The organism is Butyrivibrio sp. INlla18 (assembly GCF_900103635.1).
Classification (GTDB): Bacteria; Bacillota; Clostridia; order Lachnospirales; family Lachnospiraceae; genus Butyrivibrio.
In genome coordinates this window covers 57,672-173,014 of sequence record NZ_FMXK01000004.1, presented here as the reverse complement: position 1 = coordinate 173,014, position 115,343 = coordinate 57,672, and the positions used below count along the sequence as shown (strand labels likewise).

At 40.1% G+C, this 115,343-nt stretch carries 103 protein-coding genes (2 of these 103 cut by a window edge); 94 read left to right on the top strand and 9 right to left on the bottom strand.

The window, feature by feature from the left end; all coding sequences use genetic code 11:
- The 59 genes from BLS24_RS02145 to BLS24_RS01855 form a co-directional block, all read left to right on the top strand.
- Positions 1–302: the end of an AraC family transcriptional regulator gene (locus tag BLS24_RS02145; RefSeq protein WP_091755735.1), read on the top strand. It extends 559 nt beyond the left edge of the window; only the last 302 of its 861 coding nucleotides appear in the window; its start codon lies off the left edge, out of view; it ends in the stop codon at positions 300–302.
- Between the two features lie 97 nt (positions 303–399).
- A complete protein-coding gene (locus BLS24_RS02140) occupies positions 400–1,332 on the top strand; it encodes a glycosyltransferase family 2 protein (RefSeq protein ID WP_091755734.1) in 933 nt (310 codons plus the stop codon).
- A complete protein-coding gene (locus tag BLS24_RS02135; RefSeq protein WP_091755732.1) occupies positions 1,332–2,078 on the top strand; it encodes a glycosyltransferase family 2 protein in 747 nt (248 codons plus the stop codon). Before BLS24_RS02140 ends, BLS24_RS02135 begins: the two co-directional genes overlap by 1 nt.
- Before the next feature lie 18 nt (positions 2,079–2,096).
- On the top strand, positions 2,097–3,497 hold the full coding sequence (locus tag BLS24_RS02130; protein ID WP_091755730.1) for an exopolysaccharide biosynthesis polyprenyl glycosylphosphotransferase: 1,401 nt from the start codon (positions 2,097–2,099) through the stop codon (positions 3,495–3,497).
- Positions 3,498–3,520: 23 nt separating this feature from the next.
- Positions 3,521–4,618 carry a YveK family protein gene (locus BLS24_RS02125; RefSeq protein WP_091755729.1) on the top strand — a complete coding sequence of 366 codons (1,098 nt, stop codon included), beginning with the start codon at positions 3,521–3,523 and terminating at the stop codon, positions 4,616–4,618.
- Positions 4,619–4,629: 11 nt separating this feature from the next.
- Positions 4,630–5,439: a glycosyltransferase gene (locus tag BLS24_RS02120; protein ID WP_242872210.1), complete on the top strand. Its 810-nt coding sequence runs from the start codon at positions 4,630–4,632 to the stop codon at positions 5,437–5,439.
- The gene (locus BLS24_RS02115; RefSeq protein WP_091755727.1) at positions 5,440–6,552 is read left to right on the top strand and encodes an EpsG family protein; all 1,113 of its coding nucleotides are present in this window, start codon (positions 5,440–5,442) and stop codon (positions 6,550–6,552) included.
- A gap of 11 nt (positions 6,553–6,563) precedes the next feature.
- Entirely contained in the window at positions 6,564–7,457 is an 894-nt protein-coding gene (locus BLS24_RS02110) for a glycosyltransferase (RefSeq protein ID WP_091755723.1), read from the top strand.
- A gap of 2 nt (positions 7,458–7,459) precedes the next feature.
- Positions 7,460–8,731 carry a glycosyltransferase family 4 protein gene (locus tag BLS24_RS02105; protein ID WP_091755722.1) on the top strand — a complete coding sequence of 424 codons (1,272 nt, stop codon included), beginning with the start codon at positions 7,460–7,462 and terminating at the stop codon, positions 8,729–8,731.
- 74 nt (positions 8,732–8,805) lie between these two features.
- Positions 8,806–9,936, top strand: a complete 1,131-nt coding sequence (locus tag BLS24_RS02100; RefSeq protein WP_242872209.1) for a glycosyltransferase family 4 protein — start codon at positions 8,806–8,808, stop codon at positions 9,934–9,936.
- Between the two features lie 7 nt (positions 9,937–9,943).
- Positions 9,944–11,167 (top strand): hypothetical protein, encoded by a 1,224-nt coding sequence (locus BLS24_RS02095; protein WP_091755711.1) that lies wholly within the window; start codon positions 9,944–9,946, stop codon positions 11,165–11,167.
- The gene (locus BLS24_RS02090) at positions 11,160–12,167 is read left to right on the top strand and encodes a glycosyltransferase family 2 protein (RefSeq protein WP_091755709.1); all 1,008 of its coding nucleotides are present in this window, start codon (positions 11,160–11,162) and stop codon (positions 12,165–12,167) included. The genes BLS24_RS02095 and BLS24_RS02090 overlap by 8 nt, the downstream gene beginning before the upstream one ends.
- A gap of 3 nt (positions 12,168–12,170) precedes the next feature.
- Positions 12,171–13,727: a hypothetical protein gene (locus tag BLS24_RS02085; RefSeq protein WP_091755702.1), complete on the top strand. Its 1,557-nt coding sequence runs from the start codon at positions 12,171–12,173 to the stop codon at positions 13,725–13,727.
- A 49-nt stretch (positions 13,728–13,776) separates the two neighbouring features.
- Entirely contained in the window at positions 13,777–14,979 is a 1,203-nt protein-coding gene (locus tag BLS24_RS02080) for an ATP-grasp domain-containing protein (protein WP_091755700.1), read from the top strand.
- Positions 14,976–16,904 (top strand): pseudaminic acid cytidylyltransferase, encoded by a 1,929-nt coding sequence (gene pseF / locus BLS24_RS15500; RefSeq protein WP_091755698.1) that lies wholly within the window; start codon positions 14,976–14,978, stop codon positions 16,902–16,904. The genes BLS24_RS02080 and pseF overlap by 4 nt, the downstream gene beginning before the upstream one ends.
- Positions 16,905–17,978: a pseudaminic acid synthase gene (pseI, locus tag BLS24_RS02070; RefSeq protein ID WP_091755696.1), complete on the top strand. Its 1,074-nt coding sequence runs from the start codon at positions 16,905–16,907 to the stop codon at positions 17,976–17,978.
- A gap of 15 nt (positions 17,979–17,993) precedes the next feature.
- Positions 17,994–19,079 carry a UDP-2,4-diacetamido-2,4,6-trideoxy-beta-L-altropyranose hydrolase gene (pseG, locus tag BLS24_RS02065; protein ID WP_091755694.1) on the top strand — a complete coding sequence of 362 codons (1,086 nt, stop codon included), beginning with the start codon at positions 17,994–17,996 and terminating at the stop codon, positions 19,077–19,079.
- Positions 19,073–20,134, top strand: coding sequence for a glycosyltransferase family 2 protein (locus BLS24_RS02060; protein ID WP_091755692.1), 1,062 nt, complete (start codon positions 19,073–19,075; stop codon positions 20,132–20,134). The genes pseG and BLS24_RS02060 overlap by 7 nt, the downstream gene beginning before the upstream one ends.
- A 52-nt stretch (positions 20,135–20,186) precedes the next feature.
- A complete protein-coding gene (locus BLS24_RS02055) occupies positions 20,187–21,212 on the top strand; it encodes a glycosyltransferase family 52 (RefSeq protein WP_242872213.1) in 1,026 nt (341 codons plus the stop codon).
- 23 nt (positions 21,213–21,235) lie between these two features.
- The gene (locus tag BLS24_RS02050; protein ID WP_091755688.1) at positions 21,236–22,987 is read left to right on the top strand and encodes an ABC transporter ATP-binding protein; all 1,752 of its coding nucleotides are present in this window, start codon (positions 21,236–21,238) and stop codon (positions 22,985–22,987) included.
- 20 nt (positions 22,988–23,007) lie between these two features.
- A complete protein-coding gene (locus BLS24_RS02045; RefSeq protein ID WP_091755686.1) occupies positions 23,008–24,120 on the top strand; it encodes an acyltransferase in 1,113 nt (370 codons plus the stop codon).
- A complete protein-coding gene (locus BLS24_RS02040) occupies positions 24,114–25,859 on the top strand; it encodes a hypothetical protein (protein WP_091755684.1) in 1,746 nt (581 codons plus the stop codon). Before BLS24_RS02045 ends, BLS24_RS02040 begins: the two co-directional genes overlap by 7 nt.
- Before the next feature lie 19 nt (positions 25,860–25,878).
- On the top strand, positions 25,879–26,337 hold the full coding sequence (locus tag BLS24_RS02035) for a GtrA family protein (protein ID WP_091755682.1): 459 nt from the start codon (positions 25,879–25,881) through the stop codon (positions 26,335–26,337).
- Positions 26,338–26,351: 14 nt separating this feature from the next.
- Positions 26,352–27,488, top strand: a complete 1,137-nt coding sequence (rffA, locus tag BLS24_RS02030; RefSeq protein ID WP_091755680.1) for a dTDP-4-amino-4,6-dideoxygalactose transaminase — start codon at positions 26,352–26,354, stop codon at positions 27,486–27,488.
- Between the two features lie 14 nt (positions 27,489–27,502).
- The gene (locus BLS24_RS02025; protein WP_091755678.1) at positions 27,503–29,263 is read left to right on the top strand and encodes a hypothetical protein; all 1,761 of its coding nucleotides are present in this window, start codon (positions 27,503–27,505) and stop codon (positions 29,261–29,263) included.
- Positions 29,264–29,275: 12 nt separating this feature from the next.
- Positions 29,276–29,791, top strand: a complete 516-nt coding sequence (locus BLS24_RS02020) for a GNAT family N-acetyltransferase (RefSeq protein ID WP_091755676.1) — start codon at positions 29,276–29,278, stop codon at positions 29,789–29,791.
- 15 nt (positions 29,792–29,806) lie between these two features.
- Positions 29,807–30,751 carry a glycosyltransferase family 2 protein gene (locus BLS24_RS02015; RefSeq protein ID WP_091755663.1) on the top strand — a complete coding sequence of 315 codons (945 nt, stop codon included), beginning with the start codon at positions 29,807–29,809 and terminating at the stop codon, positions 30,749–30,751.
- Positions 30,741–32,417, top strand: coding sequence for a DUF6020 family protein (locus tag BLS24_RS02010; protein ID WP_091755661.1), 1,677 nt, complete (start codon positions 30,741–30,743; stop codon positions 32,415–32,417). Before BLS24_RS02015 ends, BLS24_RS02010 begins: the two co-directional genes overlap by 11 nt.
- Positions 32,418–32,508: 91 nt before the next feature.
- Positions 32,509–35,142 (top strand): O-antigen ligase family protein, encoded by a 2,634-nt coding sequence (locus BLS24_RS02005; RefSeq protein WP_091755659.1) that lies wholly within the window; start codon positions 32,509–32,511, stop codon positions 35,140–35,142.
- 15 nt (positions 35,143–35,157) lie between these two features.
- Positions 35,158–37,098: a polysaccharide biosynthesis protein gene (locus BLS24_RS02000; RefSeq protein ID WP_091755657.1), complete on the top strand. Its 1,941-nt coding sequence runs from the start codon at positions 35,158–35,160 to the stop codon at positions 37,096–37,098.
- A gap of 2 nt (positions 37,099–37,100) precedes the next feature.
- Positions 37,101–38,372, top strand: coding sequence for a DegT/DnrJ/EryC1/StrS family aminotransferase (locus tag BLS24_RS01995; RefSeq protein WP_176764306.1), 1,272 nt, complete (start codon positions 37,101–37,103; stop codon positions 38,370–38,372).
- A gap of 27 nt (positions 38,373–38,399) precedes the next feature.
- Positions 38,400–39,026: a sugar transferase gene (locus tag BLS24_RS01990; RefSeq protein ID WP_176764305.1), complete on the top strand. Its 627-nt coding sequence runs from the start codon at positions 38,400–38,402 to the stop codon at positions 39,024–39,026.
- Positions 39,027–39,030: 4 nt separating this feature from the next.
- Complete coding sequence (locus BLS24_RS01985) at positions 39,031–40,026, top strand: ATP-grasp domain-containing protein (RefSeq protein ID WP_091755655.1); 996 nt, start codon at positions 39,031–39,033, stop codon at positions 40,024–40,026.
- Between the two features lie 2 nt (positions 40,027–40,028).
- On the top strand, positions 40,029–41,126 hold the full coding sequence (locus BLS24_RS01980) for a glycosyltransferase family 4 protein (RefSeq protein ID WP_091755653.1): 1,098 nt from the start codon (positions 40,029–40,031) through the stop codon (positions 41,124–41,126).
- A 98-nt stretch (positions 41,127–41,224) separates the two neighbouring features.
- On the top strand, positions 41,225–42,541 hold the full coding sequence (locus tag BLS24_RS01975) for a nucleotide sugar dehydrogenase (RefSeq protein WP_091755651.1): 1,317 nt from the start codon (positions 41,225–41,227) through the stop codon (positions 42,539–42,541).
- Between the two features lie 3 nt (positions 42,542–42,544).
- The gene (locus tag BLS24_RS01970) at positions 42,545–43,519 is read left to right on the top strand and encodes an SDR family oxidoreductase (RefSeq protein WP_091755649.1); all 975 of its coding nucleotides are present in this window, start codon (positions 42,545–42,547) and stop codon (positions 43,517–43,519) included.
- Positions 43,520–43,811: 292 nt separating this feature from the next.
- The gene (locus tag BLS24_RS01965; protein ID WP_091755647.1) at positions 43,812–44,546 is read left to right on the top strand and encodes a DUF2334 domain-containing protein; all 735 of its coding nucleotides are present in this window, start codon (positions 43,812–43,814) and stop codon (positions 44,544–44,546) included.
- A gap of 308 nt (positions 44,547–44,854) precedes the next feature.
- Positions 44,855–46,297, top strand: coding sequence for a glycosyltransferase (locus tag BLS24_RS01960; RefSeq protein WP_091755645.1), 1,443 nt, complete (start codon positions 44,855–44,857; stop codon positions 46,295–46,297).
- Complete coding sequence (locus tag BLS24_RS01955; protein WP_091755643.1) at positions 46,297–47,496, top strand: glycosyltransferase; 1,200 nt, start codon at positions 46,297–46,299, stop codon at positions 47,494–47,496. The genes BLS24_RS01960 and BLS24_RS01955 overlap by 1 nt, the downstream gene beginning before the upstream one ends.
- A gap of 6 nt (positions 47,497–47,502) precedes the next feature.
- Positions 47,503–48,612 (top strand): glycosyltransferase family 4 protein, encoded by a 1,110-nt coding sequence (locus BLS24_RS01950; RefSeq protein WP_091755641.1) that lies wholly within the window; start codon positions 47,503–47,505, stop codon positions 48,610–48,612.
- Between the two features lie 8 nt (positions 48,613–48,620).
- Positions 48,621–50,567, top strand: coding sequence for an asparagine synthase (glutamine-hydrolyzing) (asnB, locus tag BLS24_RS01945; RefSeq protein WP_091755639.1), 1,947 nt, complete (start codon positions 48,621–48,623; stop codon positions 50,565–50,567).
- Positions 50,558–51,760 (top strand): glycosyltransferase, encoded by a 1,203-nt coding sequence (locus BLS24_RS01940; protein ID WP_091755637.1) that lies wholly within the window; start codon positions 50,558–50,560, stop codon positions 51,758–51,760. The genes asnB (BLS24_RS01945) and BLS24_RS01940 overlap by 10 nt, the downstream gene beginning before the upstream one ends.
- Positions 51,761–51,905: 145 nt before the next feature.
- A complete protein-coding gene (locus tag BLS24_RS01935; RefSeq protein ID WP_242872208.1) occupies positions 51,906–53,324 on the top strand; it encodes an MBOAT family O-acyltransferase in 1,419 nt (472 codons plus the stop codon).
- 16 nt (positions 53,325–53,340) lie between these two features.
- Positions 53,341–54,429 (top strand): hypothetical protein, encoded by a 1,089-nt coding sequence (locus BLS24_RS01930; protein WP_091755633.1) that lies wholly within the window; start codon positions 53,341–53,343, stop codon positions 54,427–54,429.
- 11 nt (positions 54,430–54,440) lie between these two features.
- On the top strand, positions 54,441–56,396 hold the full coding sequence (asnB, locus tag BLS24_RS01925) for an asparagine synthase (glutamine-hydrolyzing) (RefSeq protein WP_091755631.1): 1,956 nt from the start codon (positions 54,441–54,443) through the stop codon (positions 56,394–56,396).
- 34 nt (positions 56,397–56,430) lie between these two features.
- On the top strand, positions 56,431–57,303 hold the full coding sequence (locus tag BLS24_RS01920) for an alpha-1,2-fucosyltransferase (protein WP_091755629.1): 873 nt from the start codon (positions 56,431–56,433) through the stop codon (positions 57,301–57,303).
- A gap of 151 nt (positions 57,304–57,454) precedes the next feature.
- Positions 57,455–59,116 carry an ABC transporter ATP-binding protein gene (locus BLS24_RS01915; protein WP_242872207.1) on the top strand — a complete coding sequence of 554 codons (1,662 nt, stop codon included), beginning with the start codon at positions 57,455–57,457 and terminating at the stop codon, positions 59,114–59,116.
- 14 nt (positions 59,117–59,130) lie between these two features.
- Positions 59,131–60,168, top strand: coding sequence for an alpha-1,2-fucosyltransferase (locus BLS24_RS01910; protein WP_091755627.1), 1,038 nt, complete (start codon positions 59,131–59,133; stop codon positions 60,166–60,168).
- Positions 60,169–60,171: 3 nt separating this feature from the next.
- The gene (locus BLS24_RS01905) at positions 60,172–60,942 is read left to right on the top strand and encodes a DUF5672 family protein (RefSeq protein ID WP_242872206.1); all 771 of its coding nucleotides are present in this window, start codon (positions 60,172–60,174) and stop codon (positions 60,940–60,942) included.
- Positions 60,939–61,991, top strand: a complete 1,053-nt coding sequence (locus BLS24_RS01900; RefSeq protein WP_091755625.1) for a glycosyltransferase family 2 protein — start codon at positions 60,939–60,941, stop codon at positions 61,989–61,991. The genes BLS24_RS01905 and BLS24_RS01900 overlap by 4 nt, the downstream gene beginning before the upstream one ends.
- On the top strand, positions 61,981–62,937 hold the full coding sequence (locus BLS24_RS01895) for a glycosyltransferase family 17 protein (RefSeq protein WP_091755623.1): 957 nt from the start codon (positions 61,981–61,983) through the stop codon (positions 62,935–62,937). The genes BLS24_RS01900 and BLS24_RS01895 overlap by 11 nt, the downstream gene beginning before the upstream one ends.
- 2 nt (positions 62,938–62,939) lie before the next feature.
- On the top strand, positions 62,940–64,136 hold the full coding sequence (locus BLS24_RS01890) for a hypothetical protein (RefSeq protein ID WP_091755621.1): 1,197 nt from the start codon (positions 62,940–62,942) through the stop codon (positions 64,134–64,136).
- On the top strand, positions 64,117–65,526 hold the full coding sequence (locus tag BLS24_RS01885; RefSeq protein ID WP_091755619.1) for a DUF3329 domain-containing protein: 1,410 nt from the start codon (positions 64,117–64,119) through the stop codon (positions 65,524–65,526). Before BLS24_RS01890 ends, BLS24_RS01885 begins: the two co-directional genes overlap by 20 nt.
- On the top strand, positions 65,511–66,488 hold the full coding sequence (locus tag BLS24_RS01880; protein ID WP_091755617.1) for a glycosyltransferase family 2 protein: 978 nt from the start codon (positions 65,511–65,513) through the stop codon (positions 66,486–66,488). Before BLS24_RS01885 ends, BLS24_RS01880 begins: the two co-directional genes overlap by 16 nt.
- Positions 66,485–67,657 carry a polysaccharide pyruvyl transferase family protein gene (locus tag BLS24_RS01875; RefSeq protein ID WP_091755615.1) on the top strand — a complete coding sequence of 391 codons (1,173 nt, stop codon included), beginning with the start codon at positions 66,485–66,487 and terminating at the stop codon, positions 67,655–67,657. The genes BLS24_RS01880 and BLS24_RS01875 overlap by 4 nt, the downstream gene beginning before the upstream one ends.
- A 27-nt stretch (positions 67,658–67,684) precedes the next feature.
- Complete coding sequence (locus tag BLS24_RS01870; RefSeq protein WP_091755612.1) at positions 67,685–68,614, top strand: alpha-1,2-fucosyltransferase; 930 nt, start codon at positions 67,685–67,687, stop codon at positions 68,612–68,614.
- Positions 68,614–70,140, top strand: a complete 1,527-nt coding sequence (locus BLS24_RS01865) for a lipopolysaccharide biosynthesis protein (protein ID WP_091755609.1) — start codon at positions 68,614–68,616, stop codon at positions 70,138–70,140. Before BLS24_RS01870 ends, BLS24_RS01865 begins: the two co-directional genes overlap by 1 nt.
- A 37-nt stretch (positions 70,141–70,177) precedes the next feature.
- Positions 70,178–71,308, top strand: a complete 1,131-nt coding sequence (locus BLS24_RS01860; RefSeq protein WP_091755607.1) for a glycoside hydrolase family 88 protein — start codon at positions 70,178–70,180, stop codon at positions 71,306–71,308.
- Positions 71,309–71,504: 196 nt separating this feature from the next.
- The gene (locus BLS24_RS01855; protein ID WP_071177017.1) at positions 71,505–71,762 is read left to right on the top strand and encodes a hypothetical protein; all 258 of its coding nucleotides are present in this window, start codon (positions 71,505–71,507) and stop codon (positions 71,760–71,762) included.
- 50 nt (positions 71,763–71,812) lie between these two features.
- On the opposite strand, the gene rbr is transcribed toward BLS24_RS01855, so the two are convergent.
- Complete coding sequence (gene rbr, locus BLS24_RS01850) at positions 71,813–72,370, bottom strand: rubrerythrin (protein WP_091755605.1); 558 nt, start codon at positions 72,368–72,370, stop codon at positions 71,813–71,815.
- Positions 72,371–72,404: 34 nt separating this feature from the next.
- Positions 72,405–73,592, bottom strand: a complete 1,188-nt coding sequence (locus tag BLS24_RS01845; RefSeq protein WP_091755603.1) for a ribonuclease H-like domain-containing protein — start codon at positions 73,590–73,592, stop codon at positions 72,405–72,407.
- A 220-nt stretch (positions 73,593–73,812) separates the two neighbouring features.
- On the opposite strand from BLS24_RS01845, the gene rsxC reads away from it, so the two are divergent.
- From rsxC to nadE, 11 genes are all read left to right on the top strand, one after another.
- Positions 73,813–75,129: an electron transport complex subunit RsxC gene (rsxC, locus tag BLS24_RS01840; protein WP_091755601.1), complete on the top strand. Its 1,317-nt coding sequence runs from the start codon at positions 73,813–73,815 to the stop codon at positions 75,127–75,129.
- A 15-nt stretch (positions 75,130–75,144) separates the two neighbouring features.
- Positions 75,145–76,089 (top strand): RnfABCDGE type electron transport complex subunit D, encoded by a 945-nt coding sequence (locus tag BLS24_RS01835; protein ID WP_091755599.1) that lies wholly within the window; start codon positions 75,145–75,147, stop codon positions 76,087–76,089.
- A 2-nt stretch (positions 76,090–76,091) separates the two neighbouring features.
- Positions 76,092–76,700, top strand: coding sequence for an RnfABCDGE type electron transport complex subunit G (locus tag BLS24_RS01830; protein WP_091755597.1), 609 nt, complete (start codon positions 76,092–76,094; stop codon positions 76,698–76,700).
- Positions 76,700–77,479 (top strand): electron transport complex subunit RsxE, encoded by a 780-nt coding sequence (rsxE, locus tag BLS24_RS01825; protein ID WP_071177012.1) that lies wholly within the window; start codon positions 76,700–76,702, stop codon positions 77,477–77,479. Before BLS24_RS01830 ends, rsxE begins: the two co-directional genes overlap by 1 nt.
- A gap of 2 nt (positions 77,480–77,481) precedes the next feature.
- The gene (gene rsxA / locus BLS24_RS01820) at positions 77,482–78,069 is read left to right on the top strand and encodes an electron transport complex subunit RsxA (RefSeq protein WP_071177011.1); all 588 of its coding nucleotides are present in this window, start codon (positions 77,482–77,484) and stop codon (positions 78,067–78,069) included.
- Positions 78,070–78,091: 22 nt separating this feature from the next.
- Positions 78,092–78,886: an RnfABCDGE type electron transport complex subunit B gene (locus BLS24_RS01815; protein ID WP_330388159.1), complete on the top strand. Its 795-nt coding sequence runs from the start codon at positions 78,092–78,094 to the stop codon at positions 78,884–78,886.
- Between the two features lie 686 nt (positions 78,887–79,572).
- Positions 79,573–80,301, top strand: a complete 729-nt coding sequence (locus tag BLS24_RS01810) for an NUDIX hydrolase (protein WP_091755593.1) — start codon at positions 79,573–79,575, stop codon at positions 80,299–80,301.
- The gene (locus BLS24_RS01805; protein ID WP_091755591.1) at positions 80,286–80,807 is read left to right on the top strand and encodes a cysteine hydrolase family protein; all 522 of its coding nucleotides are present in this window, start codon (positions 80,286–80,288) and stop codon (positions 80,805–80,807) included. Before BLS24_RS01810 ends, BLS24_RS01805 begins: the two co-directional genes overlap by 16 nt.
- Positions 80,808–80,821: 14 nt before the next feature.
- Positions 80,822–81,334, top strand: coding sequence for an adenylyltransferase/cytidyltransferase family protein (locus BLS24_RS01800; protein WP_091755589.1), 513 nt, complete (start codon positions 80,822–80,824; stop codon positions 81,332–81,334).
- A gap of 13 nt (positions 81,335–81,347) precedes the next feature.
- The gene (gene pncB, locus BLS24_RS01795) at positions 81,348–82,553 is read left to right on the top strand and encodes a nicotinate phosphoribosyltransferase (RefSeq protein ID WP_091755587.1); all 1,206 of its coding nucleotides are present in this window, start codon (positions 81,348–81,350) and stop codon (positions 82,551–82,553) included.
- 36 nt (positions 82,554–82,589) lie between these two features.
- Positions 82,590–83,342: an NAD(+) synthase gene (gene nadE / locus BLS24_RS01790; RefSeq protein WP_091755585.1), complete on the top strand. Its 753-nt coding sequence runs from the start codon at positions 82,590–82,592 to the stop codon at positions 83,340–83,342.
- A 362-nt stretch (positions 83,343–83,704) separates the two neighbouring features.
- On the opposite strand, the gene BLS24_RS01785 is transcribed toward nadE, so the two are convergent.
- Positions 83,705–84,499: a PDDEXK family nuclease gene (locus tag BLS24_RS01785; RefSeq protein ID WP_091755583.1), complete on the bottom strand. Its 795-nt coding sequence runs from the start codon at positions 84,497–84,499 to the stop codon at positions 83,705–83,707.
- A 558-nt stretch (positions 84,500–85,057) separates the two neighbouring features.
- Between BLS24_RS01785 and BLS24_RS01780 the strand changes: the two genes are divergently transcribed.
- The 4 genes from BLS24_RS01780 to BLS24_RS01765 all read left to right on the top strand — a co-directional run bounded on the left by BLS24_RS01780 (position 85,058) and on the right by BLS24_RS01765 (position 89,613).
- Complete coding sequence (locus tag BLS24_RS01780; RefSeq protein ID WP_091755581.1) at positions 85,058–86,437, top strand: DUF2130 domain-containing protein; 1,380 nt, start codon at positions 85,058–85,060, stop codon at positions 86,435–86,437.
- A 47-nt stretch (positions 86,438–86,484) separates the two neighbouring features.
- Entirely contained in the window at positions 86,485–87,840 is a 1,356-nt protein-coding gene (locus BLS24_RS01775) for an MATE family efflux transporter (RefSeq protein ID WP_091755578.1), read from the top strand.
- Between the two features lie 301 nt (positions 87,841–88,141).
- On the top strand, positions 88,142–88,798 hold the full coding sequence (locus BLS24_RS01770; protein ID WP_091755576.1) for an HAD family hydrolase: 657 nt from the start codon (positions 88,142–88,144) through the stop codon (positions 88,796–88,798).
- 29 nt (positions 88,799–88,827) lie between these two features.
- Positions 88,828–89,613, top strand: a complete 786-nt coding sequence (locus tag BLS24_RS01765) for a class I SAM-dependent methyltransferase (RefSeq protein WP_091755574.1) — start codon at positions 88,828–88,830, stop codon at positions 89,611–89,613.
- 36 nt (positions 89,614–89,649) lie between these two features.
- Here the strand turns inward: BLS24_RS01765 and BLS24_RS01760 are convergent, their stop codons facing one another.
- Together BLS24_RS01760 and BLS24_RS01755 are read right to left on the bottom strand one after the other, a co-directional pair.
- Entirely contained in the window at positions 89,650–90,312 is a 663-nt protein-coding gene (locus tag BLS24_RS01760; protein ID WP_330388158.1) for a methionine ABC transporter permease, read from the bottom strand.
- Positions 90,312–91,283 (bottom strand): methionine ABC transporter ATP-binding protein, encoded by a 972-nt coding sequence (locus tag BLS24_RS01755; protein WP_091755572.1) that lies wholly within the window; start codon positions 91,281–91,283, stop codon positions 90,312–90,314. The genes BLS24_RS01760 and BLS24_RS01755 overlap by 1 nt, the downstream gene beginning before the upstream one ends.
- Positions 91,284–91,517: 234 nt before the next feature.
- Between BLS24_RS01755 and BLS24_RS01750 the strand changes: the two genes are divergently transcribed.
- Both BLS24_RS01750 and BLS24_RS01745 read left to right on the top strand, forming a co-directional pair.
- The gene (locus BLS24_RS01750) at positions 91,518–91,901 is read left to right on the top strand and encodes a hypothetical protein (RefSeq protein WP_091755570.1); all 384 of its coding nucleotides are present in this window, start codon (positions 91,518–91,520) and stop codon (positions 91,899–91,901) included.
- A 20-nt stretch (positions 91,902–91,921) separates the two neighbouring features.
- Positions 91,922–92,386 (top strand): hypothetical protein, encoded by a 465-nt coding sequence (locus tag BLS24_RS01745; protein ID WP_143015136.1) that lies wholly within the window; start codon positions 91,922–91,924, stop codon positions 92,384–92,386.
- A gap of 231 nt (positions 92,387–92,617) precedes the next feature.
- On the opposite strand, the gene BLS24_RS01740 is transcribed toward BLS24_RS01745, so the two are convergent.
- Entirely contained in the window at positions 92,618–93,532 is a 915-nt protein-coding gene (locus BLS24_RS01740; protein ID WP_091755563.1) for a MetQ/NlpA family ABC transporter substrate-binding protein, read from the bottom strand.
- Positions 93,533–93,640: 108 nt separating this feature from the next.
- A complete protein-coding gene (locus BLS24_RS01735; protein ID WP_176764304.1) occupies positions 93,641–94,720 on the bottom strand; it encodes a pyridoxal phosphate-dependent aminotransferase in 1,080 nt (359 codons plus the stop codon).
- Between the two features lie 89 nt (positions 94,721–94,809).
- Here BLS24_RS01735 and cobT point away from each other — a divergent pair, with 89 nt between their 5' ends.
- The 8 genes from cobT to BLS24_RS01695 all read left to right on the top strand — a co-directional run bounded on the left by cobT (position 94,810) and on the right by BLS24_RS01695 (position 104,827).
- The gene (gene cobT / locus BLS24_RS01730) at positions 94,810–95,943 is read left to right on the top strand and encodes a nicotinate-nucleotide--dimethylbenzimidazole phosphoribosyltransferase (RefSeq protein WP_091755559.1); all 1,134 of its coding nucleotides are present in this window, start codon (positions 94,810–94,812) and stop codon (positions 95,941–95,943) included.
- Between the two features lies 1 nt (position 95,944).
- The gene (locus BLS24_RS01725; RefSeq protein ID WP_091755557.1) at positions 95,945–96,892 is read left to right on the top strand and encodes a bifunctional adenosylcobinamide kinase/adenosylcobinamide-phosphate guanylyltransferase; all 948 of its coding nucleotides are present in this window, start codon (positions 95,945–95,947) and stop codon (positions 96,890–96,892) included.
- Positions 96,889–97,680, top strand: coding sequence for an adenosylcobinamide-GDP ribazoletransferase (locus tag BLS24_RS01720; RefSeq protein WP_091755555.1), 792 nt, complete (start codon positions 96,889–96,891; stop codon positions 97,678–97,680). Before BLS24_RS01725 ends, BLS24_RS01720 begins: the two co-directional genes overlap by 4 nt.
- A 9-nt stretch (positions 97,681–97,689) precedes the next feature.
- Positions 97,690–98,685 (top strand): adenosylcobinamide-phosphate synthase CbiB, encoded by a 996-nt coding sequence (gene cbiB, locus BLS24_RS01715; RefSeq protein WP_091755553.1) that lies wholly within the window; start codon positions 97,690–97,692, stop codon positions 98,683–98,685.
- Positions 98,686–98,722: 37 nt separating this feature from the next.
- The gene (locus tag BLS24_RS01710) at positions 98,723–100,390 is read left to right on the top strand and encodes a spermidine synthase (protein ID WP_091755551.1); all 1,668 of its coding nucleotides are present in this window, start codon (positions 98,723–98,725) and stop codon (positions 100,388–100,390) included.
- A gap of 106 nt (positions 100,391–100,496) precedes the next feature.
- On the top strand, positions 100,497–102,518 hold the full coding sequence (locus BLS24_RS01705; RefSeq protein ID WP_091755549.1) for a methyl-accepting chemotaxis protein: 2,022 nt from the start codon (positions 100,497–100,499) through the stop codon (positions 102,516–102,518).
- 13 nt (positions 102,519–102,531) lie between these two features.
- Positions 102,532–103,518 carry a substrate-binding domain-containing protein gene (locus BLS24_RS01700; RefSeq protein WP_091755547.1) on the top strand — a complete coding sequence of 329 codons (987 nt, stop codon included), beginning with the start codon at positions 102,532–102,534 and terminating at the stop codon, positions 103,516–103,518.
- A gap of 16 nt (positions 103,519–103,534) precedes the next feature.
- The gene (locus BLS24_RS01695) at positions 103,535–104,827 is read left to right on the top strand and encodes a chloride channel protein (protein WP_091755545.1); all 1,293 of its coding nucleotides are present in this window, start codon (positions 103,535–103,537) and stop codon (positions 104,825–104,827) included.
- 10 nt (positions 104,828–104,837) lie between these two features.
- Here BLS24_RS01695 and BLS24_RS01690 read toward each other — a convergent pair whose 3' ends face one another.
- Positions 104,838–105,104 (bottom strand): hypothetical protein, encoded by a 267-nt coding sequence (locus BLS24_RS01690; RefSeq protein WP_091755543.1) that lies wholly within the window; start codon positions 105,102–105,104, stop codon positions 104,838–104,840.
- 182 nt (positions 105,105–105,286) lie between these two features.
- Here BLS24_RS01690 and BLS24_RS01685 point away from each other — a divergent pair, with 182 nt between their 5' ends.
- Positions 105,287–105,571, top strand: coding sequence for a hypothetical protein (locus tag BLS24_RS01685; protein WP_143015135.1), 285 nt, complete (start codon positions 105,287–105,289; stop codon positions 105,569–105,571).
- 75 nt (positions 105,572–105,646) lie between these two features.
- Here the strand turns inward: BLS24_RS01685 and BLS24_RS01680 are convergent, their stop codons facing one another.
- Entirely contained in the window at positions 105,647–106,168 is a 522-nt protein-coding gene (locus tag BLS24_RS01680; protein ID WP_091755539.1) for a hypothetical protein, read from the bottom strand.
- A 160-nt stretch (positions 106,169–106,328) separates the two neighbouring features.
- On the opposite strand from BLS24_RS01680, the gene BLS24_RS01675 reads away from it, so the two are divergent.
- The 9 genes from BLS24_RS01675 to BLS24_RS01635 all read left to right on the top strand — a co-directional run.
- Complete coding sequence (locus BLS24_RS01675) at positions 106,329–107,516, top strand: ABC transporter substrate-binding protein (RefSeq protein WP_091755537.1); 1,188 nt, start codon at positions 106,329–106,331, stop codon at positions 107,514–107,516.
- 159 nt (positions 107,517–107,675) lie between these two features.
- Complete coding sequence (locus BLS24_RS01670) at positions 107,676–108,560, top strand: branched-chain amino acid ABC transporter permease (RefSeq protein WP_091755535.1); 885 nt, start codon at positions 107,676–107,678, stop codon at positions 108,558–108,560.
- 13 nt (positions 108,561–108,573) lie between these two features.
- A complete protein-coding gene (locus BLS24_RS01665; protein ID WP_091755533.1) occupies positions 108,574–109,617 on the top strand; it encodes a branched-chain amino acid ABC transporter permease in 1,044 nt (347 codons plus the stop codon).
- Entirely contained in the window at positions 109,614–110,369 is a 756-nt protein-coding gene (locus tag BLS24_RS01660) for an ABC transporter ATP-binding protein (protein ID WP_091755531.1), read from the top strand. Before BLS24_RS01665 ends, BLS24_RS01660 begins: the two co-directional genes overlap by 4 nt.
- 28 nt (positions 110,370–110,397) lie before the next feature.
- Positions 110,398–111,111 carry an ABC transporter ATP-binding protein gene (locus BLS24_RS01655; protein ID WP_091755529.1) on the top strand — a complete coding sequence of 238 codons (714 nt, stop codon included), beginning with the start codon at positions 110,398–110,400 and terminating at the stop codon, positions 111,109–111,111.
- 16 nt (positions 111,112–111,127) lie between these two features.
- Complete coding sequence (locus BLS24_RS01650; protein ID WP_091755526.1) at positions 111,128–111,766, top strand: cytidylate kinase-like family protein; 639 nt, start codon at positions 111,128–111,130, stop codon at positions 111,764–111,766.
- On the top strand, positions 111,763–114,066 hold the full coding sequence (locus tag BLS24_RS01645; protein WP_091755524.1) for a hypothetical protein: 2,304 nt from the start codon (positions 111,763–111,765) through the stop codon (positions 114,064–114,066). The genes BLS24_RS01650 and BLS24_RS01645 overlap by 4 nt, the downstream gene beginning before the upstream one ends.
- 767 nt (positions 114,067–114,833) lie before the next feature.
- Complete coding sequence (flgM, locus tag BLS24_RS01640; protein WP_071176979.1) at positions 114,834–115,121, top strand: flagellar biosynthesis anti-sigma factor FlgM; 288 nt, start codon at positions 114,834–114,836, stop codon at positions 115,119–115,121.
- 32 nt (positions 115,122–115,153) lie between these two features.
- Positions 115,154–115,343: the 5' end (the start) of a flagellar protein FlgN gene (locus tag BLS24_RS01635; protein ID WP_242872205.1), read on the top strand. Its footprint extends 329 nt past the window's final position; only the first 190 of its 519 coding nucleotides appear in the window; the start codon lies at positions 115,154–115,156; its stop codon lies beyond the right edge, outside the window.

Sequence of the window (115,343 nt, the reverse complement as noted above, 5' to 3'; positions counted from 1 at the left end):
ATGTCAAGGAATATATCGATACACACTACGCAGAAAAGATATCACTTGATATGTTATCAGATATGTTTTTGAAAAATAAGTATTCTTTATCAAGAAGCTTTAAGGAACAGTTTGGAACATCTATCATCAATTATCTGTTGGTGGTGAGAATTACCCATGCCAAGCAGCTACTTAGATTCACAGATATGACGGTGGAGGAAGTTGGAGCTGCCTGCGGAATAACTCCTTTGTATTATTTTTCCAGGATATTTAAGCAGATTGAGGGAGTGAGTCCGTTGGAATTCAAGGCTGGATGGAAGTAATGCTATTGTTCGTTGAAAGACTTGGGCAATAAGTGTAAAATATTGGGTAGGATTGCCTTACTATGCAATCATATAATTAACGCGTGGAGATTTACACATGAAACTTTTGAGCATAATAGTACCTTGCTACAATGAGCAGGAGAATATCGTAGATTTCTATAATGAGCTTCTAAAGAATGAGGCTTACTTTAAGTCTCATGACGTAGACATAGAGATCATATATGTAAATGATGGATCTAAGGATGGAACAGTAGCAGAAGTAAAAAAGCTTCATGAGAGAGATGAGAGAGTTCATCTTATCAACTTCTCAAGAAACTTTGGAAAAGAGTCTGCTATGATAGCTGGTCTTGAGAGAGCAAAGGGCGACTTTGTTGCGATCATGGACTGCGATCTTCAGGATCCACCAGCTCTTTTACCACAGATGTATGAAGCTATTGTTAATGAAGGCTATGACAGCGTAGCCACCAGAAGAGTCAGTAGAAAAGGCGAGCCTCCTATCAGGTCATTCTTTGCAAGAATGTTCTACAGGATCATCAACAAGATGTCCAAGACTGAGATCGTAGACGGTGCAAGAGACTACAGACTTATGACCAGACAATTTGTGGATGCAGTCCTTTCTATGGGCGAATACAACCGCTTTTCTAAAGGAATCTTTGGATGGGTGGGCTTTAAGAATAAATGGATCGAATTTGAGAATGTTGAGAGACAAAAAGGTGAGACTAAGTGGTCTTTCTGGAAGCTTTTCCTATATGCTCTTGACGGAATAGTTGCATTTTCAACAGCGCCACTTGCAATTGCATCATTTATGGGTGTGCTGTTCTGCTTGCTTGCTTTTATATTCATAATCTTCATTATTGTTAGAAAGCTTATGTTTGGAGACCCTACAAGTGGATGGCCTTCACTTGTATGTATTATCTCGTTTGTCAGCGGTGTTCAGCTGTTTTGCATCGGTATTGTGGGACAGTATCTGTCCAAGACTTATCTCGAGGTCAAGAAGCGCCCATTATACATTGTCAAAGAGGAATTATAATGGTAAGTATTGTTGTTCCAGTCTATAATGCCAAAAAATACATAGCAAAGACCATAGAAATGGTGGAAGCTCAGACTTATAAGGATTGGGAACTTATTCTGGTTGATGACTGCTCAAGGGATGGAAGCGCTGCCTATATAGAAGAACTGATCTCTTCTCAGGCTAAGAGGATCAAGCTTATCAAAAAAGAGAGAAATGAAGGCGCTGCAGCTGCCAGAAATACAGGAATCGATGCAGCAATCGGCAGATACATAGCTTTTTTGGATGCAGACGATGTATGGCAAGCAGACAAGCTTGAAAAACAGATTGCTTTCATGGAAAAAACTGGAGCCGCTTTTTCTTTTCATTCCTATGAGTTTGGAGATGAAGAAGCAAGACCAACAGGTAAGGTCGTGCACGCTCCTAAAACGCTTAACTTTAGACAGGCACTGTCAAGAACGGTTATTTTCACAACAACTGTTATGTTTGACACCGAGAAGATAGACATGGAGATCATCCATATGCCAATGGTTCCAAGCGAAGATACTGCCACTTGGTGGAGAATCTTAAAGAGCGGAATAATCGCTTACGGAATGGATGAGAATCTTGCTATTTACCGCCGACCAGCCAAATCGCTTTCATCAAATAAGCTTTTGGCCATAGAGAGAATATGGTTTTTGTATAGAAATATTGCAGATCTCTCTGTATTAGAATCATTATTTTATTTTGGAGGATGGGCTGTCAGAGCAACTCTTAGGAGAATCTGATAGCTAAAAGGGGATCATATGAAACACGTAGAATCAGTAAAAAGAATCCTTGTTTTATTTCTTGGATTTATTGGACTGTGCGTGCAGACAGCTGTATACGCCTGGTTTTGGTTTAAGACATATTATCCAATAGTTTCTGCCAATCGTATCAGTGTTGACGGATATAATCTTGGAAGCGGACTTAAGCTCTACTTCCGTGGACATTTGCTTATTTTAGCAATTTATTTCATATTGCTTTTATTCTTTTCTAACACATACGGTGGTCTTAAGATTGGATATCTCAAGCCTATGGATGTGTTCTTTTCGCAGATATTCGCCTTATTTATGGTGAATTTCATTTCTTATTTCCAGATTGCTCTTTTAAGGAACTGGCTTGTTCCAGTACTTCCTATGGTAGAGATATTTGGAATTCAGCTTGTTTTGTCTTTTGCATGGGCCTATGCCACAAACGCCATTTACCGAATGATATTTCCACCAAGAAATCTCCTTCTTGTTAATGGTAAATATGCTGCAGATGACATTATTCGCAAGTTCAATACCAGAAAAGATAAATACAGGATCGTAAAGCAGATGAATATTTCTGAAGGTATTGAAAGTATCTACAAAGAATGCCTTGGAAATTATGACGGCGTCATTATCTGGGATGTTCCTAGTGAATATAGAAATGGTCTTGTTAAGTACTGCTATGGTCATAACATCAGAATTTATGTTATGCCCAAGATTACAGATGTGTTATTAAAGGGATCAACTCAGCTTCATCTCTTTGATACACCGGTCCTTTTGCTTAGGGAATATGCTATCAAGATTGAACAGAGAGCTATCAAAAGAGCTTTCGACATACTTCTTTCTTTGATACTGATAATTCTTAGTTCACCAATAATGCTGATAACAGCTATCATCATCAAGGCTTATGACGGTGGTCCTGTGCTGTACAAGCAGGTTAGATGTACCATCAACAAACGAGAATTCAAGATCATGAAGTTTAGAAGTATGAGCGTTGATGCTGAGAAGGACGGAGTTGCAAGGCTTGCTTCTAAGAATGACTCAAGAATAACTCCTATCGGCAAGTTTATCCGTTCATGTAGAATTGATGAGCTCCCACAGCTCTTTAACATCCTGGTTGGCGACATGACCTTCATCGGACCAAGACCAGAGAGACCTGAGATCATTGAGCAGTATCTTGAAAATATGCCTGAATTTGCTTTCAGAATGAAAGTAAAGGCTGGACTTGCAGGATATGCGCAGGTTTATGGCAAATACAACACTACACCTTATGATAAATTAAAGCTTGATCTTACATATATTGAGAATTATTCGATCTGGCTTGATATCAAGCTTATGTTACTTACCGTAAAGATTTTGTTCACGCCAGACAGTACAGAAGGCGTTGAAGAGAATCAGACAACAGCTCAGAAGTAAGATTATCATTCTGGAGAAGACGTATGGACAGAACACAGAGACATATGGATGAAGAATTGAATTTAAGGAGCTTTTATTTAAGGCTCATCAAAAAGATATGGATCATTCCGCTTGCTGCACTGCTGGGTGCGCTTTTATGCGGTGGAATCTATACCCTTGTAAATGTGACTTTTGGACCTGCTAGGAGCTATAGCACAGAGTCCAAACTCTATATCAAGTTTGCCTATGATGAGCAGGCAGGAACACAGGTTGACTATTACAATGCCTTTACTTGGAACTTGCTCATGTCTACTGATGACATTTTACCTATTGTTATGGAAAATCTGCAAAAGGTTGGAGTATCCAAGGAACAGATTTCAGAGCAGGAAGTTATTGATTCTGTAAAAGCAGAGATTCCTTCAGATGTAAGGCTTCTTTTGGTGACTGTTACAAATAATAGTCAGGAAGACACGGATTTAATAACGGATGCAATCGATGAAGCACTGGTAAACTATGGCGATACTAATGAGGCATTTGATTCAATTAAGCTTATTGCCAGGTCAGATTCTGCTCTTGTGACATACACCGACAGGACTTTCGTAGCAGTGATCTTTGGGGCGATTTTATTTGCAGTAGCGGCTATTTTAGTTCTTTTGCTGGTAGATGCTCTTGACGATTCAGTCTATGTCCCAGAGGACTGCGAAAAGAGATACAAATTGCCGGTACTTGGAGTTCTTTTTGAAAAGGATTCAAAGGATGCTTTCTTTAAAAATGAACTTCAGGCAGCTTATGAAAAATATATTGCTGGCGCAGAGAGAGTTGTACTGATCGCTTCAGACAGTGTCAAAGATGCAGAGAATTCAAAAAAGGATCTGGACTCACTTAAGAAGACATTAGGAAGTGGCTTGGATAGTCAATTAGATAAAGTAACAGCCATGGAAATTCCTGGAAATGTACTTGATAACTACAGAAAGATCGGTGCATCTGATGGCGTTATCCTTACAGTTCCAGCTGGAAAGAGATGTGGAAGCATGACAGGGCATATCATAGCTCAGCTTAAGAAACATGAATGTCCTGTACTTGGAGTTATTCTGGTTAGATCTGATGAGGGATTTCTTAGAAGATATTACAGAATAAAGTGATGGAAGATATTATGAGCAAAAGACTTCAGATGTTGATATCAGCAGTAGACAAAGATAGTAAAAGTTTGCTGGAACAAATGAATATTGAGTCTGACGCTATTTTAGTCAATCAGTTCATTAAGACTGATGGAGGAGACTTCGAGGAAGAACTTCAGCTAAATGGTCACACAGTCAAAGTGATCGGCAGAAGAGAAAAAGGTGTTGGCTTATCAAGGAACACTGCTCTAGAAAATTCAGACCATGAGATCATCCAGTTTGCTGATGATGATATAGTTTATGATCAGGGCTATGCTGAAAAGATCTTAAAAGAATTTGATGATCACCCAGAAGCAGATGTGATCATGTTCAATGTAAGGGCTCAGGAAGGCAGAGAGACTTACTGGAATGAGGATTTTGCAAAAGTAACATGGAAGAACTACGGAAGATATCCCGCTTACGCCATCTGCGCTAGAAGAGACAAGCTTGTCAGTAGCGGAGTTAAGTATTCTTTATTATTTGGTGGCGGAGCTCCATACATGAATGGAGAAGATAGTCTCTTTTTACATGACTGTTTAAAGTCAGGACTGTCATTATATAGGACCACAGTAGCACTTGGACATGAAGTATCAGGTGAGTCTACATGGTTTAATGGTTACACAGATAAGTTTTTTTATGACAGAGGTGTCTTATATCACTTTTTGTATGGATCATTTGCTAGCATTCTTGGTTTTAGATATCTGTTTAACAACAGAAAAACCATGTGTGTCGAAAAAGGATTATTTAAAAGTTACCATTTGTTAAATCAGGGCATTAAACATGCCAAGACTTTAAAGAAGGTATAAATGATAGTATATTTGTCCCTTACAGCGGTTGTTCTTTTAACAGCTATGCTTGTGAGAAAAACACAATTTAATATCTGTTATGGACAGGTAAGAAGGCAGAATGTTGTTAATGTAATAGCAAGTGTTATCATATTCGCATGCTTGTTTTGGGTGTCTGCTCTACGTGTAAATGTAGGAAATGACTATGCCAAGTATGTTGAATTTATGCATTTGGTGTATTCAAGAGCCTATGTTCCTACAGAGGCAGGATTTAATGCACTTACATATGCAATCTATTATCTTAGCGGCTTTGAAAATTATATTTTGGTCTTTGCTGTCATTGCTTTCTTTACTATTTTGTTTTTTATGAAGGCGATCTGGGATCAGAGCGAGTGGTTCACTTTTAGCTTTATGATGTTCATGCTCCTTGGCTATTATTTTCAGTCCATCAGTACCGTACGTTATTATTTAGCCTTAGGACTAGCGCTGTATTCCATTAAGTTTGTCATGACAAAAGACTGGCCAAGATTTTTACTTGTGGTACTTATTGGGGCTCTTTTCCATAAGTCACTTTTAGTTGTTCTGGTGCTTTATCCTATAGCAAGGATGAAGTGGAAGAGATGGATGTATATTGCAGCTGGCTTTTTCTGCATTTCATGTCTTTTTTTACAGGATCTTTACCTTAAGATAGTGATATTCCTTTATCCTTCATACAAAGATACAGAATATCTTACAGGTGGAACGAGCTCAGTTAATATAGCAAGATGCGCAGCTATACTTATTTTATCTCTTATATTGTTTAAGGATGTGGTTAAAGAAAATAAAACCTACCTGTTCTATTTCTACTGCAATCTCATGGCGCTTGCCCTTTATGTATTTGGATCATTCCTTCCTATCATCTCAAGGATTGGATATTACTTAACAGTTACACATATCCTGTTTGTTCCAGCGCTGATTCTTCATATCAAGGATGACAGGATACGAAAGTGGGTCAAGATTGCAGCTATTTTAGGTTGTTTTTTATATTTTGCGATTTACATGAAGAAAGCTCCTGATGATGGAGTTAGAATTTTGCCATATCAGTCAATCTTGTTTGATGATATGCCACTTACTCTGTCTGAGAGAGGTTATTAAGGAGGTTTCGGATGAAAAGACCTTTTTTCACAATTATTGTAGTTTCATATAATCCAGGTAAAAAGCTGATCGAGACTATTGAAAGTATCAAGAGGCAGAGCTATACAAATTACCGCATCTTGGTAAAAGATGGAATGTCTACAGATGGCTCAGTGGATAAGCTAAAGGCGAAGTTTGAAGTAACGGACGACTTCGAAGAGAGTAAGGATAAGATACTTCTTATTGAGAGCTGTGATAGCGGTATATATCATGGAATGAATATCGCTACCTCATATCTTGCAGAAAAGGCATCAGATATTCAGGCTGGTGAATCACCATCATATATCTTTTTCTTAAATTGTGGTGATACCTTTAAGGATGAAAATGTCCTTAGAAATGTTCATGAGTTCATTACCAAGAACCAGAGTAAAGAAGGAACTACCCTTTTCTCCATTTATTATGGGGATATTTTTGAGATTACAACAGGCACTAAAGTTGCTTCTAATCCGAAGATTGATGATTACGCATGTTATCGAAATGTTCCTTCTCACCAGGCTTGCTTTTATGATGAGAGACTTATTTACAAGAACCCATTTGACCTTCGATACAAAGTCAGAGCGGATTATGAGCAGTTCCTTAGATGCTTTTATAGAGAAAAGGCGGTACCTGTGTACATGCCAGTGATCATTTCTAATTATGAAGGCGGTGGCTATTCAGATCAGAACAAGAAGATTTCTGAGGATGAAAGAAGAGAGATAATAAAACGCTATCTGACAGGGGCGCAGATCAGAAAGTATGACCTTTTGCGTATCCTTACATTATCTAAGCTCAGAACCTTTGTGGCTTCAAATAAAGTAACTGCCGGCGGTTACAACGCTATAAAGAATGCTGTTTATAAAGCTAGAAGCGGCAAAAAGGAGAAATGAATTTGAAGATACTATGGCTTTGCAACATTATGCTTCCTGCTTACGCGAAAGCGCATGGAATTCCTTTTTCAGTAAGAGAAGGATGGCTTACAGGATGCCTTGAGAAGTTGCAGAATACAAAGGATAATAAAATAACACTTGCTATATGCTTCCCTTTTGGCAAACCAGATGTCAAGGAAGAGATAGATGGGGTGACCTATTATAGCTTTTACGAGGACTTAAATCATCCTGAAGTTTATGATGGAAAGCTTGAGAATAGATTACACGTAATTCTTGATGATTTTAAGCCTGACATTGTACACATATTCGGAACAGAATTTCCTCATTCCCTTGCCATGCTCAGAGCATTTGGCAACCCTGACAGAGTTCTTTTAGGCATACAGGGAATTTGCGGAGAGATAGCCAAAGAGTATATGGCTGACATTCCTATTGAAGTACAGAATTCAGCAACTCTTAGAGATAGATTAAAAGAAGATTCTCTTCTTCAGCAAGTTGAGAAGTACAAGATAAGAGCAGAGCATGAGAGAGAATCCATCATGCTTGCTGGAAATATTACCGGTAGAACAGAATTCGACAAGAAGTACACTTCAGAAATTAACGGTGAAGCTAAGTATTATCATATAAACGAGACCATGAGACCTTGCTTTTATGAAGGAAAGTGGGAGGAAAAGAATGTAGAACCTCACAGCATTTTCCTGTCTCAGGGCGACTATCCATTAAAGGGATTTCATTTCATGCTTCAGGCGATGCCAAAGATCCTTGAAAAATACCCTGATGCAAAGCTTTATGTAGCAGGAAACAATATTATCGGTAAGGGTAAGAGCAAATATCCTTATTTTATGCGCGCCAGTGCCTATGGCAAGTACATAAAGAGCCTTATTTCCAAGAATAAGCTAAAGAAAAAAGTTAAGATGGTGGGTATGCTCTCGGATGTTGAGATGAAGGAACAATTCCTTAAGAGTAGCCTTTTTGTATGTCCATCTGTTGTAGAGAATTCACCAAACTCTGTTGGAGAAGCTATGCTTCTTGGAGTGCCTGTGCTTGCAGCTAATGTTGGAGGCATACCAAGTCTCATCCAGCCTGGTAAGGATGGCCTTTTATTTGATAAGGCCAATGTTGAGATGCTTGCAGATCAGATCATTTCCATGTGGGATGAACCAGTTATATCCGCAGTTTATGGGGATAATGCCAGCAAACATGCTAGAGAAACTCATGACGCCAACGCCAATTATGAGAGGCTCATTGAGGTTTATGAATCTATTGTTAAGAAATAAAGAGAGGGATCATATTGGTTATAACCTTTGTATCTAACTACATAAATCATCATCAGATTCCTTTCTGTGAGGCTATGAAAGGGTTAATTGGTGACGTTTTTCATTTCATACAGACCATGCCCATGGAAGAGGAAAGGATCAAGATGGGATGGGCTGTAGATCCAAAGGATTATTCTTATGTGGAGCTCTTTTATCAAGATGAAGAGAAGTGCAGTAGTCTAATACTAGATAGCGATGTAGTAATATTTGGCTGGACAGAGGGACTTATCAGTAAGCTAGAGGAAAAGAGACTTTCATCTGGTAAGCTTACCTTTCGGCTTAGCGAGAGAATATACCGCGAAGGCCAGTGGAAAGCCATCAGTCCTAAAGGACTAATCAGAAAGTACCATGAGCATTATAAATACAGAAAGATGCCGGTATATCTGCTGTGCGCCGGCGCTTATGTAGCTTCTGACTTTGAACTTATCCACAGCTATCCAGGCAAGAAGCTTAAATGGGGATATTTCCCTGATAGGAAGATGGATATTTCAGAGAAAAGACCTGTTGAAGGTAGAAAGATAAAGCTTTCTTGGACAGGCAGACTCATAAAACTAAAGCACCCTGAGTTTGCTGTAGAGATCGCAAAGCTGCTCAAGGAAAAGGGCTACGACTTTGAGCTGATTTTCGTTGGCGACGGCAATCAAAGAGAAGCACTTGAAGAAAAGACAAAAGAATATGACCTCAGTGAGCAGATAAGCTTTAAGGGAAATCTTGATCCAGCTGATGCCTTCAGAGCAATGTCCGAGGCAGACATACAGCTCTTTACCAGTAACTATCTTGAGGGCTGGGGAGCGGTAGTCAATGAAGCTATGCAGTGCGGCAATGCGGTAGTTGCATCCTATGAAGCCGGTGCTGTTCCATTCCTTATACAGGATGGATATAATGGACTTTCATACAAGAACGGCGACTATAATGATTTTGCGAAAAAGGTCTTGTATTTATTTGAAAGAAAAGATAAAATTTTGCAGTTTGGTAGTAACGCAAAAAAGACTATTGAAGAAGTCTGGAATGCGGAAAATGCTGCAAAAGAGCTCCTTAGGTTCTCTGAAGAGTTTTTAGAAGGTAAGGAGCCAAGCTTTTCTTCTGAGGGACCTGTCAGCAAGGCCGAAGTAATAAAGCCTGCTGGTTTAAAGAGGTGCTTACAGGAAGATAACCATTTAGAATGAGGATATTATGAGATTTATTGATGATTTTTTTGAAACAAAATTTAAGATCTTCGGAGTGGAGATAAAGATATTTGATCTGCTCTTTTTCACTATTATTTCATGTCTTGGTCTGGTGTTTAGGCTTTCACTTTATGACATCGTTTCTGGTGACTACAAGCTTGCTTTTGCTGATTGGATGAGAGAATGCCATGAAGCAGGTGGATTTGCTTATCTTGGAATCAAGCCAGGCGTAAGTGATGCCAGTACTTTTGACTATAACTGTATGTTCCAGTATGTTATTGTGATCCTTCACTACATTGGTGGTGGTATCAGTGATATGTATCTGGTTAAGACAGTTTCAGTAATATTTGATTACGTATGTGCTGTTACTATCATGAGAATTACCTTTAAGGCAACAGAAGGTAATGTGACAAAGTCACTTATTGCCTATGGCGCAGCTATGTTTCTTCCATCTGTTGTGCTCAACAGTGCAGCGTGGGCGCAGAATGATGCAATCTTTACATCATTTGTTCTTTTGTCACTTCTTTATTTCATGAAGGGTAAGGACAACAGAGCCTTCGTTTATCTTGCATTTGCTTATAGTTTCAAACAGCAGGCAATCTTCTTTATGCCATTTGTAATAATCATGTGGCTCAAGAATAAGATAAAGATCAGATACATTTTCTGGATTCCAGTTGTACATTTTGCAGCTATGATACCTGCAGCGATTGCTGGTAGAAGCTGGGGAGACCTTCTTGGTATTTATGGTAAGCAGGTAACAATGTTCTCAAGACTTACTATGAATTATCCAAGCGTTTATACAATCATTACTTCAGACCTTTCAAAGGCTACTAGGTCAATTCTGATCAGTGGTGGAACCATGGCTACTGTGATCGTTCTTGGAATCATTGCTTATTATTCATACAAGATCAAGAACGAAGTAAGCTTTGAATATATGATAACACTCGTTATATTTACTGTAGAAGTGTGCTGCTTCTGTCTCCCTGCAATGCATGAGAGATACGGCTATCTTCCAGAAATCTTAGCTGTGGTATACGCAGTTATCAATGTTAAGAGAGTTCCAATATGTGCAGCTCTTCAGATGATCACTATGATGACCTACTCAAGATATCTCTTTGGCTCAACAGTTACAACTCTTTGGCCATTGTCATGCGCGATGCTGGTGATCATTATGATCATTGGATACGATCTCTATAGACAAATGAAAAAGATGGAGGCTTCTAATGTCTGAGTTTACTCAGAAAATATCGGTGATCATACCGGCATATAACATTGAAGATCTTTTACCAAAGTGCGTCAGATCTGTAGCTCAGCAGGATTATCCGGCTGAGCTTCTTCAGATTATAGTGGTTGACGATGGATCAACAGATGGAACAGCGAGGGTTGCTGATGATCTTGCGAAAGAGTTTTCTAATGTGGAAGTCTATCATCAGAAAAATGGTGGCTCTAGTAGTGCTAGAAACTTGGGAATAGCACATGCAACAGGCGAATACATTGGTTTTGTAGATAGTGACGACTATGTGGATAGCAGAATGTATAGTTCATTAGTTGACGCTGCTGTCAGAACTGGTGCTGACATGGTTCAGATATCAAGGGACGAGATCTCAGAGGATGGAACAAGACGTCCTGATGTAGTTATACCACCAGAGCAGGAAACAGAAGTATCTCCAGTAGATCACCTTAAGACACTGCTGATGCACACTGGCGATGCATCTTTTTGCACCAAGATCACTAGGAGAACTATCTTTGATAAAGGGCTTAAGTTCCCAGAGGGCGAGCTCAATGAGGATTTTTATCTTATGATACATGCCCTTGAATACGTTAATAAACTGGTTATCTTGCCATACCAGTATTATCATGTCTTTTACAGATCAGGAAGTAACTCAAGGCGCAAGGCTGAAGACAAAGACTATTTCCCATCAGTTTATACTGATATTGTCAGAAATTCTGATGTGGTGCTTAATCTTGTTAAAGACAAGCATCCAGAACTTGTGCAGATGGCAGAGAGATTTGGCTACTATCAGAGACTAGATTATCTCTTGCACATTCCAGTTAGCAAGATGGGAAAGAGCAATGCATTTTATCAGGAAGTGGTAGGATATATCAGGAAAAATCACCTGAATATCATGAAAAACGGATATCTAACCGGCAGACAAAAGCTTTATTTGAGCATATTAGCGCCTGCTCCAAAACTTGTCAGGAAGCTTCATGCGAAGATAAGGGGCTTATAACTTATGAAAAAGATTTCTATTTACCTTATCATGTTTATAGCACTGCTTGTGAGCATCTATTATGGTGCTCAGAAGTCTGGCTTTCATGAGGATGAGTACTATACTTATTTCTCGACCAATAGGAGCCTAGGATTGTATCAGCCAGACAGAGAGTGGCAGGATAGGCAGACTATCCTGGATGAGTTTGTAGTTAAAGAGGGAGAAGGCTTTAACTACGGGCTTGTTAAGCTTGTTCAATCTTGGGATGTTCATCCGCCTTTTTACTATTTTGTTTTCCATACAATCTGTTCCTTTGTGCCTGGAGTCTTTACAAAGTGGACAGGTATCATGACTAATTTAATAGCATTTGTTATCTCAATGATCGTGCTATATGGCCTTATGGAGGAGCTCAAAGTACCATTTCAGATACAGGTTCTTACACTGATCTTTTGGGGATTAAATCCACAAACTATTTCCTGTAATATGCTGATCAGAATGTATGCTTTTCTAACAGCAGCTGTATTTGCCTGCGCATACCTTCATGTGAGGCTTATTCAGGACTATGACAAATATAGGAAAGATATAAAGAGCTTTATGCTTAAATGGCTTTTACCGATCATGGCCGTATCTTACATGGGCTTTTTGATCCAGTATTTTTATATCTTTTTCTTTGTATCCATCGGAGTTGCCACAGCTTATTGGCTTTTCTTTAAAAAGATAGATTTAAAGAATGCATTGATATACGTTGGCGGCTGCGCTGTCAGTCTTTTTTTGGCAGTTCTAACATACCCTGCAAGCGTAAGACACATGTTTGGTGGCTACAGAGGAAGCGATGCATCAGGAAGTCTGTTTGGTCTTTTCAACACAGGGCTTAGGATCAAGTTCTTTGTGGGACTTTTAAATGACTATGTATTTGCAGGTGGACTTATATTCATAGCTCTTTTCATAGCCATATTGATAGTTGCTGGCATATTTACCGGCAAAAAGTATAAGCTCCTAAGACCAGAAGTAATGATATTAACTGTTGGAACAGTTGGATATTTTCTTTTAACTGCCAAGACAGCTCTTTTGGTTGGGAGCGCATCTAACAGATATGAGATGCCAATTTATGGACTAATGATAATGCTCCTGTTTTGGGATGTGTATTATACAGTAAGTTCCATTGGGCAAAAGAGCTATGTATATGCATTTATGGTTGCTATGGTAGCTTTTTTGATAAAAGGTTTAGTGATCGACGGTAATGTGCTCTTCTTGTACAAGGAAGATGTACCTAAGATAGCTTATGCAAAAGAACATTCAGATAACGTAGCGGTTGTTATGTATAATCCTGCGACTCCGCATAACGTCTGGAGACTTACAGATGAGCTTCTTCAGTATGATAAGGTTTTTTACATGAATGAGGAAAATACCGAGAAGCTTGTGGAAAAAGAGGTGACTTCAGCTGACAAGATAGTGCTTTATGTGGCTGATGATGACCTTCAGCAGGAAGCTATAAACAATTTGGTGGATTCCTGCCAGAATATCAGTGGAAAAAGCTTCGTTTCCGACGAGGAAATGTGGGTAACCTATGAGCTTGATTGAGTACATGATATAATAATATGAAAATGAGTAAGATCGAGGGCATAATTTGATGAGAGCAGCAGTAATTGGAGCAAGTTCAGAATCTATATACGCTATCAGCAAGGCTAAAGAGCTTGGGCTGGAAGTTATTGCATTAGACGGAAATGCGGAAGCACCTGGTTTGCGCGAGGCAGATGCTTCCTTTGTTGTAGATATAAGAGATCCACAGAAGGTTTTTGAGATACTTGATCAGAATAAGCCAGACATAGTGCTTCCTGTGCCGATTGGAAGGTATCTTACTACTACCGGCGCGGTAAATGATCACTATAATCTTTGCGGAATCTCTTTTGATGCAGCTAATAACTGTACTGACAAATATGAGTTCCATAGACTCTTAAGTGAAAAGAATCTTAGAAAAGCTGAGATGTACTTGGTTACTGCAGGTACTGAAAACGCTAACGCTGATGAGCTTAATTTCATGTATCCAGTAGTGGTTAAGCCTAGGTTTGGTTCAGGAAGCCGCGGAGTCAAGATTTACAATACCAAAGAGGAACTTCAAAAAGAGTTTTTGGCAGAACTGCCATTTGATGAGGATTATTGCATAGAGACATTCGTAGACGGTCCAGAATATGGCGTTGACGGTGTTTATGTTGACGGAGAGTTCAAGCTTATCCTTCTTAGGGGTAAAAAGAATACTAAACCTCCATATAGAGAGTGCGTTGGTTATTATTCGATCATTGAAGCTCCAGAAAATGCTGAGTTTATTGCTGCTGTAAAGAAGCTTATGCAGGAAGCTGGCGAGATCCTTGGATTTAAGAATAACCTGGTACATGCGGATATCATAAAAGATGTAAATGGAAAGCCATTTATCATCGAGACTTCTGGTCGTCCTTCAGGACACAATCTCCATAATCTATTTACACCTATGGCCAGCGGAGTTGATGTTATCACGGAATTTATCAAGCTTGCTGTACCAGCACTTGGCTTGAAGCCTTCTTTTGAGCCAAATGTGGACAAAAAGATGATCATCAGATATTTTGACTTTGAGGATGTTAGGATCAATAAAGTCCCATCCAAAGAGGCACTGATGAAGAAATATCCACTTAGAGCATGGAACTGCAATATAAAGAGTGGAATGTATTTAGGAAAAGTTACAAATGGTGCGTCTATCATGGGAAGAGGCTTCTTTATTTTGGAAGCATCAGATACATTTGCCCTTGATGAATACGCCGCAGCCATCAAAAGCGAGTTTGAAGTGGAGGCAGTTAAATGAGCTGTGTTGCCATTATTACAGCCAGAGGCGGAAGTAAGAGAATCCCTGGCAAAAACATAAAGAATTTCTGTGGAAAACCTATCATTGAATATTCTATAACAGCTGCTATTAAAAGCGACGCCTTCGATGAGGTAATGGTTTCTACAGATGATGAGAAGATAGCCGAGGTTGCTAGGAATGCTGGAGCCAAGGTTCCTTTCATGCGCTCAGAGGATACTGCCAATGACTATGCTACAACAGATGAAGTTATTGCAGAAGTACTGAATAGATACAAGTCAGAAGGCAAGATTTTTGACAGATTCTGTTGTATATATCCTACAGCTCCTTTTATTACTCCTCAGAGATTAAAGGAAGCGATGGATAAACTTAATGAGCACGAATCAGTAACTCCAGTAGTTGCTTTTTCATATCCGCCTCAAAGGGGCTTTATCATTGAAAATGAGAGACTTGTACGTAAGCATCCAGAACATGCTCTTACAAGATCCCAGGATCTTGAAAAGATATATCATGATAGTGGACAATTCTATGCTTGCAGGACAGATGCTTTCTTTAGGGACAATACAACAGACGTAGATGATATGGTTGCTGTTATCCTTAGCGAAGATGAAGTTCAGGATATAGATACATTTGAAGACTGGAAGATTGCTGAGCAGAAATATAGAAATCTTAAGACTGCCTCAGAGGAAATGACAAACCTGTCAGGTGAAAAATTTGATGATTCTAAGCTAAAGACTCCTTATTACAGAGTGGATGAATCTCTTTTAAATGCTGATATTGAAATGCTGAAAGGCGCACTGGATAAGGATTGGAATAATTACATTTGTTCTTATTCGGTTAAGACAAATTCACTTCCATGGCTACTTGCCCATTTAAAGGAAAATGGCTTTTATGCAGAAGTTGTTTCCAAGGAAGAATATGAGCTCGCTCTTAGACTAGGCTATAGAAAAGATCAGGTGATCTATAATGGACCAATAAAGGATAAGGATGTTTTCTGTGAGATTCTCCTTGCAGGTGGAATCGTAAACATGGATTCAAGCTATGAACCACTTTGGCTTGAAGAACTTGCAAATACGCATAAAGACAGGTCTTTTGGTATTGGCATCAGAGTCAACTATGATATCTCTACTATTATTCCTGACGAAGTCCTTGCAGATGAGGAAGGAAGTAGATTTGGCTACTGCTACGAAAATGGTGAGCTTGGGAAAGTCATTGATAAAGTGAAGAGCCTTCCAAATGTTAAGGTTGCTGGTCTTCACCTTCATTCTTCTACAAAGTCACGTTCACTTAATGCCTATAGAGCTCTTTCTCAGGTTGCTGTTCTAGTGGCAAAAGAGTATGAGCTTGATCTGGACTATGTGGATATGGGCGGCGGATATTATGGAGGCGTAGAAGGTAAGCCTGATTTTAGAAGCTATGTTCCTGCAATCAGTGAGGAGCTTTCAAAGTTCTTTGATGTAAATAAGACAAAGCTAGTAATGGAGCCAGGTGTATCTATGGTTTCATCTTCATTTAGTTTTGTAACAAGCGTTATTGATACAAAAGATATCAGAGAACATAGATATGTTGTAATAGATGGAAGCCGTGTGAATCTTAATCCACAGGTTACCAGAAGATGGTATCCTCATAGATTTGAGTTAGCTGGGGATAAGGCTTCAAGAAATAAGCTGGATGCACAGATGATCTGCGGTGCTACATGCATGGAGTATGACAGATTGTTTAATGCAGAGAATGAGGCGGAGCTCAAGGTTGGTGATAGAGTGGTATTTACAAATGCCGGAGGTTACACACTTTGCCTTACACCTCTTTTCATCCATTACTTCCCAGCGGTTTTCGTTAAGAAGTGTGATGGAACGGTTTTTGAGGCCAGATTTCCATGGACTAATGAAGAATACATGATGAAGAATCATTTCCAGGGAGGTTTTTAAATGCCTAGATTTGAGCTAAATCAGAGGGTTAAGCTGGCTGATCATTATATTGGCAAGGATGATCCTGTTTATATCGTTGCGGAAATGTCAGCAAATCATAATAACGACTTTAATAGAGCTATAGAGATCATTCATGCAGCTAAAGAGGCTGGTGCTGATGCGATCAAGCTTCAAACCTATACTGCTGACACCATGACCATTGACAGTGACAAGAGCTATTTTCAGATAGATGGCGGAACTTTATGGGATGGTATGACTCTTTACAAGCTTTATCAACAGGCATACACCCCTTGGGAGTGGCAGCCAAAGCTTATGGAAGAAGCAAATAAGCTTGGACTTGATTGCTTCTCAACTCCTTTTGACAAGACATCTCTTGATTTTGTAGAACAGATGAATATGCCAGCTATCAAGATCGCATCCTATGAGATCACAGATATTCCTCTTATCAGAATGTGCGCAGCCAGGAAAAAGCCAATTATACTGGCTACAGGTGTTGCGACACTTGATGATATCAGACTTGCGATCGAAGCTTGCATTCAGGAAGGTAACAAGGATGTAGTATTGCTTAAATGCGTTTCTGCATATCCTACACCTTATGAGGACGTAAACCTCAATATGATAAAGGGGCTTGCTGATGAGTACGGTTGCATCATGGGGCTTTCTGATCACACAATGGGATGGACAGTCCCAATTGCTGCAGTTTCATTAGGAGCTAGAATGGTGGAGAAGCACCTGACTCTTAGAAGAGCTGATGGCGGTGCTGATGGAGCATTTTCTATGGAACCAGAAGAGTTTGCCGAGATGGTAAAGAGCATTCGTATTGTAGAAAAAGCTCTTGGAAGTAGCGATTATAAGCTTACTCCAGCTCAGGAAAAGGAAAGAGAGGGCGCTAGATCTCTTTTCATAGTTGAAGATATCAAGAAGGGCGAGAAGCTTACTGCTGCAAACATCAGGTCCATCAGACCACAGCAGGGAAGTGGTCTTCCACCAATTGAGTATGATAATGTTATTGGTAAAACAGCTTCTAAGGATCTCTTTAGAGGCGAACCACTTAAATATGACGATTTCTGTTAAATAGCAGGAGGAAGCATGAAAAAGAAAGTCTGGATAAAGGCAAATGGTAATGGCATAATCGCTACTGGTCATATCAGAAGATGTATGACTATTGCAAAAGAGCTGATGGACAATGGCGCTGAAGTAATGTTTGTTCTTTCAGATACTGAAAGCGACAAACTTTTGAGAACTTTGTCTAGAGAAGACGGAACCTCATTTGATGCTGTTATCCTTCATAACAATTTTTCAGAGCCAATGGAGGATCTTCCTTCATTAAAAGAGCTTTTTGCTTCAGAAAAACCAGATTTTTACCTTATGGATTCATATTTCCTTAAGGAAGATTACTTCAAAGGTATAAATGACATCATAAAGGAACTTTCGTTGCAGACAAAAACAGGATTTATCGATGATCTTTATAAGTTCGATTATCCAGTTGATATGATAATAAATTATGACATTATGATCCCTCAGGACTTCTATAGTGCGCCAAGGCAGCTTCTGGGACCAGAGTTTTCCCCGCTTAGACCTCAGTTTGCGGACAACAGATATGAGATAAGAGATATAGCTAGAACAGCTTTATTATCTTCTGGTGGAACTGATCCTTATCATGTTTTAGGGGATATATTAAAAGAGATTTATGTAGACGATAGCCCTTGTAGAAAAGTTCTTGATACAACAGGGCTACATTGCGACGTTGTTGTTGGAGCTCTTTTTGAAGAAGGCTACAAGGAAGAGCTTAGAGAACTTGCAAAGGAACATAAAGAGATTACCCTCCATGAGACAGTAGGTGATATGGCATCTCTCATGAAAAAGGCTGATTTTGCGGTATCTGCTGGAGGAACAACCCTGTATGAGTTATGCGCAGTGGGAGTACCAACGGTTGTATTTAGTATGGCTGATAATCAGGTTGAGTTTGTGCAGTCATTTGATAAGGCTGGAGCAGCCAAATACGCTGGTGATGCCAGAAAAGACAGAAGACTTGTTCAGAAGATCGTAACCTGGGGAACAGCAGCTCAGGACAACGCTGGATTTAGGAAAAGAATGAGTGATAAAGCCAAAAGTCTCATTGACGGAAAAGGCGCAGAAAGGATTGCCAAGGCAATTTTGGAATTTATATGGTAAAGCTTAGCATAATAGTGCCTGTTTACAATATGGCATCAGATGGAAAACTTGAATATTGCTTGAATAGCCTGGTAGGGCAGACCCTTGATCCTTCTGACTATGAGATAATAGCAGTTGATGACTGCTCCACAGATAACTCCTTTGAGATTCTTCAAAGGTATGAAAAGGAGCACCCTGAGAAATTTAAAGCTATCCATTCAGAAACAAATCTTCATCAGGGAGGTGCCAAGAATATTGGCCTCGCAATTGCTAAGGGTGAATGGCTTGGGTTTATTGATGCGGATGATTGGATCGTTCCAGACTACTATGAGAGACTATTAAATAAGGCAAAAGAGACAGGGGCTGACATGGTAGGCTGTGATTATTCTCTTACAGATGAGCATAGCTTTAAAGTCGGAAAGGTAGTCCACAACAATAACTATTCACAAACGGGTGTTATGGATAAGGAACGTTACAAGAACCTATTATTAGAAACAGGGAGTCTTGTAGTAAAGGTTTATAGAAGAGAGCTTATTGTTGGTGATTACAAGCCGGGAACACAGAATAAACTTTCAGTTTTTCCTGAGAACATTTTTTATGAGGACAATGCAGTTAGTAATACCTGGATGACAAGGGCCAAGCACTTTGAATACATTCAGGAACCGTTATATTTTTATTACCAGCATCAGAACTCAACAGTTCACAGCATTTCTAGAAAGAATCTTGAGGACAGAATGGTCGCTGGAAGGATGATCATAAGTGAAGCCAAAGAAAATGGCTATTTTGATGAATACAAACCAGAGATTGAATTTCAATACACTGTGTTATTTTATGTGAACACCCTCTTTTCTGCTATGCCTAAGAGTTCTAAGTTAAAGGGATGTTATTCTTTTACTAAGGCTTTGGCAAAAGAGATGAAGGAAACCTTCCCTGATTTTCAGGAGAACCAATATTATCAGGAAAAGATTCATCCAGAGGAAAAGAAGCTTATAGCATATCAAATGAAATCACACATGTTTTTTTATTTGTACTACAGATTACTGTGGTTTTATAGAGGCTTAAGGAGTAAAAGTTAAGTATTTTATGCGGGATAGAGTATATGTGTGCCACACCTTTTATCATGTATATGTGGCATGTTTGAAGGAATTTTATATAGCTGATGGAGGGAAAGCGACTCTTGTTCTTTCTAAGATGTCCAATAACTTTGGCAAAATGGTCGAAAGAGCCAAGGAGAGCCCCATTTTTGATGCTGTCTATGAATATGATGAAAAAGAAGACACTTTTTTCCCAGAGTTAGCTGAGCTTAAAAAGGACTCAGGAAATATAGTCCTTAACATGATAAAAAGAATTAAGTTTTGCAAGGAATTTGGTCGTCTTCAGGAAAAGTACATTCCTATAGATTTCAAGGAATACAAAGATATCTATGTATTCTGTGATTCAGATCCTATAGGATATTATCTGAATTACAAGAAAATTCCTTATCACGCAGTAGAAGATGGCCTTGATTGTATCAGATACTATGATACAGCCAGATATGACAACAGGGGACACTTCAAGATCAAAGCCTGGATGGCTTCAAAGGGACTTATCCATATTCAGAATGGCTATGGTAGGTATTGCATAGATATGGAGGTCAACAATATCTCTGTTTTACCATATCCATGTGATAAGTATGTGGAGCTTCCCCGTAAGACTCTTACTGACAGACTTAACAATTCAGAAAAAGAGCTGATGCTAAAGCTCTTTGTGGATGACGTAGAAGGAATAAAGAAAAAAGTAGAAGGTAATGATAAAACTTTGCTTGTTTTATCAGAACCTCTTTGCGACCTTGACACAAGGGTTAGAATATTTAAAGATATTATTTGTGAATATGGAACTATAGACAATACAAAAGCAACTGTTATTATTAAGCAGCATCCTAGGGATCTACTGAATTACAGGGAGAACTTCCCTGAGGCTATCGTTCTTGATGGCTCATTTCCTATGGAGATGCTGAACTTTATTGAGAATATCAGCTTTGACAGGCTTGTTTCTGTATATACAGTAGTGGATTCCCTTAGCTTTGTAGAGGACAAGATATATCTTGGAGATGACTTCATGGATAAGTATGAAGCACCTGAGATCCACAGACAGAATGAAGCGATCACAGATTAACTTTAGAAGGGTAATTTTGTTTTATGCGCAAGATTTATAAGAAAGTGATGCGTCTTTTAGATGCAAAGCAGAAGAGACAGATGGTGGGCATTGTTTTCATGATGCTTATCGGAGGTGTGTTAGAGTCATTAGGTATTGCTCTTATCGTGCCTATCATGAAGGTGGTTGTGAGCCCAGAGAAGGTTCAGGAGAGCAAATATCTTTCATTTATCTACAATGGACTTAACCTTACATCCACCACTCAGCTTGCAGCTATCATAATGGTGGCACTGATCCTGGTCTTTGTTGTAAAGAATGTATTTCTTTATTTCCTTAATGTAGTTCAGCTTAGATTTGTATACACAAACCAGTTCGCTACATCAAGACGTATGATGATCAACTTCATGCAGAGACCTTACGAGTATTATCTCAATGCTGACACAAGTGTCATTCAGAGAAATATCACTTCTGATGTCAACAATATGTATGGACTTATCCTAAGCAGTCTTCAGCTCATCAGTGAAGTTATCGTGTTTACTTGCCTTGTTGCTTTCCTTGTTAGTACCGACGCAGAGATGACACTTAGCATTGCACTTCTTCTTGTTGTAGTGCTCCTTGTGATCAAATATTTTATCAAGCCAGTCATGGTCAAGGCAGGACAGGAAAATCAGGATTATTATAGTGGTCTTTATAAGTGGATTGATGAGTCTGTTACAGGAATCAAAGAGATCAAGATCGCAAATAAGGAAAACTACTTCATAAACGGATATGCTGATTGCGGCGCAGGTTATGTAAATGCAGTTCAGAAATATAACCTTTATAATTCAACACCAAGACTTTTGATAGAGACTATCGCAATTGCTGGCATGATCGGATACATGCTTGTAGTAATGGCTAGAGGAACCGACCTTACAGACCTTGTTCCTCAGCTTACAGTTCTTGCAGCAGCTGCTTCAAGACTTTTGCCAAGTGCCAACAGGATCAACAATTACCTGACTTCAATTGCTTACTTTGAACCATTCCTCATGAATGTAAGTGACAATCTTCAGTCAGAGATCCATGATGGCAATATTTCATATAACAGCGACGATTACAGGAAAAAGAGTCAGGTTGAAAAGTTACCTGTTACAAAGAGTATTCTCATGAAAGATATTACTTATAAGTATCCTGGAACAGATAAGCTCATACTTGATAAGGCTGATATGGAGGTCCCAGTTGGAAAGTCCGTCGGTATCGTAGGTACTTCCGGAGCAGGTAAGACTACTATCGTAGACGTTATGCTTGGACTTTTAAAGCCAGAATCAGGAAATATTCTTGCAGACGGCGTAGATGTTATGGAGCATTATCCTGAATGGCTCAAAAACATCGGTTATATTCCACAGACTATCTTCATGATCGATTCAACCATCAGAAAGAACGTAGCTTTCGGCTATCCTGATGAAGAGATTGACGATGCAAGAGTTTGGAATGCGTTAAAAGAGGCATCACTTGATGAATTTGTAAGAAGCCTACCAGAGGGACTTGATACCAAGATCGGTGAGAGAGGTATCAGGCTTTCAGGTGGACAGAAACAGAGAATAGGTATTGCAAGGGCTCTTTTTGAAGATCCTGAAGTACTTGTTCTTGATGAAGCTACATCAGCTCTTGATAATGAGACTGAGGCAGCTATCATGGAATCAATAAATAACCTTCACGGTAAGAAAACACTTGTTATTATTGCTCATAGACTTCAAACCATTGAAAAGTGTGATATGGTCTACAGCATTAAGGACGGTAAAGCAGTGGTAGACAGATAAAAAGTTTTTTGGAGGAGAGCATGAGCGTTAGAAAACCTAATTTTGAGCTTCTTAGAATAATCGCAATGCTTATGATCGTGACATTGCACTACAATATCCACGCAGATGCATTGTTACAGCTTGGGGTTCCAGCTTCAAAGGTCCAGATATTTGCAACAGTTATCGAAACTTTCTGTATAACTGGTGTCAATGTTTATGTGCTCCTTAGTGGATATTTCCTTTCCCAGACCAATATAAAGCTTAGTCGTATGCTAAAGCTTATCTGTCAGGTATATTTCTATACCATACTTATTTCTGTTGCCATGATGATAGTGGGAACATACACAGTTGGAAGTGATGATACTATCTACAAGACTGCTCAGTATCTTTTCCCAATATCTTCTGAGCACTACTGGTTTGTTACGGCGTACGTTATCATGTATGTTCTGTCTCCAGTCCTCAATGCAGCTGTAAATGCCCTTAGCAGAATACAGCTCAAGACCGTCATCATAGGTCTTCTCATTTGGTTCTGCGCAATCAAGAGTGTTGTTCCTGTAATGTTTGTAACTGATCATGCGGGATATGATTATGGCTGGTTCATCTGCCTGTATCTTATTGCAGCATACATCAGAAAATATGACGTAGTTCTTTTCTTTAATGCTAAGAGAAGTGCATTGGTATTTTTGATATCATCACTTATATCTCTTGCAATGTCTCTTGTACTTCATTACATAAATCTTACAAGAGGCGGATTCATATACTACTCACAGGTGCCTACTCACTATAACTTCATCTTTACTTTAACAGGAGCACTTGGTCTGTTCTCAGTATTTAGATTCCTCAAGATGAAAGAAAACTGGTTTGCGAATGTAGTAAGATTTGTAGCACCATTTACTTTTGGCGTATATCTTGTACACATGCACCTTGAGATCAGAAACAGATGGGTAGAGTGGCTTGAAAGCCTTATTGGACCAGTTCCAATGGATAATGTTCTCTTCTTTGCTTGGCACATGATCCGCTGCGTCATTATAGTATTTGCAGCAGGTATATTTGTAGACTGGATCCGCAAGATGATATTTGACTTCATTGGCCGCGTAATGAAGGATACTAAGTTGTTTCAGTTTATCCGCAAATGGGATGAAAAGATATGTTAAATAATATCAGAAGTTATTTTTATAATTTCAAGAGATTTCAGCGTCCGCTGGAGAGATATTTCTTTCCAGTGGTGCTTTTGTTATACCCTTTAATTGGTGTCAATCAGGGAATTGATATTTCTGACACCATGTACAGTCTGACTAATTACGAATACATGGGTAATCTTGATCCCATGTGGCTCTTTTCTACATATCTCAGTAACGTCTTTGGTAAGCTCATAATGATGCTTCCTGGAGCAGGAACAATGCTGGGATTTAGTATCTATTGCAGCTTTATCACAAGCGCCATCGCACTTATTGCATATTATTGCCTTCAGAGATTTATGCCAGGATGGATGATCTTTATTGGCGAGTTTATTGCAGAGAGCATCTGCTTTTGCCCAAGAGTCATCCTCTATAACTATTTAACTTACTTGCTGTTTACAGTAGGAACTATTCTTTTAGTTCATGGCATTCTTCAATGGCAAAGACAAAACCTGTTTCTTTTCCTTGCAGGAATATGCTTTGGACTTAATGTACTTGTAAGATTTCCAAATGTCGTAGAGACAGCAATGATACTTGCTTTGTGGTTCTACGGCTTTATCACCAAGGACAGACTAGTAGATGTTTTAAAGAGAACAGGTATCTGTATCCTTGGGTTCCTAACAGGAATGCTTGTGCCAATAGCTATTATTTCGATCAAGTATGGCTTTATGGCTTATCCAAATATGATAATCAGCTTATTTGGTATGACAGAGGGAGCCTCTGACTATTCTGGCGGCGGAATGATAGCACTCATCATAGAGGCTTATCTTACAACTCTTTCAGATATGATCATAATGCTTCCATGTATTGCAGCGGGCATCATTATGTTCATGCTTTTGCCTAAGAGATATGTCCTTATCAAAAAGCTCCTTTTCATAGGCGGATTGTTAGTACTTATCAGATATTACTTTGCTATTGGAGTTATCACTAGAAATTATTATTACTATGATTCAATGTTCCAGCTTGCAATGATGTTCATCATCGCTGGAATAGTGCTTAGCCTTATCGGAAGCCTTGGAATACTAAATGGTAGCAAAGAAGAGCAGACTTTAAGCTTTGTGACACTTCTCCTTATCCTTATAACGCCCATTGGAAGTAATAACTATACCTTCCCAATCCTTAATAATCTCTTTATCATTGCTCCAATAGTTCTTTGGCTATTTAGGAGAATGATCCAAAGAGCAGGTGAAGCAGACTACAACTTTGCATGGGAAAGTACAATTACAACTGTTATTATTGCGCTATTTATTCAGGGAGCTCTTTTCCATATGGGTTACTCATTCGTTGATGGTGCAGATGGAACCCCAAGAGATAGCAGAGTAAATGTGGCTAAGCTTTCTGGAATGATCACAACACAGGATAATGCAGAGTCCCTTGATGAGTTAAAAGATGCTTTGGAAAAGGCAGATCTTTTACAGACTAAGGTGATTCTCTTTGGCGGAATTCCAGGAATATCCTATATGTTTGATATGGAACCAGCTATTAACACCGCATGGCCAGATCTTGATAGCTACTCATTAGATAAGTTTGATTCTCAGCTTATGGAATTAAACGCATCCGATAATGCAACTCCTACAGTCATTGTTTCCAAAGAAATGGCGGACTACTCGTTGGTAGGAGCTAAATATGATATTTTATTGGACTATATTGCAAATCACGATTATAATAAAATCTTCGAAAGCGATAGATTTATCGTTTTTGCAGAATCAAAATAAAGGATAGAGGTTTTTATTTATGGATAAGCTTTTGGCACAGATTGCCAAATTCGGAATCGTTGGAGTTATCAGCTTCATTGTTGATTATGTAGTATATAGAATCTTCAATGCAATTTTTGTTAGTGTTGGATTCTCAGAGGTGTTTGCGCAGTATTACCTTTTGTCGGCACTTCTTGGATTCACAGTTTCAGTAGTAGTTAATTACATCTTAAGCTTTAAATTTGTATTCGAGAGAAAAGAGGACATCAGCAGAAAGAAAGAGTTCATCGTATTTCTTGTACTTAGTATCATCGGACTTGGAATCAACGAGCTCTGCCTTTTCCTTGGTTACGACGTAATCTATCTTAACTGGCCATGGCTCAAGAGCATCATGAGTGAAGGTTTTGCTAAGGATGTATTCTTTAAATTTGGTGCAACTGGCGTAGTAATGGTTTATAATTTCATATCAAGAAAGATTTTTCTTGAAAAGAAGGATTGATCAAGAGGTGAATCATGAGAATAAATTTTAATGTACCCCCATATACAGGTAAAGAACTTGACTATATCAAGGAGTGTGTAGAAGCTCAGAAGATCTGCGGCGATGGTAAGTATACAGCCCTTGATAATGAATGGATCGAAAAAAAGACAGGTGTAAAGAAGGCACTTCTTACAACTTCATGTACACATGCTACTGAGATGTCTGCTATTCTTGCTGGCATCAAGGAAGGCGATGAAGTCATCATGCCTTCATTTACTTTTGTATCAACAGCTAACGCTTTCGTATTAAGAGGAGCTAAGGTAGTATTTGTTGATATCAGACCTGATACTATGAATATTGATGAGAACCTCATCGAGCAGGCTATCACACCAAAGACTAAGGCAATCGTTCCTGTACACTATGCTGGTGTTGGCTGCGAGATGGATACTATCATGGACATCGCTAAGCGTCATAACCTCTTTGTTATCGAGGATGCAGCTCAGGGCGTTATGGCTACTTACAAGGGAAGAGCCCTTGGTTCGATAGGTGATTTTGGTAACTTCAGTTTCCACGAGACCAAGAACTACAGTATGGGTGAAGGCGGAGCACTTCTTTTAAGAGATGAGACATACGCTGATAATGCTATCATCATCAGAGAAAAGGGTACAAATAGAACTCTTTATAACCTTGGTAAAGTTGATAAATATAGCTGGATCATGCCAGGTTCTTCATATCTTCCAAGTGAGATGAATGCAGCATATCTTTATGCACAGCTTCAGCTTGCGGATGAGATCAATGATGCTAGACTTGATCACTGGAATAGATATTATGAAGCTCTCAGACCACTTGCAGAAAAAGGTCTCATCGAGCTTCCTTATGTGCCAGAAGAGTGTGTACACAATGGTCACATGTTCTACATCAAGTGTAAGGATGTAGAGGAGAGAACAGGACTTATTAACTACCTTAAGAGTAATGATATCTTACCTGCATCTCACTATGTACCACTTCACTCATCCAAAGCTGGTGTGAAGTACTCTGAGTTCAGAGGAGAAGACAAGTATACAACCAAGGAAAGCCTCAGACTCTTGAGACTTCCTATGTACTATAAGCTTACAAACGAAGACCTTGATGAAGTAGTCATGAGAGTAAAGGAGTACTACAAATTTAACTAATCTGGAGCAGAAATATGAGGAGATCATCTTTAAGCCTTAATATAATAATCACGGCGCTGATTACCCTGATCATTATGGTGGTTGTAGGTGTAGTTGGAGATTATTATTTTGACTTAAATGATGATGTTCTCATGAAAGATATTCTTTCAGGCTCCTATACAGGTGTGCCTGCTGGGCATAATATACAGATGCTATACCCGATAAGTGCGCTTATCTCTGTGTTTTACAGAGTATTTAGAGCGCCTGACTGGTATGGCATTTTTTTGTGCTTTTTGCAGTTCTTGTGCGTGTTTGCAGTGGGCTATTATGTAATAGACGATGTATCTGAAAAAGCCAACAAGGTAGTATGGTCTATTATGGTGATCCTTCTTTTCCTTGGAACCATGGCATCCCACTTTCTCTTTGTACAGTACACATTCACATGCGGAATGCTCTCAGCTACAGCTACATTTCTCATAATGACTCACAAGGAAAAGGATAAGAACCTTTTATTTGCTGTGATCTTGGTATTTGTGGCGTACCTGTTAAGGTCAGAGATGCTTCTTTTGACACTTCCAATGCTTTGTGTTGGAATACTTATCAGATGGGCTCTTACAGGAAAAGAGTTTAAGAATTACCTCAAAGCATTCATTCTAATAATCTGTGCATTGATCCTAGGACAGGTGGCTAATAAGATTGGATACTCATCACCTGAGTGGAAGGAGTTCTACAGGCTATTTGATGCAAGAACCGAGCTCTATGATTTCCAGTACATTCCTGAATATGCTGATAACAAGGATTTTTACGACAGCATAGGCCTTTCCGAAAGCGAGCAGGAGCTCCTTGTTAATTACAACTTTGGTATCGATGAAGAAATAAATGCAGAAACATTAAATGCAGTTGCACAGTATGCTGCCAAGCTTAGAACTGATGAAGTTCCTATGACCAAGCAGCTTTTGAATGCAATTTCACCATATCTATACCGCATGAGGTTCATATCTGGTCAAAAGAGCTATGAATACCCAATGACAGATTTTCCATGGAATATGATCGTACTTCTTTTATACCTGGGTGCAATATTAACAGCTCTTTTCCCAGTGGCAGAAAGGAATAAGAAAAACATATTACTTACATTTGGGCTCCTTGCACTGCTATTTGCATGTCGCAGTAGCCTGTGGCTCTACATAATAGTCAGAGGACGAGATCCAATAAGGATAACTCATCCCTTGTACCTCATGGAGATCGTGATACTTCTGGCGATCATCCATATGAAGGACAGAAATGGTAAAAGAGTTGTATTTGTGCCGCTCGTAGCAGTTTCGCTTATAAGCTTGTTATCAATTCCAAACCAGTTTGATATCATTAAAACTGAAATGGCGTCAAGAGATAGCATGAGACAGCACTACGATGCACTTTATGACTATTTTGATGCAAACAAAGATAATTTCTATTTCATAGATGTTTATACCAGTGTTTCTTGCGGCGAAAATAAGGCTGACGGAGAGGCTACTTTCTCTGAAAAGATGTTTGAAAGAGTAGATAATAGCTACGCTAACCATGATATTATGGGCGGCTGGGCATCAAAGAGTCCTCTTTTTAAAGAGAAGATGGAGAGATTTGGCCTTACAAATATGCAGGATTCGCTTCTTTTGGATAACGTCTATATGGTTCAGAATCTTTCAGAGGATGTGACCTGGATAGCTGATTATTACAGGGAGAAAGGCATAGATGTTACAGTAAAAGAAGTTGATAAGGTAGCTGACGCCTTTGGCATCTATTCAATTTCAGTAAGATAAGTAGGTAAAGCAATGTATATTATTGGAGATAAAGTAAACATCAGGCTCATGACAAGTGATGACACTGATCTTATCGTGAAGTGGCGCAATAACGAAAGAGTGCGTGGGAACTTCGTATATAGAGAAGTGTTCACAAGGCAGACTCATGAGAACTGGATAGAGACAAAAGTTAATACAGGCGAAGTTGTTCAGTTCATAATCTGTGAAAAGGACAACCATAACAGACCTGTAGGAAGCGTGTATTTTAGAGATATAGATACAGATACTCAAACTGCCGAGTATGGCATATTTATTGGCGAAGATGATGCTATAGGAAAAGGCTATGGCAATGAGGCAGCCATTCTTGCAACTGATTATGCAAGAGACAAGATGGGGCTTAAAAAGCTTATCTTAAGAGTATTTACCACTAATGAAGCTGCAATTAAGAGCTACAAACATGCAGGATTTACTGAAACTGAGTTTGTGCCACTTGTAGAGTGCAGTGATGGACAAAAAAGTGATATGATACTTATGGAAAAAATGTTATAAACGGAAGGTAATGTTATGAAAAAGAAGCTTGTCAGTTTTGTTATTCCCTGCTACAGATCAGAGAAGACATTAGAAGCTGTTATAAATGAAATAGAAGAGACCATGAACGGCAATATTGATTACGACTACGAGATCCTTTTGGTCAATGACGGATCACCTGATAATACGTGGGACGTTATCAGGAAAATTGCCGCAGAAAGAGACAAAGATAAAATTATCGGAATCAACTTTGCCAAGAACTTCGGACAACACGCAGCTCTTATGGCAGGACTTGGCAGATCAAAGGGAGATTATGTCGTTTGTCTTGATGATGATGGACAGACACCAGCCAATGAAGTGTTCAAGCTCCTCGATGCGCTTGAGAATGGCGCAGACGCAGTATATGCAAGATATGGTCACAAGCAGCACAGCCTCTTTAGAAACTTTGGAACAGCCATGAATGAGTGGATGGCCAGCGTAATGCTTGGCAAACCAAAGGAGCTCTTTGTATCAAGTTACTTTGCTGTTAGAAGATTCGTAGTTAATGAAATGGTCAAGTACGAAAGCTCATATCCATACGTAATTGGCCTTGTTCTTAGAACTACCAAGAGAATCGTTAATGTAGATGTTAACCATAGAAAAAGAGAAGTTGGAGCAAGTGGATATACTTTTTCCAAGCTTATGGCTCTGTGGATAAACGGTTTTACTGCATTTAGCATCAAGCCACTTAGAATCGCAACCCTGTCAGGTACAATATTTGCATTCCTTGGATTCTTGTATGGAATCTTCACAGTCATCAAGAAGTTTGTTAATCCTAATGTACCTGTAGGTTTCTCAGCTCTTATGAGCGCAATGATCTTTATTGGCGGAATGCTGATGCTCATGATGGGTATGGTTGGGGAATATTTAGGAAGAGTGTATATTTCACAGAATAGAAACCCTCAATACGTTATCAGGGAGACTACTCTAGATGAAGAGTGAAATGGGGAAAAGAAAAAAGAATAATTCAGATCAAATTTTAGCCTGGCTTATGTCAGGCTTATTTGGCGTTTTATCGGGATTTTTTTTGGTAATAGGTTATCAGCTTGAAAAGATCGACCGAATAGACCTTACTGACAAAAATGCGATGATGGTAATGGTGGCTATTATGGCAGTTTTGACAGTAGATACCATGCATGTCTGGAAGAACTATAACCAGTCCTTTGAGGGCAAAAAGCTCTTTGGCCTCATGAAGCTTAATAGAGCCGATTATCAAAATGCTACTAATGAAAAGATCTTTGGAACAAAAGAGTTCCTGACCACATGGGGAATTCTTGTTCTTCTAAATATGCCAGTTCTCCTTGCAGAGTTTCCTGGCTTTTTCGTGTACGATGCCCAAGAAGAATTAAATGAAGTTCTGACAAGGACTTTTACGACACATCATCCACTTCTACACGTACTTTTACTTGGAGGTACCATCGCTCTTGTCCACAAGGTTACAGGTTCATGGAATGCTGGAATCTTTTCATACATCTTTTTGCAGATGCTGGTCATAACTGCAGTGTTTGCCTACGTTCTTGTGTATATGTCCAAAAGAGGCATTGGCAAAAGATCACGCATCCTTTGGACTTTATACTATGGTCTATTTCCAACGATCGTCATGTATACGCTGTGCTCTAGTAAAGATGGCTTATTCACAGCTTTTTTGCTACTTTTGATAGTTCTTTTGGTGCAGCTTGTAAATGACAAAGAAAGTTTCCTACAGAGTAAAGGAAAGTGCGCGGCCCTTGTAATTGCAGCCATTTTGATGCCTTGCTTTAGACATAATGGCTTTTACGCGTATCTGGTATTTTTGCCCTTTGCCCTTATCTATTTTAGAAAAGAGCTAAAGAAAAAGCTTGTACTCATGTTGGTGATCCCAGTCATTGCTTATCTGGTTATTTCCAAAGTGCTGGCAATCTCTATGGGAGCCCAGGGCAAAGATAATCAGGAAATGCTGACAGTACCTATAATGCAGCTATCAAGGGTGTATACATATGATAGGGAGGACCTATCTGCAGAAGATATTAAGATTCTCACCACTTACCTTCCTGAAGATAATCTAAAGATGTACACTTCTAGGGTGTCAGATCTTGTGAAGGTAGGATTTAACAACGAATATTATGAGAAGGATAAAGGCAGTTTCTGGAAGCTTTGGGCAAAGGAGCTAGCTAGACACCCTATGACCTATGTAAATGCCTGGTTTCTTACTTCTTACGGATATTGGTATCCGGCAGCAGTGATAAATGTTTATAAAGGAACTACGGTATTTACCTTTACCTACGATGAAAGCTCATACTTTGGCTATGAAGTTGAACTTCCAGGCACTAGAACAAGCTTTATTCCGGTATTAGATAAGCTTTACAGATTTTTATCCATTGGCTCATTCCACAAAGATGCACCAGTGCTTGCGTTATTGTTTTCACCAGGAATGCTTTTTTTGATATATTTTTTTGTGATCCTTTACAGATTATCGAGAAAAGATTTCAAGGGAATATTACCCTTCATGCCGCTGGTTTTAGTGTGGCTTACAGTGCTTTTAGGACCAACATATCTTGTAAGGTACGTAGTGATACTGTGGACAGCCTTTCCAGTCCTCATGAATACTGGAAGAACAGGCAATTTTTGACCTGTTTGATTAAGCAGTTTCAGTATGTTAATATTTAATGATGGCTTTTTGTGCCAAAATGCAAAAAACAAAGGAAATGACCTTTAGATAGATGAGAAAAGTTATAGATAAAAAAACAGCGTGCATGGCAGTAGTCATGTTGATCGCGATTATATGTATCCTTAGCATCTGGCCTATCAGAATGTGGACATCTGTCCTTGAGACATCTCCAGGAGGAGATATTCTTTCAGAGCGAGAAGAAGTCAATTTTGAAAGTACTCTGATGCAGCAGTTTGTATCACAGTATGACAGACTTAGTTCCATCGACGTATATATCGATGAGGTGGAGAAGGGTAGATACGTCAGTGCCACTATCACGGATGAATTCTATTCTAATCTCGTGAAGGTCTACGTAGATACAGAAGGACTTGAGCTTCCAGGATATGTGAATATCCCTCTTGAGTACAATATGGAAGTTGGCAAGAATTATTACCTTAAGCTTGAGGGCTGCAGATCCAAGTATTATCCATCACTTGAAACAGTTCCTGATGGATCAGCTTATGTAGGTTCTGTATATGTAAATGGTCAGGAGAGACCAGGCAGACACCTTGCTGCAATCTATAATTACAGACTTCCAATATCCAAGATGGCATCAGTTAAGATAATGGCTATGATCGCAGCTATCACTGCATTGGTAGAGGCGCTTATCTATATGTATTTTAGATTAAGACCAGGAAGAAACACCTTAGTAACAGTCAAGCAAGCTATTAAGACTATAGCCAATCCTTTGATCGTTTTAGTGTTTGGCGTTTTGATGATCATGGTATTCCCGCTCAAGATCTTTGATCTAAGAGTGGCAGACATTATCTTTTATGAGATAGGTCTTATCATTACAGCTGGAATGGCCCTTTATGCAGTTAATCACAAAATAATAAAGCATGAAGAAGGCGTGTCATTCTGGGAAAATATCAGTAGGAACAATAAGCTTGTTTATATTCCGATGATGTTTTCTATGGCTATGGCAATCTGGTATGCCTGCACCTATATGAATGACTTGTATGATATCTATCACACAATGTCAGAGCGCAGAATGGTCATATGGCTCCTTATTATGATCATACTCACATTTAGCTACAAAGAGGTTGTGAATCTATACAACTTAGTATGGACTTTCGGTTCAACTATTTTTGGAATTCACTATTATTACAGCCACCTCTTGCCTGATACAGAAAAAGAATATGATCTCCACAATGCAATTCTTAAGTATGGAATCATTATCGTGATCCTTGGTGGTGTGATCGTATTAAATCTCATAAGACTTGTTGTTAACGCAGTTAAGGCTAAGAGATATAATGAGCACAGTAGCGTAGTACAGAGACTTAGGCTCTCTCCTTATGGCGTTGCGGTAATAGTCTTCCTTGTAGCTATAGTCATTATGAGAAACACAAGATGGTGGGGCGTTGCTCTTGCTGTCATTTTTGCAGTTTTATATATCAGACTTTTTGTATGGAAAAATAGAGCAGACTGGATCAAGATAGTATCCGGCGGACTCATGACCAACTTTGCAATATCACTCATATTTAGCCTTCTTCACAGATACTTTACAGGCTATGTGAGCGGAAGATTTGGATTCTTGTTCCACACAGTAACAGTTACCGCAGAATACTTTACATTTATGGGAGCTGTGGCAGCAATTCTTTTAACAGCCAAGATAGTAGCTCTCCCTAATGGAATAGGTGTCAAAAAAGTCTTCTTCTCAGCTTGGAAGGAGATAATACTGTTTGGCTGGATATCTGCCTACGCAATATTTACAGTATCCAGAACAGCGATACTTGCCCTTGGAGTTTGTACACTGGCAGTACTTATAGTTACAAGCATTCATCAAAAGAAGCAGTTCATCCGTATGGTAGCCGTTATGGTAGCGGCATTTTTGATCTGCTTCCCAGCAGCATTTACACTCCAGAGAATCGTACCAGCTATGGCGGCTGATCCTGTATTTTATGTTATCGATGATGCAGATGAGTTCGTAAGAGGCGGTGCTTCTTGGGGCAATTCAAACTTTATGTGCATAGAGAGATTTGTAAATCTCTTTAATGACAAGATCCTTGGAATGGACGTAAGTGATTATGACTATCCAAATGATTATTACAACTACGATATGAATGGAAATGGTGATCCTTATCTTGATTACTATGGAAATCCATATGAGGGTAGTGACGAGCAGCAGCAAAAATATGGCTACAACATCATTGAGTCAGATGACAACATGCTTGCAAGCACGCACCTTACAGGGGCAGAAATTGCAGTTCTTGCCCTTACTGAACAGCCAAACGAATATGTAGATTCATCCAACATAATAGATGTGCTTTCAAATGGGCGAATCACTATATTTAAATCTTATATACAAGAACTCAATATGACAGGACACGACCAGATGGGAGCTCCGCTTCCTAACGGTGAGATAGCGGTCCACGCTCATAACACCTACATTCAGGTGGCTTACGACCATGGAATCATTGTAGGAATCCTGTTTGTGATATTTATTGTGTTCGGAATGATCTGGGGAGTTCATTACTACAGAACTGACCGGAGAAAAGAGCCATTGGCTCTCCTTCCATTTGCTGTTATAGTTGGCTTTGCCTTTGCAGGCATCAGTGAATGGGTATTTATGTTTAGTAATCCAATGACACAGGCGCTTATGTTGTCAATTGCACCACTTATGTTCAGATCATTACAGAAAAAATAACGATGGAATTAAGCTATGAACAAGAAGAGTAAGGAACCATTTAATTATCAAAAATTATATAGAAGAACAGGACTTATCATTTATGATGTGCTCAGCATAATCATGTCTAGTTATGTTGCAATCCTCATAAGATATGAGTTCAAGATCGGAAGTATTCCAGATCACTTCCTTGATCCTGTTACTACATTTTTGCTTATAAATATCGCAATCACTCTTTTGATCTTTTATCTGTTCAAGCTTTATGACAGCTTGTGGGCTTATGCCGGCGAAAGAGAGATGCAGAACCTGGTAATGGCCTGTGTTCTTTCTGGAATTGTTAATGCCATTGGTCTTCAGTTCTTTAAATCTGCAGATCAGCCAGTTCCACAGAGCTACTATTTCCTGTATACATTCCTTCTGATAACCTTTATCTTTATCAGCAGATTCTCATACAGGTTCCTTAGAAGCCACAAGAATAGAGCTGAGAACAAGAATAATAGTAAAGCCGTTATGATAATTGGAGCTGGTGAAGCTGCCAATATCATCATCAAGGACATCAATACAAGTAACTACTCAACAATGTCCATCAAATGTATTATCGATGACGATACCAACAAATGGGGCAAGTATATCCAGGGTATCAGAGTTGTTGGTGGTAGAGACAGGATCGTTGAATGTGCAGATCTATATGATATTGATGAGATTATTGTTGCTATTCCTTCTGTTTCCAGACAGGAACTTAAAAAGATCCTTGAGATCTGTAAGAACACAGACTGTAAGCTTCGTTCCCTTCCAGGAATGTATCAGCTTGTAAACGGCGAAGTTAACGTATCAAGACTTCGTGATGTAGAAGTAGAAGACCTTTTAGGTAGAGATCCTATTGCTGTAGACCTTGATTCTATCGCTGGATATGTAAGTGGCAAGACTGTAATGGTAACTGGTGGCGGCGGATCTATCGGATCTGAGCTTTGCAGACAGATTGCTGGTCACAAGCCAAAGAGACTTATCATTGTTGATATCTATGAGAACAATGCCTATGACATCCAGCAGGAGCTTAAGAGCAAGTACCCAGACCTTGATCTGGTAGTCCTTATTGCTTCTGTTAGAAATACACTTAGAGTAAATACAATATTTGAGCAGTACAAGCCTGAGATCGTTTATCATGCAGCTGCTCACAAGCATGTACCTCTCATGGAAGACAGCCCAGGAGAGGCTATCAAGAATAACGTATTCGGAACTTGGAAGACAGCAATGGCAGCAGCCATGAATGGAACCAAGAAATTTGTACTCATTTCAACGGATAAGGCTGTTAACCCTACAAACGTCATGGGTGCCAGCAAGCGTATCTGTGAGATGATCGTTCAGACCTTTAACAAGCACTACGACACAGAGTTCGTAGCAGTTAGATTTGGTAACGTACTTGGATCTAACGGTTCAGTTATCCCTCTTTTCAAAAAGCAGATTGCTGCAGGAGGACCTGTAACTGTTACAGACCCTAACATCATCAGATACTTCATGACTATTACTGAGGCTGTATCACTTGTGCTTCAGGCTGGAGCATTTGCTAAGGGCGGCGAGATATTCGTCCTTGATATGGGCGAACCAGTAAGAATCCTTGATCTTGCTGAGAATCTTATTAAGCTCTCTGGTTACAAGGTCGGCGAAGATATCAAGATCGAATTTACAGGACTTAGACCTGGTGAGAAGCTATATGAAGAGATGCTCATGGATGAAGAAGGACTTCAGGATACAGCCAACAAGATGATCCACATCGGCAAGCCTATTGAACTTGATGAGATGAAGTTCTTTACAGAACTTGAAAGACTTCATAAGGCTGCAAGGGCTGAGTCACCAGAGATAAAGAGCCTTGTGCAGGAGATAGTTACAACATATCATCCTACAGATAACGAAGAAGATAAAACTCAGGAACATATGGAAGCTCTCAAAAAAGCTGCTGAAAAGATAAACGAGGAGTAATTATGGAAATCAAGCCATTTGAAAAGAAAGTATATCTTTCATCACCTACAATGCACGGCGATGAGCTTAAATTTATGCAGGAGGCCTATGAGACAAACTGGATGTCTACTGTAGGTGCCAATATAAATGGATCTGAGAAAATGATCGCAGAAAAGATCGGATGTAAGGATGCGGTAGCTCTTTCATCAGGTACTGCTGCTCTTCATCTTGCTATTAAGCTTGCAGGAGAAAGACTCTATGGTCAGCCAAGGACTGGACATGGCGTCTTAGAAGGAAAGAAGGTCTTCTGTTCAGATATGACCTTTGATGCCACAGTTAATCCTGTAGCTTACGAAGGTGGCGAAGCTGTTTATATTGATACAGAGGCAGATACATGGAATATGTGTCCAAAGGCTTTGGAGAAGGCTTTTGAGATCTATCCAGACGTTAAGCTAGTAGTAATTGCTCATCTTTATGGAACTCCAGGTAAGGTTGATGAGATCAGAAAAATCTGTGATAAACACGGCGCACTTATCGTAGAAGATGCTGCTGAGTCTCTTGGAGCAACTTATAAGGGCAAGCAGACAGGTATTTTTGGTGATTATGGCATTATCTCTTTTAATGGAAACAAGATTATCACAGGTTCCGCAGGAGGAATGTTCCTTACAAATAACGTAGAAGATGCTCACAAGGTACGTAAGTGGTCAACTCAGGCCAGAGAAGATGCACCTTGGTATCAGCACGAAGAACTTGGTTACAACTACCGTATGAGTAATGTTATTGCCGGCGTAGTAAGAGGCCAGATTCCTCATCTTGAGGAGCACATTGCTCAGAAGAAGGCAATCTATAATAGATACAAAGAAGGTCTTAAGGATCTTCCTATCAAGATGAATCCTTTTGATGAGGCAAACAGTGAGCCAAATTTCTGGCTTTCATGCCTTATCATTGACAAAGAGGCTATGTGCAAGCAGGTTAGAGGCGAAAAAGACGTTCTCTATGTTTCAGAGCCAGGTAAGAGCTGCCCTACAGAGATCCTTGATGCAATTGCAGCCATCAACGCAGAAGGCAGACCAATCTGGAAACCAATGCACATGCAGCCTATTTATAGAATGAATGCTTTTGTTACAGTATCCGGAAACGGAAGAGCTAGAAGTAACGCGTACATCAAGGAGACCGGCTTTACAGATGTTGGAGCAGATATCTTTGAAAGAGGCCTTTGCCTTCCAAGTGATAACAAGATGACACCACAGCAGCAGGATGTGATCATTGAAGTGATCAAGAAATGCTTTGAATAAAGCTATAGCGTAAAAGAGAAAACGAACATGAAGAATACCATATATTCAAAGTATGTAAAAAGAATAATAGACATTTTGCTGTCGCTTATAGTGATAGTATTGTTTTTCTGGCTTTATCTCATTGTAGCTATTCTTGTTAGAGTCAAGCTTGGAAGCCCTGTTATCTTCAAGCAGCCAAGACCTGGTAAGGACGAGAAGGTATTTAACCTTTACAAGTTTAGGACCATGACAGATGCTAGGGATCAAGATGGCAATCTTCTTCCAGATGAAGACAGACTTCCGGAATTTGGTAAGAAACTCAGAGCAACTAGCCTTGATGAACTTCCAGAGTTTTTCAATATCCTTAAAGGTGATATGAGCTTTGTTGGACCAAGACCACTTCTTGTTAAGTACCTTCCTCTCTACAATGAGGAGCAAAGGCACAGGCATGATGTGAGACCAGGACTTACAGGATGGGCTCAGGTCAATGGCAGAAACCTTCTTAGCTGGGAAGACAGATTTGAAAAAGATGTATTTTATGTAAACCACATTTCTTTTTTGATGGATCTTAAGATCGTATTCATGACTGTTGCAGTCGTGTTTAGACATAATGATATAAATAGTGCGACAGATGCCACAATGGAAGCATTTACCGGCACTAAACCAAAGGAGTAAAGTAATGAACATTCTTTTTTGTAGCGTAGGAAGACGCTGCGAGCTTTTAAAAGACTTTAGGAAAACACTTGGAGACAAGGTTCGTATAGTTGTTACAGATAACAGCCCTTATGCGCCGGCTCTTGCTTTTTCAGATGTGAGCTACAAGGTGCCTCTTATTACAGATGAGAACTATATTCCAATGATCCTTGATATCTGTAAAAAAGAGAAGATCAATGCCATCACGACACTTATTGATCCTGAGATATCTATTCTTGCTGATCACAGAGCAGAGTTTGAAGCTCTTGGAGTTGAAGTTCTTGCTCCTTACAAGGAAACAGCAGACCTTTGCTTTGATAAGTACGAGATGTTCAAGTATCTTAGTAAGAAAGGTGTCAGAACAGTTAAGACTTATGGCACTTTCGAAGATTTTGATAAGGACTACAAAGAGGGAAAGATCAGCCTTCCAGTATTTGTTAAGCCTAGAACAGGTAGCGGAAGCGTAGGAGCTAGAAAGGTTGAGTCCTATGAACTGTTAAAAGAGGTTATGGAGAGAAGCCCAGAGCTTATAATCCAGGAGCTTATGACAGGTAAAGATATGGACGCTGACCTTTACGTTGACACTGTAAGCGGCGAAGTTATCGCAATCTTTTCAAAGAAAAAGATCTCTACAACAATCGGCGGAGCTAACAAGACAATTTCCTTTAAGGATGAGAAGCTCTTCGAGTTTGTTGAGGATGCCATGAAGGTCTTTAAGTTCAACGGACCTCTTGATATGGATCTCTTTTTCCAGAATGGAGAGTACTATCTCTCTGAGATCAATCCTAGATTTGGCGGAGCTTACCTCCATGCATATGGCGCAGGTGTAGACTTCCCTTCATTCATCTACAAGAATGTCATGGAAAAAGAAGCTAACAAGCAGCAGATAGGCCAGTACGACGAAAATGTTGTAATGATGATGTATGACAGCGTAGTTATCGATACTCTTGATAATCTCCAGGAGAGAATGAAAGAAGTTTGATCATGAAAATATTGATCCTGACCAATTATGCTAATGGACTGTACCTGTTTAGAAAAGAGCTGGTGGAGTCCTTTATAAAAGAGGAACATCAGGTTGTTGTGTCAGTCCCAGCTGATGAAAATTGCAAAAAGCTAGAGGGGCTTGGTGTTACGATCATAGAGACTGCTCTTGATAGACATGGCATGAATCCTGCAAAGGATATAAAGCTTTTTAATACCTATCTTTCTATGATCAGAAAAGAAAAACCTCAGGTTGTCCTTACATATACCATAAAGCCTAATATATATGGAGCTATGGCGGCCAAGATCTTTAAAGTTCCTTATATCAGCAATATTACAGGCCTAGGAACTGCCATAGAAAATGGCGGAATGCTCAGTAAGATACTGATCAAGATGTATTCAGCGTCACTTAGAAGAGCACAAAAGGTCTTTTTCCAAAATGAAAAGAACATGGCCTTCATGCAAAAGCATGGAATTGCAAAGGATAACGCAGGACTCCTTCCAGGTTCTGGAGTAAATCTGACTGAACATCCATTTAGAGATTACCCTTCTGAAGAGGATGGAATCAGACTCCTTGCTGTAGTAAGAGTTATGAGAGATAAGGGCATTGAGGAATATCTTAATGCTGCTAGGGTGATCGGCTGCGTTAACTTAAATGTTCACTTCGAACTTGTCGGAGAGTTTGAAGAGGATGAGAGAGACAAGTACGAGGATCAGATAAAAGATCTTGAGAAGCAGGGACTTTTAAAGTATTACGGACATTTGGACACTGTTGAACCTGTTATGGCAAAGAGCCATGTGATAGTTCATCCTTCATATCATGAGGGACTTTCAAATGTTCTTTTGGAGGCAGCTGCTTGCGGAAGACCGGTTCTTGCAAGTAATGTTCACGGATGTATTGAGACTTTTGAAGATGGCGTATCTGGAATGGCGTTCAAGTCTCAGGACAAGGATGCCCTTGTAGAAGCTATTAACAAGATGCTCGCTCTTACTATGGAACAGAGAAGTGAAATGGGCCGAAAGGGCAGGAAGTATATAGAAGATCATTTTGATCGAAATATAGTTATAAATGCTTACAAAGAAGAACTAGGGCGACTTTAAGCTCATATGATATTTTGGTTTGACATGCGTAGTATAATAGTGACGTATGTGAAAGAAAAAAGTTTTTTAGAATGAATTTTTAGTGTGGAGGAAACACCATGAGTTTATATGAAAAGCTTCTCTCAGGAGAAGAGAAATTATCACTTGTAGGACTTGGTTACGTAGGAATGCCTATCGCAGTTGCTTATGCCAAGAAGATCAAGGTAGTAGGTTATGATTTCAACGCTGCCAAGGTTGATCTTTACAAGAGAGGAATCGATCCTACAAGAGAAGTTGGTGATGACGCTATTAAGGAGACATCAGTAGAGTTCACAGCAGATCCAGAAAAGCTTCGTGAATGTAAGTTCCACGTAGTTGCTGTACCTACACCAGTTAACGATGATCATACACCAGATCTTTCACCTGTAGAGGGTGCCAGCCATACACTTGGTAAGTACCTTACAAAGGGAAGCATCGTAGTTTACGAGTCAACAGTATATCCAGGAGTAACAGAGGACATTTGCGTACCTATCCTTGAGCAGGAGTCAGGCCTTAAGTGCGGCGTAGACTTTAAGGTTGGTTATTCACCAGAGCGTATCAACCCAGGTGATAAGGTACACAGACTTGATACTATCACTAAGATCGTATCTGGTATGGATGAAGAGACTCTTGAAGAGATCGCAAACGTATATAGCCTTGTTGCACTTGCAGGTGTTTACAAAGCTCAGTCAATCAAGGTTGCTGAGGCTGCAAAGGTTATCGAGAATTCACAGCGTGATATCAATATCGCTTTCATGAACGAGCTTTCAATGATCTTCCACAGGATGGATATCGATACAAAGAGCGTTCTTGAGGCTGCAGGCACAAAGTGGAACTTCCTCCCATTCCGTCCAGGTCTTGTAGGTGGACACTGTATCGGTGTAGATCCATATTACCTTACATACAAGGCTGAGGAGCTTGGATACCACTCACAGATCATTCTTTCAGGTAGACGTATCAACGATGATATGGGTAAATATATTGCAGAGTCATGTGTTAAGAATCTCATCGCAAACGACATTGCAGTTAAGAACGCAAAGGTAGCTATCCTTGGATTCACATTCAAGGAGAATTGCCCAGATACACGTAATACAAAGGTTATCGATATTTACAACGAGCTTGGCGAGTATGGAATCACTCCAGTAGTTGTAGATCCAGAAGCTGATTCAGATGAAGCTAAGAGACTTTATGGTATCGAGTTCGAGACTATGGATGCAGTAAAGGATATGGATGCAGTTATTGTAGCTGTAGCACATAAGGAATTTGAGAACTACAAGCCAGCAGACATCGCTAAGTTCTTCAATCCTGCACACAAGACAAAAGTATTCATGGATCTCAAGGGAATCTATGACATGAATGAATATAACGCACCAGAATATGATTATTGGAGACTGTAAAAAATGAGTTTTAGAGAGTTAAAGTTTGATCCTGATAGTGTGTTCCTTGTAACAGGTGGAGCTGGATTTATCGGATCAAATATTTGTGAAGCACTTTTAGAAATGGGTTATAAAGTTAGATGTATGGATAACCTTTCTACAGGACATATTGAAAATATACAGCCTTTTTTGGATAATCCAAAATTCACTTTCATTCAGGAAGATATAAGAGATTTGGATGCTTGCATGAAGGCAACTGAAGGAGTTACATATGTACTTAATGAGGCTGCTTGGGGAAGTGTTCCAAGAAGTATCGAGATGCCTCTTCTCTATGAGGAGATCAACATCAGAGGAACTCTTAACATGATGGAAGCTTCAAGACAGAACGGTGTTAAGAAGTTTGTATATGCTTCAAGTTCTTCAGTATATGGTGATTCAACAACTCTTCCAAAGCAGGAAGGTCATGAAGGAAATGTATTATCTCCTTATGCACTTACCAAGAAGACTGATGAAGAGTATGGTAAGCTTTACAAGAAGCTTTATAACTTAGATACATACGGACTTCGTTATTTTAACGTATTTGGTAGAAGACAGGATCCTAACGGTGCATATGCTGCTGTTATTCCTAAGTTCTTAAAGCAGCTCATGAACGGTGAGACACCTACGATCAATGGTGATGGTAAGCAGTCAAGAGACTTCACATATGTTGATAACGTAATCGAAGGTAACCTTCGTGCATGCCTTGCTCCATCAGAAGCAGCTGGTGAAGCTTACAATATCGGAGCTGGTGGAAGAGAGTATCTCATCGATGTATATCATCATCTTACAGATGCACTTGGACTTGATGTAGAGCCAATCTACGGACCACCAAGAGCAGGAGATATCAGAGATTCTAACGCAGACATTTCAAAGGCTCGCAAGAACCTCGGCTATGATCCATCATTCGACTTCAAAGCCGGAATCAAGCTCGCAATTGACTGGTATAAGGAAAATCTGTGATACCGAAAGGTTATGACTAATAGGTGGGGATGTGAATGTGTATATATCCACATTGGGGACGCTTTCGCTCTGTAAAAAACGTAGCAGTACATAGACGTCAAAAGACGCCGTCTTGTACTGACGTTTTTTAAAGCCCCAAAGTGAACATATACACATTCACATCCCCTTTGTTATATAAAAATATCAGAATAATAAAATATTCATTTGCAAGTATAGTTTATGAAATATTATATTTACAGCTACGTATAAATCTAGAAAAACAGTATTGGGAAAAGAGAAAAAAGGTGTAAATATGTACATTACGATAAGATTGGATGATATTACTCCGGACATGGATTGGAGTAAATTCAACACAATTAAAGAGATTTTGGACAAGCATCAGGTTAAGCCACTGATTGGAGTAGTGCCTGATAATGGTGACAGTAAGCTTAAGCTTAATGACTCTAGAGCTGATTTCTGGGAGTATGTAAAAGAACTTCAGGATCAGGGCTGGATTGTTGCTATGCACGGTTTAAATCACTTGTATACCACTAAGAAAGGCGGCCTTTTTCCACTGAACATGAAGTCTGAGTTTGCAGGACATGATTATGATACTCAGGATTCCATGATCAAAAAAGGTAAGGAAATCCTTGAAAGCCACGGCATTCATACTGACATGTTCATGGCTCCATCCCATTCCTATGACAAAAACACCTTAAAAGCCCTTAAGGCTAACGGCTTTACCAAAGTAACCGATGGCTTTGGCAAAAAGCCTTATAAAAGAGCAGGATTAACCTTTTACCCTATCTCCATGCAGAAGTCTAAAAGCATCAAAGACTCCAGCAATGGCATTACCACCTTCGTGTACCATGCCAACACCATGGAATGTAAAGACTTCCAATCCTTTGAAAAACTATTCGAAAAAGCTACAGTAGTTTCTTATTCTGACTTTTTTGAGTATAATATAGAAAGTCGGAATTTATTATCAAATTTTGGCGAGTTTATTCTTGCCAAAACAAAGTACTTATTAGTTAGATATCGTAAGTAATATGATCAACTATTAAGTATAGTTAGCTGGAATTATTAGTAATCATAGTTTTCAGCTAGATATCACTTATATTAGATTAAACGTGTTTTGGAGATGAAAGGTCGATAACTTTCATAAGATTGGGGTTTTTGTGTAAAACAATCTTGCGGTCCTTACTCCTGGTTGGCACTTAGCTTCTGTTTTTTAGAAGCTTATGTGCCGTTACCAAGGAGTACGGAGCGAAAGCGTGCCCAAGATGTTTTACACAATCCCCAATCCCTATCACAACGTAAACTCCTTTCATCCCAAAACACCTACGGGGAGCCAATATGGAAGAAGGATATGGACAGATAAGAGTGCTTCATGTTCTGGGGGGACTTGGAGTTGGTGGCGCGGAATGCCGCATAATTGATCTATATCGAAATATGGATAGAGACAAGATTCAGTTCGATTTTCTTGTGCACTATTCACCTGAAAAAACTGGAAAGAAAAGTCCGACTTCTGATGAACTCATGGCAGTTCGAGAGCCGGACTATTTTGATAATAGCGTAAAGAAATTGGGAGGAAGGATCTTTTGCCTCCCTAAGTTCGTTGGAACCAATGTTGTGGAGTATAAAAGAGCAATTAAACAGTTCTTTAAGGCTCATCCAAATGAGTGGAAGGTAGTTCAGGGCCATATGACCAGTACAGCAGCTCTTTATCTTCCAATTGCCAAGAAGGCCGGCGTTCCAATCTGTATCGCCCACGCCAGAAGTGCTGGTGTTGATCAGGGCATTAAAGGAATAGCAACAAGAGTGCTCAGAACCCCTCTCCACAAAGAAGGAATCACTGATTATAACTTCGCTTGTTCCAAAGAAGCAGGCATTTCAGTGTTTGGAGAGACATTAGTTAATGCTGGAAATGTGCGCATCATTCCTAATGCCATCGACCTTAGGAAATTTGCTTACAATGAGGAAAAGAGAAATGCCATTAGAGCAGAGCTTGGTATTTCCAATGCCCTCGTTATTGGACATGTAGGAAGCTTTAGATATGCCAAGAATCACGAGTTCCTTTTAGAGGTATTTGCAGCTCTTTGCAGAATGCTTGATAACGACGACAATAACAGATTCAGCATGCTTCATGGTATGAGAATACGTCTTTTGATGCTTGGTAAGGGTCCTCTCATGGAGGAAATGAAAAAGAAGGCTGAATCACTACATATTTACGATAGATGTATATTTGCAGGCAATAAGAGTAATGCCAGCGATTACTATCAGGCTATGGACTATTTCTGCTTCCCTTCAAGATACGAAGGCCTTCCAGGAAGCGTAATAGAGGCCCAGGCAGCAGGACTTCAGTGTCTTGTGTCAGATCAGGTCACACCTGAAGTGGACGTTACAGAGCTGGTTTCTATGCGTAGCATCAAGTCAGAGCCTAGAGACTGGGCTAGAAAGATACTAGATGATCTCATGCTTCATGAGGACTATCACAGCGATCCATTATCAGAAGAGATGAAGCTCAATCAGACACTTACTGCAATTGCAGGAGAGCGTAGAGAGAGCGTATTTGAGACAGAGGACATGCCAGACTTTGACAGCCTTGATGAAGGAACAGGCTTTGAGAAGTTAAATGTAGCTGAGGCGAGGAAACAGCCAAAGAAGTCAGAAGGCTTTTCAATTGGCGATAGGCAGGGTTCTTCTGCTTATATTTTGAGTAAACTTAAAAGTGCCGGATTTGACGTAAAGTCTCAGGCGAAGATGATGGCATATTTTTATGAAAGAGGACATTTTTAATGAGCTCAGAAAAAAAGAATCTCCTCTTGATGGTACCAATGCTCCATCAGGGAGGCTTCGAGAGAGTTTGCATCAAGACTGCAAGACTCATGCAGGAATTTTATAACGTCCACATTTTGATATTCAGCTCAAAAGATATCAACTTTGATATAACAGGTCTGGATGTCATTGATATTGACGTGCCTGCACAAAAGGGAATAGTTAATAAAGTCATAAATGTCCTTAAGAGAGTCAAAAAGACCAAAAAGATCAAAAAAGATCTTGGCATAGATATTTCCTACAGCTTTGGTAGTTCAGCCAATTACGTTAATGTCCTTTCTAAGGGAAAAGAAAAAGTGCTGACAGGACTTCGTTGTCAGACAGATATGGACAACAAAAAGAATGTGAGACTTTTCTGCAACAGATCAGATCAGGTTTTATCATGTTCCAAAGAAATCGTAAGAGAGCTTGAAAGAGACTATTCATATAACAGAAGCACCTATATCTACAATCCACTTGATGTAAGTGATGTACAGGATAAAGGCGCTGAGGAGATAAAGGATTATCCATTTAATGACCCTGATGTTAAAGTCATTTCCTGTATGGGTAGAAATGACTACATCAAAGGTATATGGCACCTAGTAAAAGCTTTTTCTCTTGTTGAAAAGGCTCATCCAGAGGCAAGACTTATTGTCCTTGGTGCTGGTGACTGGTCAGACTATAGAGATATGGCTTGGAGCCTTGGAATCAAAGAAAAGGTAGCTTTTCCAGGAGTTAGAAAGAACCCATTCCCATATGTTGCTAAATCAGATGTCTACGTATGTAGCTCCAACCATGAAGGCTTCCCAAATGCAGTCTTAGAGGCAATGGCTCTCAAAAAGCCTCTTATTTCTGCAGATTGTAAGACAGGACCTAGAGAGATCCTTTTAAACGAGGATCAGTACAACGCTCTGATAAAAGAGATTCCAAATGGCGACAGCATAACAAAGCCAATTGAAGGCGAGTTTGGTATTCTGGTTCCTGATATGAGCGAAGAAGTAAACATGAATCCGGAAGATATATCTGATGAAGAAAGAGTCCTTGCGGATCAGATAATAGCTCTTTTGGATAGTGATGAAAAGATGAAGCACTATTCAGAAAAGGCTTATGAGAGAGCGCTTTTCTATACACCTGAAAAATATCAGGCCAGCGCTCATGAAATATTTAAAAGATATGAGTGATACTTTATGAAGACAATAGCTTTCCATTTAAACTGCCTTGTTCAGGGCGGCGCAGAGAGAGTAGTCACAAACCTTGCAAACAAATTTGCAGAAGAAGGCTACAAAGTATACGTTGCAACTGAATGGTACGATGAAAATGAATATGAGCTTGATGAGAGAGTCACAAGAGTCCATGTAGGTCTCAAGGATACTGATGAAAAGAAGGGCCGGGTTACAAAGTTTCTTTTACGAGTTAAGTACCTTAAAGAGTTCCTTAAGGAATACAGACCTGATGTGCTTGTTGCCTTTGCTCACAGAGCAAACTATAGAGCACTTATGGCCAATAAGGGATTTGGAATACCTACAGTTATCTCCATCAGGATCAATCCTATAGGCTTTTATGATTCCTTCTCAGATAAGATACAGATCAAATGGCTTTTCCCAAGAGCTGCAGGCTGTGTATTCCAGACTCAGCAGCAAAGAGAGTTCTTTAAACCATATCTTCAGGACAACTCAAGGATCATCATGAATCCATTAAATCCAAAGTTTATTGGAGTTAAGAGACCTGAAGTAAAAGAAAAGGTTGTGGTAAACCACGCAAGGATCGTAGATTTCAAGAACCATCCGATGCTGGTAGATGCCTTTGCTATAGTTCACGACAAGCACCCTGATTACGTGCTCAAGATCTATGGACCTGATTCTTTTGACGGAACCAAAGAAAAAGTAGAAAAGAAAATTGCAGAGCACCATTTAGAAAACTGCGTATTTCTCATGGGAAGCTGCAATGAGATAGACAAGGAAATACCTAAGGCAGAGGTTTATGCTTACAGTTCAGACTATGAAGGATTTCCTAATTCCCTCTTGGAAGCAATGGCAATGGGAATGCCTGTAGTATCTACGGATTGCCCTCCTGGCGGACCAAAGATGGTTATAAGAGATGGCGAAAACGGCTTCCTTGTACCTGTAGGTGACCACGAGGCCCTTGCTGATAGGATCTGCAAACTTATCGAAGATAAAGAACTTGCAGACAGATTTGGAAAAGAAGCATCAAAGGTTTCAGAAATTGCCAATGTTCAGACTGTATATGAGCAGTGGAGAGATTATCTGGAAGAAATAGTTAAAGAAAAAAAGGACTAACTTAGATTATGTGCGGCATTTGCGGATATGTTTCTAAAAAGAGAATAACAGAAGATGAACTCCGGACGATGAACGACACCATGATCCACAGAGGACCAAATGATAGTGGCGTTGAACTTTACGACGGTACAGACGATTATGTTATAGGCTTTGCCCAGAGAAGACTTTCTATTCAGGATCTTTCTCCACTTGGACATCAGCCTATGCATTCAGAAAATGGAAGAGTATCTATCGTATTTAATGGTGAGATCTACAACTTCCTCGAGCTCAAAAAGGAACTTTCAGATTATACCTTTAAATCAAACTGCGATACTGAAGTCATCATCGCTTCCTACCTCAAATGGGGAATCAATATGGTTGACCATATCCATGGTATGTTTGCTATTGCTCTTTATGACAGAGAGACAGACGAGATATTCCTTATTAGAGATAGGATTGGTAAGAAGCCACTCTTTTACTGGGTAGATGGCGAGAATATCGTATTTGGATCAGAACTTAAGCCAATCATGCAGTGTCCTGGATTTAAGCCTGAGGTTAGAAAACAGGTTATTTCAAGATACCTCTATCAGCAGTACATAGCTGCACCAGAGTCTATCTTTACTGATGTATATAAGCTTGAGGCAGGCGGTATCCTTAGATTCCACCACGGTGAGATCACCAAGTGGAAGTATTGGGATGTCAAAAAAGTCTACGCTGAAAAGTCAAAAGATCAGATCGGAAGCTACGAAGAGGCTAAGGCTGGTCTTAAGGAGAGATTAAAGAAATCAGTAGCATCCAGAATGATCGCGGATGTTCCTCTTGGAACCTTCCTTTCAGGTGGATATGATTCTTCACTTATTACAGCTATTGCTCAGGAACATTCAGACAGACCAGTTAAGACCTTCTGTATCGGATTTGATGTTCCAAGCTACAACGAAGCTGAATATGCAAAAGAGATAGCAAAGCACCTTGGAACTGATCACACAGAGCTCTATATCACAGAAAAAGAGATGTTTGATCAGGTCAGTAGCATTGCTCAGTACTATGATGAGCCATTTGCTGATAACTCTGAGATTCCTTCTATGCTTGTTAGTAAGCTTGCCAGAAAAGATGTTACAGTAGCTCTTTCTGGTGATGGAGGAGATGAGTTCTTTTGCGGTTACAACATATATGACAATGTCAGAACAGCGCAGCTCTTAAATGCACCAGGACATGTGGTAAATGCTATTGGTAAGCTTCCTTTAGGAAACGGCAAGCTTATTGACAAGATGCCATTTAGAGTAAAAGTGGTAGCTGGCAACAGAGACCACGAGACCAAGACTCAGCTGGTATCAAGCGGATATATCACATCTGCTCACGCATTTGTTTCAGGAATGCCAGAGTTTGATACTCCAATGACAGCAATGGAGTACCTAAAGACTGACTACAACGATCCTGCAAATAAACAGCCAGTTCTTTATCCTATTGAGAGCTTGTATAATGTTAAGGACTACCAGATCAGAAGAATGCTCCTTGATATGGATACCTACCTTCCTGATGATATCTTGGTCAAGATGGATAGAGCTTCTATGAAGTATTCTCTTGAAAATAGATGTCCTATCATGGACACAGAGGTTATGGAGTACTCCTTCAGAATCCCACATAGCTTCAAGTATCACAAAGGAGACAAGAAGCATATTCTCAAGGATCTTGCATATGACTACATTCCAAGGGAACTTTTAGAAAGACCAAAGACTGGTTTTGGCGTTCCTATGGATAAGTGGCTTCGCGGACCATTAAAGGATCAGCTCCTTGATTACAGTAACGCAGACTACCTTAAGAAACAGGGTATATTTGATGCGGACTTTGTATCAAAGTATATAGATAACTATATTGTTAATGGAGATGCTGGCCCAGCTACTGGTGCAAACTACAGTAAGATTGCCTGGTCCTTCTACATCTTCCAGCAGTGGTATGAGAGGTATCTATGCATATAGCAATGTACATTGGCTCACTGAATAAGGGCGGCGCAGAAAGGGTTATGTGTAACCTGGCTGAGTATTTTTACAATGAAGGCCACAAGGTTACCATGGTCACTACCTATCTAGCTGACGATGAGTATGAACTTCCCGATGGAACCTGGTACAAGGAAGCCAAGGAAGGCTGCAGTGAAATCGAGGTCCTTAATCCAGATGACAAAAAGAAAAAGGTCTGGATCAATAAGTCAGAAGATGGTATCGCCAGAGTGTTCTCAGCTCTTACACTTGAAAATAGGGGCGGAAGACTCGCTAATCTGCGCATCAGAGTCCAGATACTTGAAAACATCTGGAAACAGATAAAGCCAGATATCATTCTCTCCTTCCTTGGAAAGAATAATGTTATGGCCATCAAGAGTGCTAGACCACTGGGAATTCCTGTTGTGGTATCAGTAAGATCCAATCCTTCAAGGGAATATGCTTCCAAGACTCTTAATCTTTCTATGAAGCATTACTTTCCAAAGGCAGCAGGCGTTGTAGTTCAGACTACAGGAGCTGCAGAATATTTTGGAAGAAATGTTAAGACAAGGATACTTCCAAACTCAGTGCACCCAGACTTTATCACCAGGAGCATCGTTCCTTTTGATAACAGGGCAAAAGAGATCGTGTCTGTAGGAAGACTTGATGACAACAAGAATCAGATTCTTTTGATAAAGGCCTTTGCAGAGATTTCAAAAGAGTTTGCTGATTACAAGCTCGTCCTCTACGGTGATGGCCCATCAAGAGCAAAGTTCGAAGAAAAAGCAAAAGAACTTGGTCTGTTAGATAATGAAAAGATAATCTTCAAAGGAAATGTTAGCAATGTGCCTGATCATATCGGTTCTTCAGAGATATTCGTGCTGACTTCCAAGCAGGAAGGCTCGCCAAATGCCTTAATAGAAGCCATGGCTTTGGGACTTACCTGTATATCTACGGACTGTCCATGCGGCGGCCCTAGAGACCTTATTACTGATGGCGAGAATGGACTTTTGATTCCTATGGCATCAGATGAGGAGATGGTAAAAGAGCTTGCTAATGCTCTTAGGAGAGTTATTACAGATAGAGAGCTTTCTGGGAAGCTATCTGAAAATGCTACATATGTTAGAGAAAAGTACAGCCCTGACAGGATAAACAGTCAGTGGAAAGAATACTTTGAAGAAATACTTAGAAAGTAATTTGTAACTTAGAAAGGCAGTGTGAGAAGCAGTGCAATTTAATTCATATATCTTTATATTGTGTTTTCTGCCCATTACTCTGCTGGGATACTTTGGGCTACACCATTTCCAAAAAGAAAAGCTCGCTCAGAGCTTTCTTTTACTGATGAGCCTTTGGTTTTATGGGTACTTTAACATAGGATATCTTCCTATCATCTGCGCCAGCATACTTGTAAACTATGGCGCATACAGATTCATGAACAAAAAAGGTATTCAGGAAGGCACCAAAAAGCTCCTTCTGACACTGGCTCTTTTGTTCAATGTGGGACTTATCTTTTACTTTAAGTACTTTGACTTTTTCATAGACAACATAAATCACGCATTTAATGCGGATTTTGTTCTAAGGAACATTACACTTCCTCTTGGAATCAGCTTTTTTACCTTCCAGCAGATCTCATTTATTGTGGATGCCTATAGAGGTGAGGCAGTAGGATATTCATTTATTGAATATGCGCTGTTTGTATCCTTCTTCCCTCAGCTGGTAGCAGGACCTATCGTCCTTCACTCAGAGCTTGTGCCACAGTTTAGAGATGAAGTGAGACGCCATGTGAACTTTGACAATCTTTCACAGGGAATCATGATGTTTGCAAGAGGCCTTGCAAAGAAGATCCTCATAGCTGATACCTTTGGAGGTGCAGTTGATATTGCAATTTCCAAAGCCTCTGAGATAGCAGTAGGTGAAGGGGCTCTTACAAGAGCTGAGATCATTATCCTGATGCTGTCTTATACATTCCAGATCTACTTTGACTTTAGTGGATACAGCGATATGGCTACAGGCTTGGGACAGATGTTTAACCTCAATATCCCAATGAACTTCAATTCACCTTACAAGGCTCTTTCTGTAGCAGATTTCTGGAAGCGCTGGCACATGACACTTACAAGGTTCCTTACGACCTACATCTACATTCCTCTCGGAGGAAACAGAAAAGGCAAGGCCAGGACCTATCTCAACACTATGATAGTCTTTCTTGTAAGCGGTATCTGGCATGGAGCTAACTGGACATTTATCCTGTGGGGCATTCTCCATGGAATAGCCCAGTGCTTTAATAAGCTCACTTCTGGAATCTACAAAAAGATATTTGGCGCTGCGGAGGGTATTTCCGGAGTTTTTGGAAAAGTAGTATGCGGCCTTATAAAGGCTGTTCAGTGGATCGTGACCTTTGCTTTTCTTAATGTTACATGGCTACTCTTTAGAGCAGACAGCGTGACCATGTGGGTTCAGATCCTTAAGAGACTTTTTGTACTAAACCTCGATGTAAGAGAGGATATCTTAGAAAACTTTAGGATTCCTAAGTTTAGATATGTACTTCAACTGCTGCGACTTCCAGCCAATGACAATATGACTCTTTGGGCAGGACTTATTATAATAATGCTGGCAGCACTACTTATATGCCTTCTCTTTCCCAATAACTACGAGAGAACATATAAGAGAAATGTAGTAAGTTTAGTGTTTACCTGGGTGATATTAGTGATATGCATTATTTCACTTAGCTCAGTTTCAACATTTTTGTATTTTAATTTCTAGTTTTACAGGATTGGATATGAGCGGAAAAAAGTGGTTTGCTTCAATAATCATAATGTGCTTTGCGGCGCTTTTAGTACTTTCAGGATGTGTCTTTTGGACAGATCCTTTTTTCCATTACAGGAGTCCAAGAGATTATTTCTATTATGATCTTGAGGAACAGCGTTACCAAAACGACGGAATCACCAGACATTTTGATTACGATGCCATTATAACAGGCACTTCCATGTGCGAGAATTTCTCGGCTTCTGAGTTCGATTCAGTATTTGGCACAAACTCTATTAAAGTTACTTTTTCCGGAGCAACCTACAAAGAGATAGAAGAAAATCTAAAAGCCTCTTTTAACAGCGGACATTCACCAAAGTATGTCCTTAGAGGCCTTGACTATTCACTTCTTGTAAGGGATAAGGATGAGCTTAGGCTTGATATGGGCGAATATCCTGACTACCTTACTAATAAGAATCCTTTTGATGATGTAAAATATCTTTTAAACAGAGATGCCATAGTAAACTACACACTCCCAATCCTTTTAAGGTACATAAAAGGGCAGGAGGGCGGACATACAAGCTTTGATTCCTACAGCTATACAGCAAACAGGAATACCTTTGATAGCGCAGTTGTGCTTAACGGACGTAAAAGCTTTGCAGATCCAGTTACCATAAATGAGGTGACTTCGGATGAAGCTAACATGCTTGCTGGCAACATAGAATACAACGTTATCAGCATGGCCAAAGAGCATCCGGAGACCACATTCCTTTATTTCTTCCCACCTTATTCCATGGACTATTTTGGAATCATCAGGGAAGAGGGAAATCTGTCAAAAGAGCTTGAGTACAAGAGACAGGCTATAGATATGATGCTTGAATATGACAATATTCACGTTTATAGTTTTACAATGGCAACAGATATAACTACAGACCTTGATAGATACAGAGATCCAGCTCACTATGATGAGGGTGTTAATTCCTGGATCATCCAAAGAATCGGTGATTGCGAAGTTTCTGGTGCAGAGTCAGAATACCGTATCACTAAGGAAAACGTCGAAGAGTACTCTACAAAAGAAAAAGAGCTCTTAGAAAACTTTGATTACAATTCACTTATTGGCTAAAGGGGAAGAATATGTGCGGAATCGCAGGCCTATGCGGCTACAATAGTAATGGTGAAAAGAATATACGAAGAATGAACGAACGCCTTATTCACAGAGGACCTGATGCAGGTGATATCTGGAATAGCCCAGGTGACCTTGTTTGGTTTGGACACAGGCGTCTTTCTATAAGAGATCTGTCCAAGAATGGGTCTCAGCCTATGGTATCTAGAAGCGGCAAGTCAGTAATTGTCTACAATGGAGAGATCTATAACGCAGACAAGCTTGCTGATCTTCTTAAGGAAAAGGGCTATGTCACAGGCTTTAGAGGAACTTCTGATACAGAGGTCCTCTTAGAAGCGATCGAGCACCTTGGAATTACCGAGACACTTAAGTTTTGTAAGGGCATGTTTGCTCTTGCAGTTTATGATATGGAAACCCATGAAGTGTCTCTTGCAAGGGATAGGATTGGGGAGAAGCCTCTTTACTACGGCTTTGTAAATGGCAATTTTGTATTTGCCTCCGAAATATCAGCCATAAGAGCTATTGAGGGCTTCAAGAACCGCATTTTCGAAGAAGCGCTTAATCTCTATTTTTGCCATGGCTATATTCCTGCGCCATATACCATCTATCAGGATATTTACAAGCTAGAGCCAGGAACTATATTAAAGGTGTCTGCACCATTTTCATATTTTAGACCAGTTCATGAAGATGATGAGACAGGCGTTATTACTGGTGTTCAGAGATCTGGCGGTGAGCATAGCTTTGAGACATATTACGATATCAGAGAAGTTGCTATAAATGGTCAAAAGAACCAGTTTAAGGGCACTGCAGAAGAAGCAGCAGATGAACTTGAAAAGAGATTAAAAGAGTCCATCAGAGGACAGCTTGTTTCTGATGTGCCTATTGGTGCATTCCTTTCAGCTGGAATTGATTCAAGTACTGTTGTTGCCCTGATGCAGGAGGTGAGTCCAGAAAAGGTCAAGACCTTCACCATCGGTATGCAGGATCCAAAGTACAATGAGGCTGAGGCAGCCAAAGAGATAGCAGCGCACCTTGGAACAGAACATACAGAGCTTTACATAACTGAGCAGGATGCCAAGGACGTTATTCCTAACATTCCACACATGTTTGGGGAGCCTTTTGCTGATTCATCACAGATACCTACATATCTTGTAAGCAAGATGACTAGAGAGCATGTGACGGTTTCGCTTTCTGGAGATGGCGGAGATGAGCTCTTTTGCGGATATAGGTCCTATGAATCAGTAGACAGGATCTGGAACAAGATGAAGGGAGTTCCAGTTGGACTTAGAAAAGGTGCTGGTAAGATGCTTGCTCATTCAAGAGCAGCTAGCAGCGACGAGATCCTTAGGGATAAAGCGCGTCTTTTGCAGGCAAAGAGCCCTGAAGACCTGTATAGGATCCAGTACGAGATGGTTCCATTTGCAAAGGAGGTAGCAAAGAGCAGGATCATGCTACCTTATAAATACAGCCTTTCAGAAAAAGACGTTCTGTCTGAGGTAAACCATGACATCATGCTGATGGACATGAAGATGTATCATCCTGATGACATTCTTGTTAAGGTGGACAGAGCAGGTATGGCTGTTTCACTTGAGAGTCGTATACCACTTCTTGATCCAGACGTGGTTGAATTTGCATGGAGTCTTCCAGTAAGTCTTTTACGTGATAAAAAGACAGGCGAGGGCAAGCAGGTCCTTAGAAACGTGCTCTATCGCCATGTTCCAAAGGAGCTTATGGATAGACCAAAGAAGGGCTTTTCTATTCCTATCGGAAGCTGGCTCAAGACTTCTGAACTCAAAGACTGGGCAGAGGATCTAATAGCAGAAGACAAGCTAAAAAGAGAAGGATATTTAAATCCAGAAATAGTACACAAGATCTGGAATAACTTTATGAGTGAAGACGGAACCTATCAGCCACTTATATGGTACATCCTGATGTTTGAGCAGTGGCTAGATTATGGTATAATATAATGACGTTTTGTTCACTTTTCATAATGGAGGAATTATGATAATCATTCAGCTTAAAGGCGGACTTGGCAATCAGATGTTTCAGTACGCTTTATATAAGAGTCTCAAGAAGCTTGGCAAAGAGGTCAAGATAGACGACACAACAGGATTTGTTAATGACAAGCTCAGGATTCCTGTTCTAGACAGGTGGGGAGCTACATATGACAAAGCAACCGATGAGGAGATCATCGCCCTTACTGATTCCAAGATGGATATCTTCAGCAGAATCAGAAGAAAGCTCACAGGTAGGAAGTCTTTCAGGATCGATGAGGAATCAGGTAAGTTTAATCCGGAGATCTTAGAAAAAGATGATGCTTACCTTGTTGGTTATTGGCAAAGTGACAAGTACTTTGAAAACGATGAAGTAATCGCAGAGCTTAAGAAGATATTTGAGAAGAGACCACAGGACCTTATGAATGACACCACAAGCTGGACTATCCTTCAGCAGATCGAGTGCTGCCAGTCTGTAAGTCTTCATGTGCGCAGAACAGATTACATCGATGAAGAGCATGCAAGCATTCATAATCTTTGCAGTGAGAAGTATTACAAGAATGCTATCGATCATGTCAGAAGCAAGCATTCTGATGCTGTATTCTTCATCTTTACTGATGATAAAGAATGGTGCAAGGAGCACTTTGTTGGACCTAACTTCATAGTAGTCGAGCTGGAAGAGGGACCGAAGACTGATATTGCTGAGATGACTCTTATGAGTAGATGCAAGCATCACATCCTTGCAAACAGCTCATTTAGCTGGTGGGCAGCATGGCTCAATGATTCACCTGACAAGCTCGTTATTGTTCCAGAGAAGTGGATCAATAACCGTGACATGGATGATATCTACACCAAGCGTATGACTAAGATGGCTATTTGAGTAAAAGGTGTTACAGACAATGAATGAAACAAAAAAAGTAAGTATGTTTACTAAACTTAACTATATATTTGATAAAAAACAAAAAGGGCAGCTTATTTTATTAGCTGTCCTTATACTGATTGGGGGTGTTGTTGAAACTTTAGGAGTTTCAATGATGCTTCCAGTAGTTTCTGCAATATTAAAGCCCGAAGCTATTCATAGACAGATTGACAAGCGTCCAGAGCTTCAGAGCATCGTTGATTTCTTGCATATCGACACAGACCTAGAGCTTATAACAGTTTTAGTAGTTGTTGTTATCTTCCTTTTTGTATTCAAAAATCTTTACCTTCTGTTTCTTGTTTACAAGCAGAATACATTCATTTCAAGAGCTAGAAATGACATGATAAGCCGTGTCATGAGAGAGTTCCTCAATAGACCATATGAGGCATACCTTGGGGCAGATATTCCTACGGTATTCAGAATTACTGATAGTGATATTCCAAAGACCTTCACACTTATGCTCTCAATCCTTTCTCTTGCAACAGAGTTTGTAGTATCAACCTGCCTTGGTATCGTGCTTTTATTAGTTAACTGGCAGATGACACTTCTCATGATCTTTGTTCTTTTGATCCTGACTCTTATTATCACTAAGGTTTTAAAGCCTCGTCTTAATAGGATCGGCAGAAAGAATCAGGAGACTCAGTCAAGGATTGCCAAGTGGCGTCTTCAGGCTATATACGGACTCAAGGACGTAAAGGTATTAAACAGACAGGATTTCTTTATCAGAAATTATTATGAATCAGGAAAGCTTGGAGCTGATATAGACAGGAACTACATTGTTCTTAACAACATTCCAAGACTTCTTATAGAGACTGTGTTTGTGGCAGTAGTTCTTTTGTATGTACTCCTCTATCTTGTAAATGGCGGAGATGCTACAGCACTTCTTCCACAGATCTCAGCATTTGGTGTGGCTGCCATCAGGATCATGCCATCTGTTAATAGAATCAATACATATCTTACTCAGATCGCTTATAACCAGTTCAGCTTGGACTTCGTATATAACAACTTAACTGAGTCCATGAAGGAAGATAAGGAAATGCGTGCAGAAAGAGCTGCAATCGCAGGTCCTGAGCTTCACCTTGAAAAAGAGATCAGCTTAAAGGATATTACTTTTGCTTATCCTGACGCTGAAGTAAACATCTTCACAGATGCCAACATGGTAGTTCCTAAGGGTAAGTCAGTTGGTATCATGGGACCATCTGGTGCAGGTAAGTCAACTATCGTAGATGTGCTCCTTGGTCTTTTACATGTTAAGTCAGGAGAAGTTCTCTGTGACGGTAGCAACATCTTTAGTAACTACGATTCATGGCTTGCTCAGATAGGATACATTCCACAGTCTATCTACCTTGTAGATGAATCCATCAGAGCAAATATCGCTTTTGGTATTGATGAAGATCAGATAGATGATAACAGGATCTGGGAAGTAATGAAGGAAGCTCAGCTTGCTGACTTTGTTAAGACTCTTCCAGAGGGTCTTGATACCAGAATTGGTGACAGAGGCGTTAGATTGTCTGGTGGACAGAGGCAGAGAATCGGTATTGCCAGAGCTCTTTATCACAATCCAGAGATACTGGTATTTGATGAGGCTACATCTGCTCTTGATAATGAGACAGAGGCAGCAGTCATGGAGGCTATCAACAGTTTCCACGGCAAGAAGACAATGGTCATCATTGCACACAGACTTAACACTATCGCTAACTGCGATATCATCTATGAAGTAAAAGATGAAAAGATACATGAGACATCCCTTGAGGGCAGAACAATAATACAGTAAGGGCTTAGGATTATATGATAGGAACAGAGTTTATAAAAGGATATGGACTTGGAAATCAGCTTTTTTTCTATGTGACTACAAGATGTGTAGCTCTTGAAAAAGGCGTTGATTTTGGTTTCATAAATCCTGGTCAGGTTGGAAATGTAGCTCAGTCCAACATGGGAATGTATTTCATGGATATTGATATGGGCAAAGAGATTCCTCTTAAGGACAAGGATAAGTTCAAGATCTTTGTTGAGCAGGATGATCGCCTGTACATGGGTAATTCCAAGCACGACATGGCAAATGGCTGCTATATAAGTGGCCCTGATCCAAAGCTTTTTGAAGTTGAAGATAATACCCTTATTTATGGTAATCTCCAGGATCAGAGCTATTTTGAAAAATATAGAGATCAGATAAAAGATTGGCTTAAGGTTAAGCCTGAGGCAGAGTCCTATGAGTACACATCAGATGATCTTTGCATTATCAATATCAGAGGCGGCGAGTATACTGACCACCCTGAGCTGTACCTTGACAGGAGATATTTCTTAAATGCCATCGAGCATATGAAAGAGATAAATCCAAACATGAGATTCATGGTAGTAACAGAGGATGAAGAGGCTGCCAAAAAGGTCCTTCCTGAGTATGAGTGTCATCATTTTGATATGGGTAAGGATTATGTAACAGTCAAGAATGCAAGGTACCTTATCCTTTCAAATTCTTCATTTTCAATAATGCCAGTACTTTCAAGCACAGAGCTCAAGTACGCCATAGCTCCTAAGTACTGGGCAAGACACAATATTTCAGATGGCTTCTGGTCTTCAGAGCAGAACATCTACACCTTCCTTCATTATCAGGACAAGAAGGGCAAGATATTTACTGCTGATGAGTGCAGAAAAGAGCTTGAAGAATACAAAAAGACATCAAGACTTTATGCCAGAAGAAATGTAAAGCCTGGTAAGTTTAGATACTTCTGCCAGATCATCAGAAGAAAATGTATCTACGGAGTCTTTTACCTTAAGAAGATCATAAGATCTCTTGAGAGAAGAACCGGTATTATAAAGCGGATATAAGTTATGAGTGATAATAGTAAAAAATTAAAGCTTCCTAATGTGACTCTCTGTGCTATGACCAGCGTCAACATCTATGAGACCGTCAAGGCCATGAAGTACAGCATGAGGGATATTGAATTTGGAGATGCAGTGCTTATTACAGACAAGAAGCCTTTTTATCTCCCTCAGAATATCAGATATAGCCACACAGACAAGCTTGATAGCATTGATAAATTTAATTACAAGATGGTCTATGAGCTAAAGGACCACATCAAAACTGACTTTGTCATGATAGTTCATGCTGATGGATTTATTATTCACCCTGAGAACTGGACTGATGAGTTTCTTGAGTACGACTACATCGGATCTCCTTGGCCACTTCCGCAGAATGACTATGCCTACAGAGATAGTAAGGGTGAGATCTGCCGCGTAGGAAACAGTGTTTCCATCAGGTCAAAGAGACTTCTTGAGTATCCAACTGTACATAACCTTAAGTGGGAAAAGGGATACGATGATTTTTACAATGAGGATATCTTCCTTTGCTGCATGCACAAGAACGACATGGAGGCAGAGGGGCTTAAGTGGGCACCACTTGAACTTGCGGTTAGATTTGGTAGAGAACATCCTCTCCCAGAAAATAAGGGCATAGAGCCTTTTGCTTTCCACAAATGGTGGGGAGAAAATGAAGGTTATCCACATTTTTACAGCCCAAAGAAGAGATTTAAGATGGCAGTAAGACCACTTCTGTTTTGGAGAAGATCAAAGAAGTGGAAAGAGGAGCACAATATCACATGACTTTTTCGATCATAGTGCCTGTTCATAATGGCGAGAAGTACATAGATGACATGATGGATCCTATCATCGCTCAGCTTGATCAGGACATTGACCTTGAGGTGCTGTTTGTGGAAAATGGCTCCACAGATAATAGTCCCAAGATCTGCGATGAGTATGCAAGAAGTTATCCCTTCATAAAGGCCTTTCACTATGGACCAATTGGTGCCTATAGCGCCAGAAGAGAAGGAATCAAGAATGCTAAGGGACAGTGGCTCATATTTGTTGACGTAGATGACTGTCTTACAGGCGCAGCTCTTTCCAAGATAGAAAGAGCTATAGTCCAGAATAGAAGGAATGCTCCTGCCCTTGATATGGTGCTGTATAACGCAGCATATCTTGATGACAAGGAAAAGAGAAAGTTTTCATTCCCACTTGAAGAGGGAAAGATATATAAAGGAGACGACAAGAGAATCTTTTACGAGATCATGTGCAAGAACGATTCTCTAAACGCCCTCTGGAATAAGTGCATTACCAGAGAACTTGCTCTTTCTGCTATCAGTGTCAATGAGCAGGATAAACTTAATCACGGCGAGGACCTCCTTCAGACTGCTGCATTTATCGACAAGGCAAAAGAGATCGTCTATGTGGATGAGATCTTGTATTACTATCGCAGAAACAACGAAGGCCTCACAGCAGGCTATCATCCTGATTACATAACTCATCAGGAGAGAGCTTGGGAGGCATTTGCAGACTATAGTGAGAAATGGGTTGGTGACTGCTTTAACAGTTACATCAATGCCAGAAAGTCTCTTACATGTACCATCGCGGTGATAAATATTATCTATTCAAATGTGCCTCTTTCTGAGATCAAAGAAAAGCTAAAATGGCTCATGGATCAGAAGTTCTATAACGAATTTGCAGAGCTTGACCTTCCGGCATGGGCACCAGAAGAGGACGTTTATGTACACAAGCTTCAGAAGGCATCTGACCCATATTTGAGACTTATGATGTCTGCTACAAAGCGCAGATTAAAGACAAGGATTAAAAGGATTTTAAAACATGGTTTATGATCTTATACCTTTTTTCAATGAACTTGATATTTTAAGGCTTAGACTCAATATTCTTAACCCATATGTGGATAAGTTTATCATCGAGGAAGCCACAACTACTTTTTCTGGTGAACCAAAAGAGCTTTGTTTTGAGAAAAATAAGGATATGTTCAAAGAGTTTTTGGACAAGATCATCTATGTTGTTGTGGATGAGGATCAGGACTTTAAGGTAACTCATGAGCGTGACTATTTCCAAAAGAACCACCTTACAAAGGGACTTGATGAAGTAGGTGCCACAGAGGATGACGTGATCATTTTTGGCGATGCAGATGAGATTCCAAATCCAGAGGTTCTTACTAATATCATCGAAACCTTTGACAAGCACAAGGTATATCACCTTGCCCAGAGAAACTTTTACGTATATGTAAATAACGAAGAAAGATCAGGAAGACTTTTATCTATAACAGGAGAATTTCCTGAGATAGCAGAAATAGATAGAAAGTGGCTTGGAACCAAGATTACATCAATTCTCAATATTCCAAAGGAAGGAATTGTGAGACTTCGAGACCTTATTTCTGTCTGCGATGAGAGATCAGTTCGTGTAGCTGATGGCGGATGGCACTTTGGATATATGGGCGGCTGCAAGGAAACTAACCCAGCTAAGAGAATTGGCGTTAAGGTTAAGGCAGCAGCGCATCAGGAGCTCAATGACAAAGAGATTCTTGCTGAGACCATGGACCACCTTGTTCTTGGACAGGATATCTTTGGACGAAATGCAAAGTTTGAAAGATGCGAAGTGGACGAGACATATCCTGAGTACCTTCGTGAGCACCTTTCAGAGTATAGCCATCTGGTAATGCCGAAGGTTACAGCTTTATCAAGGACCTATCACTACCTTGATATCACAGCAGGACGCTTTTTCAGAAAAGCTTTCAGAAAGATAAAAAGAATCATTACACGCAGATAATTATGGAAAAATTATTAGACATGTTTTCAAAAGAGAATAGGAAAAAGACAGCGGAAGTACTGGTATATCTTGCCATTACTTTAGAACTGTTTTTCATGGTCCTTGAAAAAAGTGAAGTTTCTATTCCTTATATCAGCCATGTTTTCAGGGTTACATTTCTTTTTACCTTGGCAGCAGTTCTTTTGATGGAGCATAACAAAAAAGAGTGGATCGCCATTGCCTTAGTTACAGTATTTACCTTTGTTTGTTATAGGATCACAGGTAGAAATGAGCTCCTTAGATTTTCCTATTATGTCTTTGCACTTAGAGATATCGATCTAAAAAAGATCATGAAATATTACTTCTATTTTTCAGCCATTGGCTTTGCAGTGATAGTGCTGTTATCCGTTACAGGAATCCTTGGAGATGTAGCTATCATCACTGATTATGGCAGAGAGATAGAGGATGAAAAGAGATATGTATTTGGCTTTGGACATCCAAATACGCTGGCAGGTTGCGTTTATGCCCTGGAGCTTTTGTGGATATGGCTCTATGGCAAAAAAGCTAAGCTCTACCAGTACGTAATAGCATTTGCCGCTATCTGGGGCACCTACAAGCTTACATCTTCCAGAACCAGCGTAATGATATTTATGGGTACACTTGCTATTGCCTTTATCGTTAGATACATTCCTGTACTTGGAAAGCTCAGGTTCCCATATATTTTGACTTCCCTTGTTACACCAGTGGCAGCAGTAGCTTTTTCAGTATGGGCAGCAGCTGTAAGCGAGATACCTAGATTTCACATGGATACAGATTATCAGATCAAGCTTACAAGATTTGATGATATGTTAAATAACAGAATACAGAACCTTTACAGAGGTAGTGAGAGACACGGCGGAGCTCTTATTTCCTGGAAGCTTTTCTCAGATAACCTTAGTGAAGAGATGTTTGATATGGGATGGGTCAGGATCTTTTACTGGTATGGCATCATTCCTGGCGCACTTATAGTCATACTTACATTTGTATTTATTTATCTGTGCCTCAAAAGACGTGACGCATGGACTTTGATACTTATCTTATCTCTTGGGGTATACACAGTTATCGAAGCTACATTTGTTTCAAGATATATTGGTAGGAATATGCTTCTTCCAATACTAGCTGTTTATTTGGGAGACTTTATCTTACATCGAGGAGAAAGAAATGATTCAGAACAAAACTAAGAAAAATATCTTTTTCTTAATGGCATTTATAACCTTCATAATGGTGGCTGTTTATGAGTATCTGACACCTGTTATGTCTGATGACATCTTCTATGGAGGCGTTGTTTCAGGTGCCAAAAACATATTTGATCTCTTTGGACAGGAATATGATCATTATCTCCATCACAGTGGCAGAAATGTAGCTCATATAATCCTTAGATTCTTTTTGTTTAGCGGCAACAAGGTAATCTTTGATATTGTGGCGGCCCTTGTATTTACTTTGGAATCAACCCTTATCTACTTAAATGTTGATTCTAGAGAAAAATACGACATCAGGATCTACGGCGTTATCCTTTGCTTTTTATGGTTCTTTGATCCAGCCATCAGTAACACAGTTTTCTGGGAGACTGGAGCATGTAACTATCTCTTTACAGGAACCATCGTACTTGGATATGTGACTTTATTTAGAAAGCACTTGAAGCTTGAGTCAGAAAATTCTATAGGACTTATGATAAAGCTTGCATTACTTGGACTTTTAGCTGGCTGGTGCAATGAGAATACATCTGGCGGAGTTATTCTTGTTACAGTTATTCTCCTTGCCTATAAGTGGCTTCAGAATAACAAGAGCTTTAAGTTCCTTAAGCCTTGGATGGTGATCTCTTTAGTAGCTAACCTTATTGGATTTGCCTTCATGATCGCATCTCCTGGTAACTACTCAAGAGCAGAAGGTGCAGACGAAGAGCACACAGGATTTATGGCTCTTATGGCTAGATTTTTAAAGATCGTTCTTAATATCAAGGAAAACTACCTTGTTCTTACAGTAATGTTTGTAGTGCTCATTATTTTCGTAGCTTATGTAGCAGTAGATAAGAGAAAGTTCATGGAGATGACTAGAACCATGAGATTCTTTGGATTTATTGCACTTGCTACTGCATTTGCTCTTATAGCTGTTCCATCATCTCAGATCAGAACATACTATGGAGCAGGTCTTTTCCTTATGATTGCTGTAGCAAATGGTGTGGCTATCTTTGCTAACACTAAGCTCTTGTCAGGAAGTGCTTCTGATCAGGAAAAGGGACTAGCATTTGTAATGCAGCAGACAGCTGTAACATCTGCGGTAGTAGTAGCTCTTTTGATCTTGATGTTCTCATATATCGAAAATGGAGCTAATCTTGCTAGGATCAAGAGAGAGTTTAATGAAAGAGATGCTTATCTGCAGGAGCTTGCAGATAAGGGAGAGATAGACGTATATGCACCAAAGTTAAGACCACAGTGGGATAACAGATTCTCATTTGCATATCAGTCTGATCTTGATGAGGATTATCATTTCTGGATCAATCAGTTCTATGCTGAGAAATATGGCTTCGACACAGTTTCAGGTGTGGAAAGGGAAGAATGGACAGAGTATTAAGTATTATAATTCCAGTTTATGAGGCTAAGGACACTCTGGAGAGATGTGTCCAGTCTTGTCTTGCCCAAAAGGACCTTCTTGAGAAGGAACTGGAAGTAATACTTGTAGATGATGGCTCAACTGACGGTAGTAGCGACCTGTGTGATGCGCTTGCAGCCAAAGACCAGCATGGTCGCATCAAGGTCAAGCACACCAGAAACTTTGGTGTATCCCATGCTAGGAATATCGGACTTGAGATGGCAGAAGGTGATTACATTACCTTTGTGGATGCAGATGATACTATATGGGAGTCTTTTGCAGAGGATATGCTAAGATACCTTGATGAAGCCACTGTGATAGTTGATGAGACAGATAGCTATGCTAGCAGCAGTAAGATAAGCGGCTATCAGTACATTGAGAATTCTATCCTTAACAAGAACACCCACGTATGGGGTAAGCTCTTTAAGAGACAGACTCTTAGAGACGGCCATGTGATGTTCAAGGAAGGACTATCTATTGGAGAGGATCTTCTCTTCATGCTTGATATAGCTCTTTTACAGGGAAAAGAGCGTACTATACGCCTCATATCCGGAAATGGGTATAACTACGAAGAAAACGAAGCAAGTGCCATGAACAGGGCATTTAAGGAAAGTTACATGGATCAGCTTGTGTGCTGGAAAGAGGCAGAAGATAGGCTTCTTCCAGTAGCAGAGCACATTTCACATTATGCTTTTGTGAGCGTAGCTGCCTCCCAGATCATGACAGCTCTTTTGGTAGCTGGTAAGCTAGCCGTAGTGCCTGAAGATCAGAGAGATGCTGATATCACAAACCTTGTTATCATGAGAGTTGGGGACCAGATAGAACACGCTCTTAAGGTGCGAGGCGCCTTTGCGGGACTTTCAACCGGATACAAGGTTAAAGTACTTCTTTTTAGGATCAGTCCTAAGTTATATCTTAAGCTCTATGGGGGATATAAAAAATGAATCTAAACAGACCAATAGTTTTATATATGCATGCTGGCTCTGGGAATCATGGCTGTGAAGCAATCGCAAACAGCACTGTTAAACTCATTGCGGCAGAAAGAGAAAAGCAGGGAGCAGATACAAAGCTTCCAGTTCTCATAGTTACCAACAGCGTGGCAGAGGACAGAAAGTATTCTCTTGGAGATCTAGAAAAAGAAGGTCTTTGTACCCTTGTAGAAGAAAGACACATCGACAGAGTATTTGTTGATCACGTTCTCTACTATGGATACAGAAAGATCACAGGAGACAGAGAGTCCTTCTTAAGATACAGATTTAAGGATGCTTTTAAGCTCTTTTCACAGATGGTGAAGGATGCGCCTGAATGGGATAAGAGCCAGAAGCCATTGGCGGTATCTATCGGAGGAGACAACTACTGCTATCCGGAAATGGTGCAGGATCTTATCCTTGCTCACAATGTATTTAGGAAAAAAGGCTTTGAGACAATCCTTTGGGGATGCTCAATAGAGCCTGATTCTCTAAAAGACCCAGTTCTATTCAAGGACCTGTGTGCATATTCAAAGATATATGCAAGAGAATCGATCACATATAATGGACTTTTGAATGCGGGAATATCAGCTGACAAGCTGGTTCTTAGAAAAGATCCTGCATTTATGCTTGATACATCTGATGTTTCAGATGGAGATGTAGTTAAACAGGGTAAGACCATTGGAATAAATTTAAGTCCTATGGTCATTGAAAAAGAAAAGACTCCAGGAATCACCATGGAGAACTACAAGAAATTCATTCAGTATATCTTTGATAACACTGATGATTCTGTGGCTCTTATTCCACATGTGGTATGGAGTGGAAGTGATGATAGAAAGCCTCTTACTGAGCTCTATGAGGCATTTAAGGATACTGGCAGGATCGCGCTTATTGGAGATAGACCTGCTGAGGGACTTAAAGGATATATCGCTAAGTGCAGCTTTTTTGTAGGTGCCAGAACACACAGCACCATTGCTGCATACAGTAGCAATGTTCCAACACTTGTAATTGGCTATTCAGTTAAGAGTAAGGGCATTGCCACAGATCTTTTTGGAACCTATGAGAACTATTGCCTTCCAGTTCAGGAACTATCTGAGCCGGATTCACTAATAAAGGCATATAACAAGATAAAAGAAACTGCTTAAAGACTAAATGGGGATTGGGGAAATACTATGATAATAATTCAGATCGCAGGCGGCCTGGGAAACCAAATGCAGCAGTATGCACTTTATCGTAAGCTATTAAAACTTGGAAAAGAAGTTAAGTTGGACCTTTCATGGTTTGATCCAAAGATTCAAAAGAACATGCTCGCTCCAAGAGAATTTGAACTTGCACTTTTTAAGGACCTTCCTTATGAGGTGTGCACCAAGGAGGAGAAGGCAGCTCTTTTAAAGAGAAATATATTCCAGAAGGTAGTAGGAAAAGTTGCTAATATGTTAAGACTTACTCCTTCTGCAAATCCTAAGGTATTTGTAGAGACCAAGATGTATCATCCGGAAGTATTCGAGCTGGATGATATGTATATTACAGGCTATTTTGCATGTCAGTATTACTATGATGACATTATGCCTGAGCTTAGAGAGTTATTTGTCTTTCCTGACCACAGAGATCCAGATCTGCAGCAGCGCAACAAAGTTATTGCAGCCAAGATGGACTCTGAGGTTTCAGTAAGCGTTCATATCAGAAGAGGCGATTATCTTGCTCCTGAAAATGTAAAGATACTTGGAAACATCGCATCTGATGAGTATTACAAGAGTGCTATGAATCATTTCCTCAAAGAGGATCCGTCAACACACTTCTATATCTTCACCAGCGATCATGAATACGCAAGGGAGAATTACAGCGACGAGTCCAGATATACTATAATAGACTGGAACATTGGCAAAGATTCCATTCAGGATCTGATGCTCATGAGTCACTGTAAGGGCAACATCTGTGCCAATTCAACCTTTAGCTTCTGGGGTGCAAGGCTCAACAAGAGAGAGGACAAAGAGCTTGTTCGTACTCTTAAGATGAGAAATAATCAGGTTGCTGAACCTGAGACTATGCATAAATACTGGAAAGATTGGATATTGATTGATAATCAAGGAAACATCGTTTAATGGGAAGAATTAAATCTGCAACAAGAAATATAGCATTTGGATTTATTGGGCAGGCTGCTACGCTGATCTTGTCTTTTGCTTTACGTACCATTTTTATCATGCACTTAAGCGAAGACCTTCTTGGCGTCAACAGCATGTACAGTAATATTCTTTCTCTCCTGAACATGGCTGAGCTTGGAATAGGAACAGCTCTTAACTTCAGCCTTTACGGTCCTGTAGCAAGGGGTGAAAAAGAGAAGATCAAATCCTATATGCAGCTGTATCGCAAGGCTTATCGCGTGATCGCTACAGTTGTGGCAGTTGTAGGTCTTTTGCTGGTACCATTCCTTAAGTATCTTGCCAAGAACCCGGGAGATGTATCTGAGAGAGATCTCACACTTTATTACCTTATCTTCTTGTTTAATACAGTCAGCAGCTACTTTGTAGCCTACAAGTACAGCCTTGTAAATGCTGAACAAAAGAACTATATTCAGACCAATATTTTAACTATTACCAAGATCGTTACAGTAAGTATTCAGATCGCAGTAGTAGTAATAACAGAGAACTTTTATCTTTTCCTTTTGACAGATGCGGCAGTGCAGCTGGTTCAGAAGGTATTTGTATCAATTTATCTGGACAAGAAGTATCCGCTTCTTAAGGAAAAGAACATCGAACCTCTGGCTAAGGCAGAGAGCGATGAAGTCTGGAACAAGACCAAGGCCTTAGTTTTTCACAAGGTAGGTGATGTGGCAAGACTTCAGACAGATGCCATTATCATTACTTCTTTTATCCAGGTAAAAATGGCTGGATATGTAGATAACTACAATCTGGTCCTTAACTCAGTATCAAACTTTGTAAATATTATTTTTAACTCGGTTATTTCAAGCTTTGGAAATCTGATCGCTACAGAGTCCAAGCAAAAGCAGTATGAAATGTTCAAGGTTTACAGGTTCTTTGCATCCTGGATCTATGGATATTCCTGCGTGGGATTCATGATCCTTTTGACACCTCTTATCAGGATATGGATCGGCGATAAGTGGGTGCTGGTTCCAGCAGCAGTGTACTGCATACTTACGGATTATTACTTCAAGGGCGACAGAATAGTCCTTAGTAACTACAAGACGGCAGCAGGCGTATTCGAGCAGGATAAGTACCTGGCCCTCATTCAGGGAGCAGTTAACCTTGTATTATCAATTGCTCTTGTTCAGACACCACTTGGAATTGTTGGTATCTACGTAGGAACTATCGTGTCAGGACTTATTGCAAATATCACCAAGCCTATAATCATCTACAGGGCTTGCTTTGATATGGACGCCAGCAGCTACTTTATTGATTCCTTTAAATATATAGCTAGTTTGCTATTTGTACTTTTATCTTGTCATTTCATAAGTCTTAAGGTACTGGCAAACTTAAATATATTTACTTTCCTGATCATGGCAGTGATCATTACAGTTGTCTTTAACGGAGTTTATTTTATTCTTTACGGCAGGAGTGAAGAGTTTAAATATCTTTTTGGCAAGTTGCGTGAGAAGTTGGTGAGGCATTGAGATTTGTGACTATGGTCACAAAAAGAGGGAGACTCGTATGGAAAAAAGCTTCAATGAAATGTACCAGGAGATAGTAAAAAAGGCTGAATCTGAACTTGATGACATTATGAATGTGTCGCTTATCGACAAGATGAAGGACACAGCCAAGAAAGTAATGGGAAGATCTGTAAGGACCAAGGATCCACTATTTTGGCCTTCAGGAATGCTGATGCTGGGACTTTTGTCTGCAGCAAAGGATAGGGTCATAAGACCTGAGATCATGGCCCACATTTCTGCGCATACAGATATGTGGCTTAGAGATTATGACGGCAAAATTGACTTTGTAGATGATGCTCTTGCTGGTTACTGCTTTGTAAAGAGCTATGAGTACACACAGGAAGATAAGTACAAAGAGGCAGCAGATAAGATTGCTGACTTTATTGCCAAGACTCCAAGGGACAATGATGGCTCTGTTATCTACAATCCTGGCCGTGATTCAACAAATATCTTTGCTGATGGCGCTGGACAGGTTTCTATGTTTATGGCAGCCTACGGCGAAGCTTTTGGAGATTCTGATATTTCTATTAGTGCTGGGGCAAGACTTAGCGCAGCCAAGCAAATCAAGAATTTCTACAATCATGGAATAGATAAGAGAACAGGACTTAACTACCATGGATACTCCATGGAAGAAGGTACCAAGAAGGGACTTCTTGGATGGGGCAGAGCTTTTGGATGGCTCTTTATGGGTATTACTGAGGCAGCAGTTGTACAGGCTAAGGCCAGCGTACAAGGTGCTCCTACCAAGGCAGAAGCCATTGCTGAGGATATCGATGTAGTTGAGATATATAGAAATATCTGTGAGATAGCCCTTGATTACCAGAGATTTGACGGTGGCTGGAGCTGGCAGATGCAGGCTGTTGAAGGACATATCGATATGTCTGCAACTGGCATGATCACATACTGTATCGCAAGAGGTGTTAACGCTGGAATCTTTGCAGATTCAGCGGTTCCACCATTAAAGGAAAAACTTGCCAAAGCCCGCGATTGTATGATCGCTCACACCAAGGATGGCGACGTCCTTGACGCCCTTAGTTCCTGCGACGACTTCGGCGTTCATTACCAGACCTACGGCGCATACCCATGGGGTCAGGGTGCTGTACTTGCCGCCCTTGCTGAAATTGGGGAATAATTTTTGAGCCCTAGGGACGGAGGTTAGGGCTCATTTTTTGAAAGTGCTTTTGAGCTCTGCATTTGCAGAGCTCTTTTTTGTTGTTGCACATGAAATAGTATTGTGATATATTATATGTAGTAATCAATACTACATGAAATGATTTATAAAACAACATTCAATATATCGATACTTTTTGTACGCAATGGAGGAGACTATGAACGCAAAGGAACTTCAGAAATACTTTAAAGAACATCTCGTACCATCCAAACTTTACAAGATTGGAGGCGCTCATAAGAACAGAATATGTCTTGCCAAAACTGAAAATGGCTGGTCAGTTTTCTTCCAGGACAAAAAGGAAAAAATTGGGGTAATGAATTTTGTTGATGAGGCGTCAGCTTGTAGCAGGATGAAAGATGAACTCAGAAAGCTTATGGAGCAGATGTACGGAATTACATGGGCTCCGGCAAGGTAAGGGTTATAAATAAAACCTCTGTCTTTTGTAAGACAGAGGTTTTTTTAACATCAATAATTTTCAGCTTTTCTCATGAAGTAAGCCTGAGGGTGATTACATACCGGGCAGATTTCAGGAGCTTTAGGACCGATAACAATGTGGCCACAGTTTGAGCATTCCCAGATAGTGTCGCCATCGTCTGAGAAAACAAGATTTCCTTCTACGCTAGCAAGGAGTTTTTTATATCGCTCTTCATGCATTTTTTCGATCTCGGCGACTTTCTCAAAGAGGATTGCTATATCGTTGAAGCCCTCTTCACGAGCTTTTTTTGCAAAAGAAGGATACATTTCTTTCCATTCATAGCCTTCGCCATCGGCAGCTGTCTGGAGGTTCTCTGCGGTGGTGCCAATTCCAGCAAGAATCTTGTACCAGAGTTTAGCATGCTCTTTTTCATTATTTGCTGTCTCTTCAAAGAGCTTACTGATCTGAACATAGCCATCTTTCTTGGCCTTAGAAGCAAAGTAGGTATACTTGTTTCTTGCTTCAGACTCACCAGCAAAAGCTGCAAGAAGGTTTTTTTCTGTTTCAGTGCCTTTTAGTTCGTTGGTTCTTGGTTCCAGATTTGCCATAAAAAATCTCCTTTCTTGTATTAAGAAATCAACATTATAGTTCTAAGACATGAGCAATGACGTGACAAGCATATAAGCTCATGGCAAAGCGGCTTTGTTTCATATTGTCGTTGAGGTCAAAGAAAAACTCTTTGTCGCTATAGTTCTTTTTAAAGAATGGAGAAAAGCAAAGATCCCATTCTCTTAGGTACTGACCTTTCTTTTTGGTGTAGCAGTTTTCGGCAGTAGCTTTTTCTCTAAAGTCCTTATCTACAAAGCTGGCAATAGACTTGTGAATTGCCGTATCCTCTTGTGGAAGATAGTAGTAGTCCTTGTAATTTGAGTAGAAGTACTTAAGCTCTGTCTCATAGAGAGGAACTCTAAGGATAGCTTCGTCGCCTTCAATCTTGAAATAGCACCCATCAAGATTTCCTGAGAGGGATGAAGGAAGCTTATATCTTAAAGATAGTTTCATGTATACTTCAGTCTTTTGCTGACCATCTATATCATCGTAGTAATTAGCCTGAACTTTCCTAGCGCGGAGAGGCAAAAGATCCAATACTTCCTCGGAAGTAGGAATCTCTGCGTCTGTTCTGATGGACATATCTGGCATATTTGAAAATGATAAAAAGAATGCTCTGTAGCGGAGCATAGGTAGTAGCTCAAACATGCCCTTAACATCCTCAAAGTTATGGAGCATAAGGAGTTTAAGTAGCTCAGAATCCTTGGACTTAGTGTACTGCTTGTAGATAGGGATGAGCTTACCGCCATCGTATTTATCTTCACGCTGAATTCCGAGATAGAGCTCAATTGTCTTTTGCTTACAATCAAGGAGCCCAAGCTGTCTCTTGTAATCCTTGATCTCTTTGTAGATATCAAGGGAGCTCATGCTTGCAAATGGGTCTTCAAGGCCGTATTTTTCTAATTTATTCTGAATAAATGGAATGTCGAATCTATCTCCATTAAAGTGAATTGCTATCTTAAAAGACTTTACGAAAGAACTGAAAGCTTTTAAAACCTCTTCTTCCTGAGAAGAATTCTCAGCAAAGAACTGGCAGATATGCCAATTGTGCTTGTCGTAATATGCTACGCCAATAAGGTAAATATCGGAGCTTTTGGGTGAAAGACCTGTAGTCTCGATATCTATAAAGAATATGTCCTCTGGTGCACAGTCAAGTAGCTTTGGCAGAGTGTATATAATATGCTCGTCTGGGAAAACCAAACCTTCGCTAGTTTTGATCATAAAATCTTCTCTCTTTCCGAAATCGCCTACATTTATCAGTATATCATAATTCTATTTTCTAAAATACCTGACTGATTATTTGAGGGGGATATTATTGTCAGAAAAATTAAGTTTAATCATCATTTTTGCTGAAAATCATATATAATATTTCTATGGGAAAATCACTCTGGATAATTCTATTTCAGGGGAAAAATTCTAAAAAATGAAAGAAGGGTAGGATATGGCAAGAGGTACTTTTGAGGGCGGCATACATCCCTACGAAGGCAAAGAGCTTTCCAAGGATAAGCCCATAAAATCAGTGCTACCAAAGGGCGATCTGGTGTATCCCATTTCTCAACACATCGGGGCACCGGCAAAGCCTATCGTTGCTGTGGGGGATCACGTACTTACAGGACAGAAGATCGCAGAAGCAGGTGGCTTTGTTTCTGCACCAATCTATGCAACTGTTTCCGGAACAGTTAAGTCTATCGAACCTAGAAGACTGGCAACTGGTGCTATGTGCGAGAGTATCATAGTAGAAAACGATGGCAAGTATGAAGAGGTTGAATTTAAGCCAGCTAAGCCATACGAAGAGATGACTGCAGAGGACAAGATCGCAGCAGTTCGTGAGGCAGGAGTAGTTGGTATGGGCGGTGCAGGTTTCCCAACCGCTGTTAAGTTCTCTCCAAAAGAGCCAGACAAGATCGATTACGTCATTGCGAATTGCTCTGAGTGTGAGCCTTATCTGACTTCAGACTATAGACGTATGATCGAAGAACCAGAGCTTCTTTTAGAAGGTCTCAAGATTGCAGTCAGCATATTCCCAAATGCCAGAGGTATCCTGGCAATTGAGGACAACAAGCCTGATGCTATCGCCAAATTCAAAGAATTAACTAAAGACGAAGAAAAGATAAGCGTTAAGCCCGTCAAGACCAAGTATCCTGAGGGCGCTGAGCGTATGCTTATTTATGCTGTTACAGGAAGAGAGATCAACTCATCTATGCTCCCTGCTGATGCAGGCTGTATCGTAGACAACGTTGATACTCTTTGTGCTGTGTGCAGAGCGGTAAAAGAGGGACGTCCTCTCATGGAGAGAATCGTTACCATTACTGGTGATGCCATCACAGATCCTAGAAACTATAAAGTAAGAATAGGAACCAATTATAGAGAGCTCCTTGATGATGCAGGCGGATTCAGAACAGAACCAGCCAAGATCATTTCAGGTGGTCCTATGATGGGATTTGCTATTTTTGATCTTGATGTTCCTACTACTAAGACAGCATCAGCACTTACATGCCTTACCAAGGATGAAGTAGCTGAGTTTGAGCCAACAGCCTGCATTAACTGTGCAAGGTGCGTTGAGGTCTGCCCTGAGAGACTTATTCCAAAGAATCTGGCAGATGCTGTTGAACATAACAATGAACGGGCATTCCTTGATATGTACGGAATGGAGTGCTGTGAATGTGGATGCTGTAGTTACATCTGCCCAGCTAAGAGACAGCTTACTCAGCTGATCAAGGGTATGCGTAAGATACAGCTTGGAAAAAGGAAAAAGTAAGGGGGACATTTCTAGATGAGTGATTTAAGAAGCGTATCATCCAATCCTCATGTTAGAGCCAAGACAACAACTTCAAACATTATGTTTTGGGTTATTATTGCTCTGCTCCCTGCAGCAGGCTATGGTGTCTATAACTTTGGACTGGATGCTTTGATTATTCTTTTGCTATCAGTGGCTTCCTGCGTTCTCTCTGAGTTTATCTATGAGAAATTGATGCACAAGCCAATTACGATCGGAGATCTTTCCGCAGTAGTTACAGGTCTTTTACTGGGAATGAATCTTCCATCAACAGTACCATTTTGGATTCCAATACTTGGCGGAATCTTCTCAATCATCCTTGTAAAACAGTTATTTGGCGGACTTGGACAGAATTTCATGAACCCAGCCCTTGGTGGTAGGTGCTTCCTTGTTATTTCTTTCCCAGCCCTTATGACTAACTTTGTTACAGATACTTACACAGGAGCAACTCCTCTTGCCAACCTCAAAAATGGCGTGGAAGTAAATGTAATGGATATGCTCATTGGTCGTACAGGCGGTACTATCGGTGAGACATCAATGCTCTGCATCGCTATTGGAGCAATGATCCTTTTTGCAATCGGTGTTATCGATTATGTGATCCCATTCACATACATCATCACATTTGCTATTTTCGTAGGCCTTTTTGGTGGATATGGATTTAACTGGTCATACATTTCTGCACACCTTGCAGGTGGCGGACTTATGCTTGGTGCTTTCTTCATGGCAACAGACTATGTAACATGTCCTATCACTCCTAAGGGAAGAGTTATCTACGGCTTTATCTTAGGTCTTTTGACAGGAATCTTTCGTATATTTGGAGCAAACGCAGAGGGTGTTTCATTTGCCATCGTAATCGGCAACCTCCTTGTTCCACTTATTGAGAAGGTAACAATTCCTAGAGCCTTTGGTATCAGAAAAGCTGCAAAGAAGGAGGCGAAGTGAGTATGAACGATACAAAAAGCATGATTAAAAACGCCCTTATCCTCTTTGCTATCACTCTTGTGGCTGGTGTGCTCCTTGGACTTGTATATCAGATAACAAAAGAGCCTATAGCTTACCAGGAAAAGCTTGCACAGGACAAGGCTAATCAGTCAGTATTTGCAGCAGCTTCTACATTTAACGACGTTGCGATCGATGAAAATGGTGCAGCAGGCGCTACTTCTGAGGCGGCAGGCGTATCTATCGAGAGCGTAAAAGAGGCTGTGGATGCAAGCGGCAACAAGCTTGGATACGTTATTCAGGTTAAATCAAAGGGCTATGGCGATTTCATAGTTTATACAGTTGGTATCACAAATGAAGGAAATATCAATGGTATTTCAATCATTTCAATCGCTGAGACTCCTGGACTTGGAATGAATGCTGAAAAGATCATTGTTCCTCAGTTCACAGATAAGGCTGCTCAGCAGTACACCGTTGTAAAGAATGGTCAGCTCTCAGATCCTAATTCTCAGATCGAGGCCATCTCTGGTGCAACTATTACATCAAGAGCAGTTACAAACGGCGTAAACTCAGCAGTTAAATATTTTGATGACGTATTGAAAGGAGGACAGTGATGAGTGCAGATGTAAAAACTGGCGCTTTGGGGTTCAAAAAAGATACTCCTGCCGAAAGATTTTTTAACGGTCTCATTGCTGAGAACCCTACATTAGTACTGATGATCGGTATGTGCCCAACACTTGCGGTTACATCATCAGCAATAAACGGTCTTGGAATGGGCCTTGCAACAACATTCGTATTATCACTTAGTAATGCAGTTATAGCAGCTCTTAGAAAGGTTATTCCTGGCACAGTCAGAATTCCTTCATTTATCGTTGTTATTGCTTCATTCGTTACATTGGTTCAGCTTCTGATGCAGGCTTATGTGCCAGCTCTTAACAGCGCTCTTGGAGTTTATATTCCTCTTATCGTTGTTAACTGTATCATCTTTGGTAGAGCAGAAGCTTATGCCAGCAAGCATGGAATCGTGCCTTCCTTCTTTGATGGAATCGGTATGGGTATCGGATTTACTTGTGCTATTACAATAATCGGTCTTATCCGTGAGTTTATCGGTGCTGGTACAGCCTTTGATGTTCAGATCCTTGGCGAGGGAACAGTGGTTCCTGGACCTGTAGGAGCATTCCTTGCAGGCTATCATCCGATCAGCATCTTTGTTCAGCAGGCTGGTGCTTTCTTTGTATTGGCATTCCTTATTGCCATCATGAACAAGGTTAAGTCAAACCTTGAAAAGAAGGGTAAGGATACATCAAAGTTCCAGCAGGGCTGCTGTTCATCAGAAGAGGAGAAAGCAGCTGATAAGATCATTGCAGAAAAAGAAGAAAAGGAGGCTGAGTAACCATGGGAGCAACAATACTTAATCTGGTGGGACTTATGATTTCGGCCTCACTTGTAAACAACGTAGTACTTAGTCAGTTCCTTGGCCTTTGTCCTTTCCTTGGTGTATCCAAGAAGACAGACACAGCCATTGGAATGGGTGGAGCCTGCGTATTCGTTATCACACTTGCTTCACTTGTATGTAGCATCATTTATAAGTTTATTTTGAATCCACTTGATCTATCATATCTTCAGACAATTGTATTCATTCTGGTAATTGCCATGCTGGTACAGTTCGTTGAGATGATCCTCAAGAAATACATCGTATCTCTTTACAGAGCTCTTGGTGTATATCTTCCACTTATCACAACAAACTGCGCAGTTCTTGGTGTAGCGCTTAACAACGTAACTGATGGATACTCAATTCTTGAGAGTACGATCTGCGGTTTTGCTACTGCAGTAGGATTTACAATAGCTATCGTAATTTTGGCAGGCCTTCGTGAGAAGATGGAATACAATGACATCCCTGCACCATTTAAGGGAATGCCACTGGTTCTTTTGACATCAGGTCTTATGGCTATTGCCTTTACTGGATTCTCAGCTTTGAAATAAAGCAAAAAGGAGATAGATGACTATGACCTATGGAATTATCATTGCAACAGTAGTTGTCGCCGGTGTGGGAATTGTAATTGGCTTGATCCTGGGACTGGCAGACATGAAGCTACATGTTGATGTTGATGAAAAAGAAGCAGCTATTTTAGAAGCTCTTCCTGGCAATAACTGCGGTGGCTGTGGATATCCTGGATGTTCTGGTTGTGCAGCAGCGATTGCAAAAGGAGAGGCATCCGTTAATCAGTGCCCTGTTGGCGGAGCTCCTGTAGCAGCAACAATCTCTGCAATTATGGGAGTAGAAGCTGGCGAAGCAGTTCGCCAGGTGGCATTTGTACATTGCCACGGTGACTGCGAGAACGCTACTCAGCAGTACGAGTACACTGGTGTATCTGATTGTAGACTCCAGACACAGGCTCCTGGCGGCGGTTCAAAGACTTGCTCCTATGGATGTCTTGGCGGTGGTTCTTGCGTATCTGTTTGCCAGTTTGACGCTATTCACGTTGTAAATGGCGTAGCAGTAGTAGACAAAGACAATTGTAAGGCCTGCGGCAAGTGTATCGACATTTGTCCTAGACATTTGATCGACCTTATTCCTTATACTGCAGAAGAGTCAGTTGCCTGCAAGTCACAGGATATGGGTAAGCTTGTTAACCAGTACTGCAAAGTTGGATGCATTGCTTGTCACATCTGTGAAAAGAACTGTCCAGCTGGTGCGATCACAGTTGAAAACAACGTTGCATCAATTGACCAGGAGAAGTGTACACACTGCGGCACCTGCGTAGAGAAGTGCCCAAAGAAGGCGATAGTAAATTGCTAGTGTAGTTTGGTGATATAACTGCTATTTTTCGCTCCGATATTTTTTGAAGTTTTTAATTGAGAATTTTGAAGTCAGATACGATTTATGTTGCTAGGAACATAAACTGTATCTGACTTTTTTCTTGCTGTTGTTTAATTCATTCTGGCTATTTTTTGTTTCCTTTTCTAATTATCTTTTTGATTTGCCAAAACATAGCAAATTCGTCTGATTAGGGTAAAGTTTTCCTGGTATCAATAAGTGAGAGAAATAAAATATTTAGCCGAAAACATGCAATGTATGTAAATTAGGCTATAGATTACAAATATGACAGTGGCGTCAAGGAAAGATAGTATGAGAAAAGTTTAACCGAAAATGGAAAATTTCCGGGCCTTCGGCTAAAGTTGGAAATTATCATGGCAAACAGGGAACGATAATCTTTAGCCTAAACTTGTAATTGCATATAGTTTAGGCAATTCCCTCATTGATATGGTAATGGGAAGCGCGTGAATACGAGCGCTTCAAGTGACGACATTCGAAAAAGCAGGTGAATAATAAATATAAAAATGAAACAAATTATATTGACATACGAAATGCCATGATTATAATAATAAATATAAAGTGGAAACAAATTAAAAAGCTAAAAAACAAGAAAAACCAAAGATAGGATAAACTACTAATATGTGAATACTATCTAGAAAGGAGTATACATGGCACTTGCAGATTACAAACATCCATATGTGACAGTGGATCTGCTGTTATTTTCGATAATAGATGGAAAGCTTGCTATTTGTCTTACTAAGAGAGATGAAGAGCCATTCAAGGACATGTACGCAATGCCTGGTACCTTTATTCATGAGGATGAATCGGCAGAGGGAGCGGTAGAGAGGCTCCTTGCTGACAGGCTTGGACTTGAAGGAAATATATATACTGAGCAGCTTCAGACATTTACTGATATTACAAGAGACCCAAGAGAGAGGGTTATCTCCATCGCATATATAGGCATCATTCCAGATATGAATATGGTGAAGGTGCCATGGATGGAGTGGTTCACCATAGCAAGTTCAAATGTGGGTTATGAAAAGCTCCTCAAGGTGGGGGATAGTTCAAATGCAAGCTTTATCAGTAACAGCTTAGGCTTTGATCATGATGAGATGCTTCATATAGCAATCGACAGACTTAGAGGCAAGACTCAGTACACAGACATTCTTTTCAAGTTTTTAAAGGATCAGAAGTGCTTTACAGCAGCTATCCTAAGGGAAATATATCAGGCAATCATCGGAAAAGAGGTTAATAGAGGCAACTTCACTAAGTATCAGATGAACACATACATTGAGTATGGGCTTATTAGTAAAACCGGTTCTACTTCTGTAGGAAGGGGACGACCTGCAGATACATATGCTTATATAGGAGGAGAGAAGTTATGGATAAGATCTTAATAGTGATAGACATGCAGAAGGACTTCGTAACAGGGGCACTTGGAAGCAAGGAAGCACAGGCAATCGTGCCAAACGTAGTCAAAAAGGTAAAAGAATTTGATGGCACAGTTCTTTTCACAAGAGATACACATGGGGAGAATTACATGGACACTCAGGAAGGTCGCAACCTTCCAGTTGAACATTGCATCAAAGGAACTGATGGATGGCAGATCATTCCTGAACTTCAGGAGTTTGCAACAGGCAAGATATTTGATAAGCAAACATTCGGAAGCGTTGAGCTTGCTGAGTATGTAAAAGAGCTTGCAGGTAAAGCAGGCGGCGACATCAGCGTAGAGCTCATCGGAGTTTGCACAGATATTTGCGTAGTAAGTAATGCACTTCTCATCAAAGCATTCTGCGGAGAAGTTCCTGTAGCAGTTGATTCTAGCTGCTGCGCCGGAGTCACAGTAGATGCTCACAACGCTGCACTTGCTACAATGAAGAGCTGCCAGGTACAGGTAGCCTAAGAGAAGGTGATCACATGAAAGTTGGAATTGTTTTTGGAACCTTTGCACCAATGCATTTGGGACATCTGGATGTGGTGGATATAGCCAAGACCGAGATGGATAAGGTAGTAGTTGTCTGCTGCGGACATGAAGGCGACAGAGGTTATCCAATGTATCCTCTTGAAAAGAGGCTTGAACTAGCTAATGAGCAATTTGCTGATGAAGAAAAGGTCTTCACAGCAATTCTTCCAGATACAGAACCCAAGATCAAAGAACATTGGGACCAGCAACAGATCTGGAATTATTGGGTAGATAGAATGCTCTTGATGCTTTTTCAAAAAGAGCTGATATCAGCGAAAGACGAAATAGTTTTTTATACATCTGAAGGGGATTACACAGATCTTTTAACAAATACTCATCAGAATATAAAGGTTAGAAAATGTGAGAGGGTTAGGCCAATAAGCGGCACCATGATCCGTGAAAATGGGGAAGAGTACATGGATCAGATGGCACCAAGCTTTAGAAAATATTACAAAAAGAGCTTTTAAAAGGAGAAGAGGTATGAATCAGATAATTACATCATTACTTGAACAGGACGCTTACAAATTTTCAATGGGACAGGCAATCTATCATCAGTTCAGTGATTACAAGACAACCTGGTCTTTTAAGTGCAGAAACACTGACGTGCACTTTACTGAGGAGATGGTAGAAGAGATCAAGAATCAGATCAAGGCTTTCTGTAACCTTAGATTTACAGAGGAAGAGCTTGAATATCTTGAGAATGTAATATGGATCAAAGGTTCTTACGTTGATTTCCTTAGACTCTGGCAGCCAAGATACGAGGATTTTTATATCGGAACAGACGCAGAGTGTGGACTTAGCATTGAGACTAAGGGAACATGGCTCAACACTTCAATGTATGAGATTCCAACTCTTGCAATCGTAAATGAAGTATATTTTAGAATGAAGTACAACTACGACGAACTCTTTGAGAGCTTCAAGAAGAGACTAGCTGAAAAGGTTGAGAAGGTTGAAAATGGCAGCATTTACCTTTCTGTCTTTAGTGAATTTGGTCTTAGAAGAAGATTATCAGCAGAGGCTCAGGAGCTTGCAGTTAAGACTCTTGCAGAGGCAAAGCTTACTTCTTCTACTTTCCTTGGAACATCAAACGTATTCCTTGCTAAGAAATATAATGTAACTCCAGTTGGAACCATGGCTCACGAGTGGATCATGTGCACAGGTCAGGGTAACCACAAGCACAATCCAGCATATTCAAACTGGTACGCTCTTGATGCCTGGGTAAAAGAGTATGGTGTCCTCAACGGAACAGCTCTTACAGATACAATTACAACAGATTGCTTCCTTAAGGACTTCCAGCTTACATATGCAACACTCTTTAGCGGTGTTCGTCATGACTCTGGAGATCCAATCGAATGGGGCGAGAAGATGATCGCACACTATGAGAAGCTTGGAATCGATCCAAAGACTAAGACACTTCTCTTTAGCGATAGCCTTGATTTCGAAAGGGCAGACAAGCTTTTTAGACACTTTAATGGCAGAGCGAAGGTCGGCTTTGGAATTGGAACTTATATTTCTAATGACACAGATGCACCAGCGCTCAACATTGTAATGAAGACCACAAGATGTAACGGACAGGACGTTGCTAAGATCTCTGATGTTAAGGGCAAGGGAATGTGCAAGAACCCTGATTATGTAGATTATCTTCAGAGATGTATCGACTGGAGAATGGAGCACGACAACAGATAATAACTGGTACGATTAGGCTTGAAGGGAGAAATGGTCATGATAGAACAGCTTAAGGATTTTAATGCAGAAAAAAAGATTGAAGAGATCACAGCTTGGATCAAGGAGTGGTTTGACAATAATGGTCCTACAGCCAGCGCAGTTATAGGCCTTTCTGGTGGTAAAGATTCTACTATTGTAGCAACTCTTTTGGTAAAGGCTCTTGGCAAAGACAGAGTTGTAGGAGTCTTGATGCCAGATGGAGAGCAGAAGGATATCGATGATTCAAAGAAAGTAGCAGAGCTTCTTGGAATTAAGTATCATGTTGTAAACATCAAGCCTGCTATGGATGGCTACCGTGAGATGATGAAGGCAGCAGGCGTAGAGCTTGGCAAGGATGCAATCATCAACACACCACCTAGAATGAGAATGGCTACACTTTATGGCGTTGCCCAGTCACTTCCAAATGGCGGCCGCGTAGCCAATACTTGCAACAAGTCAGAGGACTATGTTGGTTATTCAACCAAGTACGGCGATGCAGCAGGAGATTTCAGCCCTTGCTCAGACTTTACCGTAACTGAGATGCGCATGATCGGTGACGCTCTTGGCCTTCCAAATGAGCTCATCCACAAGACTCCATCTGATGGCCTTAGCGGAATGTCAGATGAAGACAAGCTTGGCTTTACCTACGATATGCTTGATAAATATATCTACACTGGTGTCTGCGAAGATGAGGCTATCAAACAGAAGATCGACAGACTCCACAAGATCAATCTTCACAAGCTTCAGCTGATGCCAATGTTTAAGCAGTGAGCATGTTATTGATAATATTGCTTGCCTTGTTCTTTTAATGAAAATGATGTTGTTTTAGCCGAAACTAAGCTTTTTGCTTGGCTTCGGCTAAAATTTTTCCGCCGGAGGCTGGCTTGTTGATGAGATGTGGACGATGATTTTAGCCTAAAGTGAGGGGCAAATTGGAATTAGGCTAAAGAATTTTTCTCAAGTTTTCTCGTTTAGAAGGAGGTCTTTAGCCTAGACTAGGAACAATTCATCTTTTAGGCTATGGAAAATCAAGTGTAACTACTTGATGCCTCTGAAATGTTTAGCCGAAACAAGCAATAATAAGAGATTGGGCTAATTGGTTGATAATAGCAAGCTATAGTCCGCTATTGAGATTATCCTTTCAGTAATAGATCTTCAAAGTTCTTTTTATAAATTGAAATATCAAAAGGGTTTCTATCATCCTCATATGTGAATATAAGATCTCTTCCCTGTACGAGACCAGCTCTATAGTATTTTCTCAATTTATCAAAGAAGCTATCTCTATAGCCTTCAGAGTGCATGAGTCCAAAGTGCTCAATGTATACGACTTTTCTAGTTATGACGTTGAGCGCAGTGAAATCAGGATAAAGAGTACTGAATTTGGAATAATGAAAAGGGGCTTCGTATTTATACGGGATTCCAAGACGTAATAATGTGTCAGCAATTATTACTTCAGATTTTGATCGGACTAGTTCGCCATTAGCTGTTTCGAAGATGAGATGTTCTGGGTAACTAGAGTTAGGAATGAATGGTTCTTCTAACCATTGTTTAGCATATTCTTCGTTGCTAATTATGTATGGAGAGATGAGCTTTTGCCTTGCTGGGTTACAATTGGTTAATATACTCATCATGTTATTGTTTTCATAGTCGCTTATCAATTCTTGAAGATATTTCAATCTTCTTTCGACTAGCAATTTAGATTTTTTAGCATAATCCTTTTGAGCTAGTTGCCTCGCGATACCTCTTTCCGAGGATTTGATATATTCTCCGGATACGTCAGAGCTTGTTTTTCTATGGTAATATACTGGCGAAGAAGTGGTACGTGTAATACGTAATTTTCCGGGAGGAGCAGTATTAATATCATTCTCCATTTTTTTACTTAATTCTTGTAAACAGGCATACTCAGCCTTTAATTCATCTATTATCATATTTCCTCTCATTCAATAATGTGAAATAGTGTGTGTTGAATTCCTAGAAGCGGAACACACTTTTGCAAAATTAGAGCATGAACAGAAGTCATTATATTAGGCTAATGATATGCTGTCAAATCATATTTGCCTTTGGACGAGGATTTTTGAGGGTGAGACACTATATTTCTGTGAGGAATCTTAGCCTAGTAAGAAAATTACAATGAAATAGGCTAATGAAATAGCTAAGTAAGAAAGAGAATTGTATGAATATATTTAGCCTAATTGGTAGTAATGGCCCCAAACAGGCTAAATATAGATACAGAGTAGCAGGTAATAGAGATATTTTTATTAGCCTAAAAGATATAGATTACAAGATTTGGCTAAACAATTGCAAAATCATAGCATGAAATAAAGAAAAGACTTTAGCCTAAAAACGTCAAGAAGAAATATAAGGCTAACATAGAAATAATAAACTCGGCACATAACAAAAGGAGCGCATGGCGACGAGCTCATGGTATAATTAACTTGCTTGTGTAGTTTACAATAACCGTGAAAGATTACAGAGAGGTAGAGGCTATGGCAGAACTCAAATGTCCACACTGCGGACAGGCATTTACAGTTGATGATACAGAGCTTAGCTCAATAGTTAAGCAGATTAGAGATAAAGAATTTGAGAAGGACTTAAGGGAGCGTACGTCGGAGCTTGAGAAGCACCTTCAAAAAGAGCACGAAATAGAGCTTGCTGCTCAGGAAGATAAGATTACGCTCAAAACTAAGCAGCAGTATGAAAAAGAAAAAGAAGAGTTAACAAAAGAAATTTCAAGATTAAAGGAAGAACAGGCTATTCAGTCTGCAAAAACTAAAGAAGAACTAATTTCTGAAATCGAAAAAATAAAAACTTCTCAATTTGAAAAGATAGAGAAATTAACTCATGAACATGCTGAGGAATTAGAAGAAATAAAGGACAAGCTCAGAAAGAGTGAAGAAGAAAAAAGCAAGCTTCAACATGAGCTTAGCGCTGTAGATGACAAGCAAAAGCTCGCAGTCCTAGAAGCAGTCAAGAAAGTCGAAGATGAGAAGCATGCCCTCGAGAGTTCCTTTAATGAAAAGAACAGAGAGCTTGAATCTGCACTTTTGCAGGAAAAGGAAAAGGGCAAGGTTCTCTTAGAGCAGAAGGAAAAAGAGGTTGAGTTCTATAAGGACCTCAAGACCAAGATGTCTACTAAGATGGTGGGCGAAACCTTAGAGCAGCACTGCGAGATTCAGTTCAATCAGCTCAGAGCTACAGCCTTTAAAAATGCCTATTTTGAGAAGGACAATGATGCAAGAACAGGTAGTAAGGGCGATTATATCTACAGAGAGTGTGACGAGAACGGTGTTGAGATCATTTCCATCATGTTTGAGATGAAGAATGAGATGGATGAAACGGCCACCAAGCACAAGAATGAGGACTTCTTCAAGGAGCTTGATAAGGATAGAAAGGAAAAGAACTGTGAATACGCAGTTTTGGTTTCTATGCTTGAGAGTGACAGTGAACTCTACAATGCAGGAATTGTTGATGTTTCCTACAAGTATGACAAGATGTACGTTGTAAGGCCACAGTGCTTTATTCCAATGATCACACTTCTTAGAAATGCAGCAATGAATGCTCTTATGTACAAGCAGGAGCTTGCTACGGTCAAGAATCAGGATATCGATATTTCAAACTTTGAAGACAGCCTTATGAAATTTAAGGATGACTTTAGCCGTAACTATGATATTGCTCATAAGCATTTCGACAATGCCATTGATGAGATAGACAAGACGATCCAGCACCTTGAAAAGGTAAAAAAAGAGCTCCTTGGAAGCGACAATCAGCTTAGAATTGCTAATAGCAAGGTAGAGGATGTAAGTGTCAAGAAACTTACCAAGAATAATCCTACTATGAAAGCTAAATTTGAAGAGCTTAACTCATAAGTGTATAATTCATAACTTGTGAGAAATAAAAAGGTTAGGATGTAATAATGGCAGTACAAAACAGACGAGAATATTTAACAACAACACCAATACCAAAGCTTATTTTGTCGCTTTCAGTTCCGACGATCATAAGCATGATGGTAACGGCAATCTATAACACAGCAGATACTTTCTTCGTAGCAAGGGTTTCAAGCGACTCAGCTATTAACACTGCAGCTACTGCTTCAGTTGGACTTGTATTTACTGTTATGGCGCTCATTCAGGCTACAGGCTTTTTTTGCGGACATGGATCTGGCAACTACTTATCAAGAATGCTTGGAGCAGGCAACCACAAAGAAGCAAACGAAATGGCTTCAACAGGCTTTGCTCTTGCACTGATCCTTGGAGTTATCTTTGCAATCGTAGGTAATATCTATGTTGAACCTATAGCACGTTTTCTTGGTGCAACCGACTCTACTATGAAGTTTACTCAGGACTACATGAGGATCATTCTGTTTGGTGCACCATTTATGATGGCTCAGTTTGTTATCAACAATCAGCTCAGGTTCCAGGGAAGCGCCGTATATGCCATGGTAGGTCTTATGTGCGGCGCAGTTATGAACATGGTCTTAGATCCACTTCTTATCCTTGGATTCCACATGGAGGTCAGGGGTGCTGCTATTGCTACGGTAATGGGACAGTGCACAAGTTTCATAGTTCTTTTGATCGGAACCAGCAAAGGTGAAAATATCAAGCTTAGCATAGGTAATGTGCATCTAAACAAGCACTATCTCTTAGAAATCGTAAACGGCGGAGCACCATCTCTTTTCAGACAGGGAATGGCTGCAATATCCACGCTGATCCTCAATAGAACAGCAGGAGCTCTTGGCGCAGATGCAGCAATTGCAGGTATGTCAGTGGCTTCAAGAGTTATGATCATGATGGCTTCAGCTCTTATCGGCTTTGGCCAGGGCTATCAGCCAGTTTGCTCTTTCAACTACGGAGCAGGCCTTACTAAGAGGGTAAAAGAGGGATTTATATTCTGCGTAAAGTACTCAACCGTATTCTTGATACTTATCGGCACTACATGTTTTTCTTTTGCACCGGATATCATATCAGTATTTTCAAAAAATCCTGATGCCATAAAGGTAGGTGTAGCAGCCCTTAGATTCCAGTCAGTGACACTACCTCTTTCAGGAGTTATCGTTATCAGTAACATGATGCTTCAATCAATAGGTAAGGGGATTAAGGCTTCGATCATGGCTTCATCAAGAAACGGAATATTTTTCATTCCTATGATCTTGATCCTGCCAATGATCCTTGGATTAACAGGAGTTGAGATGGCTCAGTCCTGCGCAGATGTATGCGCCTTTGCACTGGCAATACCACTTGCACATTCAGAACTCAAAAAATTTGTTGACTAACATAAATGAAATTACTAAATAGACCTGTATCTTAGATATAGGTCTATTTTTTCAACAAAAATGCGAAAAAACACCTTGTTTTACACCCTTCATTCTGCTAACGTGTTAGAATGTACAAGTATTCATAGGAGGAGAGCCCGTGAAAGCCTTGGTTATCAACTGTAGTCCAGTTAGAAATGGTGCAACAGCAGAGATAGTAAGCATCGTTTCCAAAGAACGACCACATATTCAGGAAAAGAATTAGAGCTTCAAGAATTTGTTATGACAGCAAGATAAGGCACAAACTTTATGGGGAGATGTTATGAAAGATTTTGATGCAGTTGTTTTTGACATGGATGGTGTTATCTTTGACTCAGAAAAAGCAACCATGGACTGCTGGCTGGAACTTGCACAGAAGTATGGCATAAAGAACATAGAAGAGCCATATCTTGCCTGCTGCGGAACCAATGCAGCCAAGACCAAAGAGATAATGCTAGAAGCCTACGGTGAAGATTTTCCGTATGATAAATACGCTGGGGAAGCATCGCAGATGTATCATGAAAGATACGATGGCGGAAAGCTTCCTATTAAAACGGGAGTTTTACAGCTACTTGTCTTTTTAAAGATGAATGGTAAGAAGATAGCACTTGCATCTTCTACAAGGAGACAGACCGTTGTAAATCAGCTTCGCGACGCAGAGCTACTTTCATTTTTTGACGAGATCATTACTGGTGATATGGTCATAAAGAGTAAGCCGGAGCCAGATATCTTTTTACTGGCTTGTGTTAAAACAGGCGTGTCGCCAGCAAGAGCCTATGCCATAGAGGATTCATATAATGGAATCAGGGCAGCAAGTAGAGGAGGCCTTAAGCCAATAATGGTGCCTGATCTACTTCCTGAAAATGAGGAAATGAAGAATCTATCTGAAGAGATCTGCACAGACCTTTTTGAAGTAAAAAGGTATTTACAGGAAGAATAAAAAACGACTACGATAGGGGAGACATTATAATGCATTTTGGAAGTTCAAATGATACAGAAGCAGTAAAAAAGCAGTACGCCACATCAAAGGGACTTGATATCCGTATTGGGTTTCATAATAAATATTCAACAAATAAGCAGGGTTATAGTAACTGGATAATTTCAAATTACAATATCAAAAGAGGTATGAAAGTACTTGAGCTTGGGTGCGGCACAGGAGGCCTTTGGGAAGACCATGAGGATATGGTATCCAGATGTGGCAAGCTTGTTCTTACAGATTTTTCTGAGGGAATGCTTGAGACAGCAAGGAATAACCTTGGAGAAAGAGATAATATCGAATATATTCAGGCAGATATTCAGTATTTACCTTTTGAAGAAAACAGCTTTGACGTGGTGATCGCAAATTCAATGCTCTACCACGTTCCAGACATTGATAGAGGCATAAGAGAGGTTAGAAGAGTGTTAAAGCCAGGTGGAGTGTTCTACTGCGCTACACTTGGAGAGAACAACTTTTCAGAGCTTCTTGCTGAGTGGTTCGAGCTTGGCGGAGAAGAGTTTAAGCCAAATCACAACTTTACTATGCAGAACGGAGGCGCTGTACTGGGCAAATCCTTCGCAGATGTAAAGACTGTTTTTTATGAGGATTCACTTCATGTAACAGATGTAGAAGATCTTGTTGAGTACCTTCGAAGCCTTGCTTCCTTCAAGGCAATCTGTGATCTGCCTGTGGAAAAAATTCGTGAGATATTAAAAGAGCATATAGAAGATGAGGCAGTTGATCTTCCTAAAGAATATGGAATGTTTATTTGCCAATAAAAATGGGACCGCAAGGTCCCATTTTTGTTTGTATATTTAAGACATTTTCTTGTACATCAAATTTCCAATTGACTGGATCAGCTGAACAAAAGCAATAAGTATCAAGGAACATACAACAAGGTATTCTGTCTTGTACTGCTGATATCCGTAACGGATAGCAATATCACCGATACCGCCGCCGCCAACAGTTCCTGCCATAGCTGAATAACCGATAAGAGAGATGATAAGGAGAACAACGCCATTTAACATTCTTGGAATAGATTCCTTAACATAAACTCTCATGAGAATCTGGAAGTTAGATGCTCCAAAAGATCTAGCGGCCTCAATAACTCCAGGATTGGTCTCGCGAAGGCTGGTCTCAAATACTCTTGCAATAAAAGGAATAGCAGATACTGTAAGGGGAACGATAGAAGCTGTTGTTCCGATTGATTTACCAACAACCATTCTAGTAAATGGAATAAGGATTACCAAAAGAATGATGAATGGGAAGCTTCTAAAAACGTTGATGATAAAGCTAAGTATCTCATAAACAAATTTATTTGGTTTAAGTCCGTCAGGAGCCGTAAGTGTCAGTATGATCGCAGGTATAAAGCCAAGGACAACTGAAAAAAGTGTTGACCAAAATACCATATAAAGAGTCTGCTTAAATGCAGTCATAATAACGGCGCTCATGCCGGATGATGTTAAAATTCCAGACATTATTTGATTACCTCCCAGGTTACATTCTTGCTATCAAGGAACTCGCAAGCTCTTGCCAGATCTTTTTCATCCATGTTAAGAACAAGGCTACCGTAAACGTCCTCTCTAAAGTCCTCAAGCTTAGCCCAGCAGATATTGAAGTCTGTATGAAGCTCCTGAGCCATCTGTGTTACGATAGGACGCTGATTGCCCTCTCCAAAGAAAAAGAGCTTAAGATTGATTCCAGTAGTTGGAAGCTTGTTACTCTCTTCTCTAAGGAAGTCACGGATCTCCATTTCCTTTGGCCATACAAAGAGCTGTTCTGGCTTACCAACAGCAAGCATCTTACCATTACTAAGGAATGCAACCTTCTGACAGATCTGCTTAACAACCTCCATCTGGTGAGTAACCACGATGATAGTGATTCCAAGTTCGCGATTGATCTTTTGCAAAAGAGCTAAGATCTCCTTGGTGATCTCAGGATCAAGAGCGCTGGTTGCTTCGTCGCAAAGAAGGAACTCAGGGTCAAGTACTAAGGCTCTGGCAATAGCAACTCTCTGCTTTTGACCACCTGAGAGCTGGCGAGGCTTGGCATGCATCTTGTCCTCAAGGCCTACCATACGTATCAAGTATTCAATCTTTTCTTTTGCAGCAGGAGAATGTGTGTCAATTCCCCAAAACTTCATTGGAAGAGCAACGTTCTGATACACATCAAGTCTCTCCAAAAGATTGAAGCCCTGGAAGATCATTCCCATCCTCTTTTGAAGCTGTCTGAGTAAGAATTTGTCTCGGATGTTAACCATCTGTCCATTAACAATGATCTTGCCGCTGTCATAGGATTCCAGACCATTAATGCATCTAAGAAGAGTAGACTTACCCGCTCCACTCTGTCCAATAATTCCAAATATCTCACCATCCTGAATATCCATGGTGATACCTTTTAGAACTTCCGTATCATTAAATCTTTTGCATACGTTCTGCAGTTGTATCATTTCTTTTTTCTCCAAATATATTTATCAATTAGATATGATAACATAAATATGCAAAAATGACATTACACCTAGTTGTATACTTTATTCTATTACACTTGGAGAAAGATATTTATGCAAAGAATGTGTATAGGTAGCACACCAAGCAATTGCTAATGATAGAATTAATTATGATTGACTGTATATCACGAAAGTGATATTATAACTACATAAAATAGAAAACTAGGAGGCGTTAGTATGAAAAAAGTAGGAACTCTTTTACTATCAATTGTTTTGTTGTTTTCTTTTCCGATTCAGTCATTTGCATGTAGTGATGAATCCTATGGATGTGATGAATGCAAAAATGTGGGTTATGTAATCACTGGAGTGGAAAGACCTGATTGCCCACATAATTGGACTTCGTGGCAGATTGAAAAGGTATACTATGACGCGCCATCTTCATTTGGAAATTGCGTTGACAAATGTGTTAAATATATAAGAGTATGCCAAAATTGTGCTGCGATTGAATATAAAACTGATAGATATCAACAGCAGCATTCTTGGGAATATAAGAACGGGTATAAATATTGTAAAACTTGTGGAATGGAAATTCGTCCTACGGTATTTGGGGAAACAGAGTAATGTGACACTGATGGGGATATATGATGCACATAATAATTCTGATAATATTATGTTTGGCACTAATAGGTAATAAGTATATAACAAATTTAGATCATACCGATAATGTACAGTATAGTTATGTAGAAAAAACTGATACTACTGAAACTAATTTAATACAGGATAATTGGGATGTAACCTATGAAATAGGTGTAAGCCTGAATAGATCTTTCATAGATGGAAAAGAAAAATATGCATTGTGCTATATACCTGAAGAGGAATACTGCGAGTATTGTATTGTTACGGACTCAAATGGAAACAAAAAGAAAATCAACAAGTATTCAGGTGTAGACTACAAACCAAAAGACGCTAGTATCGGTGAAGAATTTTCTGATAAATTGCTTGTTGAAAGCTATGATGTTGATGGTAATTTGAGATGTACTAGTGTAACAAATATATATTGGGATTATAATGAAAAGCGCTTTTATTCCAGTTGCTTCGGAGAATAGATTAACTATCAGTTTAATTCAAAGAAGTGCCGCAGTATGACAAGTGTGGAATATTAGTGTGAGCGATTTATTTTTTGCAGCAGATACATTGCATGAAAAAACCTCGTTAAGATTTGCGTTATGAACAACGTGAAGCAAATCTTAACGAGGTTTTTGAATGTCTTATGTATCCTGCAAAAAATACCGGAGCGAACAATGATATTTCACACTGTCATACTCTCAATACCTGAATTACTCTGCGCTTACGAAAGATGCGATAACTGCTCCCTTGTAGGTTGCGTCGATGTATTTCTGAACTTCTTCTGAGTTAAGAGCTGCTACAAGTGCCTGAATCTTCTCAGAATCCTGTGTGCCATCCTTAACTACAAGGAAGTTAGTTCTCTTTGTTGTTGTTTCCTCGTCGAATTCCTCAATCTCAAGAGCTGGGTGCTTAGCTGGAAGCTCAGCCTCAAGTGCGTAGTTACCATTGATAACTGCAGCATCAAGATCTGGAAGTGAAAGTGGAAGGTTAGCAGCTTCAAGTGGAGTGATCACATAGCCGTGTGGGTTAGCGTCAGCGTCTTTTGTAAGAGAATCCTCTGTGTAGCTGTCGCTTGTACCGTATTCACCCTTTGATGTTAAAAGACCCTTCTGAACAAGAAGATCAAGTGCTCTTGAAGCGTTGTCTGGATCGTTAGGAATTCCGATTGAAGCACCGTCTGGAAGATCAGCAACTGCTGTGTACTTCTCTGAGTAGATGCCCATTGGCTCAATGTGAACGCCTGCAACTGCTACAAGGTGAAGACCTGCATCCTGGTTCTGCTGGTTCATGTAACCAAGTGTCTGGAAGTAGTTGGCATCAATCTCGCCAGCTTCAAGTGAAGTATTAGGAAGAACGTAATCCTGGAAAACTACAGTCTCAAGTGTCCAACCGTCTTTTGCAAGAACGTCTTTTACTACGTTATCAAGAATTTCAGCATGTGGAACTGGTGTAGCACCAACTCTGATTGTCTTGTCCGCATCAGCAGAAGCTGTATCGTTGTTTGCCTCTGTAGCAGTCTGTGTGTCTGTTGTGTTCTGAGTATCAGCTGAGTTTCCACAACCAGTTAAGACGCCGAGTACAAGAGTTGTAGATAAAACTAAGCTTGCAATGATATTCTTTTTCATAAAATAATCCCTCCTCGAATTTCTTTTTAATTTATGAAAATGATTATAATTATTGAAAAGCAAAATGTGAACTAAGAATAATTTTTCGCTGGTGATAAACAATACTTTTCACAGTGATAAGAAAGACTTAAGTGCTTCGATCAATAGTTCATTTTTGTCATGTAACTTTACTGCAATTCTGTAATCACCTTCTTCTAATCCCATGAAATTACTGCAGGATCTGATGAGGATATGATACTTCTTTGCCAGGAACTCCTGCAGGTCACGGTTTTGCCCTAATCTCGCAGGTACATTAAACATGATGAAGTTAGCCTGGCTGTCATACACCTCAAATCCAAGATGACGAAGTTCTTTTATTAGGAAATCTCTCTCAGTAGATACCAGTTCAATGGTTCTTTTCACATACCTTTCTTGTAAAAGAGCCTCTTTTCCCGCAAGCTGAGCATAAGTTGATACGCTCCATTCTGGCTGGGCATTAAAAAGAGCTTTCACAAGATCTTTGTTACTACTAATGCAGTATCCAAGCCTTATTCCGGGAATTGAGTAGAGCTTAGTGAAGGCATCCAAAAGGACTAGATGTGGATGATCAGCAAGGAGACTCTGACAACTATAATGATCAGAGTTTTCCACAAAGCCCATGAAGCACTCATCTAATATAAAGAAGATCTTCTTTTTCTCACATACATCTGCAATCTCTTTTACAAGGGCAGGTTCGATAACTCGTCCAGTAGGATTGTTAGGACTGCAGGCAAAGACCACGCCACATTTGGCTTTTTCTAGAAAAGCTATGAAATCCTCCGTCAGCGCATATCCATTTTCCTTAGAAAGCTCGTAGTAGCTAACCTTGGAACCGTTAGATAAAAGAGCTCTCTCATAGCCTGAAAATGTGGGCTCTATAATAAGCGCATTTTTGGGAGCAAGGACTTTTGCTAGTAAACTGATAACTTCAGAAGCGCCGTTTCCAATAAAGATACTGTCTGCTGTAACGCCTCTTTTCTTGGAAATAGCGTGGCAAAGCTCCTCGGAACGCCTATCTGGGTACTTCTCAAGAGCATCGACATTTGTAGTCAGGGCATAGCTTAAGTTCCCTGGCATCCCCAGAGGATTAGTGTTTACGCTAAAATCCAGCTTTATTTGGTTGTAATCAGTGTATTCGCCGCCGTGGGTGAATGCCATTTGATGATTCATAATATCCTCATATAAAAACATGTATTATCTTACATTTCCTAAGTATATCAGTAATTACACCATAGATAAAATGGTGTAGAATTATTTTTATGAACAAGGATATGTTGAAAACTCTTGAAAATTACATAGATAAAGTGGAAAAAGTTGATGATGCTGCTATTAGTGCAGCATCAGATTACAACAATTCGCTGGTAAAGCCGCCTCGTAGCATGGGAGAGCTTGAAAACATTGCAATAAAGCTCGCTGGTATAACAGGTCATGCCAAAAACAAAATTGGTAAAAAGACTATTTACGTATTCTGCGCAGATAACGGCGTTGTGGAGGAGGGCGTGGCGTCATCCCCTGTTTCAGTAACTGCCATGCAGGCCCTTAACATGACAAGAGGGCTTACTGGCGTTGCAGTTCTTGCAAGGCACACGGGCACAGAGCTTGTAGTGACAGATATGGGAATTGCTACGGATTATTCTGCTGACCCGGATGCAAGTAAAGTCCTTGACCACAGCATTAGGCGAGGCACTGGTAATATAGTAAAAGAAATGGCTATGACGGAAGATGAGTGCCTTAGAGCCATAACTACGGGGATAAATCTCGTAGCCAATGTGGATAAGTCCTCCACTGGAACAGTAGACCTTGTGGGCGTAGGAGAGATGGGAGTTGGTAACACTACCACATCCACAGCTCTTTTAGCTGCACTTACAGGCGTATCTCCAGAAGACATCACGGGGCGAGGCACTGGACTTACAGATGAAGCCCTTAGCCAAAAGAAGGAAGTCATAAGAAAAGCCCTTGAGTTCCATGGACTTCAAAATAAGGAGTGGGAAGGGAATGAGAATGACGCTGAGCAGATAATATCAGCTATGGCCAAGGTTGGCGGCCTTGATATTGCTGCTATGTGCGGCGCATTTATTGGAGCGGCAATTTCCAAGAAGGCTGTTGTCATAGATGGCATTATTTCTGCGGTGGCAGCACTGTGCGCAGTAAGACTCTGCCCGCTTGTTAAGGGATATCTTTTCACATCCCATGTGTCCAAGGAGCCTGCCTATGATCTTGCAATAAAAGAGCTGGGACTTAATCCATATCTTATGCTGAATATGGGACTTGGTGAAGGAAGCGGATGTCCTATGGCATTTCAGATAATTGAGGATGCCTGCGTTATGATGTGCGACATGGCAACCTTTGAAGGCGGCGGAATAGATGATTCATACCTTGAGGGAATAAGGTAATATGGTAGTTCTGATAACTGGCGGTTGTAAGAATGGAAAATCGAATAAGGCTCAGGACCTGGCGGTAAGCTATTCTAAGAAGCAAAAGGGAAAACTCTACTACGTGGCAACCATGATATCTACAGGGGCGGAAGATGACGAGCGCATCAAAAAGCATGTGGAAAGCAGAAAAGATCTTGGCTTTGATACTATTGAGCTTAAGTATAGGATAGAAGACCTTGTGGATGTTATCAGGAAAGATGAGAATCCGCCTGCATTTTTGGTGGATAGCCTCACTGCCCTTCTTGCTAATGAGATGTTTAGAGTAGATGATAAGGGCAACTTCTATGTGGACCATGATGCAACTGGAAGAGTTCAAAAGGGTCTTGGCATTTTGATAGATGAGTGCCAAAAATCCGGTGCCAGCATTGTATTTGTAAGCGATGGAATTTACAGCGATTCTATTATTTATGGAGATGAAACAATAGAGTATCAGAGGGGACTTGCGCTACTTGAACAGCTAGCTTCAAAAAGAGCTGATGAAGTTATGGAGATGACTGCTGGAGTTAAAGGAAACACAGAGCCTTTAGTAGATGGGGGACAAGCAGTGAACAAGAAACTTATATTTGGCGGAGCCTTTCAGGGCAAAAGAGCCTTTGCTAAAAGTGAATTTAATATAGAAGATAAAGAAATCTATTCTTTTACAGCTGATGACACCAAGGTGCCAGCAGGCTACAGAGCTTATGAACACGCAGAGAGGCTTGTGCGTAACATTCTCTCAGCAGAAGAGTCTTTTAACTTATTAAAAGAAGCTGAGACAGTCATAGTTGACGATATTACCTGCGGCATAGTTCCTATGGATGCTACAGACAGAAAGGCTCGTGAAGAAACAGGGCGTCTCATGCAAATGTTAGGAAAAGATCGCAGTATCTACAGAGTATTTTGCGGGGAAGGGGTGAAGATAAAATGAGGTTACTTAAGTCTTTTGCGATTGCATTTTCAATGTATTCCAAGATACCAATGCCACAATTTAAGTGGGGAAACGAGGACATGAAGTACAGCATTTGCTTCTTTCCTTTGATTGGCCTTTTGATCGGCGCTATCATGAGCGTTCTTTATTTTGTGATGCATTATATTGAACTTCCAGCAGAAACAGTGATTCCGCTGATATTAGTAGTGACCCCTGTTATTCTGACAGGCGGAATACATCTTGACGGCTTCATGGATGTGAGCGATGCGCTTTCATCCTATCAGACAAGGGAAAAGAAACTTGAGATCCTTAAAGACCCTCATATTGGAGCCTTTGCTGTTATAAGAGTTATGGTCCTTGCTGCGCTTTTCTTTGCAGGACTTGAACTTATCATGTATTACGCTGGCTCTGGGATTTCAGAAATAGTAGTCCTTGGACTTGGCCTTTGCCTTTCAAGGTGCCTAAGTGGTATCTCAGTTGTTTCATTTAAATGTGCCAAGAATGAAGGTACGCTCTATACTTTTGCAGAAGGTTCAGACAAAAAGAAGTGTCTTAGCATTTTGATAAAAGAAGCTGGCGTTGTCATGATCGCCATGATAGTCATCGGACGTTTTACAGGCGCAGCGGCTGTTTTGGCAGCTCTTTTCACATTTCTGTATTACCACGTAAGGTCAGAAAATGAGTTTGGCGGCATAACTGGTGATGTAGCAGGCTGGTTTGTGTGCATATGTGAGACGTGCATGGTGCTTGTTATCGGCGCTATGGCATATTTTTATCGCTGGCTCTAAGGGAGTGACATGATTCAATATTTTAAATACATTCCAATTACATTTATTTTGGGCTTTATCGTGGATGCCTTCGTGGGAGATCCAAGGAATATCCCACATCCTGTGCAGCTAATTGGGCGCCTCATAACTTTTTTGGAAAAGAGATTATTAATTAAAGAAGATAGTGATGACAAGAAGTATCGAAAAGGCATGTTACTGACAACTCTTGTGGTGTTATCCACAGCTTTCTTGGGGATATTTATCCTGTACTGCGCTTTTCTAGTGGATAAAGAGGTGGGGCTTATAGTGATGACCATGATGAGCTGGCAGAGTATTGCTGCAAAGAGTCTTTGCCAGGCGGCAATGGATGTGCATGAGCCTTTAAAGGATGGGAATATTGAGGGGGCTCGAACTGCAGTTAGCATGATAGTTGGCAGAGATACCGCTCTTCTTGATAAAGACGGCATCACAAGGGCAGCAGTTGAGACCGTTGCAGAAAATACCAATGACGGCGTTATCTGTCCTATGTTTTATCTGGCTATTGGCGGTCCTGTCCTTGCCTTTATCTACAAGGCTGTCAGTACCATGGATTCCATGATCGGCTACAAGAATGACAAGTATATGTTCTTTGGAAGAAGCGCAGCTAGGCTTGATGATATCTTTGCTTTTGTTCCAGCCAGGATCAGCGCAGTACTTATGATGGCAGCAGCTTTTTTACTAGAACTAACTGATAAAGCTCATTATAGCTTCAAGGATTCAGTCAGGATCTTTAAAAGAGACAGATTCAATCATGCAAGTCCAAATTCTGCACAGTGTGAGAGCGTATGTGCAGGAGCACTTGGCCTTCGCCTTGCAGGGCCAGCGGTTTACTTTGGTGAAATGCATTCTAAACCATATATTGGTGATGAAAAAAGAAAGATCGAGGCTGATGATATAGTCAGAGCTTGCAGGTTAATGTACATTACGGCACTTTTTCCAGTTATCGTTTATTCAATCATTGAAGTTATCAGGATATATGTGGTATAAGTGAAATTAGGCATTATTACTATCAAAGAGGAACGGTATGAATAAAAAGATCTTAAAGAATAAACTATTTCTGTATCTTACAGAATTCTTTGCAGGAATGTCAGTAATGGCGGTAGAACTTGGCGCCAGCAGACTTCTTGCTCCATATTTTAGCTCATCACAGATCGTGTGGACTATCATCATCGGAACTATCATGATCGCCATGGCTCTTGGTAATATTTACGGCGGCCGCAAGGCAGACAAGGACAAGGACCCAGGTAAGCTCTACGGCAGGATCCTTGTATCAGCTATCTGGATAGCACTTATCCCAGCCATTGGCAAATACGTAATCCTTGGTATTTCTGCACTTCTTATCTTTACAGTTAACAGTAACTTCCTTGTGATCGCTGCCTTTGCGGCCTGCATGGTGGTTTTTGTATTTCCATTATTCCTTCTTGGAACAGTAACTCCAAGTCTTGCCAAGTATACGACAGATTCTCTCGAAGATAACGGCAAGATCATTGGAACTCTTGGAGCTTTCAATACAGTAGGCAGTATCATCGGTACCTTCGTACCAACCTTTGTTACTATCCCTGCTGTAGGAACAGCCATCACATTCCTTATCTTTGCAGGAATCCTCATAGTTCTTTCTATTGCTTACTTTGTAAGCCCATCTGAAGGTACTGACCAAGCTACAAAAGGCTCAAAAAAAAACAGTAATGTAGCAAGGATCGTTTCCGGAATCCTTATTTTTGTTATATCTTGCGGCCTTTGCTACAACACAAGCTTTGCCTTTTGGGAGAATAACTTAACCTATGAAGGCGAGTCAGTTTACAACTATCTTCAGGTAAAAGAAACTCCAAATACAGTTATCCTTTCAACTAATGTTTTATTTGGTGTTCAGTCAGTTCTTGTTAAAGATGGTGCTCTTACAGGAATGTATTATGACGTAGCTATGGCAGCACCTTACATGGCAGGCATCAAAGATAAAGAAGAAAAGGGCGAAAATCTGGACGTTTTGATCCTAGGCATGGGCTCTGGAACATATGCAACCCAGCTTTCAAGACACTTTGACAACATCAATATTGAGGGCGTTGAGATCGACGAAAAGATAACTGATCTTGCCCACAAGTACTTTGAACTTCCTGAAACTACAAAGGTGACAACCTACGATGGCAGAGCTTATCTTGCTGCAGTGGACAAGAAGTACGACGTGATCATGGTTGATGCCTATCAGGACATTACTATTCCTTTTCAGATGTCATCAGTAGAGTTCTTTACTATGGTAAAAGAGCATCTGAATGATGGTGGAGTGATGGTTGTAAACATGAATATGTACAGCGACAATGCCATCGGAGCCCAAAATGATGCCACAATTAATACTTATCTGGCAGATACCATTTCTTCAGTGTTTAATAATGTTGTAACAATTGATGTGGTAGGTTCGACAAACAAAGAACTCTTTGCATGTGATTCCGATAATTTTCTTGAGAAGTTAAAGGATGGAGCTAGTAAAGAAGATGAGACTGACTTGAGAGCTATGATGGAGAGTGCATATAGCTCAGCACTGGCCTACGATGCAGGCAATCATATCATGACAGATGACAAAGCACCTGTTGAATTATTGGGCATGAAACAGATCGATGCAATTATTAAGGATGAGGTATTATATTACAAAGAAATTTACAAAAAACAGGGCATAAATGGACTATTGAATAGTTTATAAAATTTTTAAAAATTCATATATTTTCAGGGGCGCTAATGCTATAATCAACTCAAGCATAGCGCTTTTTTATGGCTAAAATTCAAAGGCAGCGAGGAACAAAAAGTATATGGGAGAACAGACATCAAAGACAAAGGCAGCAAAGGCAGTAAAAAAAAGAAGGGTCAGAAAGATCAGTACCAAACTTCTGTGGTACATCGTACCACTTGTAACTTTCACTGTCGTGGTTTTAGTGGCCGTTGCGGGGGAACTTTCCAAAGCACGAATGAAGGAAATGGCAAATGAGACACTGGAATCATCAATTTCAAATCAGGCCGACAATATTGAATCATGGCTTGATAACAATCTTGAATTTTTCAGTACAGTTAAACTTGTAATTGAAACTGAACATCCTGCAGATTTTGAACTTGTTAAGATTCTTGATGCATTCTATGGTTACAACAAGAGTAATCCTGATGGCATGTACATTGGAACATCATCTGGCAAGCTCTATACAGCAAGAGAGTCAGCTTTTACTGAACAGAATGTAACAGAGAGTATCTGGTTCAAACAGGGCATTACCAGAGTGGGAATGGCCTATGGCTCAGCACACCAGAATTACAACGGCGATATGGTAATAAGTGCTACAGGTATTCTTGATATGGACCGCGTTGATCTGAAGGTTATCGGTGCGGACGTACCACTTGATTCTATCACTGTAATCGTTAATTCCGGAGTTAAGATGAAGGGTGCAAGCTCATTCCTGGTAGATACAACAGATGGAACTATCCTTGCACACAGAGATGCAAGCCTTGTATCTACAACTCTTTCAGATACTAGCAGTGATGCACTTTTGAAGGGGGCAGCTAAGAAGATAGCTGCGGCAGACTATGACACATGTGAGATCGGCTCATATGTCGCAGCATTCAAGCAGGTTGAAGGAACAGATTGGATCCTTGTTTCTTATATTCCAAAGAGCGAGATCCTTGGACCAATCTATCAGATGTCATGGTATCTGGTAATCATCGGATTAGTTGCAGTTCTTCTGATAGTCGTAGCAATTCTTCTTGTTGTTAGAAAGGTTATTGCTCCACTTACAGTTATTACTAGCAACATTACAGCTATGACAGAGGGTGACTTTACTATCAATGTTGATGTTAATAGTAACGACGAGATCGGTGTCATGGGAAGACAGGTTACTGAGTTTGTTGATTCTATGAGAAACATGCTGGCTAGTATCAGCAATGAATCTGAGAAGCTTAGAAATGAATCTGACAGCAGTGACAAGGTTTCTAAGACAATGTTCTCAGCATCTCAGTCACAGGCTGCTGCTATGGAGCAGCTCAACGAAACAGTTGATCAGCTTGCTCAGGCAGTTAATGATATCGCACAGAACGCTACAACACTTGCAACTGTAGTATCTGACACAAGGGATAACAGTGATAAGGCAAGCGTCAGCATGAAAGAAACAGTTGAGATCTCTCAGAAGGGCCGTAGCGACATGGAGAAGCTCAGCGAGGCTATGATCGGAATCGAGGGAGCCAATAATGAACTTGTTGAATCCATCAATCAGGTTGGTGCAGCTTCAGAAGAGATCACAAACATTGTTGGAATGATCAGTGCCATCGCAGAAGAGACAAATCTTCTTTCACTTAATGCCAGCATTGAGGCAGCAAGAGCTGGAGAGTCAGGAAGAGGCTTTGCAGTTGTTGCTACACAGATTGGTAAGCTGGCTCAGACATCAGCAACCAGTGCCCAGAATATTTCAAAGCTTATAGATGAGGTTCGCGGACTTATCGAGAAAGCTGTCGGACAGGCTAATGCTTCTGCTGAGAGCATCAGGGAAAATAGCGAACTTATTGAAGTTGCAGTTGGAACCTTTGATCAGATCTATACAAATATTCAGCAGTCAAATGAACTTATGGAAGCTATGATCAAGAATGTTTCTAAGGTTGATGAAGTTGCAACTACTGTTGCTGCTATTTCTGAGGAACAGGCAGCCAGCGCAGATGAGATTCTCACAACTTCTGAAAATATGGTTCAGATGGCCAACGACATTACAAAGAGCAGCCAGGATGTGGCTGACAACTCAGAAGAACTTGCAGGTACTTCACAGACACTTACTTCCTATGTGCAGAGGTTTAAAATTTAAGGAGGCAGCGTAAATGAAAAAAATTATAACATGTCTATTGGTGGGGATACTGATGGTGACAGCTCTTGTGGGCTGCGGACAGGCAAGTACTGTTTCTGCCGCAGAGAATAGCGGAGGAAAAAAGATTCTTTTCATTATGCCAGATCGAAATGATGTATTCAGGATTTCTTTGTCTAACGCTATCATAAGCGAGGGCGAGGCTAAAGGTGTCACAGTTGACTTGGTTCAGACAGGAAAAAGTGTAGAAGCACAGTATTCTCTTGTGGAGAGTGCAAAAAAGCAGGGATATTCAGCTATCATCATAAAGCTTGCTGATGCTAGCACTGCTCTTCAGATGGATGTAGCTTCTAACGGCCTTCCTATAGTATATGTTAACAATAAGCCAAAGGATGAACATTTGGAGGCTGACAAATATATTTATGTAGCTTCTAATGAGGAAGAGGCTGGACAGCTTCAGGCTGAGTACGTTTTAAAGAAACTTGGCAATCCGTCATCAATGAATGTTATAATAATAGAAGGAGAACCTGGCCATTCTGGAACGATTGGAAGAACAAGCGCAGTTAAGAAAACTCTTAAAGATAATGGCTGCAATGCCAATTATGTGTTTGTTGACTACGGTAACTGGTCAGATTCAAAGGCAGAGGACCTCTTTAACATATTTACTCTTACAGGACAGGATGTTGACGCAGTATTTTGTAACAACGATACCATGGCACTTGGTGTTATCGAAGCTATGAAAAAGAATGGCTACAGCTACAAGGATATTCCTGTATGCGGCGTAGATGCTACATCTAATGGATGTGCTTCTATTGAAAAGGGTGAGATTTCTTTTTCAGTTCTTCAGAATGCCAAGGGACAGGGCGCTGCAGCTGTAGATGCGGCAATTGCCTTAAGTAAGGGCGGATCTATCAAGAACATCGAATATGCTACAGAGGACTGCAAGTATATCTTTGTTCCTTTTGAACCAGTTGATGCTAGCAATGTTAGCAACTATAGGTGATGAATAAAAAGAAAAAATGAAAGAAAACAATTCTGAGTCGAGTACTGTAAAGCAGATTATAGAACAGATTCAGGAAGCTAACCTTTTAGGACAGCTAAGGGTATTACTCAGATGGGTGCTTTTGGGATCCATTACCGGCGTAGTAGTTGGTGTAATAGGCGCAATGTTCTATCACGGGATAATATGGGCTACAGATTTTAGAACAGAGCATGACTACATCATACTAGGCTTGCCATTTGCCGGTCTTCTTATTGTTTTCTTATATAGATTATGCAAAGACTACGAAGACAAGGGGACTAACCTTGTCATCAAATCGATTCAAGCAGGGGAGAACCTTCCAATTACTAAGGCTCCCCTGATTTTTATTTCTACAATACTTACACATCTTTTTGGCGGTTCAACCGGTCGAGAAAGCGCTGCTCTTCAGATGGGCGGCAGCATTGGCTATAACCTTGGCAAATTGTTCAGACTCAAGGAAGGCAATGTTAAGATCATCACTATGTGTGGCATGAGTGCTGCATTCTCAGCTCTTTTTGGAACTCCTATGACAGCGGCCTTTATGGCTATGGAAATTGAAAATATTGGAATAATGTATTACTCAGCTCTGGTGCCTTGTGTAATATCTGCACTGGTCGCTTCTGGCATATCCAAATATCTTGGTGTTGTAGAAGAGACTTTTTCTGTAAACGTAGTACCTGAGTTTTCGCTGTACAACGCAGTATTTACAGGTATACTTGCAATACTGTGTGCGGTAGTAAGCGTGCTTTTTTGCAATGTACTTAAATTATCAGGACGAACCTACAAAAAGCTGATCTCAAATCCATATATTAGGATATTTGTAGGCGGATGCATAGTTTCAGCCCTGACATTTGCTTCTGGAACAAGACTTTATAATGGTGCGGGAATAAATGTGATAGAAATGGCTGTTAAAGGAGAGGCGCCTTATATAGCGTTCCTTTTAAAGATAATATTTACAGCCCTTACGTTAGGTGCAGGATATAAGGGCGGTGAAATCGTACCGGCCCTTTATATCGGTGCTACCTTTGGCTGTTTGTATTCACAGCTTTTGGGATTTGATCCAGCTCTTTGTGCGGCAATAGGTATGGGCGCCTTGTTCTGCGGCGTTACCAATTGCCCTATCTCATCTCTTTTCATATGCTTTGAGCTATTTGGCTTTAAAGGAATGCCATATTATCTTTTGGCAATAGCCCTAAGCTACACTTTCTCTGGCTATTCAAGTCTGTATAGCAGTCAAAAGATTGTATATTCCAAATTTCACAACAGATATGTGAATAGGGATACAAAATAAGCAAAGCAAGTTACATGAAACGGAATTCGTCGAACTGAGGATCTTCTATAAAGTCAGAAATAAGATTTAATGGAGTCAGGCCTATGGCCTCATGATGAATCTGCTCACGGATGACCATTTTTTCATAAGATGATAATGCAGAATACTCTGGATGACTTTGCGCGTACTTGTCGTTTAGCTGATCAAATAGATTATACTCCGGATCGCCCCAAGCAAATACTTCGGCTGTCTTCAGATTAGGTTTGAACGGAGAATATCGCAGCTGGTTGTTACTCATAACAGTGCTCCTTTCTCTTCTGTTTTACCCTACTTCATAATAATAACATAGTTTTTAATAAAATTTCATAAATTACTACTTTTTATTTACATAAAATTTCAACGGGCGTAATTGCATATTTGGGCCAAAAAGAATAATATATCCATGATGAGTAATGTGCGTTTGTGAGAGGATATATGTATATGGGATTGTCAGTAGGTGGAATTGGTGCATATGGAATGAGCTTCGTTCAGCCTCTTAATTATTCGATCAAGAATAGATCAGATGTATCAGATGCCTTCAAGGAGACGGGATTAAAGGGAGAGATCGAGAATGTTCCTCCAGTTGTTTATCCAAATGCTCAGAAGGTAAACAAGATGTACAACGAGGTGGCAGAGAAGTTTCAGGGCATGACAGTAGGATATGGAAGTGATTCCGTTGGATTATCATACGGAATGGAAGGTAATTCAGTAGATCTTTTTGCATGATGATATTTCAGGTAGGATGGAAATATAAAAAGACGGTGTCTACATTTAATGTAGGCGCCGTCTTTGTTTTGGCTTTTATCTGATATTATTAGGAAGATGACCAAGTAATTTGGCTTCCTGTATCTTTTCATTTACATCAACAAGAAACTGATGATTATCTGGATCAGTTATAAAATCTAGAAAATCCGAAGCTTCTTTTTTGGTGAGCTTTTGAATTCCTGTTAGATAATTCAAAATCTCTTCATTAGTCTTACCTTCATTTATGAGCTTGTCCACAATATCAAAAAGAACCATGAATCTTCTCATTTTGATGCGGGTATGTATATTATAAAGTTCAACAACAATGGATGTCAGTATGAAAAAAGCGACCGCAGAAAGGATAAGACTTAGTATACCAGTAAGATAGATACCAACCCTGAGATTAAGGATCCCAGCAAAAAAACTGGAGATCATTACGATTGAAACGGAAGAAATGACTATTGCCAGTCGAGCGGAGTTTCGCTTGGCTTCTGTAAGTTCCATAAGCCGGACTGCTATTCCAAAAACGAAATAGAAGACGAAAGCGAAAGCTATCCCCAAATAACATAATTGAAGCATAGGATTCATCCCCCTTTTTTTAATTGTAACAATCATAAAAGAAAAAAGCAATTTTGCGATTGACTTTTACACTACAATGCTTTAACCTTTAAAAGTAACAAGAGATTGTATACAAATATACATCTTCCAAATTGTTACATTCTTATAGGAGGACATTATTATGAAGAGATTTAAAAAGGTATTGAGTACTTTCATGGCTACAGCAATGGTTGCATCTATGATCGTTGGTTGTGCTGATGCTACTGAAGGTTCTGCTCCAGCAGAAGGATCAGCTAGCGGAGAGGCTACATTCAAGATTGGTGCTATTGGACCACTTACAGGTGGAGCTGCAGCATATGGTAATGCAGTTTGTAACGCAGCAGAGCTTGCAGTTGAGGAGATTAATGCAGCAGGCGGAATCAACGGATTTAAGGTTGAGTACAGCAAAGAAGATGATGAGCTCAACGCTGAGAAATCTGTAAATGCTTATAATACACTTAAGGACTGGGGAATGCAGGTCCTTGTTGGATCAACAACAAGTGCTTGCTCAATTGCTGTTTCAGAGTACACAAAGGCTGACAACATGTTCCAGCTTACACCTTCAGGATCAGCAGTTGATTGCGTAAAGTATGACAACGCTTTCCGTGTATGCTTCTCAGATCCTAACCAGGGTATTGCTTCTGCTCAGTATATTTCTGACAAGAAGCTTGCTACAAAGGTTGGCATCATCTATGACAGCTCAGACGTTTATTCAAACGGAATCTATCAGAAGTTTGTAGAAGAGTCTGAAGGCAAGAACTTTGAGATCGTTTCTGCTGAGGCATTCACTCAGGATAACAACACTGATTTCTCAGTTCAGCTTCAGAAGGCTAAGGACGCAGGAGCAGATCTTGTATTCCTTCCTATCTACTACAAGGATGCATCACTTATCCTTACACAGGCTAACACAATGGGATATTCACCAATCTTTTTTGGTGTAGATGGTCTTGATGGACTTCTTACAGTTGATAACTTTGATACATCACTTGCTGAGGGCGTAATGCTTCTGACACCTTTCGCAGCTGATGCTACAGATGATCTTACAGTTAACTTTGTAACTAAGTACAAGGAAAAATACGGTGAAGTTCCTAACCAGTTTGCAGCAGATGCTTATGATGCTGTTTACATCATCAAGGAAGCTATCGAGAAGGCAGGCGTAACTCCTGATATGAGCGTTTCTGAGATTGGTGACAAGCTTAAGGCTGCTATGGTTGAGATCGAGGCTTCAGGTCTTACATCTTCTAAGATGACTTGGGATGCAAGCGGTGAGCCAAACAAAGAGCCTAAGGCTGTAGTTATCAAGGACGGAGCTTACGTATCAGCTCAGTGATCGTCTCTTTATAAAATAATTTAATCGACTATTATTTAGCGAGGGCGCTGAAAAAATTAGTGCCCTCGTTTGTTATATTTGTAATTAATTTTATGGTTGTTGTGCTATCATATATTTATGTGAAAAAAGGATAAAAAGTATCAAGAGTTGGAGGTAGATATGAGTTTTTTAACATATCTTATTAGTGGGCTTAGCTTAGGAAGCATATATGCCATCATCGCTTTAGGATATACGATGGTTTACGGTATAGCTAAGATGCTCAATTTCGCCCACGGTGATTTTATCATGGTAGGCTGTTACATCATCTTTTCGGTGACAGCATCTCTAGGAGGTAATCCACTTTTAGGAATTCTGGTGGCAGTCGTCCTCTGTACAATCCTTGGAATTACAACTGAATTTGTGGCTTATAGACCACTTCGTGGAGCAGCATCTCCTTTGGCAGTGCTCATTACAGCTATCGGCGTCAGCTATTTCCTTGAGAACGTGGCCCTTCTTATATTCGGTGCAGACATTAAGTCTTTTTCATCAGTTATCAGCTGGGAAGGCTTGTCTTTTGCTGGTGGACAGCTTCGAATTCAGGGTGTAACAATAGTCACCATCCTCATTAGCGTATTGGTACTTGTAGTTTTACAGCTCTTTATCAAAAAGACCAAGCAGGGTCAAGCAATGCTTGCAGTTGCCGAAGATAAGGGAGCGGCAACTCTTATGGGTATAGATGTTAACAAGACCATCATGCTGACATTTGCTATCGGTTCAGCTCTTGCAGCTATTGCTGGAGCGCTTCTTTGCTCAGCATATCCATCTCTTTCTCCATATACAGGAGCAATGCCTGGTATCAAGGCTTTCGTAGCAGCGGTTCTTGGCGGAATCGGATCAATTCCAGGAGCTATGATCGGTGGACTTGTACTTGGAATAGTAGAGATCCTTAGTAAAACCTATATTTCATCACAGCTTTCAGATGCCATTGTGTTCGGTATTCTTGTAATCGTATTATTAGTGAAACCTACCGGAATACTCGGTAAAAAAATACAAGAAAAGGTATGACGGGGGTGAAGGCATGAAAAAGAAATATGATAATCTGATCACCTATGGAATTGTGATCTTAGCATTTATAATATTCCAGGTACTTGCAGCTACCGGAAATCTTTCAAGTCATATGAGAGGACTTTTGGTCCCAATGACCTATTACGCAGTAATAGCTGTTGCTCTTAACCTTTGCGTAGGTATTTTAGGAGAGCTTAGTATTGGACACTGCGGATTTATGTGCATAGGAGCTTTTACCAGCGCATTTTTTTCAAAGGTTACTCAGAACGTTCTTCCAACTGCCCCAAGATTTATCCTGGCATTTGTTGTGGGAATCGCTTTTGCGGCTTTGTTCGGATTTCTCATTGGAATTCCAGTACTTAGACTTAAGGGCGACTATCTCGCCATCGTTACATTGGCCTTTGGCGAGATCATCAAGACAGTTATCAATGCATTTTATATTGGAATTGACAAGCATGGACTTCACTTTTCATTAAAGAATGCTATGGAGCTTGGCATGGAGCCTGATGGAGAAGTTATTGTCAACGGAGCTATGGGTATTACAGGAACTCCACACGATGCTAACTTTACTATCAGTATTGTTGTGCTTCTATTAGCTCTTTTCGTGGTTCAGAACCTTGTAAATTCAAGAGATGGTCGTGCAATCATGGCTATCAGAGACAATGCTATCGCAGCTGAGGCAACAGGAATCAATATTACCAAGTACAAGATGCTTGCATTTGTTATTTCTGCAGCCATTGCTGGAGCAGCAGGAGTTCTTTATTCACACAATATCACATCACTTACAGCTTCATCTCAGTACTTTGGATTTAACGCATCCATCATGATCCTTGTATATGTGGTACTTGGCGGAATCGGAAATATCAGAGGAAGCGTTATTGCTGCGTGCATTTTGTATGTATTACCAGAGCTCCTTAGAGGACTCAATACATATCGTATGCTGATCTATTCAATCATTCTCATAGTAATGATGATCGTTAACTGGTCACCTAAGGTAATCGACTGGAGAAAGAAGACCTTTGGCCGCTTCACAGTTAGAAAGGGGGCAAAGGCATGACACTTTTAGATGTAAATAAGCTTAGTATCTCCTTTGGAGGACTTAGAGCCGTTGATGACTTTAACCTTCAGATCGAAAAGGGCGAGCTCTACGGACTCATCGGACCAAACGGAGCTGGTAAAACAACTGTATTTAACCTTCTTACAGGCGTGTACAAGCCAAACGAAGGCATCATCAAGCTTGATGGCGAGGATATCACCAGAAAGAACACTGTTCAGATCAATCAGGCAGGTATCGCAAGAACCTTCCAGAATATTAGACTTTTTAAGCAGATGTCTGTTATCGATAATGTTAAGGTTGGACTTTCTGAGCGCTTCAAATACAGCACTCTTGAGGGAGTTCTTCATGTTGGAAAGTATAGAAAAGTCGAGAAGGAAATGAATGAAGAGGCTATGAAGCTTCTTAAGGTCTTTGATCTTGATGGAGAAAAAGATACACTGGCATCTAATCTTCCTTATGGTAAGCAGAGAAAACTTGAGATAGCAAGAGCTATGGCTACAAATCCAAAGCTTCTCTTACTTGATGAGCCTGCAGCAGGCATGAATCCAAATGAGACCAAAGAACTGATGGATACTATCTCATTAGTTCGTAAAGAATTTGGAATGACGATTCTTTTGATCGAGCATGATATGAAGCTTGTATCAGGAATCTGTGAGAAGCTTACAGTTCTTAACTTTGGAAGAGTTCTGTGCCAGGGCGAGACCAAAGAGGTCCTTGCTAATCCAGAAGTAATCAAGGCTTACTTAGGCTGAGAGGACTAAATTACTTGGAGAATATATTATGAGCGAATTTTTAAGCGTAAAAGATTTAAGCGTATATTATGGTGTTATCCAGTCTCTTAAAGGTGTCTCTTTTCATGTAGACAAAGGAGAGATCGTAGCCCTCATAGGTGCTAACGGAGCAGGTAAGACCACAACACTTCACACTTTATCAGGCCTTATTCAGGCGGATAAAGGTGAGATCGTTTACAAAGATCAGAATATCACAACGATTCCAGGTCACAAGATCGTAAATCTTGGAATGGCGCAGGTTCCAGAGGGAAGGCGTGTATTTGCTGAAATGACCGTTCTGCAGAACCTCAAGATGGGAGCTTATACCAGAAAAGATAAGGCTGAGATGGACGAGACACTTAAGACTATTTATCAGCGCTTCCCAAGACTTGAAGAGAGAAAGAGCCAGCTTGCTGGAACACTTAGTGGTGGTGAGCAGCAGATGCTTGCTATGGGTAGAGCCCTTATGTCTCATCCTGAGATCATCCTTCTCGATGAGCCATCCATGGGTCTTTCACCAATCTTTGTAAATGAGATCTTTGATATTATCGAGAAGATCAACAAGGACGGAGTTACAGTTCTTTTGGTTGAGCAGAATGCCAAGAAGGCGCTCTCAATAGCTAACAGGGCTTATGTTCTTGAGACAGGCAAGATCGTAAAAGAGGGCATTGCCAGCGAGCTTTTGGATGATGAAACAATAAAGAAAGCATATCTTGGCGAATAATAGCGGGGGAAATGGTATGAAAAGAAACATTGTCATTACAATCGCAAGACAGTACGGAAGTGGCGGCAGAACCGTCGGTGAAAAGCTTGCAAATGAGCTTGGAATCCACTATTACAACAAGGAACTCATAAAACTTGCTTCTGAAGAAAGTGGAATAAATGAGTCTTTATTCTTGGAGGCTGATGAGAAACTTCGAAATAATGGCTTTTTCAAGGCACCAATAAATGTCTATAACGGAGAGCTTATCGGCCCTGACAGCAAGGACTTTACTTCTACTGATAATCTTTTTAACTATCAGGCTAAGGTCATCAAAAAACTTGCTGACACCACAAGCTGCGTTATCATAGGCCGTGCTGCAAACTTCGTTCTTAAGGATTATGACAACGTTCTTAGTGTATTTGTACACGCACCTCATGACTTCCTCATGCAGGAAGCTGCCAAGGTTCAGCCTCTTAAAGGCAAAGAACTTGAGAAGTTCTGCGCAAGAGAAGACAAATATCGCGCTGAATACTATATGCATCACACAGGAAATCTCTGGACTGATGCCATGAACTATGACCTGTGTATCGATAGCAGTAAGCTTGGCTTTGATAAGTGCGTTGAAGCTATCAAGGCCCAGCTCAAAGTAAGATTTGGTGAGGATATTTTCGAATGAAGAAGCTTTGGGAAAATAAAAAACTCCTTATATTAGTTCTGGTGGCGGTTGAAGTAGTTCTTTTGATAGTAAATGCTCTTAGATTTAATAGAGAAGAGAGTATAAGCTATTCATCAGATGATCTGCTCCTTGCACATAAAAATCTTGAAACTAATACTATCGAATATGAGAGCGGATTCTATGCTGATCACAGTAATGTGGAAGGGGCTTACGTTGTTACAAAGCCTACGTTCCTCAAAAAAGGCATTTATTCCGTGACTGTAGATTATAGCTCTAATGCAGAGGATAACTGGCATACCTGCTATATGGTGCTTGATGCAGTGGGAGATACTTCTGAAGGAAAAACTGCAGATCTGGCTTACAGCGACCATACTGCAATGCCAGGTAAGTTCACCAGTGTTTCAGCTCTTTCTTGGGTTAGATACGGGACAGAGTTTGAAGTCCGCATGGGGCCTGAAACAGATGCTACAGGTGACAATATATATGTTCTTGTAAATGGCGTGAATATCACATACATGAAGGGCAAGACCATAGCCAATGAGACAGCCAAACTGTTTTTTATTTTTGCGCTACTAGATTTGCTTGCATTTCTTTTCCTACTTAAGAGAAAAGAGACTCTTAGCTTCCTTAAGGGAAAAGAGCTGACTATTGGAGTGATGCTATTTACTCTATTCTTCTCAAGTTATCCGCTTTTATATAGAAAATTATATTTTGGCGATGATATTTACTATCATTTGAGAAGGATTGCATTTTCGGCTGAGGCCCTTAGAAGTGGTCAGTTTCCAGTACACATCCTTCCAGGATGGGACAATGGTTACGGCTATGCTGCTGGTGTGGGCTATGGAGATCTGCTCCTTTATCCTTCATCAATACTTGTTAATCTTGGATTTACACTTCAGATGGCATATAAGTTCTACATTTTCCTTACAAATGTGCTGTCTGTGTTTATTTCATATTTTGCATTTAAAAAGATTTCTGGAAATGAGAGAGTTGGTCTCTTTTCGTCAGTACTATTCACACTGATCGGATTTAGACTTCATAGTATCTATTCAGGAGCGACAGTTGGTGAGTTTGGAGCATTTACCTTTCTTCCACTGGTGATCCTTGGACTTTGGGAAATTTATACCAAGAAGTCCAAGAAGGCGTACATTACGCTGGCTCTTGGAGTAACACTTACTCTTTCGTGCCATGTGCTTTCAACCTTTATTTTGGCACTGGTGATTCCTCTTTTCTGCATCCTTATGATCGAGAAAACTCTGCAAAAAGAGATACTGTTGCCACTACTCAAGGCATTACTTGCTATAGTTCTATTAAATCTTCACTTTATAGTACCTCTTGCGGATTACATGTTATTTCAGAACATGAGAGGCAATACTATAAATGACATTCTATGGAACAGAGGTCAGGAGCTTGTTCATCTCTTTAACCTGCAAAAGGCAGCCTTTCTTGATACTGGTGGATTTGTAGGTCTTGGAGTAGTTTCAATTGCAGTACTTGCCCTTGCTGCAGGCTTTGTGCTTACAGGAAGATTTAAGGAAAAGACAGGAGCTTATCTAAGAATATTTGTGCTTAGCATCTTGTTTGTAGCCCTTAGCCTTAATTCAACTTTTTATTTCTTCCTTAATGACAAGCTGCCATTTATGTACAAGCTTCTTGGAAATATGCAGTTCCCATGGCATTTTCTTGATGTGTCTTGCGGAATGGTAGTTTTCTGGTTTGCTGTTACAATGGGCGAGCTCTTAAGATATGAAGATAAGAGTATAAAGGGCTATATTGCAATGGCACTACTTGTTTTGATGTGCGTAGTGCAGAGCGAGGAACTTCTTGGAGATGTTATAAAGGAAGGAAATCCAATAACATCTTTTAATAGCAATTATCTTAGAGAGCCATTCTATGTGGAGTTCAGTATCAAGGATATCAACACAGGTCTTACTTCCATGTATCAGGACATGGTGTTACCAGAAGGATCAGAGGCTACAGCTACTGTATCTAAAAAGAACGGCACAACACTTTATGTACAGGCTGATAATCCTACAGGGGATGTGGTAATAGCAGAAGCACCTCTTTGGGGGTACAGGCACTATGCTGTTAAGGCCAAGGGAACCAAGATTAAGTGCTACATGGCAGAAGATAAGAAGCTTGCAGTTGAGATTCCAGCTGGCTACAGTGGCTTGTTTAAGATCTATTTCAGAGAACCATGGTTCTGGAGACTTGCGGAGTTTGTATCACTAGTTACATTGGTATATTTGCTTGGATTACATACCTTTGTGCTCAAGCTTACAAGGAAAAATAATGACTAGGATAATATTGGTCAGCTATAGAATGGCTGAATTTAGCGATATTTAGCCTGATATGAAATGATACAAGGTTTTAGGCTAAAGAAAAAATAAGAATATTATGGCGTTGGAATAGTGAGATTAGCCGAACGATCATAGAAATGATCGTTTCGGCTAATTTTTTTGCTAGTTTTTGAATTTTGACTTCGAAAGTAGCGATTATTTTTTAGCCTAATTGGTTGGAAAAGAAGATAATAGGCTAAGGAGAGCTAGAATTAGTTTGAAATGAGGACAAAAAAGTTTAGCCGAAAGGCTTAAAAACAAAAGAATTTGGATAAAAAAGAAAAAAGTAAAAAAACTTTCGATAAACGCTTGCATTTCTTGTTAGCATATGCTAATATACATTTTGTTAGCAGAAGCTAACAAGTAAAAACGTCAATGCCAAGGCGTTATTTACACGTGACATACAATAGTCATAAGAAATCTCCTACCTGAACAGGTGCATCTTGCCAATGCACCTGTTTTTCTTTTGTGTAGAGCACTTGACGAGGTAGTGTAGAGCACTTAGCGAGGTATTACGCGAAATTTTTTTACAAAATTTGTAATTAATTATAAAATTAATCTAAAGTTTTTTTCGAATTGGACGATAATAATAGTGAAAAGCGGAAAGAGTGAGTAAACCTTGGGTGTTTACGCCATGAAAATATTTTTAGTAAAAAACTAAAGTAATGGCGACTTCTACCGATAAATGTTGTAGAAGTAAAAAATACTCCAGGGAAGGAGGATGAGATATGCGTATAGAAGCATACAGTCAGGTTCAGCAGATTTACTCTAACAACAAAGTTAATAAGACCCAGGCGGCCAAGAAGACTAATGATATTAGAGATACTGTATCATTTTCTTCAATTGGAAAAGATATCCAGGTTGCTAAACAGGCTGTTAGCGCTACGCCAGACGTTAGAGAAGACGTTGTGGCTTCGCTCAAGGCTGCTATCAAAAATGGTACTTATAACGTAAGTGGAGAGGCTTTTGCCGACAAATTACTGGCTAAATACGAAGAAGCAAGTGAGCTTTCTTAATTAAATAAATAATAATCAGGAGGATGATTCCAGTGGCAAGTCTAATGGAAAACCTGGTCGACGTGCTTGATCAGGAATGCGGAATGTACGAGAAATTACTGGGGTTATCTAGTAAGAAGACCACAATTATTGTTTCAGGTGATCTTCTGAAACTTGCGGAAATCACGGATGAGGAGCAGTGCGTAATAGGTAATATCCAGTCCCTCGAGAAAAAAAGAATGA

Coding starts and splice junctions, on each gene's coding strand:
- BLS24_RS01700 (WP_091755547.1), top strand. CDS start 102,532: ATGAAAAAAATTATAACATGTCTATTGGTGGGGATACTGATGGTGACA.
- BLS24_RS01940 (WP_091755637.1), top strand. CDS start 50,558: ATGCATATAGCAATGTACATTGGCTCACTGAATAAGGGCGGCGCAGAA.
- BLS24_RS02040 (WP_091755684.1), top strand. CDS start 24,114: ATGTTAAATAATATCAGAAGTTATTTTTATAATTTCAAGAGATTTCAG.
- BLS24_RS01760 (WP_330388158.1), bottom strand. CDS start 90,312: ATGTCTGGAATTTTAACATCATCCGGCATGAGCGCCGTTATTATGACT.
- BLS24_RS01985 (WP_091755655.1), top strand. CDS start 39,031: ATGAACATTCTTTTTTGTAGCGTAGGAAGACGCTGCGAGCTTTTAAAA.
- BLS24_RS01755 (WP_091755572.1), bottom strand. CDS start 91,283: ATGATACAACTGCAGAACGTATGCAAAAGATTTAATGATACGGAAGTT.
- BLS24_RS01750 (WP_091755570.1), top strand. CDS start 91,518: ATGAAAAAAGTAGGAACTCTTTTACTATCAATTGTTTTGTTGTTTTCT.
- BLS24_RS01920 (WP_091755629.1), top strand. CDS start 56,431: ATGATAATCATTCAGCTTAAAGGCGGACTTGGCAATCAGATGTTTCAG.
- BLS24_RS02000 (WP_091755657.1), top strand. CDS start 35,158: ATGAACAAGAAGAGTAAGGAACCATTTAATTATCAAAAATTATATAGA.
- BLS24_RS01880 (WP_091755617.1), top strand. CDS start 65,511: ATGGACAGAGTATTAAGTATTATAATTCCAGTTTATGAGGCTAAGGAC.
- BLS24_RS02010 (WP_091755661.1), top strand. CDS start 30,741: ATGAAGAGTGAAATGGGGAAAAGAAAAAAGAATAATTCAGATCAAATT.
- BLS24_RS01690 (WP_091755543.1), bottom strand. CDS start 105,104: ATGAGTAACAACCAGCTGCGATATTCTCCGTTCAAACCTAATCTGAAG.
- BLS24_RS02135 (WP_091755732.1), top strand. CDS start 1,332: ATGGTAAGTATTGTTGTTCCAGTCTATAATGCCAAAAAATACATAGCA.
- BLS24_RS01935 (WP_242872208.1), top strand. CDS start 51,906: ATGAGCCTTTGGTTTTATGGGTACTTTAACATAGGATATCTTCCTATC.
- cobT (WP_091755559.1), top strand. CDS start 94,810: ATGAACAAGGATATGTTGAAAACTCTTGAAAATTACATAGATAAAGTG.
- BLS24_RS01860 (WP_091755607.1), top strand. CDS start 70,178: ATGGAAAAAAGCTTCAATGAAATGTACCAGGAGATAGTAAAAAAGGCT.
- BLS24_RS01680 (WP_091755539.1), bottom strand. CDS start 106,168: ATGCTTCAATTATGTTATTTGGGGATAGCTTTCGCTTTCGTCTTCTAT.
- cbiB (WP_091755553.1), top strand. CDS start 97,690: ATGATTCAATATTTTAAATACATTCCAATTACATTTATTTTGGGCTTT.
- BLS24_RS01915 (WP_242872207.1), top strand. CDS start 57,455: ATGATGCTTCCAGTAGTTTCTGCAATATTAAAGCCCGAAGCTATTCAT.
- BLS24_RS02100 (WP_242872209.1), top strand. CDS start 8,806: ATGAAAGGGTTAATTGGTGACGTTTTTCATTTCATACAGACCATGCCC.
- BLS24_RS02020 (WP_091755676.1), top strand. CDS start 29,276: ATGTATATTATTGGAGATAAAGTAAACATCAGGCTCATGACAAGTGAT.
- BLS24_RS01800 (WP_091755589.1), top strand. CDS start 80,822: ATGAAAGTTGGAATTGTTTTTGGAACCTTTGCACCAATGCATTTGGGA.
- BLS24_RS01980 (WP_091755653.1), top strand. CDS start 40,029: ATGAAAATATTGATCCTGACCAATTATGCTAATGGACTGTACCTGTTT.
- BLS24_RS01725 (WP_091755557.1), top strand. CDS start 95,945: ATGGTAGTTCTGATAACTGGCGGTTGTAAGAATGGAAAATCGAATAAG.
- rbr (WP_091755605.1), bottom strand. CDS start 72,370: ATGGCAAATCTGGAACCAAGAACCAACGAACTAAAAGGCACTGAAACA.
- BLS24_RS01810 (WP_091755593.1), top strand. CDS start 79,573: ATGGCACTTGCAGATTACAAACATCCATATGTGACAGTGGATCTGCTG.
- BLS24_RS01855 (WP_071177017.1), top strand. CDS start 71,505: ATGAACGCAAAGGAACTTCAGAAATACTTTAAAGAACATCTCGTACCA.
- BLS24_RS02080 (WP_091755700.1), top strand. CDS start 13,777: ATGAGAGCAGCAGTAATTGGAGCAAGTTCAGAATCTATATACGCTATC.
- BLS24_RS01775 (WP_091755578.1), top strand. CDS start 86,485: ATGGCAGTACAAAACAGACGAGAATATTTAACAACAACACCAATACCA.
- BLS24_RS01695 (WP_091755545.1), top strand. CDS start 103,535: ATGAAAGAAAACAATTCTGAGTCGAGTACTGTAAAGCAGATTATAGAA.
- nadE (WP_091755585.1), top strand. CDS start 82,590: ATGATAGAACAGCTTAAGGATTTTAATGCAGAAAAAAAGATTGAAGAG.
- BLS24_RS01660 (WP_091755531.1), top strand. CDS start 109,614: ATGACACTTTTAGATGTAAATAAGCTTAGTATCTCCTTTGGAGGACTT.
- BLS24_RS01785 (WP_091755583.1), bottom strand. CDS start 84,499: ATGATAATAGATGAATTAAAGGCTGAGTATGCCTGTTTACAAGAATTA.
- BLS24_RS02115 (WP_091755727.1), top strand. CDS start 5,440: ATGATAGTATATTTGTCCCTTACAGCGGTTGTTCTTTTAACAGCTATG.
- rsxA (WP_071177011.1), top strand. CDS start 77,482: ATGGGAGCAACAATACTTAATCTGGTGGGACTTATGATTTCGGCCTCA.
- BLS24_RS01845 (WP_091755603.1), bottom strand. CDS start 73,592: ATGATCAAAACTAGCGAAGGTTTGGTTTTCCCAGACGAGCATATTATA.
- pncB (WP_091755587.1), top strand. CDS start 81,348: ATGAATCAGATAATTACATCATTACTTGAACAGGACGCTTACAAATTT.
- BLS24_RS01770 (WP_091755576.1), top strand. CDS start 88,142: ATGAAAGATTTTGATGCAGTTGTTTTTGACATGGATGGTGTTATCTTT.
- BLS24_RS02025 (WP_091755678.1), top strand. CDS start 27,503: ATGAGGAGATCATCTTTAAGCCTTAATATAATAATCACGGCGCTGATT.
- BLS24_RS01835 (WP_091755599.1), top strand. CDS start 75,145: ATGAGTGATTTAAGAAGCGTATCATCCAATCCTCATGTTAGAGCCAAG.
- BLS24_RS01895 (WP_091755623.1), top strand. CDS start 61,981: ATGGTTTATGATCTTATACCTTTTTTCAATGAACTTGATATTTTAAGG.
- flgM (WP_071176979.1), top strand. CDS start 114,834: ATGCGTATAGAAGCATACAGTCAGGTTCAGCAGATTTACTCTAACAAC.
- rsxE (WP_071177012.1), top strand. CDS start 76,700: ATGAGTGCAGATGTAAAAACTGGCGCTTTGGGGTTCAAAAAAGATACT.
- BLS24_RS01830 (WP_091755597.1), top strand. CDS start 76,092: ATGAACGATACAAAAAGCATGATTAAAAACGCCCTTATCCTCTTTGCT.
- BLS24_RS02005 (WP_091755659.1), top strand. CDS start 32,509: ATGAGAAAAGTTATAGATAAAAAAACAGCGTGCATGGCAGTAGTCATG.
- BLS24_RS01965 (WP_091755647.1), top strand. CDS start 43,812: ATGTACATTACGATAAGATTGGATGATATTACTCCGGACATGGATTGG.
- BLS24_RS02125 (WP_091755729.1), top strand. CDS start 3,521: ATGGACAGAACACAGAGACATATGGATGAAGAATTGAATTTAAGGAGC.
- BLS24_RS01685 (WP_143015135.1), top strand. CDS start 105,287: ATGGGATTGTCAGTAGGTGGAATTGGTGCATATGGAATGAGCTTCGTT.
- BLS24_RS01930 (WP_091755633.1), top strand. CDS start 53,341: ATGAGCGGAAAAAAGTGGTTTGCTTCAATAATCATAATGTGCTTTGCG.
- BLS24_RS01670 (WP_091755535.1), top strand. CDS start 107,676: ATGAGTTTTTTAACATATCTTATTAGTGGGCTTAGCTTAGGAAGCATA.
- BLS24_RS01910 (WP_091755627.1), top strand. CDS start 59,131: ATGATAGGAACAGAGTTTATAAAAGGATATGGACTTGGAAATCAGCTT.
- BLS24_RS01665 (WP_091755533.1), top strand. CDS start 108,574: ATGAAAAAGAAATATGATAATCTGATCACCTATGGAATTGTGATCTTA.
- BLS24_RS01900 (WP_091755625.1), top strand. CDS start 60,939: ATGACTTTTTCGATCATAGTGCCTGTTCATAATGGCGAGAAGTACATA.
- BLS24_RS01815 (WP_330388159.1), top strand. CDS start 78,092: ATGACCTATGGAATTATCATTGCAACAGTAGTTGTCGCCGGTGTGGGA.
- BLS24_RS01705 (WP_091755549.1), top strand. CDS start 100,497: ATGGGAGAACAGACATCAAAGACAAAGGCAGCAAAGGCAGTAAAAAAA.
- BLS24_RS01780 (WP_091755581.1), top strand. CDS start 85,058: ATGGCAGAACTCAAATGTCCACACTGCGGACAGGCATTTACAGTTGAT.
- BLS24_RS02120 (WP_242872210.1), top strand. CDS start 4,630: ATGAGCAAAAGACTTCAGATGTTGATATCAGCAGTAGACAAAGATAGT.
- BLS24_RS01970 (WP_091755649.1), top strand. CDS start 42,545: ATGAGTTTTAGAGAGTTAAAGTTTGATCCTGATAGTGTGTTCCTTGTA.
- pseG (WP_091755694.1), top strand. CDS start 17,994: ATGAAAAAGAAAGTCTGGATAAAGGCAAATGGTAATGGCATAATCGCT.
- BLS24_RS01975 (WP_091755651.1), top strand. CDS start 41,225: ATGAGTTTATATGAAAAGCTTCTCTCAGGAGAAGAGAAATTATCACTT.
- BLS24_RS01720 (WP_091755555.1), top strand. CDS start 96,889: ATGAGGTTACTTAAGTCTTTTGCGATTGCATTTTCAATGTATTCCAAG.
- BLS24_RS02140 (WP_091755734.1), top strand. CDS start 400: ATGAAACTTTTGAGCATAATAGTACCTTGCTACAATGAGCAGGAGAAT.
- BLS24_RS01740 (WP_091755563.1), bottom strand. CDS start 93,532: ATGAAAAAGAATATCATTGCAAGCTTAGTTTTATCTACAACTCTTGTA.
- BLS24_RS02110 (WP_091755723.1), top strand. CDS start 6,564: ATGAAAAGACCTTTTTTCACAATTATTGTAGTTTCATATAATCCAGGT.
- BLS24_RS01865 (WP_091755609.1), top strand. CDS start 68,614: ATGGGAAGAATTAAATCTGCAACAAGAAATATAGCATTTGGATTTATT.
- BLS24_RS01990 (WP_176764305.1), top strand. CDS start 38,400: ATGAAGAATACCATATATTCAAAGTATGTAAAAAGAATAATAGACATT.
- pseF (WP_091755698.1), top strand. CDS start 14,976: ATGAGCTGTGTTGCCATTATTACAGCCAGAGGCGGAAGTAAGAGAATC.
- BLS24_RS02045 (WP_091755686.1), top strand. CDS start 23,008: ATGAGCGTTAGAAAACCTAATTTTGAGCTTCTTAGAATAATCGCAATG.
- BLS24_RS01655 (WP_091755529.1), top strand. CDS start 110,398: ATGAGCGAATTTTTAAGCGTAAAAGATTTAAGCGTATATTATGGTGTT.
- rsxC (WP_091755601.1), top strand. CDS start 73,813: ATGGCAAGAGGTACTTTTGAGGGCGGCATACATCCCTACGAAGGCAAA.
- BLS24_RS02090 (WP_091755709.1), top strand. CDS start 11,160: ATGTCTGAGTTTACTCAGAAAATATCGGTGATCATACCGGCATATAAC.
- BLS24_RS01805 (WP_091755591.1), top strand. CDS start 80,286: ATGGATAAGATCTTAATAGTGATAGACATGCAGAAGGACTTCGTAACA.
- BLS24_RS02130 (WP_091755730.1), top strand. CDS start 2,097: ATGAAACACGTAGAATCAGTAAAAAGAATCCTTGTTTTATTTCTTGGA.
- asnB (WP_091755631.1), top strand. CDS start 54,441: ATGTGCGGAATCGCAGGCCTATGCGGCTACAATAGTAATGGTGAAAAG.
- BLS24_RS02060 (WP_091755692.1), top strand. CDS start 19,073: ATGGTAAAGCTTAGCATAATAGTGCCTGTTTACAATATGGCATCAGAT.
- BLS24_RS01745 (WP_143015136.1), top strand. CDS start 91,922: ATGATGCACATAATAATTCTGATAATATTATGTTTGGCACTAATAGGT.
- BLS24_RS01955 (WP_091755643.1), top strand. CDS start 46,297: ATGAGCTCAGAAAAAAAGAATCTCCTCTTGATGGTACCAATGCTCCAT.
- BLS24_RS02095 (WP_091755711.1), top strand. CDS start 9,944: ATGAGATTTATTGATGATTTTTTTGAAACAAAATTTAAGATCTTCGGA.
- BLS24_RS01995 (WP_176764306.1), top strand. CDS start 37,101: ATGGAAATCAAGCCATTTGAAAAGAAAGTATATCTTTCATCACCTACA.
- BLS24_RS01710 (WP_091755551.1), top strand. CDS start 98,723: ATGAATAAAAAGATCTTAAAGAATAAACTATTTCTGTATCTTACAGAA.
- BLS24_RS01645 (WP_091755524.1), top strand. CDS start 111,763: ATGAAGAAGCTTTGGGAAAATAAAAAACTCCTTATATTAGTTCTGGTG.
- BLS24_RS01890 (WP_091755621.1), top strand. CDS start 62,940: ATGGAAAAATTATTAGACATGTTTTCAAAAGAGAATAGGAAAAAGACA.
- BLS24_RS01765 (WP_091755574.1), top strand. CDS start 88,828: ATGCATTTTGGAAGTTCAAATGATACAGAAGCAGTAAAAAAGCAGTAC.
- BLS24_RS01735 (WP_176764304.1), bottom strand. CDS start 94,720: ATGAATCATCAAATGGCATTCACCCACGGCGGCGAATACACTGATTAC.
- pseI (WP_091755696.1), top strand. CDS start 16,905: ATGCCTAGATTTGAGCTAAATCAGAGGGTTAAGCTGGCTGATCATTAT.
- BLS24_RS01675 (WP_091755537.1), top strand. CDS start 106,329: ATGAAGAGATTTAAAAAGGTATTGAGTACTTTCATGGCTACAGCAATG.
- BLS24_RS01950 (WP_091755641.1), top strand. CDS start 47,503: ATGAAGACAATAGCTTTCCATTTAAACTGCCTTGTTCAGGGCGGCGCA.
- BLS24_RS01650 (WP_091755526.1), top strand. CDS start 111,128: ATGAAAAGAAACATTGTCATTACAATCGCAAGACAGTACGGAAGTGGC.
- BLS24_RS02085 (WP_091755702.1), top strand. CDS start 12,171: ATGAAAAAGATTTCTATTTACCTTATCATGTTTATAGCACTGCTTGTG.
- BLS24_RS01870 (WP_091755612.1), top strand. CDS start 67,685: ATGATAATAATTCAGATCGCAGGCGGCCTGGGAAACCAAATGCAGCAG.
- BLS24_RS01875 (WP_091755615.1), top strand. CDS start 66,485: ATGAATCTAAACAGACCAATAGTTTTATATATGCATGCTGGCTCTGGG.
- BLS24_RS01960 (WP_091755645.1), top strand. CDS start 44,855: ATGGAAGAAGGATATGGACAGATAAGAGTGCTTCATGTTCTGGGGGGA.
- BLS24_RS02035 (WP_091755682.1), top strand. CDS start 25,879: ATGGATAAGCTTTTGGCACAGATTGCCAAATTCGGAATCGTTGGAGTT.
- BLS24_RS01905 (WP_242872206.1), top strand. CDS start 60,172: ATGAGTGATAATAGTAAAAAATTAAAGCTTCCTAATGTGACTCTCTGT.
- BLS24_RS01885 (WP_091755619.1), top strand. CDS start 64,117: ATGATTCAGAACAAAACTAAGAAAAATATCTTTTTCTTAATGGCATTT.
- rffA (WP_091755680.1), top strand. CDS start 26,352: ATGAGAATAAATTTTAATGTACCCCCATATACAGGTAAAGAACTTGAC.
- asnB (WP_091755639.1), top strand. CDS start 48,621: ATGTGCGGCATTTGCGGATATGTTTCTAAAAAGAGAATAACAGAAGAT.
- BLS24_RS02015 (WP_091755663.1), top strand. CDS start 29,807: ATGAAAAAGAAGCTTGTCAGTTTTGTTATTCCCTGCTACAGATCAGAG.
- BLS24_RS02050 (WP_091755688.1), top strand. CDS start 21,236: ATGCGCAAGATTTATAAGAAAGTGATGCGTCTTTTAGATGCAAAGCAG.